This window comes from Achromobacter sp. ES-001, assembly GCF_019448355.1.
GTDB lineage: Bacteria > Pseudomonadota > Gammaproteobacteria > Burkholderiales > Burkholderiaceae_B > Achromobacter > Achromobacter spanius_B.
The window spans coordinates 4,686,464-4,796,699 of record NZ_CP079940.1; the positions used below are offsets into that span (position 1 = coordinate 4,686,464).

Genomic DNA, 110,236 nt, shown 5'->3' on the forward strand with positions numbered 1-110,236 from the left:
TCGACAAGATCATCGAATCCGCCGACTTCCGCCTCAAGCGCATCAAGTGCGCGGCGATGGAAGGCCTGGTGGAGGAAGGCCGCGACGTGATCGAAGACGTTGAAAAAGGGCCGGTGCGCGATGCTGCGTTGATTGCCGCCGCGCAGAAGGTCGAGCACTACGAAATTGCCGGCTACGGCACGTTGTGCACCTTCGCCAAGCAGTTGGGCCTGACCGAGGCGTTGACGCTGTTGAAGGAAACGTTGGCCGAGGAAAAGGCCACCGACGAAAAGCTCAGCATGCTGGCGCTACAGCAGACCAACGCGGAAGCCGCGCAGGCTGGTAAAGCCAAGTAAGGCCAGGCAAGCGGCCTGAGCCGCCCACACCCCGAGGTCCGACGCGTGGGGGCGTCTTCGGATCTCGGGGTGTTTTCTTGATGCGCGGGTCCGAACGGTGCCGCAGCCGGGTCAATCCCGAATCGAACCGGCATCAATCACGTATGCGTGAAGGCCGCCGAGCACGACGGCGGCTGCCGCCTGCATCGTTCCGCCTGCCTGGCGATGCCCCGCCCGTTGCCAACGCAATGCCGACGCCGAAAGCGATATACACCAACAGCAAGGCGCCGCGCGTCAGTCGCTGCTCAAAGCCGGGTTGCAAGCGCTTGGGCGTTAATTGGTAATCGGCAAAACACGATGTGGCGGCCACCAGCGCCCCTTCCATCCACGGCCGCTTGCCCCAGCGCGTCTGCTGTGCGCGTGCGCTGGCCCGGGCGTGCAGCGTGGCCCAGAAGACAGACGCCGCATGGTGGATCAGCAGGCCGGTCGCCGTGTGCTTCCAGCTGGGGTCATCCTGGTGCAGCGCGCGCTCGCCCCACAGCCACTGGCTGGTCGCATTGGTCGCGGCGGCGGCATGCCCGGTCTGGTGCTTAGCCAACGCAATCAATGCCAACGTGGACAACGCGCTAGCCGCGCTACCGCTGCGTACGCCTTCTACAAAAGCTTGCCGCCATTCATGCATGGTGATCCCCTGGTTGATGTGGTGGCAGCCCGGGGGTTGTTGCCCGACCTCGCCAGGTATGCAGTTTGCTGAACCCGCTGAACCGATCTGGCGCCGCGACAAAAAAGGAACAGGCATGAAAATTCTGCTGACCGGTGCGCATGGATTTATCGGCAGCCGGCTGGTCGACGCCCTGCGCGAAGACGACCATCAGCTGGTATGCCTGGTGCGCACGCCACGCCCCCGCGACTTGAACGTGCCGCGAGCAAGATACGTGCCCGCGGACTTTTCTCGGCTGACGCGGGTGGAAGACTGGGCGCCGCTGTTGTCCGGCGTGGATGCCGTTATCAATACCGTCGGAATTTTTCGGGAGTCGGGTTCGGCCAGCTTTGCCAACGTGCACGACAAGGCGGCCAAGGCGCTGTTCGCGGCGGCCCGGCAATACGGCGCGCAGGTCATCCAGTTTTCGGCGCTGGGGGCGGATGCCGAGGCCGCATCGGGCTTTCATATCAGCAAGCGCGCAGCGGACGAGGCGTTGCGCGCGGCCGGCGCACCGGCTTACATCGTGCAGCCGTCGCTGGTCTATGGCGTGGGCGGCAGCAGCGCCGCGCTGTTCAACCAGCTTGCCGTCATGCCTGTCGTCGCTTTGCCTGCGGGCGGCTGGCAGCGCGTTCAGCCCGTGCACATCAATGATGTGGTTGCGGGCGTGCGCGCGATGCTGGCGCAGCCGGCGCCCGGTGCGGTCACCGTGGCGTTCTGCGGCCCCGAACCCATCACGGTGCGGACCTACCTGTCGATGCTGCGCGGCGGGCTGGGCATGGCGGGAAGGCAGTGGATCATTCAGGTGCCGTCGCGTATGGCGAGCGCCGCGGCCAGGGCCGGCAGCTGGATGCCAGGCTCCTTGATCGACGCGGACAGCCTGGCCATGTTGAACCGCGGTAATACCGGCAACCCGATCGCCTTCGCCGCGCTGCTGGGCCGCAGCCCCGTCGCCCCCCCTTCGTTCATAGCGCCGCATGAGCAGGCACCGCTGCGCGCCGACAGCATCCTGCGCACGATGCTGCCCGTGATGCGGCTGTGCATCGCCGCCGTCTGGCTATGGACGGCGGCGGTGTCCATGGGCTTGTACCCCATCCAGGACAGCCTGGCGCTGCTTGCCGACGCCGGCGTGCCCCACGCCCTGGCCCCGATCATGCTGGCGGGCGCGGCGGGCCTGGACCTGGTGCTGGGCGTGTTGACGTTGATGAACCTGGGGGGGCGCAAGCGCTGGGTGTGGCTGGCGCAGATGGCCTTGATACTGGGCTACACCGCCATCATCACCGTGCAATTGCCCGAGCAATGGCTGCACCCCTTCGGCCCCATTTCGAAAAATGTGCCGATGCTGGCGGTGCTGGCGCTGCTGTATCTATGCGATAGCCGCGCGCGGAGGCCGTGATGGAATATCTTTGGTTCAAGCTGCTGCACATTCTGTCTTCCACGCTGCTGTTCGGCACGGGCATCGGGTCGGCGTTCTACCTGCTGTGCGTGGTCCTGCGCCGCGACGTCAAGGTGGTGGCCTCGGTGGCGCGCGTGGTTGTCGTGGCCGACTGGCTGTTCACCGCCACCACCGCCGTCATCCAACCGCTGACCGGCTGGTATCTGGCCCACCTGATGCAGTTGCCCTTGAACACGCCGTGGCTGTCCGCCTCGTTGATGCTGTATGCGGTGGCGATCGCTTGCTGGTTGCCGGTCGTGAGGCTGCAAATGCTGATGCGCGACAGCGCGACGGCCTCGGCCGCCGCCGGCGAACCGCTATCGCCCCGGTTCATGCGCTACTTTCGCGCATGGTTCGTGCTGGGCTTTCCGGCGCTGGGCGCGTTCCTGGGGATTTTCTGGCTGATGGTGTTCAAGCCGGCGTAGGGGTGGGCCGTGGACGGATCCGGCGCCTTTGCATCCGTCCCCGTGGCGCGGCCTGCTGCCGTCTGGTGCCGCTTGCTGCCGCTTGGCGCCGCCTGGTTCGGGTAAGGGGGGCCAGCTTGGAACGGGACTTGCTGAGCGGCACTGGCACCGCCCGACAAGCACGGGCGGTTCTTGGATGCTTCACGTCAGGAGAAAACAATGAAAACGCAGATCAGCTATCGCAAACTCGACGGCGACCACGGCGTCGCCCTGGTCAACGGCGGTATCTCAGAGACACTGCAAGCCAAGCGTGAATTGGCGAACTGGCTGGAACTGCCTGAAGGCAGCAGCGCCAACACCGAAGAACAACAGGTGGACAGCCGCCTGAAACAAGGCGGCATTGCCCCGGAATCGGTGCAGTTCAACCACATCAGCGAATAGCCCGCCACAAAAGCACAAGGGCTTACGCCATAAAAGCGTAAGCCCTTGATTTTTTTGGTCGGGGCGGTGGGATTCGAACTCACGACCCTCTGCTCCCAAATCGTTTTTTGTCGCGTTTTTGAGGGTTTGGCGTGGTTTGTACCGGTCGAGTTTTCAGCGACATATCAATGACATAGCAATTATTAGAGTTCGTCCCGGTTTGTCTTGGTTTGACTGAAGCGCCGTTTCAGTGGTCCACTTTGCGGTCCACCCTCCCACGCACTCTGACGATCCGGCAATGGCAACGAACTTATTAACCGACCGAGCAATCCTCGCCGCAAAGCCCAAAGCTAGAGAATACGAACTCACTGACGGTGGAGGGCTCGCCCTTCGTATCAAAACCAACGGGACGAAAATGTGGGCGGTCCGCTACACGAGCCCGACCACTGGAAAGCGCGTGCGCGAGTATATCGGAACCTATCCGGGATTACGCCTAGCCGATGCGCGCGAAAAGGCCACGCAACGGAAGGCCCTCGTCGCCCAAGGCATCAGCCCCGACGCGGCCTCCGTTCTGCTGGAGGAGCAATCGGGCACGCCAACCACGGTCGGCGACCTCTACGACGTGTGGTATGACAAGCACGTCTTGCGCAACCGCTCCAGCGAAAGCGACAAGGCGTCGATCAAGAGCCGCTTCGAAAACTACGTCAAACCGAGGGTTGGCGATATCGCGCTGACCAAGATCCGTCGCGGCCAATTGATGCAGGTGATTGACGCAGCTCGAGAGGCCAACAAGATGCGCACCGCCAATCTCCTGTTGGGAGAACTGGGCCAAATGTTCCGCTACGCGGCTGCGCGGGAGTGGATGCAGGGTGACCCCACTGCCGCCATCACGCGGAAAGACGCCGGTGGGCAGGACAAGGAAAGCGATCGCGTACTTGATGATTCGGAAATCGTCATGTTGCGCGACATCCTTGCCACGCCACCGGAATCGAAGTCCCGCTATTACGTCGCTAGGCGGCGCGTACTGCCGGTCCATACCGAGCTAGCTGTTTGGTGGACCCTCGCTACGTTGGCGCGCGCCGTGGAGGTTGCAACCATGAAACGCAAAGGCATCGTAAACCGCAAAGCCGCCACCTGGACCATACCCGCCGAAGTCTCCAAGAACAAGAAACCTCATTTAGTGCATCTGAGCCCGTTCGCGCTGGCCGTATGGGATCGCATGTGCGAGATCCCAGGGGACGGCGAGTATGTGTTTGAGGGACGCGATGGTGGGCACGTGTCGGAAACGGAAGTGACCCGGCGCCTGTCCGACCGGCAGACGCGGGCAAAGCCGGTCAAGGGACGCAAGAACAGCACGATACTGGACTTACCTGGCGGCCATTGGACGCAGCACGATCTGCGCCGCACGGGGGCCACAATTATGGGCGAACTTGGTATCTCGTCCGATGTAATCGACCTCTGCCTGAACCACAAGAAAGCGAAGAAGACCACCCGGACCTACCAGCGACAGACGATGTTGCCCCAGCGACAGGAAGCGTTCGATGCCTTGGGGGCGCACTTGACAAAACTGTTAGGCGCCCCGGCCGACTGGCTACCTTCCGTCACCGTTGGCGCGGGTTAAGAAACTCCGAAGTTGCGCGAGGACGCTGAGAGTTCGTCCGGCTGCGCGCGTATCAGCCTTGGCGGATGCAATGAAGAACGGCCTATGTCGTCGCCGCGCGACAATACGCATACATTCAACCAATTAGGTTGAATTTTTCAAACAGACAGGTCATAATGACCGCAGTTTAGGTACATGACCCTTTATGGGCTCACTGCGGTACCAGGGAGATTGAAATGGCACTTACAGAATTTGGCAAAGCCGTGCGAAAGGCACGGATCGACACGGGGCAGACGCTGCTCTCGATGGCAACGGCGCTTGGCACCACCGCATCGTTTTTGAGCGCAATGGAGACCGGTCGTAAAAAAATTGCTGACCAGTGGATTGCCAAGATTGACCACTTTTTTCGCGGTCAGGGCCGCCCCGTTGCTCGCTTACATGAGCTCGCGGCCGTAGCGAACCAAGCGGTACCACTTGATGGTCTGCCGCTGCAGCAACAGATGCTTGTGGCGGGGTTTGCAAAATCTAGCTTTACCGCCGAAGAACTCCAAACGATTGCGGACCTGTTGGGTAAGATCAACAACGACAAGAAGGGCGAAGATGAGCGAGCCGACTCAACGGTATGAACTGAAGGGCAGCCGAGTGGTGCATCTCGACGCCGACAAGATCAAAAAGCGCGCCAAGCGTTTTGGCGAAATTCTACGCATCAGCAGACGTACTCGGTTTGACATGGAACAGTTCATGGAGGGGCTGTCCCGCCATAGAATCTGCATAGATCCTGTCGACGATAGCGAGTGGCTGTTTTTCACCGACGGCCTATGCACGCCCGAGAATTTCACAATCAGGATTCCAGAGAGTACATACCTGCGAATCTGCGCAGGCGATCAGGAAGCAATTGGTCTACTGTTCCACGAACTCGGACACCTGATGCTTGCCCACAAAACAGTCCTTCACAACGAACGGTCCGCCCCACCCTGCCCAGAAGAGGATTCAGAATGGCAAGCGGACGCTTTTTCGACATTCGTGCTTGCACGTATGGGGCTACCCGAATTCGGGCAACTCTGCTTTGACTTCTAAAAACGCAAATGAGCCAGTTTTATAAAAAAGAAAGGGGTCATAGAGAAACTCCATGACCCCTCTCCCAACCCGGCGGACCATGACACGCGACATGGCGAGCAGGTTGACATTCGGAATGACTTCCGTGTTTGGCGACTCGAAGTCTACACCCTATGTCACCAGCGGGCAATCCTCGCGAAATAGGTGCCATATGGGCAAGCAACTTAGCTTCGACTTTCCGATTCCGGAAGGCATGAAAGTGATTTTCCGACCCTACATCACGCTGAAGAATGGTCAGCGTCTGTGGGCCAAGCAGTGCGGTAAACGAGCATTTCCGCTGATCGTGCCAGCGTAGCGTTAAGCTGCGGGCGTTAACCTCTAGCGCCCGCAGCCGCCGACAAAATTGCGCCCCGGTGCGCACTAGGCCCAGCTTTTTCACTCAACCGTGCTTCAGCGCGGTTAGCCGCCCAACCGGCCCGTAGGCAAACAAACCGACCGAAGGCACCACTGCCGCCGAAAAGGGAAGCAGTGGACCGACGGCTGATTCTTCAGTACTCGGCCAGTAGTGCCGCAACACTATTGCAAGCGGCGCACGGTCAACGGCATACTGACCTCCCATTGACCATACTTTTGGAGGGTTCAGCAATGCACTGCGATCATATCCAGAAGCTCGGCGCGAAAGCCGCCCGCGAGGGGTTGACCCTGTGGGACTGCCCGTATTTACGCGCTGCCGAAATGCCGGGACATACCGGAGAACGGATCTCGGATTGGGTACTGAAGATCGAGGCATGGGAAGCAGGGTTCCGAAAGCATGTGCGGGCTCGGTCCCCCACGGTGCGAAGCCGAGTTCGCGCTCTAGTCGCCGCGAACCGAAGTTCTGCGGTAGTCCTCCGCACGGGCTAGCGTGCGGTAGAACATGGAGCCCACATTGACGAGTCTGGCGCACTCATCAACGCTCAGCCTGTCACTGATTTCCACAAGGCAGTTGGCGTATTCGGTAAGCACTTCCGCCCAATCATCGAAATTTTGACCGGGGGCAGCGTGGGCGATCATATTTGCGAGCAGTTCATCACGTAGCATGGCGGGGCCTTTGATTTGCGAGCCGATGCGTTGCAGCAATCGGTATGCCCGCCCGCCGTTCAGCGCCCCTCTACGGGGCGCTTTCTATTGCCTGGAGTTTCGCGGCTTTTGTCCATAGGCAGATTGGGGGATACGCCCAGTCCTTCACTGCATGCTACGAATGAAGTGCCACGGGAAAGCGCTGACCGCCGGCACATTACATCGATCCCGATGCGGACGCGCAGGCTACAGGAGGGGCAATTTATGGCTTCCGGCTCCCGATTGTCCGACGTTATCGTCAAACTGCCTGATCGGTCCACATGTCGAGTGGAACGACGCCTGGTCATAAAACGCTGTCCTGATGCCGCACCAGTTCACCAGTATGTGTGCACTCTAACCACTGGCGAGGCGGTCGTCTGGCTGGGAGCCGGCAAATACCGGTTGCCGAGCGGCGCCATCGCCATCGCCGTCGCCCACAAAAAACCGTAGGGGGTGGCCGACTAGGGAACGCGCACAGGCATAAACGGTTCATAATTGTCCGCACCTATCAACGCAGGGGCAATCATGGCCTTCTATGCTCAAGAACGAGTGTCCACTTGCGATATAGCGGGCGCCGTGGCCCGCGCGGCGCTGGAAGACATTCGCATCAATTCTTTCGCATGTCCGGGTTTACCTGAAATTCGAGTGTTCGAAGCAAGCAAGACGAAGTTCGAAATAACACTGCGGCTGCGCGCGGACAGTGACACGCTGATTGAAGCGTTCGCAATGGGCCGCCAGGAAGCGCTTTCGGCCGCACGCGGATTTCTAGACGACACGCTCACGCCAGAGTGCCTTTTAGCGCATGTCCAGGAGGCGTTGGCTTCGCTGGAAAAGCAGTACAAAGAATTGGAGCGCCACGCGGTTCGCAGGCCAGATCTCTCCAACTGATGTGCTTTCGAGACACCCACGACATTTACGTTATGGGGCGAGCGGAAGAATATCCAGATCGCCGTTGCCGTCTGAAGTCATACGGAATCTGCGCTCCTGACTAGGGGAAAGGGTTGCTTCACGCTGGCGAAGGTAAGAATCGCCAGCTGCGGCGCAGAGCCCTTTAGCACTCGCAGCCGTGCCCGCCCCCAGTACCCGCAACCCGGCAGGTACGTAGAACTCTGCCTTCTCTTTTGGGGAAAGGTCCGCAACAAGCTCGCCATCCACATAGAAGCCCATACGACAGCCGCCGCCGACAAAGCCCTGGTCTCGGACAACTACTAAACGCGCGTCAGAATCGGACGCGGGCGCCTGTAGCTTGTACAAATACGCCGCGTCAACCGGCTTGGCGTCTGCAACGGGTGTAGGCGTGGTGCTGCAACCGGCTAACACCACCAACAGACTCGCTGCCCAACAGCTTCCACGCATTCAACACCTCCGAAAACTCGATGATACAGAATGCAAGCTAAGAGCGATCACACAGCCGTCGCCATACGGCATTGCCATCACGTATCTGCCGGCGGACCGGGGCGGGCGTTTCGTACACCTGCTGCGCGTCATCGAAATACACTGGCCGTGCGTACTCGCAGTATTCAACCCCGACCCTTGCCGGAGCCACGCACCCACTCATGCTTAAGCTCATCAGCAATAGCGCCATCGTCCATACCGGCCGTTTCCTGCTGCACATCGCGCGCCTCCTGATGGGCCTTGGCCCTCTGTTCGTTTATTTGGTCTGACCTTTCTTGGCGCTCCGCCTGGCGCCCCCCAGCGCGCCCCCGGTAGAAAACGCTGACCAGGGTTGCTGCTGCGAGGCCGATAAGCAGCAGGACGCCTTTAAACCGCTCAAGCCATACCGACATTGCCGCCTCCAACCGCCGCCATTGCCTGCGCGTATAGCGCCGCCCAAGTCTCGGGGTGCGGCTTCCCGGGCCGCCAGGTGCGCAGATAAAGCGCCCAGCCGCCGTTCGCGTCACCAAGCGATGGCAGGCGCAGGGGATCAGTCCACAGCAGCAGGCGGGCGAAAGCTGCCGCCAGGATGTCGTCGTGCGCCAGCGAGTTGTACACGTCCGTCGCGGTCGGCTCGACATCCCGAACGGCGCACACTGAGCGCGCATCCGCCCAACTCGATGCGTGCGCCAGCACGCCGCGCACGCCGCCCCCGCGTTCGAATTGCCAGAAGCCCACGGCCGGACCGTTGATCTGCCGGCGATGCACAAAACGGCTCTCCTGCAAGCCAATGGCAAGCAGCATCACGCGCGCTTCGCGGGTGTCGCGGTTGGCGGGCAAGAGCGCAAGCGCAGGTGCGATTGCGGTATCGAGAACAGTCTTCAAATCCACAATCACCCCTCCCCACCATGCCGCACGCCCAGAATCTTCGCGCGGGCCTCGGCCACCCATTCAAGCAGCCCCTTCTGGCGCATGCTTGCCATCCATCGCATGTACGCCCCCAATACCCACCACGCAGGTAGCCCGGCCAGCAGCATGCTCGGTCCCAGCACGTAGAACTTCGCCAGCAGCGCGTCATCACTGCCCGCGCCGTGCTGCGCCAGCCAGATCATGGCGTCCATCAGCCCCGGTTTCCACGCGATCACCGCGCCGGCCAACGCCGGCCCAAACATGAACGAGCATGCGACGGTCGAAATCGTTCGGACGGTGAACTCCCGCGCCGACCGTGGCGGCATGATCAGCAGGCCAAGCATGGCCGCCAACGCCGCCGGCACGCCATACGCCATTGCGACCTTCAAGGCAGCGAGGCCTCCCAGCCCCGTAGTACCTGGTTCCATAGTTGCTCTGCTCCTGTAGACGGTGCGCATGATTGCCTCCCGTTTGGACGAAAAAAAAGCCCGCCGAGGCGGGCAATTGAAATGCGTTGGACTACCTGACGAACGAAATCAAGGCGAGACTCCCTGTGACCCAGACCGTGCCACCGTTCGGGCGTGGAAATTCAAGGCGGAGGGTGTGCGCGCCCGCACCTATCCCCGTAGCAATGGCGGTCATCGACTTCATGTTGTCGCGCTCATCTTGCGTGTACAAGATAATCGGAGCCCGGCTGATGAGATTGCCGTCCAAGAGCAGTCGTACCTGGCCGCTCGGAAGCGCCGACGCAGAATCGCATCTGGCGGCGAAGTCATAGTTAATAATGGCGTTCCCGGCAGCCGGCATGGTGAAGTTGATCTGGACGGCATTGTCATTGCTTCCCTGACCGAAGCCCAGATTGATTGCCACAGCGTTCCCTGCTGTTACCGCCCCGTTCTGTAAGTGCAGGGTGCCAATTTGAGCGCTCTGGATGTTCGCAGACCTTATGTATGCCTGGTCGATGTTCGCCACCTTGGCGTTGAACGTCCCTACATCAATGCGGTCGGCGCTCATCGTGCCCGTCGTAATCTTGCCGGCGTCCAACGTATCGATGTTTGCGTTCTTGATCCAAGCCGTACCGATAAGCGCCTGGTTCATGAAAACCTGACTGCCTTGAATTACAAACGGCGTGACCACCTGCGGCCCATTGGGGTGAATGACGGCGAATCGGTCGGCAGCCACAAGAAACTGCGTTTCGGTCACGCCGCCCGAACTCTCCACGCCCAAGCCAATAGAAGCCGCGTAGTAACGGCCACCAACAGTCACACCTGCGCGGACGTTCCACATGGCGGCCACATTGCCGTCCAGCTTGGCTATCGCGGTGCTTGTTTCCTCTACAGCTGCGAAGGCGTCGTTGGCTTTGTCCGTGGCGTCTTTGACCGATGCTTGTACGCTTGTTATGCGCTCTCCCATTGCGCTCACATCATCAGCCCGCGTTTTGCTTTCTTGTTGAATCAGACCAGCGTTTTCCCCCACCTTCGTGGTCAAGGTTCTGATGGACTCGGCCGTCGCTTCGTGCTGCTCTTGGCGGATGGTGACTTCTTCGCTCAGCCCCGTCTCGAGCGCGGGAATCTTCTTGATCGGGGCTAGTACATCTTGGCCCAGTTGCGTCTGGCCGATCTGTCCGTTGAAGTAGTTCAGGATGTCGCCAAGCTCGGTGCTGGACTGCCCCATCGCCCCGTTGCCTGCGGGGAACCTTGGGCCAGGCAAGCCGTTCTTGTCCCTCAAGATGGCCCAAAAATAGAGGCGCACACCGCCAGAAAGCCCCATCAGCAAAGCGGAGTTCTGGGGAAACGCGTACTCGCCCATCGGCATCGCGTCCGCAAAGTCTGGAGTCTTGCTGTACCAAATCTCCGTTTTCTCAATGATGGACGGCCCCGGGGCAAAGCCCCATTTCAGCTGGATAGCAAACACAAGCGCTGAGGTTCCCTGCGAGGGTTCCAGGTGCGTCACAGTGGATGGCGGCGCGAGAATGCCATCCAGTTGCGTCTGCGTCGATGAGGCCCATATCGAAGCAATGTCCATGGCGTTCAGCGCCCGCACGCGGCAAAGGAATGCGCCCGCATACACATTGGGCACCTCGATGCTGGTTGATCCAGTGCGAGGGAGATTCACCCACTCCGAATTGTTCCGACGCCACTGCACCTCATAAGCAACAGCGTTCGCCGCAGGCTTCCAGGAAAACACTGCCGTATGACTGGCGTATCCCTGAGCCACAACCGGGTAAGAAGTGATCGTGACGTCCGATGGTGGAGCTTGAACGCCGGGCGGGATAACGGTGATGGGCAGCGGATCAAGACGGGTTCCGAAATCCACACTGTCGAACTTGCCCGGCTCATGCTGAATAGCCGATATTTCAGCGGTCAGCCCATCCTTGCGCTTGATGCCGAGAACTCGAAACCGCTGAGCAGAAAGCGCTTCGGATTCCAGCGTCCATACACATTCGGCTTGAGGCACCTCCGAGAATGGCGCAGTAACGGTCAATATCAAGACGGTCCCGGGTACGCCCACCATGTCCGCAGTCAGCTCGGTGGAGTCCACCGTAAACGTCGTCAAATCGGAGGTCAGTCCCTGCCCCACTGCCGTGCTGATGATCCGCGTTTCGGACACACCGCTGGGCAGGTTCACCGTCAGCCGGTCCCCGGGTCGGACGCCCAGCTCTGCGTCTACCGTGACCACCGTAGCGGTCGCGGCCCGGATGCGCCCGCCGATACGCCGACCCGCTAAATGCTGATCAGCCACGCGGATGATGCTCCCAGGCCGCACGCGGCAAGCATCCAGACCCACTTCGAATGACACCGAGCGCGTTTCCATGCGCGAGGTCAGCAAAAGCCACTTTCCAACGCGATTTGCTTGCGCACGGGAGGTACATCCGAAGGCGGTGACCTCCACCTGCTTCAATCCATACCGCGCAAGCGCCTGGCGGTCTTCTACATACTCGACCTTCTGGCGGCCCATGTCGGACAGATCATTCCACGACACCAGCGCTACGGTATAACGGGTGTTCAGCGCTGACCCAACGTAGTTAAAGCGTCCGTCGATCACGTTGGCCGATGTGAAGGTGTAGACCGGGTCGCCGGGCATGTCGCCAACGGCAAACACGGAACCGCTGGCCCAATACGCGATACCCCGGAACGTAGATGCAAGGTCTTGCAAAACCCGATAGGCGTCGGCGGCCGTCTGCAAATAGGCGTTGCAAGTGAATCTCGGTTCCTGCCCACCAAAGCCGTCCGGCACCAGCTCGTCGCAGTAGCGGCCGATCTGGTACAAGCCCCACTTGTCTAACCAGCCTGACGGAATGCGTTCACCCAGCCCGTACCGATCATTGCTCACAATGTCGTAGAAGATCCAAGCAGGATTATCCGTCCACGACACCTTAAAAGTGCCGTCCCATGTGCCGGAGTATGTCCGGCGCTCCGCGTCATAATTCGACGGCACCCTGATAATTCGGCCCTTCCAATCGTAGGAGCGCACAGGAATGTTCTGAAACTGCGACGCGTCCACTTTGATGCCAACCACCGCGGACATCGGATAGCGCAGCTTGGCATCAACAATTTCCGTGATGGCGTCGACAAACGTGCGGTCAGCGATTGTGCTGCTCGATGCATTGGCCGTGAGACGCGACACACGGACCGACCAACCAGAACGGGCTGGTGGCAGATCAATTCTGTGCGAGCGCGCGTATCGTTGGGTTGTCTTCCCATCGAATGCCGTTTCCAGCGCAACCGCGTATGCGCCCCCATCGGTACTGACTTCTACGCGGTACTGCACCCGATAGCCCGCAATGTCGCCATTGGTGGTATTCGCCTGCGACAATCCATTGACAGCCATCGTCAAACGAATTGCAGATAACTGGGTGTTGGTGAACGCGCGGACCCACGGCGTCGTCGAGGTCAGCTCCACATTTACGGCCGTCGTGGTTTCAGACGCGGGAAACCCTGGCAGGGGGTCCTGAGTCTGAGTACCCGTTCGAAAGTCGATAGCTATGTTTGGAATGTTCAGCGTGCCGTCTTCGTTTGCGACCGGCGTCCCGTCCAAGTACGTGTCCCGCCCCGCGCCACTCGCGCCATGCGTAGGACCATACGCCTCGCCTTCGGTGATCAGGTCAATGACGCGAGCATATGCCGTGCTATGGAGACTGTCCGGCGACTCTTTAGGACTACGCCCCCCTCCCCCGCTTTTGCCGCCTCCGAACCCCACCACTGGAAGATTGAGCCCGCGCCCAGCTCCAGAAACAACAAGGGCGCCCGAAGGCGCCCTGTTGGCTCGATAGTGTTTCCCTGTCATACCTGATCCTCCGCGAATATCCCTGCCGATATCACGGCGCTACCGACGATCATGCGTCCATACAGCAGCGGAACCGGATTCCCCTGCGCACTGGTGTTCACCGCACCATTGAAGTTGTAAGACGCGCCGTTCTCCGGGCCGTCCTGTGCGCTAAGTCCGCGCTGTTGGGGTGACAACATCTGAATCACGCCACCTAGGGCCAACACCGCCCCCATCTTCATCATCGCAGCACCAATAGGTGCGCCAACGCCGGTATACGTCAGCACAGCACCTACCACGATCATGACAGCGCCCAGTACCGTCTGAAAAAGGCCAGCGCGCTTAGCTCCGGCCACTACAGGCGCGACTCGGATTGCGTCCGCGCCTACCGGGTGTTGCAGCTCATCTTCGCCAATGTTTCGCTTACCCAAAAAACAGGCATAGCGCACCCCGTGCGCATCGCCATCAGCCAGCGCTCGTTCAAACCCCGGAATCAACACGCAGAGCGCGCGTATGGCCTCCGCCGTGCTGCTGACCGCCAGCATATGGATGCGTCCGAAACGCGCGCCCAGTCGTCCGTACAAGCGCACCTCCCGCAATTTTTCGCTCACGCTTCCCCCTTGTATCGCAGCACCAGTCGCGTTGCCTCGCGCCAGTAGCCGCCGTACACCACTCGTTCCGAATCGCGCCCATACAGGTGATGGAGCATGGCGTCCGGCACGGGGAACAGATCGGGTTCTTCCTTCAGCGCCTGCGCGCCAATGAACACGCCCGCATGATTCGCGCGGTCTGATCGGATTTGCATCAGCACCACATCGCCCGCCGCAATCGACTCGCTGCTGGTCAGCGGCCGGAACCCCGCCTCGGCGTAGAGATCCATGTACAGATCGCCGCTCTTACCCGCTTCCCACCACCCGTCAGCGCGGTGGAAATCCCGCAACGTGATGCCACGCTCTCGCGCGTACCAGTCGCGCACCAAGCTGTAGCAGTCCAGGACGCCATGCGCGAACGGGCGGCCCAGCAGCGGAGCGGCGTAGCCCTCTGGTGCGACGCCCACCAGCTCGCCGGCCGCCACCGCCCCGGCTTCATCCTTCGCCACCGCAACGATGAACCAAGGCAGGCCCGACGCCTCGCACGCAACGCGGTCGGCTTCGCTGGGCGCTGCTGGCACGTCGGGATGCGAGTGAATGACGGCGGTGATGCGGCCTGCCTCTTCTGCCGCCGCGTAGTCCTCTGGATCAAGGATGAAATGGTCCGTGCCTTCCGCCATGTTTCGGCACGGCCGGTAGCTTTCGCGGCGGTCCCGCAGCACCACCAGCCCGCAGCACTCGCGCGGGTACTCCGCCACCGCGTGCGCCCGGATGGCGGTCATAGTCTTCTTTCGCATGTTTTATCCCCTGATGCGGTCTGCTGAAGGGAACCCGCCGAAGTTGACCACTTCGTATTCACCGAACCGCTTTTTGCAGTCGGACAGCAGCCCCGAACATCGGTCCAGAGCAGGATCGGAAACAGGATTTCCGTTGATGTCGAACATCCGCGAGCCGGTGTAGCCGCAGTAGGTGCCGCGATAGCCGCCTTTCGTCAGCCAGCTGCACATGCCCGCGATGATCTGCCGGGATGGCAGCATCTGGCCATTGAAGTCCAGCGCGCTCGACAGCTCAAATTCCACCACCTCGGCGGTCTCGGCCGTCTTCTGCTGGATGATCCAAATTTCTGGCGGCAGCTCTTCGTCCGGCGCAGCCGTTGGATTGCCACCCGTAAAGTTGCGCGCATCCAGATACTTGCCCAGCGTTCGACGCACGACGATCCGCGCGCCCACCAGGTCATCCAGTGCGATGCACAGCGACGAGATGACACCCGCGATGGAGTTGCCATCACCATCCAGCCCGATGTTGCCCACAGACAGCGTAGGCGTGGGCTGCTGCCCTTCTCCTACCTGCTCAAACCCATCGGCCTTGATGGCCCAAGGTTCGTACTGATAGCCCTGCCACCAGATCGGCCCTACCTGCGTGTAGCCGTGGAAGCGCTGAAGCGTGCCGCCGATACCGGTGGCGTCCAGCTCGAATAGGTCGACCAGACCCCCGACCTCCAGCTTTTGGACGTCTGCATAAATCCCCATGACGTCCCCTTAAGCCTGGATGCTGGCGGCCAGGACAAACAGCGCATCTATCTGTGCAGCCGTGAGGCCCAGCATGCCGGCGACTGCTGCGAGCATTTCGCTATCGCGCCGAAACTCCTGCAAATCGTCCCAGGCCCGGCGATACATGGCTGGCGTGTCAGGATCTGCGAGGACTTCCTCGGCAGCTTCGAACAGTGTGGTGTCGCCGTGCGGCGTGTGCCACATGGCCTCGCGCCCCTGGAAACGGCTGACGACCTGCGGGACCGGCGCGGGCGCCGCCGCTTCGGGGTCGTGGGCGTCTAGCACGGCTTGTACTGCGTCCTTTAGGGCCTGACTGGCGTCTTCGCTGAAAAACAGCTCGCCCTCGGCCGTCCACGAGAATGGCTGTCCGGAAAGACCCGCAACCGCGAGTTCGTCAGAGAAGTTTGGTCCAATAGTTTTCATGGTTAGATCATGACCTCGCCGAAAAGATCGAATACCCACCCCACGCCTCCAGCGGGGCCAGTGCCAAAGCCGACCATGTAAAGGGTGTAAAGGTTGGTCGAAGCAATATCATTCATAGTGGAAAAGCTGAAACCTATTTGACTTCCAGCGGATATGCTGTATCCGTAGTTCCCGGAACCAGCCGGACTACCGTTTAAAGAAAAGCGAATATACGAACCGCTTCGAGTGCTGGAACTTGTCTGCCCGCTGCAAGTCGCTTTTATCGTGGACCCAGCCCACAACAGCGCAGAGACGCCGTTATCTAGCTGAACACCAGTGTCGGCTCCCGTCGTTGGCGCGACGGTCTCCCAAAGTATGACCGGGCGACGGTTGAACCATGTCGCCACATATCGGGTCGCAGCGCCGTACTTGAATTGGCCGTCCGAGGCTGGAACAATCGCCATCCCAACTAACGTGCGGCTGACGTCCCCGGTTTTCACCATAACGCCGTCAGTACCAAGTACCGGTGCCGCAGCGCTGGAAACCTCCAGGGCCATCGTCGAGCCGCTCATATACGCGTAGACGTAACCCAGCGCACCGGGCGGCATCAGACTGTTCGACAAAGTAACGCCTGCCGTCGGCACTCTTTCTTGACGACCGTTAATAATCAACCCGTTACCGTTGTAGGGGACCAACCGGCATTGCGTACCGCTAACGTATTCAAAGCGGCATTGGCCGTGATCCTTGCCGGCGAACGTCAGTTTGTAGGCGGTGCCGTTCCAGGCATGCCAGCCCAAGCCATCGACGTAAATGTCTCCCATGTCGTTGGTGGGCATCCAGCCAGTGCTGTTGAAGGCAGACGTGACCTTCCAAGGTTGCCAGACGCCCGTGGATGAGTTGCCGAAGCGAGCAAACTTCAGCGGCTTACCCCCAGTCACCAGCAAGGTCAGTTCTTGCGAAACGACCGTCGCCGCATGCCAGAAAACTCGCATGTAGCCTGCGGCCGAGTATCCCGGAAAGTTTGCGCCGCCGGCGACCGCCGATGCCGTCCAGGTGTAGAACGTGTTATCCGCAGTCAGCGTGTTGGCGTCAGTCGCGGCGGTCAGGAATTGATGCGTCATTCCCAGGGCCGTTGTCAACACCTCCTGCCATAGAGACCAATTGCTACCGTCGCGCGCTCGCCAGTAGCGGCGAGGGCCGCTCGACGATGACAAGGCGCCAGCTGAGCGGACGATGTACTCCTGAAAGGTGGCGTTAACCCCGGCCGCCTGGGTAACCTTTAAGAGCCCGCCGATTGCTACGGGGTAATTCGTACCCGCTGCGGCGCCCGCTGTGGTGGATTGGCAATAGTCCCCGGGGGTCGTGTAGGTATTCAGGTCGTGAGCCGCAGTGGGCAGCGTCGTGGCCAGCGTTGTCTGCGCGTAGGCCGTGCCATTCCAGCTATGCCACCCCACTCCATCCACGTAGATATCACCGGCATCGGCGGATGGGAGCCAACCGGGGGACGAAACCGCACCGATCATCCGCCAAGCCTGCCAAGTCCCGCCAGCCCTCGGGTCGCCATAGCGTTGAAAGATGCGGGGCTTGCCGTTACCTACCGGCAAAGTGCATGTCTGAATGACGCGACCGCCATCGAGATAAGCCACTTCGACCAGACCTCCGATGATGCTGGAGGTCGGCGGCCAATTCGTGCCGCCGGTAAATGGCGTAGCGGACGTGAAGGTGTAGAACGTGTTATCCGCAGCAAGCGTGTTCGCGTCCGTCGCGGTAGTCAAGAATGTGTGGGTCATCGCCTCACTGAATTTGGCGAGACGGACCCAATTACCCCAGCCCGCAGAGGTCTTGTTGCGGTAGTAGACCGTGGAGTTCTCAATGAAGTACGTGCGATACCATTGATGCGCCAGGATATTGCCTGCACCTCCACGCTGAACAGTGAGGACACCGGCCACCTTCTCCGGCGGATAGTTGCTGCCCGCAACCGCACCGGCCGTAGCGTTCTGTCCGAACGTTCCGTCTTGGTCATAGGTGTCCAGATCGTGAGCCGTAGCGGGCAAGAGGATCGGCGCCGGCAGCTGCCCGATGGGCTGACGGCCACTAGCGTCCAGGGACCCCACTCCATTCGCGGCGGCCTTCTGCGCGGCAGGAATAGCCGCATTCGCGGCCAGCAGAGCGGCATCAGCCGTGGCCTTCACCGCTGCCAGCGCCGTCGCATCGACTACCTCTTTCCACACCGACCACAGCGTTGCCGCCTGACGCACGCGCCAAAACCGCTGCATGGACGCCAGCACGTTGGTGCGCGTGGTGTAGATCTGTAGGACGGGCGTACCCGTCGCTACGACTTCCAGAAAGCCCACGTTTGCCACAGGATAATTGGTGCCCGCCGTGGCCCCTGCAATCGTCGTCTGGTAGAACGTGCCGGGAGTGACATACGTATTCAGGTCGTGCGCGGTCGTGGGCAATGCAGCGGAATAGACCACGGGCGCCTGTGCCGCCAACAAGCGACCATCCGCGCCCAAAGAGGCGAAGCCATTGGCTTGGCCCTTTCCATCAAGCACGCCCTGAATCGCGATGTTGAGCGCCGAGAAATTCAGATTGGCCTTTACGAGCGCGTCGCGTAGCGGATCGCCCTTCTTATCGTTGGGCGCAAGGCCTACGTTAATAGCTTGGATATCAACCATGTCTACGGCCTAAATACTTGTTGGAAGGTGGCGGAAACCGAATAAACGTCGCCACCTACCGGGTTGATGTTGTACGTGGGGGCCTCGTAGTACCCCTCCGCCCCCAGCGGCGGCGTCCACAGGAAGGAGGCAATGCCAGCGTGCCGATCCAGGAATCTGATAAGCGCTTCCATTTCTTCCCTGCCCCCCGAAAACGTCAGGGGCCAGGACTGCACCTTGTTGTTGATTCCGTCGCCGGCCACTTGCCGGTAGCCGTCGCCGAATTGCGCCGTGAGGCGGCGAAAGGTCGTCACGCCCGTAGGTTGGCCCGTGGACCGCCATGTAAATCTTTCAGCCATTAGGCCCTCCCATTGCGCGCATTCCAGGCCGCGCCCCCGGGCTTGTGCGACCGGGTAATCTCGCTGCGCACCAGCGCGACGATCCCATCAGCCAGGCGGTCGCCCATTTCGCTTTCACCGGCGCCTTTGCGTTCGTCCTTGCCGTCCGCTGTGACGTTGACCTGAATCGATATGGACGGCGCTGCCGCAGCGGCCGACCCCGCACCAGGCACGCTGCTTTTCAGCGGCGTGACGTAGCCACCATTGGCCCCGCTCATGAGGTACGTTTGCCCGTCTTCTGAATAGAGCTCAGGCCCTAACTCGTTGACGCGGTAAAGCGAGTTAGCCGCTGTCGGTCCGCCCGAAGCCCGCGCACCGGCCACGGCGCCCCAGGACCCGCTCATGCCTTCCACACTGCCCGTCGCGGCCCCGCCCATGCCCTGATAGCTGGCGCCCGCAGATATACCGCTTGCTGCCGCGCCAGCCACAGCGCCGACGATGCTGCCGACCATGCCCACAATCGCTTGCCGGGCGGCAATGCGCGCCAAGTCCGAAAGCACCGAAGTCGCGAAGTCCTTAAACGACAGCTTCCCCGTGGTGGCGAACCGGACAATGGCATCCTCCATGCCCTGGAAGGCGTTGGAGAACAACGCCTTGGTCTGGCCCGCTACGTTCGAAGCGGAGTCCAGATAGTTGGCCAGCGCTGAAGTCGCGCCGTTCTTCCAGTCCCCTTGCGCCTTGCGCACCTGATCGAAGTACTGCTGCTGCATGGACAGCCGCAGGCCCAGGTGCTCTTGCAGGAGCGCCGTCTCGCTCCGGTACGTCTCCTGCGAGATCTGCCCCGACGCCATCGACCGGTCAAACTGAGCCTGCTGGCGCTGGTGGTCCCGCAAAATCCCCTGGCGCGCGCGAAGCTCCTCCTGCGCACGGTCGCCCAGCCCTACCCCGGCCACCTGGTCGGCATACTGCTGTTGCTCCAGTTCCCGAGTGGAGGCCAAGCTGGCGCGCAGTGCGTCCACCTTGGCGGTTTCCTGCTTGGTGCGGAGTTCCTTTTCTGCCGCAACGTTAAGATCCAACTGGCGCCGCAGCAGATCCTGCTGGGCGAGCAGGCTCTTTTGATCGGCCGTGAGGATCTTCTTATCCTTCAGGTCGGCAATCTGCTGCTCGAACTCGGCGCGCTTCTGCCCCCAGGTAGCAAGCTTGTCCTCGCTGCCAATCTGAGCACGCAAGGACGCTTCTGCCTCCCGGTACTGCTGCAATAGCTTGGCTGCGGCGTTCTCCGTGTACGCCTTGACCGCCGGATCCTTGTACTTGTCATTGATCTGGTCGATCAGCTTCTTCTGCGTCTCCAGGGTCGCGCCAGTGAGTTCGGAGTCTTTCTTGACCTGCGCAATCTCCCGCTCGCGCTTCTGGCGATTGGTCTCCGTTTCTTTGGCAAGCGCCGCCAGTCGGGTCGCGGCGGCGATCCTTTCGGCTTCCTGGCGCTTCTGCGATCCCACAATTGCAGCTTGGTCGGCCTGATCCTGCAACGCTGCCGCCTCAGCGATCAGGCGGCGGCTCTCCTGCTCTAGCGGCCGGGCGCGCCGTCGCGCACCGCGACCGCCGTCCCCGAAGAACGCCTGCGATTCGTCCGTCTGAGGCGTGGCATTGGCGCGCATTTGCGCCAGTTCAGCATTGACCGCGCGCAGCTTGCTCGTCAGGTCATCAAAGCTCGGGGCACGCCCCAGGCTCTTCATCGCCTCCCAGGCGCCGGTGGCCCCCTGCTTGACCGCATCCCAGGCGGTTTCTAGCGTGCCCAGGTTTTGCCGCACCTCCTGCGCCTGCTGCTTCACCGCGTCCGCATAGGTGCGTTGTGCAAGCGCAGCGGCTTCCTGCGTGCGCCCTTGCCGCTCAAGGCTGGCGATCTGCTGATAGATTTCCAGCGTCAGGAAGTGCTGCTGTTCGTTCAGGGCTGCAATTGCCTCAGCCGGCTTGCCGCGCAGCGATTCGAACTCTTGCACCGTGTCAGCAATCGCTTTGCCGGTGGCGCGGTTCATCGCTACCGCCGCGACGCCGACAGCCTCCATGTTTTGGCCGGCGATCTTTCCGGACCCGGCGATAAGGTTCAGCGCGTCCACGGCCTTGCCGCGAGAACCGGCAACGTCGGCAATTCGCGTGGCGAGGTTCGACATGCCGGCGGCGGTCTGGCCGGCCGCATTGCCGCTCAGAATCAGAGTGTTGGTGAACTCGGGCAGCTCGCCTTTGCCGGCCACGATAGCGGTGGAGAACAGCGCCACAGCGCCTGCCGCGACGGTCCACGGATTCACCAATCCTAGAATCGTACTGCCGAGCGCCCGAGCTGCCGGCACGATGCCGCCGAACATATCCTTCAGCTGACCGCCCTGCTGGAGCAACACCGTAAGGGGCTGTTGGCCGCCCTGCAACGAAACAACGATGTCCGTAAGTTGTGCCGGCACGCCGCGAAGCGCGGCAGACTGCTGGGCGGCACTGACCCCGTACTGATTCAGTTGCTTGCCGGCAGCAGCCGCCGCCGTCCCTGTCGCCGCGAGCTTCGTCTTCAGCTCATCCAAGATCGAAGTCGGCACGCCACGCAGGGCCGCGTTGTATAGGATCTGCTCCTTCCGGGTCATCCCTATGGTGTTGGCCTGGTTCACCAAGGCGTCAACACGGCGGCGCTCCACAGCAGCCAGCTTCGTGTAGTCCGCTTGCGCGGCCTGCGACATATCGCTGGTGCCGCGCTTGGCCGAAGCAATCGCGGCGTCAAACTGCGAGGTATCGACAACAATGTCTAGCCGCGCAGTGCCAATGCTTTCCTGTGCCATGTTCAACTCTTATGGAAGATTTCCAGGGCCGCCCGCTCGATGATCCGAAGAACGTCCATGATTTCCTGCTGCTCCGCATTAGGAAGCTCTTGACGGTCCAGATCGTGATACAGGACGCCATAGTCCAGCCCGATCGGTCCTCCAGCACCTACACGCCACTGCGTGTAATTGCGTGTGAAGAGGGTGAATGCCGGCACGTGGTCGAGCCAGAGCTCCACGCAGGGCCGGGGGAAGTCGCTAACACTTAGCCCGGCCATCGCTAACGTCGCGGCTGATGGCGGCTCGAACAAGAAAGCCGCCACAGCCTCCGTCAGTTTTTTCGGCGTTCGACCCGGATGGCGTCGTTGAAAGCGCTGGCAATAGCCAAGTCGGCGCCCGGCTGATGCTCGCAAAGCAAATCGATCGATTCCTTGCACACGGGCATGTCCGCATCCCACTTATCGATCAGCAGCAGCAGCAAGTCCGCAGTGGTGATTTCGTCGTTCGCCAACTGCTGCATCAGGGCGTCGTACTCTTTGCCGGTCTTGTGCCGATACGTGACATTCAGCTGCTGCTCGCGCCCTTGGCCGACGATGGTGATGCTGGCGTCAATGGTCGGGTTCGATTTGATCTTGAACGTCATTACGCGGCCTCGTAGCGGATGGGGTCAGCGATCAGCGAGAAGACCGCAGTGTTCTGCAAGTTCTCGTTCACCTGGCCCACGGGCACCTTGTTGAAGGAGGGGTAGGCGTAATAGAACAGCGTGGAGCCGTTGGGCAGTACGCCGCGAACGACGACCGGTTCGCGCAGACGGTCGGCCTCGATCAGCGCCGCATACCACGGCTTATCCGGGTCGTAGTCAAGCGATACGGTCATGGTCATCGCGTTCTTGAACGTGGGCTTCTGGCGCTGGCGGCTGGTGGGATCTTCGACGTACTGATAGTTGAAGAACTGTTGATCGCCGCCGGCCATCACCACGTCGCGTACTTGGTCCAACTCGACCCAGGACGTGACGGCCTGAAAGCTGCCGGCGCCCCCCGCTGCCGGGTAAAGCACTGTGCTGGTGGTGTCCACGCCCTCGAGCTCGAAGCTGTCGGCGTCAGCATTGGCGCTGCGCGCGACCGTCTCGTTCAAGTTGGTCCAGGCCGATTTCAGAACCAGGATGGATTCGTCCGCCGGCGGCGTTGCCGCCGAGGCGACGGCAGGCTTCGCGTTGGCGATGGCAGTGATGGGCACCGCCGCAGCCAGCGCGGTCGAAATGGCATAGCGGGTGCCGTTGATGAAGATGGAAGACATTTGTGTTCCTCAAATGAAAAAACCCGGCGCGGGGCCGGGTCGAATGTGGAGGGTCAGAATCAGGAGGGAAGGAACCAGATACCGAAGTCCTGGCGGGTGCCGTACTTCTTGATCGCCTCTTCGTAGAGGCTGACCGGTGCGCCGTAGGGTTCCACGGCGGGAAAGTCACTTTCACAAAGCGCGGTACCGATTGCGTCGGCAATGGCGCTCGCCTCGGCGCGACTTGAGGACCAGACGTAAAGCTGCATGCGCTGGTGGCGCTTTTCGCGTCGCTTGCCTTCGACATACCACTGCTCGATGCCGCCGGCGCCTTGGTAGACAATCAGCGGAAACACCGGCTTGTCCGGCGCGACGTCCGCGTATGCCCTCCCGTCCACTAGAGGCCCCAAGAGCGTCTTCAGCTTTGCTTCAAGGCTCATCGTTCCCCCCTTGGGCGGCCAGCACCTGCGGCAATCGCTCGCGCCCCCGTTGAACCATCGCGGCTTGCGCCCGAGTCGCCGCCGCCTCATACGCGGGTCGCAAGAATGGATGGGCAGGCACCCATTTGGGCGTCGCCAGCTTGCGGCGCTTGTCGGTGATATAGCTGCCGTCCGGTTTCCGAATCACCGCGTAGATTTGCCAATGCCCAAATTCCACCAGGTGACCGTGGGGCGCTTTGCTTTTGTTCCAGGTGACCGCGTACTGGACTTCCTTGTCGGTGGAATACGCCTCCCGAAACGCCAAATAGATCGCGTTGGCCAGGACACCCCTGTGCGTGCTCACGCGTGCCTTGGCCTCATCCCTTAACACTTCGCCGCCAGCAACGGCCATGGAGCGCGCGAGGCTGACCCTTGCGGGACCAAGCAGGCGATCCAGGCCGGCCGACCAGCCGGACGTATCGAACGTCGCCTGTAGCCCCTTAGCCATCGCTGCCCCCTTGCTCGCAGATCACGAACGCGCTCTTTCTGTCCTTAAAGTCGCGGGTAATGCCCTTGACTTCGAAAATCTCGCCGTCGTGAAGCACGCGCATTCCCGCATCAACGCCCAAGCCCCTGGCGGCCTCAAAGGTCACCAGGAAGCTGTAACGCGCGATGGATGGCGAGACGTTTCCTTGCAAACTGGACCGAATCGCCCCGAGCCCCGTCTCGTTTGCGATACCTGCCCAAAGCACGCCGACGTCCGTCCATTCATTCAGAGGTTGGCCTGCCTCGTCGGTCTCGCCAGTACGTCGCTGCACCAGAATGCGGCGATTCCGCGCACGGGCGGTCATGGTCGCACCCGGGTGTAGGGAAACACCAAGCGCGCGAAGCCCGGGTTTTCGTGAAGAACCTTCTCGCCCGCAGCCTCGGGGTTTTCAAGCATGTCTCCCACCAACATGACAATCGCGAGCTTTAACGGCTCCGGCACTGGCCCCGGCTTGCTCGTGAACAGAATCGGGAAAGCGCCGGCTTCGCTGGTGGCTTCCCCGGGCCAGATAGGCAGCGGGGACTCTCGGCCGCCGACCGGCGTCCATTCATACGATGCCTCGGCCAATGCAAAGCCCGTTCTGCGTTCGACCAGTTCGCGCGCGGCGGTAATGACGCCGGGGATATCCTCGTCCAGTGCGTCGTGGTCAATATGCAGAAGCCGCTTTACCTGCGCCATGCTCACGGGTTCAACCGTCGCGGCAGTAATCAGGCGCAGCATGGTCAGCCTCCTGCCGATTCAACCGCTTTCGGGTGGGGGTCGATGTAGCCAGCGCCTTTCAGCGCGGAAACATGGTCGGCGTCAAACTCTCGCACTTCGCCGCACTTGCCATAGATGCTGTCGTGCAGCACCAGAGCTTTCACCCGTTCTCGGGTGTCCGGCTCGGGGGCCAGCGCCGGTGCATCGGGCGGACCCGGCAGTGTCGCCGCCGGGTCGGTGCCTCCGGCCTCACCATGCCCCGGCGAAGCGGCAGCAGGCGACGTTGTGTCCACTTGGTCAGACAGAGCGGACGGGGCCGGCGGATCGCCACTCGGCGCGGCCTGGGCTGTCGTTTTTCGTGCCATGGTTTCTTCCTTGAAAGAGAAGGCCGGCAGGATCACCCGCCGGCCTACGATCACCCGGGGCCGCTTAAGCGGCGGCGCCGTGCTGGAACAGCTTCACTGCGCCGCCCACGTCGATCAGATTGCCGCCCGAGCGCATCCACGCCAGGAAGCCAACCTGGCCTTTCTTCACGTAGGCCGAGTCGTTGAAGCGGAACAGCGTGATCGCCATCACGTCGCGGATCTTGTACAGGCTGAAATCGCCGAACGCGATGGACTTTGCTGCGGCCGCCGGCACCGGCATGTGCTGGTTGATTTGGATGTCACGATTCAGCAAGCGATCCGGCGCGCCGCCGGGGTTCCCCTGCTCATAGCCCGGCACGAAGATCGGTCGCCCCTGATCATCCTTGATCTTGCGAATCATCTTCAGCATGTCGTCGTGGAACATCCACTTCGCGCCCAGGCGGTACGCCGGGTCCACGCTGTGCTCGATGTCCACCAGGTCGTCGTAGGTGATCACCGGAATTGCCGAGACGGCGCCGATCTTGCCGACACCGGCGGCGGTAACCACGCCCATGGGGCCGGACGTGCCGGCTCCGATCGTGTAGTGGCGGTTGGTGACGCGACCGAGGCGGGTGTTCAGGCGCTGCGTGATAAAGCCTTCGATGTCGGACGAGCTGTCTTGCAGCAGTTCCCAGGGCACGGTCACAACCTTGGAGCTGAACTTGTAGACCTGCAGGCCCTTCGTGCCGAAGCTTACGTCCTGGTCGGTCGCCGACTGGTTTTCGGCGACGATCTCGCCTTCTTCGTTCGTGCCGTCGCTGGTGGGGTATTGCATGGGCTCGCCGCCCGCGGTGCGAATGATTTGGGCGACCTGCCGCATGCCGCCGAATGCCTTCAGCGCATCCAGGATGGAACTGGCCACAGTGGTGGGCACGGTGTAGCCACCCTGCTCCGGGTTGACTGCCGGATTGCCGCTCATGGCGCCGCGGATATGCGTCCAGTCCTCGGCGCTCAGTGCGTTGTCGCCACCACGGCACCACTTATCGAACAGTGCCACGTCGGTGCCGCGATTGCCCTTGGCGCCGTGGCGGGCATCATGTTCACGCACGCCAGCGTCATGCAGGTCGCTTTCGGCCGTCAGATCCATCATCTTCTGATGGCGCTCGATGGAGGCGTCGATACGGTCGATTTCAGCCGTGTTGTCGTCGTACTTCTTCTGGTGGTCGGCGTTCCAGTTGGCGCCGGGGTTGTTGTCCAGCAGGGCGCGGGTTTCCTTAGCCAGCGCGTTGCGGCGCTCCCGCTCGGCTTGAAGATTGAAAGCCATAACTTAGGTTCCTTCAGTCGAAAAAAAACCGCCCGAAGGCGGTGGGTTGTCCTGCGTGCGGGAGCCGCTTATGCAGGGGTGGCCTCGATCAGCGAAAACCGCCGCTCAAGATCATTTCGCAGGGCTTGGACCTGGGCGTCACTCACATCCGGCCGTTTCGGCTCGGTCAGCGCCTTGGGCGCGTTCTGGTAGGCCGCCAGATTCCAAGCGTTGGAGGTGGCCGGCTTCTTCGCAGCAGCCTCCACAATGCGGTCCACAAAGCCATGTTCCAGCGCCTCATCGGCGCTGAACCAGGTCTCCGCGTCCATCCAGGTCTTGACCTGATCCGCCGACTGCCCGGACCGGGCCACATAGTCGGCCGTGATCGCGCCGTCCACCTTTTCAAGCAGATTAGCCGTCTCCCGCATGTCGGCCTTGTTGCCGATGGCAACTGTCCAGGCGTTATGGATCATGAAGAATGCCCCCTGCGTGGTCTCGACCTCGTCGCAGGCCATGCAAATGTCGGTCGCCGCGGAGGCAGCCAAGCCGTCAATATGGGCAACCACCTTCGCCGAATGCTGACGGATGGCGGTCATCATCGCGCGGGCGTCGAACACATCGCCCCCTGGCGAGTTGATGCGCAAGTGGATCGTGTCGGCCTTGATTCCAGAGAGGGTCTTGGAAAACTCGGTCGCGTCGATGTCGCCCCACCAACCGCCGATCACACCATGCAGGTAAATCGTATGTTCGCCGTTGTCCGCCTCCGCGCGCAGAGGCTTCGATTCAGAGGCGTTATCGCGCGCCAGCTGAAGCAGTTTCGGAATTTTCATTCTCTGTTTCCCTTTCCTGATCGTTATCGTCCTCGGGTGCGGATGGAGCTTGCACGCCCGCCCGCGTCGGACGGTCAAAATCACCGCCTAAGGGCTGGAGGTTTTTCACGCGGCGGACCTCGTCCACGCTCATCCAGCCCTGCGCACCAGGCCCGCCCAGCGCCTTGGCGAAGTAATCCGCCTGAGCCTTGGAGTCGCCCGCCATGAGCCCATCCGTGTTGTGCTCGGTGAAATACCGGGCGGTGCGGAACAGCTTTCGGTTCAACTCGCCCTTGATCCGCTTCAAGTGCGGGGCCAATGTGTATTTCACAAAGCCGATACCCATCTGCTCGATGCCGCTACCCCAGCTGCTGGACTTTGTCATTTCGCCGATCATGTGCGGCGGGACCCCGAAGGCTCGCGCCATGTCGATCACCTGCCATTGGCGAGACTCCAGCAATTGCTGGTCCACCGCCGACATCGTCAGTTCCTTGATATCCAACCCTTCGGTCAGAATCAACGGTATGCGGCGGTTGCCCTGAATACCGCCATACTTGGCAACCCAGGCGGCGCGGAAATCCTCCTGCATGTCCGGAGACATGGCCGCCGGCGCCTTGATCGCGACTTCAGGCTTGCCACCTTCGCTGAAGAACTTCCCGGCATGCTCGTCGCCCTGGATTGCGATGCCAATGCCGTTGCGCGCCCCCCACTGAATCACCGACATCGAACTGATGCCGTTGAATCCGAAGCCGGGGATGTGGATCACGTCATCCTGATCGACCGTGAAGAATCCCTTATCGTCGTAGAAGGTGTACTGCAATCGCCGTAGTTCGCGCGGGCTTTCGCGCTCCTGTTCGCGGATCTCCACACGGGAGCGGGGCCAGGGGATCAGGCTCGTCATTGCGCCGGCACGGTTGCGAACGATGTACGCAATTCCATCGCCCCGCAACAGCATCTGCGTGATCAAAAATTCCCACGCAGCAGAAGCTACCCAAGTGGGGCAAAACTGTTCGTTGAGTGTCCACCAGTACGCGTGGTCCACCTGCTGCCGCGCCCCGTCCACGCGCTCGAAGATGGGCAGAGGCAACTGCGCGATGGATCCAGCGATCAGCGAAACACAGGCGTAGACCGCCGACACCCGCATAGCAGTTTGGTCATTGACCACCGCACCTGCCGCGGTCCGAGGATCGCCGAAGATCTCGTACATGCGGATGTCGGACGAGGAGACCGTCCCGCCGTCGGCGATGTTGCCAATTGCTGGCTCTTGTCGGCTGTCTGGCTGTGCCGCCTGGCCGTCCGAGCCGAAGAATCTGGAAAGTAGTCCCATCACATCACCACGAATCCCTGTTGAATTTTCTTGACGCCTGCCGATGGGTTAAGCGACATCAGTTGCGCCGCGTCGAAGAGGGCCATGAGCGGGTCAATCTTCGCCGTGCCGCTGGCCTGCTTCGTGATCACTATTCCATTTGCTCGCACTTCGATACGGGCATTGCCCACACTCCAGGCCATCAGGGGCTGATCGCCGTGCAGAAACGTCCCTTCGGCCAGCTTGCGCTCTACCGTCTTGATGATCCCGCCCAGGCGCCAGCCCTGCGACACCCCCACGATCAAGTCTTCGGGGATCTCCGCTTCCAGCAGTGCGTCGTTGAAAGTCACGCCGTTCTGATCGGCGCCGATGGCGTTTTTCTCAGGCAGCAGGCCCGCCTCGAACACCTGGCGCACAATGGCGGCCAGTTCGGCTGTGTCTTCGCCGATCTGGTTCACGATGACCAGGTCGCCGGCCTTCTCGAAGTCTTGCAGCCGCGGGGCGATGTCCTTGCGCCGCTCAAGGACGGATGGATGCGCCCAAGCGCGCCCCCAGTGCAGCCAGTTCCCCGTTCCACGCTCTCGACCAATGAGCCCGAAGCCGAGCAAGTCGTCCAGCCCGCCCCCGTCAATGCCGACGGTCACCACCTCGGAACGTTCGAGCAGCGCGGGAAGCGTCAAAACTCTATTGCCGCGCGCCAACCAATGGTCCGCGCCCGCCCACCGGTCCGAACGCAGATTGAGGCCGATCTCGACGTTTCCGTACTTCGCCAGGAAGCCCTTAAGTGACTCTTTCCCTTCGTCAGCCGCCTTTCGGTACTCTCGCGCCAGGAATTCTTCGTCCACCGAATACCCCATATTGGGGTTGACCATCGGTAGGTTCTCCAAGAGCAAGCATTCTTCGGTCTTCACCATTTCTGGTGGATGCTCGAAGAGGATCGGCATGAATTGCGGATCGTGGATCTCCCCGTCTCGTACCTTGCGAGCGTAGTCGAGCTTTTCCTTGAACACCCCCGCCGGTGGATCGTCACTCTGGGTTGTGATGTAGATCACAAACCCCTCAGGCCGGGACGCCAGGCCGCCGGACGCCTCGCGGAGCATGTCTTTGGCGTTTGCCTCTTTGCCAAAGAGCCACAACTCTTCGACCAAAATCCCAACGGACTTTTTCCCCGCAGTCGTACTCGCGTCAGCTGCGATCACCTTGAGCTTGGCGTTCTTCTCGCGGTGCGTGAGGGTCTTCACGTGCTCTTGCACATGGATCAGATCCGCGAGCTCGCTGTACTCCTCGCCGTCCTCATCCTCCTCCAGGAAGTTCACCATGTCCTTGGCTGGGCCGAAACTGTTGTCCGCCACTTCCTTTGTCGGAGCGAGAATCGTGAACTCGGCCGACCGCCGCCAGTTCCGGATCAGGCAAGTCAGCATGATCGACGCCGCCAGGCCAGACTTGAAGTTCTTCTTCGGCAACATCACGAACCATTCTTTGATGAGCCTGCGCCCGCTCTGCGAGTCATAGGCTCCAAAAATGGTTGCGGCCAGGTCAAACACCCATTGACCGCACGCATCCGCCATGTGCGGACTGCCAGGCGCGTCCACGATCCGTAAATCGCGCATCACAGCAAGCCCGGCTTCGGCCTCATCGGGGAAGATGGGCGGCGGGATGATCGACTTGCCGGCGCGCAGCCGTTCCGCCCAGTCAGGGCAAGACGTAGTCCATTTCGGCATTGCGTTCCTCGCGGCAAACACCGCCGCGCTGGCGGATCATTTCGGATTAGGAGTTGTTGACGACAAGCCGGGGTGGTGCTGCGGCCGGGGCGTACTTCCCGGCGCTGGCTTTTCTCGCGGCTGCGTCCTTTTCGCCCTTCTTCCCGCCTTCGCCCTTCTTGGCGTGCGTGTACTGAACTGCGGCGATCGCGGCGCGCACCTGTAGCGCGGTCGCCTCCACCTGTCCGAGGGCAACTTTCTGAAGGAGGTCCAACATGTTGTCCGCCTCGATCAGCGGAGGCGGCGCCTTGGGCGTGTCGTCTACCTTTTTCCGTGGCCGGCCGGCGCCAGAACGAGCGCCGCCGCTGCGTCCTTTGACTCCAGCCATTTGAATTCCAATTTGAAAAGGGGAAATTTTCTGCGCGTGAGGGAACAGGTGGTTTCCAGTCCAGCAACCCGCCAGACTTTCGACCCGCCCCCCCCTCTGCCGTGGCCCCTGCCGCCCGCGCACAGGGCCGCCAGGGCGCCACGCCGGAGCGGCTGGGCACGCACCATCACTACGACCATGCAACGCGCTACGGCCTTCTGGTGAGGCAGATGGATAGGCCGTGCCTGATCCATCGGGCCACCCTGGCCGCATCGGGGGTCGCCCCAATGATCAACGCGGCGGACGCCACACCAGACAGATACCAACGCGCCCAGCGCGGCCCTTATATCCCATGTCCTGCCGTGTCTTGGCGTCGTGGCATCCGACCTTGCGCCCGTGCGCGTCGCGGGTCACGCACAGCACCTGCGTGTTTGCGTCGGCGTCTTCGCCGCCATCGAACAGGCTTACCTTGTGGTCGAGCTCGAAGCCGTGCGGGTACAGGGTCAACGCTCCACAATGCGCGCAGTGCGGATCAGCGGACCAAATGCGCAGCCGACGATCTTGCAGCTTGCGGCCCGTCATGCGCTTGGCGCTAGGCGTGGGCGCGGGGGCAAGCCTGGCCCCCACTGTCGCGAGTCGTGGCTTAAGTGTCTTGAGCTTCATGCTGTCCCTCTTGTTCTTGCCGGGTGTCACCAACTGCACGCCGCCCGACGCGACGACCCTAACCCCGCTCGCCATGCCCAGCGCGCGGCCCTCGGTGACGAAGGGTGGAGTGTCTTATCCAACACAACAAATAAATTGCTTCATACATCATTTATGATGTATAATTCCTTATCGATTCAACGAAGGGGAGGTAATGAAATACAGCGAGCTCAGGCGGTGGCTGCTGAAACAGGGAGTGAAGTTAGAACCCCACAAATCAGGTAGCAGCCACTTCAAAGCAACCCTTGGCGATCTGCAAACCAGCTTTCCAGACCACGGCAGTAAAGAAATCGGTATGGGGTTGGTGCAGAAGATCAAAAAGGATCTTGGACTGAAATAAAGGAGGGGGCCCGAAAGGGCCACCTCTCACCCGTTGTATGAATGCCTCCCTAATCAAAGAGGACACACCATGTTGACCTACTGCTACACCCTGACGCCGGACACGAACGGCACGAACCTGATTCAGTATCCGGACCTGCCGGAAGGCGCATCCGTAAGTGAAGACGAGCACGACCTACAAGCCAACGCATCAGAAGGGCTTGAGGCCGTGCTACAGATGTACATCGACGCGCGCCGCCCTATCCCGCTGCCTGAAGCCGTCGGCGACGGCAGCGTGACGCTAGGCGCACTGCCTACCGCGAAGGTCTTCCTGTCAAACGAGATGGTGCGTCAAGGAGTGCGAAAAACCGAACTCGCGCGGCGACTCGGCATCCACAACCCCCAGGTTGACCGCCTCCTGGATCTGGCGCACAGTTCCAAGCTGGAAGCGATGGAAGCTGCGTTTCGAGAATTGGGCCGCCGCTTGGACATTTCTGTCGCCTGAATCGGGGTGGCTCTATGCGCGTACTTATCGTTGACGATGATTCGGACACCGCCGAGCTGACGGCCGAATGCTTGATGGTGGATGGCGACGTCACCGTCCAGGTCGTCAGCAACGGTGACGCTGCACTACGCGCGGTTGCCAACTTTGCGCCCGATGCGATTCTTCTTGATGTCGATCTCCGTGGCGAGTCGGGCCTTGACTTGGCGCCAGAACTAAAGAGGCTATGCCCGGGCGGGGAACCTCGCATCATCGTATTCAGCGGCACCGTTCCGAGATTAAACTTTGGATCGTTACCGGCAGGCGTAGACGCCTGGCTTGCCAAACCTGCGCACCTTGCGGAAATTCAAGCGTGTATTACAGGAAAACCCCATTCCACCTGAAGGCGCATCGGCAGCTAAAGTCTGCCCCCACCAGCTATTGGCCCGACCAACTCTGAATCAGAAGTTCGCGCCTGGGCACGCCAGCGCCCCCGGCCACCGTGTACCGGATGTCCAGGACGTGCATGGGAAACCCGGCGAACACTTGCCGCATTTCCGGATGATCGTTGACGCTGACTAGCGCTCGGCTTTTCATCGTCCGCATGGCGTCCGCCATCGCGGCATATTGCTCAAGCCCGAACTCGACGCCGTAGCCCGCCGTGGCCCAATAAGGCGGATCCATATAGAAAAGCGTGTGCGGCCGGTCGTATCGCTTCACGCAATCCAGCCACGGCAAATGCTCGATGAAGATGCGCGCGAGGCGCAAATGCGCCGCTGACAGCGTTTCCTCCAAGCGCAGCAGATTCAGGCCGGGCGGCGACGTCGTTGCCGTGCCGAACGTCATGCCCTCCAGCTTGCCGCTGAAGCAGTTCTGCATGAGGTAATAGAACCGCGCCGCACGCTGAATGTCGGTCAGCGTTTCCGGCCGGGTTTCCTTCTGCCACTTGAACATCTGCCGGCTTGAGAGCGCCCATTTGAACTGGCGTACAAACTCTTCCAGATGATGCTGCACCACCCGATACAGGTTCACCAGATCGCCGTTGATGTCGTTCAGCACCTCCACCTTGGCTGGTTCCGGCCTCGCGAATAGCAGAGCCGCGCCCCCGGCGAAAGGTTCGACGTAGCAGGAATGCTTCGGAAAAAAGGGAAGAATCTTGTCAGCCAGGCGGCGCTTGCCACCCAGCCAGGGAATGATCGGTTTTGCCACTTGTGAACGTCCATGTAAACTGACCCCCGCCTGTACAGGTGGGACGGCCTTGGGTCGATCACGGGTCACTCCGTGTTTCGGCTGTCAATGAGGGAACTCGCGATTCTCTCGTTTTCGCCGTCTTCTTCAATTAATAATTAGCCCGGCGCGGCATACGCACCGAACCAGAACCATGGAAATTGACGATACCGGTAAGGAGCGGCGTAACGCGCTGCTTGTGTCGGCACTGATTTTCGCTGCCGCGTTTCTGCACTTGAAGGTCCCATCCATCCTCGCAGAGTTCTTCAAGTTCGAATTGAACTCTACGTACGCCTATCGCGCATGGCTTCTGGCTGCGTGCCTGGCGGGCTATGTCAGCCTCCGCTATCACTTTAGTGACGCGCGAAAAGCGGCTTCCTTGGCCTCTAATCAGGATTTCGCGCTATCCATCGTCACCGACATGCGCCATATATTCCATGATCGCCCCGTCGATGGCGGGGTTGCGTTCTTCCACTGGCAAAAACTGTTAGGGGAGCTGGGGCTCGCGGATAGTGAATTCGTAGCCTACGTCAGCCCTCGCCATTTCCGGGTTCGCGCATATCGCTTAACCGGGCATGAGCTTCGCATTCGTTGGCAGATAGATCCCGCCCTCCTGACCCGGCACGATGCAATAGCGCACCGCATTCCAGATGAGATCGCGACGGAGACGGATCTCAATCACGCATCAAGAGCCAAGATGAAAATCCAGGGGACTCTCCATCGCCTTTTCTGGAGCAAGTCCGCAATTGAAGTGACAACAGTTTATGTTGTCGGTCTCGCTGCAATAGCGATTTGCCTTCATCGGGCATACACCCTCTTCCACCCGGCCGCGAGTTCCTCAATAGGCTAGAAAGCAGAAAGCCCGCCGGTCCCGCAGGCGGGCATTTAAAGCTGAGACGGCTGTCAATTTGAAGATACAGAGCCGACTATGGAAGCCTCGATACGATGAACGAGACTTCGTTTTGATGGTTAGGGTATCGACTATTTTGGAGCGCTGCGAAGTCTTTCTTGGAGATTCGGTGGCGGTAAGCGTCGTGCAACTCAACCATAAACTGGTTTGCCTCGGCTTCCGTATCGACGGGCATGCGCTTGTAGTTCGGATCCGCCTTTATCTGCTCCACCAGCGAGTCGAACCATGCTGAGAACGGCTTATCTTCCAGGGCCGCAACAACGCGAGGGTCGGTATTCGCCGCACATCCCTGTATCACGGGCATAGCCAATACGCAGGCTAGTAAAACAGCGCGACCGACGTTCCTGACTCTCATTGTCATGCTCACATCTCCATGGCTTCTTAGATAGGAGCAATAAAGATACATCGATATGAGCCTAGCTAGAAAAAAAGGTCGCGGGCAAAGCAAAAAACCGCCGACTTTCGCATGGCGGGTATCGTTGGGCGCAATCAGCTTGGATATTTTTCTTGACGGCCAGACGCCAGCTCGAAGGCTCGCGCCGCTTCGTCAGTGATTTCGGCGTCAAGTACGTCATATTTCCAGCCGCGCCTCGGCGGCCAGGGAACGCCCAACAACGTGAGCTGCTTTTTGTTGTAGCCCCCGTTGGGGGTTTGCCATCGAAGCAGCCAATCGTTAGTGACCAGCATTCGCGCACCTCGAAACAAAAAAAAGCCCGTCGCTTTCGCTTACGGGCTCCCTCTAGGCGGACTTCTGAGGAAATCCGTTAATGCATATTGTGATGGCAGATTTCCGCAGTGTCAAGGATCAAGGGATAAATCCACCCTCTCGCAGCAGTTTTTCAGCCATCGCGTGCGCGGCCTGCTCAACGCCGTACACCGGATCATCGCCGGCCTTCTTCTTGCGCGTACCCCGAATCCAGTCCGTGGCCTTCACGCTCGCCCGCTCCGCGCTCGCACGACTGCACTCGTTAGCCGAAGCCAGTTGGTCGAGCGTCGGCCGCCAATCGGGATCGAAATGGCGGCGCATCAGCGCGTACCGCATCTCGGCGTTGATGCTGCGCATGCCCAGGTAGTCGGCCAAGTAGTTGGCCAGCATCCGCAGCGCCCCCACCCATTCCAGATGATCGCCAGCCGTGCCGCATGACTTGCAGCGGGTCTTGCGCTGCCCGTACTTCGCATACAGCAGCGCGAAGTGCTTCCGCGAAAGGCGCTGCTCCAGAAACTTGCGCGTCTTGCCTATCTCGGCCGCGCCATCCATTCCGGACAATGGGCCAGGCTCGCCCAGGCGTTCGTCTGCCGCGCGCGCCATGGCCGGGCGGCCCGAGGTGTGCCGCTCGTCACTGAACGCATATGCGAGCGCAACGGCCGTGCACGCGAAAGGCGCTTTGTGGTCGTTCATGCCGCCCCCGGCAAGGAGTAGATCGGATACGACGGCTCCGGCTCACCGGCCGGCTTGCCGTCCTTGCGGCGGGCCTCGATGCGCAACCACGCCTCCAACTGCTCCTGTGCGCGTCCATGGTGGCCGGGCTGCGTATTCCAATTGAAGAGAAATTCTTCCCGAACAGCTTCCGGCTGGCGCAGCAGGTGACGAGCCAGCAGTCGGTCTAAGACGGGCCGGTCGGCCAGCGCGACCACTCCGCCGCAGCGCCAGCAATGGCAGCCGGTGCCACCCTTCTCCGGCCGCAACTCATACAGCACCACGCGCGCCGGTTGTTTATGGCCGCGCGCCATTTGCGCGGGGACTTCCTGCCAGAGGGATTGGCAATCGATAGTTTGGGTAAGCATGAACGTCCTTAAACGATTCCAGGGTTGTAGGGAGGGACGCGCAACAGCCGCGCCACAAGCTCAACCGCAGAGCCGTCTCGGACGGAACTCTCGGTAAAGCGCAACACCTTCCAGCCCGCAAGGGTGGCGGCGTTGTACTTCTCGCAATCAGCGACGAATCCGGATCCACGGGTGTGACGCCCGTTTGTCCATACGCCGCCTTCAATCTCGACCGCGAACTTCTGTTCGGGCCAAGCAAAGTCGATGCGCCACATACGCGGCGGCGCGAAGCGGTATTCGCGTTGCGGCTCCAGCACCTTGAGGGCGCGCAGGTCGCGGGCAAACCTTTCCTCGAGCGCACTCGGGACCTTTGGGGCGCGTTTGGCGGTCATCTTCGCCACGGGGCCCCGCACAGCACGGGTCGCCATCACGCCGCCCCCAAGCGCGCCAACGCTCGGTTGTGGCAGTTCACGAGAATCGTGTGCCATTCGGCGCGGCGGGCCCAATAAGTCCGGCGGCATTCCTCGACTTCTGCCACGTTGAATTCCTTCATCTGCACCAATTCCATTAGCCGGTTCTCGATCTTGGCCGGCAGCGCCTCTGTGTTCTTCTGTACCGTCATCTACTTGCCTATGTCCTGTGCTATTGCCTATCCGGCTTGGTGGACAGACCTCGCCCATCCAGGGGAGGCCTTCACATGCTGTCCGTCTCGGAGCCACATGACCCGTCAGCCTTTTCGATCAAGGGTGCTAACTTCGCCGCCCTCGCCCCTGTCTCAGATCTATCCCACAGTAGGAGCCTCTCCCTCGCGCCGCTGTCGTTAAGCTATGTCCGACCAGCGCGAGTGCAATGCACCGCGTTACCCGCCCATAGCGGTTCTCCTAGCGGCCATCAGCTTCATGGCGACAGCCAGCACTCCAGCACGCAAGTGCAGGTCGTTGGCGTCCTCGCCAACCACATCGCTCATGCAATACGCAAGGCCGGCTTCTTTCGCTGCCCGCTCGCCCGCCCCACTCTTGTCGTTGTCGGCGAAGGCGTACTTCTTTCCCTGCACCTGGGCGGCGGCGTAGCGCATGTTGCTGTCGCTGAAGCACACAAGCACGGCAGCATTTAGGCGCAACTGCTTGATCGCGGCATCGATCGACAGGCCGGTGGCATAGCCTTCGCAGAGGACCGTCTCAAGTGCTCTGTCCGACCCGATTCGAAGCACCGCGCCGGTGGCCCGCATACCGGTCGCCATGCGCTTGACCCACGCTCGTTCGGTCGAATCCCAACGCACCGTCTGCACGCCCAGGATGCGGTTGTCCGAAACGTCACGCATGGGGATCACCAGGGCTTCGTCGGGCGCGACGAGCCCTTTCGTGTCCGGAAAACCCTTGCGATGCAAATACCCGTGTGCCAGCGGAATGCAGCTACGGAGCAGCGTCTCGGCCTGGCGCGCGGCCTGGATCTGGCGGGCGACGCGGCGTTGCCTGTCCGCATCTCGCTTGCGTGCCCACTCCCGCTTTTCCTCGTCCGTCCAGGGCTTGAACTCGCCGCCGTACCAGTGGACTTCGCCGTCACCATCCCAGGCCATGACCCAACCGCGCTGGCCGTCCCAGAAGTAGGCTCCGTTTTTGCTGCGTTCGTGCGCCGTCGTGGCGCAGCGCCGGATACGGTCGCTCGGATACAGATCGCCAACCAAGACGCCACAAGCCCGCGCAAACTCGCTAAACGTTTGCATTCGCGCCCCCCTTCTCCTTACCCTTCAGAAATGCCAAGCGCAGGGATGTGATCTTTCCCAGGGTGTTGCGCGTCGGCGGTGTGTTCGGCATGTCGTGGAATTTCCAGTCCCAGGACGGCCACTCGCCGGTAATGTCGTGGAACAAGGCCCGCGCACGCTTCTCCTGCTTGTCCTCGGCGGATTTCTCGCGGGCGTAGGTGCAAAGCTGCTCAAACAGATGCCGGCGGTCGTCGGCGAGTTTCTTCTTGCCCAGCATGACGGGAAGCATTTCACCTGCCTCGACCTCTACCAGCGCTTGCTTCTGCACCTCGAAGCCGCAGGCCATGCAGCGGCGTGCGAACGGCGTATGGCCGCATGACGGGCAGCCTTCGCGCTCGGTGTCCTTCGTTTCGCGGCGGATCTCTTTGTCCAGCTTCTCGCCCGCGTCAAGGGCGATCAAACCGTTGTAGAAAATGTTCTCGAAGTCCTTCAGGAATCGGACGAAATTGCCGCTGTGATCCAACAGGATGCAATCCGTCTTGCCCGTTTCCGGAGACGAGCGTAGACCGCGCCCCCACATCTGAATCGCAGTAGAAAGCGACTTTCGCAGTGGGCGGCAGTCGATCACGCAGCCCACGTCTTTCACGTCAAAGCCTTTGGCCAGCGCCTCAACGCTGATCAGGATGCGGATGACCGAATCGGGCTTCTCGTACTCCGCAAGGAGCATGTCACGCTCGGTTTGCGTCGTGTTCTGGCTGTAGACAGCGGCCATGACACCGGCCTCATTGAACTGGCGACATAGCTCCTCGCAATGAGCGATGGTCGAGCCGAAGCAGATGGTCTTGCGCCCTTCGCCGTACCGGATCCACTCCGACACCACGTCGCCGACAATGCCCATGCCGCGCTCAGCGGCTGCGGCCTCGGTCCATTCGCCGCCGGCCGTGGCCGCCCCGTCCATGTTGACGCGCTTCGCGCTCAAGACGTGCATCGGGACAAGAATCCCCTGCTGCGTCAGATCATTCATGGTGGCGGCGTTGATCAAGTTCGTGAACAACTTGCCCAGCCCTGGCGAGAACGGAGTGGCCGATAGACCAACGACAGACGCCGAGCATGTCCGAATGTGGTCCGTCCAGACGCTCAGTTGCGTATGCGCCTCATCGATGATGATCACGTCCGACGCCGGCCAGCCACGGCTAGCCAGCGTCTGAGCGCTGGCGATCTGGAAAGGAAGACTGGGATTCACGCGCCAGTGGCTGGCCTGGATCACGCCGTGATTGTTCAGGCCGTAGCTATCCGCCGCCTTGCTCGTCTGGTTGATCAGCGCCACACGGTCGCAGACGAACGTCGCACGTTTGCCGCGCTGCAAGGCCTCATTCGCGATGCGCAGGCCGAGGTAAGTTTTTCCCGCCCCCGTAGGCGCCATGATGAGCTGATTCTTGTGGCCGGCGCGCCGGCCCGCGCGCAGGTCTTCGTGCGCGGTCTGTTGGAAAGGCCGGGGCGGCGGAAAGGTGGTGGCCGCCGTAACGGCCACGTCTTCGGGAAAGAGAGCGTTATTCATGCGGTCCCGGTCCTTTTCTCCAGCGCGTCAAGCTTGCGCTTGTATGTCCTCGCAGCTTTGACGGCAGCGTCCTTTTCGTTGATCAAGCCGTTCACGCGCGTCAGCAGTACGCGGTTCTCTTCCGTAAGCCGGGCGATCTCGGCCATGGCAGCCGCAAGCTGACCGTCTGCCTCAAAGACGCGCGCCATCATCTGGTTGTCATCCAGAAGACGCTGGTAGTCTTCCAACGCGTCCGCCGCGAGGTCTTCATGGCTTGCGCCGTCATTAGCGCAACCCGCTTCTGCCGGGGGCGCAGAGTTCGCCCCCGGCTGGCTCTGCACCGCTGACGCTTCATTCGAAGGCGTCACAGCGCGCGCAGCTTCCTTAATGGCTTGCGGGCCCGCAGCCGCCAGCGCGGCCTGCTCTTCTTTCGGCAGATCTGCGATGGCGTGGGCGTCCTTGAGCGATACCGCCCCGGACTTCACCGCGTCCTTGATTTCCGGCGCGGCCTCGCGTTTCACTTTCCCAGCTTGTTTCATGGTGCGAACGCTGGCACCGGCCGCTTCCGCCATCTTCGCCACGGTCGGCGGAAATGGTGCACCGGGTGCACCTTTATCTGCTGCGGGACGACCGGCCGCGCGCCAGTCCCACAATTCGGCCTCAATAAGAGCCCAGGCGCCGACCGACAGGTGGCGGCGCTCCTTGTTCTGCGCCTTAACGAAATCGACCGGGTCTACGTCGCCCAACTGCGATTCCGGGCAAGGCATGCCCATCTCGACACAGGCGCTGTATCGGTGCCAGCCGTCGATCACCATTCCTTCGTACAGGGAGATGGGGTTTTGGACGCCGATGTTCTCGATGCTGTCTTTGAGCGCCTGGAACTCGGCGGCGCTCATGGCCGGGAACGCGGCCGACAGGGGGTGCTGAACGTATGCCATGTTCACGCGTCTCCTGTGCCAATCCACACGGCCCCAGATGCCGCAGGCGTGGTTGTGTCGCCGGGCACGTGCAGAGGAGGGGCGAAGGTTGGCCGCGCACACTTCTGGGTTCGGCTGACAGTAGATTGAGGCACTGCCTCGCGACCAGGAAGGTGACTCGCGGCACTCTTCACGGTCGCCCCCGCCCCGACATACTCATGGAGCGCGAGGAGTTTGACGCCTAGTGAATAGGTCGGCTCTGAGTGCCGGCCAGTATTCAATTGTGAAATCGCGGCCTGCGAACAGCCGAGTGCCTCGGCAACCGCCAACTGCGACCACCCACACTTTTTAAGCCCCCTCACAATGGAAGCCCATTCGACGGCGTTCCCGCTCTCGAGCTTAAACATGGGGGGCCTCCGACGTGGAATGTGCAAGGTCAGGCCAAAGGCTTTGCCAATCGTTCGGGTGAAGTCGCACGAAAGCCGCAAAAACGCGGTCCGCGATCTTGGGAGGTAAATCGTCGGGCCATTGGCGCACTGCCTGGTAGCTAATTCCCAGTGCCGAAGCTGCCGCAGTGATGGACTGGCCCAACATTTCGATTGCACGAACTTTTTTCATGACCAAATTGAATCATGATTCAGTATGATGTGCAACCATAATTCAGTCCACACAGGCGAAACTTTGAATCATGATTCAGACCTACGCAGACCGTCTCCTTCTCGCCATGAGCCAGCGCAATGTCGATGTGACAACGCTCGCCAAAGCGCTGGGCATGAGCTATCAGGGCGTGAAGCGCGTAACGGACGGCAAATCCAAGGCATTCACCGCCGCCAACAATGAAGAGGCGGCCCATTTCCTGCGCGTCTCGCCAAGATGGCTTGCTACCGGGCAAGGAGATATGGACGCGGGCGCGGTTCGCGATCCGGATCCGTGGCCGTTACCGTTCGTTGAAGAGGCGGATGTGAGAGCTTTGGCACCGGAGCAATTAACGGCGCTGGGTGTCGCTGTTGCTTTGGCTGTTTCGCAACTGAAGCTCAATATCAAGGTGACGCCGCAAACGCCTCCAGTACAACCCCCATCGGGCGTGCCATTCCGGGACCACAAGCCGGGCGCACTCGTTGACATGGACGCCGCCGACGATCCGTTCCCGATGCGCATCCCTGGCCTTCCGCCCGCACCATGGGAAGCAGACAAAATCTCGCTAAGACCTGCACCCCCGCCCAAAATCAGCAGTGAAACGGGTGTCATAGCCAATGTGGGGCCAGGTGAGCCCCACGCAGCGAACGACAGGTTCGAGAAGGTCCCTGAATTGGCCGACGTGCGGCTTGCTGCGGGCGATGGGATCGAGAATCACAGCGAAGATCAGACTGGCATGATCCAGTTCCGCCGCTCCTTCCTCAGATCGGTGGGCGCCGACAACGGAAAAGCACGGGTGGTGTATGCAAAAGGCGACAGCATGGAGCCTGTCATACGTGATGGAGCCGCCTTGCTGGTCGTGCCGAGCGAGAATCTTACTGTTCGGGACCTCGCCGCCGGCGGTGTGTACGCGATCAACTACGACGGAAAAATGCTGGTGAAAACCGTGGCCAGAGACAAGCTCACGGGGCGCTGGGTCGCACGTTCATTCAACCCGGCCTACGCCGATATCGCCCTCGAGAACGGGCATCCGGTGCGAGTACTGGGCCAAGTGGTCTGGACTGGCGCGCGACTCCGCGACGACGAGGCGGGTCAGTGGGTGCCACATCGATAGGATGCGTCGGTGCAATGAAAAAACCACCCAAGGGTGGTTTTTTTTTGCCCCGCCATCGGCCAAAGGGATGAATTATGATTGACCAAAAAATTGAATCATGATTCAATGCGTACACGGTGTTCACTTCACCGGAGCTTTTTAAAGGCCGCGAGCGATCTTTCCACGATGCGGCCTCCAAAAAGCAAAGCCCCAAATCTGTTAGCGCAGACCCGGGGCTTTCGAAGTACCGCAGTTAGCGCTGCGGCCTCACATATCTGGACAGCCGAAGGAGGCCAACATGTCCAAGGAAAATATCCGCCCGCAAGGCGCGGAGGGGATTTCTCACCCCTGCACTTTAGCACAACCCCCCCATAAGTCGGAATCTGGTAATTCATCCAGTAGCTGCCCGCCTGCCTTCGCCCATCTGGCGGACTTGCTCCAACGAGTCTCAACCGACCTTTATCAAGCGCGTGCGCTCTTTGTCGCGATTGAAGATCGAGTCAAAGACGAAGACGGCTCTGCGCTGGGCATGCATATTGAAGCGTTGGGTCAGATCGGGTCGGACATTAGCGAGCGCAATGGCGAAGACCTCTCGAACACGATTTGCACCCTTCGTGGCTACCTCGTGGCGCAGGCTCACAGGGGTGCGGCATGAACGAGCGCACCGATACCGTTTTGCGCATCAAGCCCGTCCAGTATCGCGAGTACGCCGAGATCGCAAAGGCTCATGGCCTCGCGTTGCGTCTGTTCGACCAGCCCGCGCAGGTGATTGGCCTTCGGTCCGGATTGGATGCCTGCGTAATCGATGCCACGTCGGACGCAGTAGTGGGATCGCTCACTGAGGTCGCGGCTCTGCTCCTTTCCACGACGATAGACACAGGCCACATCCGCCGAACTGGCAAAAGCCGTTTCGAATGTGATGTGTCGCAGCTTACCGACGCTGAGATGTATCGCTTTTGGCTGTTTCATGAGATCGGACACAGCGCGGACAACTACTGCTCGCTATCTTTCCAGTTCAGCCCGGCAGCGGGCGATCCAGAGTTCCGCCGCGAGACGTTGCGCCGGATATGGCAAGCGAACGAGATACTTGCTGACCGTTGGGCATGGGCCCAGGTCTGCGACCGCCCGATGCCTAAGACCGAATGCGGGAGTCGCGATGAGGATGCCATCGAAGCTGAACTTGCATTCCTCGATGGTGTGACGGGCGGGCGCAGGAACTACACGACAGGGCTGAAGCCCCACGTCGAGCCAGGCCGGTACCGGACTGTTCCGCTACGAATGCTGGGCCGGAAGGACGCCCACATCTGGGTCGGGCCGGACATCGATCCGAGCGTGAAGCAGCGGGCAGTCGACTACGAGGCACGAGCCCTGGAAAGCCCCGCAAACCAGTTGCCCGAAAAGCTGCTTATCAACGGCATCACTGGCCGCCCCGCGTTTAGGGCCGGCTCCTCCACTCATGAATTGTCGGAGGTCGCATGAGCAACATTCCCGCCCCCCAAGATTTGGCTTCGATGGCGTGGGAAATCCAGTCTCTTTTCGATGCTCTGGACGAACTCATGCCGCTGGATAACGCATCCAATCCCCCCGCGCTCCACGGCCTTGCCTCCGTTGGGCGGGCGCGCGCCCAAGAGCTTGCTAATCACCTATCCAAGGTGGAGGGCTTCACCAATGCATAAGCCTCGCAATCCCACCGAACAGCTGGCGGCAGCAGTCCGCGGCCGTGCGCTCTACACACGCCTGTACGACAAGGCCAATGCCGAGCTCTCCGAAGTTAAGGGGCAGGCAGCTGACCTGCGCGAGCGCTGTGCCACGCTGGCCAGTGCGCTGGAAATTACTACCAGCATTCTGGAAGCTTCGACAGATCCGCACCTGAAAGCCAGCGCCACGGCGGCGCGGAACCTACTTAGCACCGCGGGGCTCGCCCCGACGACGGAGGCGAAATGAAGCAATCCGACTTGAACCACCTGCGCCGCCTTCTGGGCTGGGTCCGATGCGATATCGGCCAGTCGCCGGGCGAGCGTCAGCAGACCATGATCGACGTGGCGGACGGCCTCCGCCATCCTGAAATCAGCCGAGAGGCGAAGGCCAGAATGGTGGAAGCCTACCACCGCGCAGAATCCATTCCTTTGTACGTTCGAGCGGCCGTCAAGGCTTTGGAAAAGGCACTGACCAACGGCGGGCCGCGCGGTGGCGTTGGTGCGACCTGCGCCACCGACGAAACCCATTACGTTGACCGTGGCGCTGCGGGTGGGTCAGGGCTGCCGCTTTCGGACTTCGCTATGGAGCGAGGGATGGCCGAGGTCGGCATTACGGTATGGGGTCCTCGCGCGGAGGACTGGGTGGCCGGCGTGGGGTACGCGGTCCGGCTGATGCGCGAGTGCTTGCCGAAGGCGGCAGCGGCGGCGCTTCCGAACCACGTCAACGCGGCAAGCAATCCGATAGCGTGCCGCGATGCCCCGGCGGCGGCGCCCACCCTTCGCCGGGATGACACCGGCGGCGCGGGCGCGGCCCGCCTCGTCAACCCGATTTTGGCCCAGAACGTTGATGCGATCGGCATTGATACCCGCTGCGCCAGAATGCTGCGGAGTCATGGAATTCGACGGGTCGGCGAGCTCGTGACGTACTCGACCGCCGATCTGCTGCGGATACCGAACTTCGGCAGAAGATCCTTGGGCGCAGTCGAAGAATGCCTGCAAAAGCAGGGCCTGGCACTGGAACCGGCACGCCTGTATCCGGTACAGGAGAGCGAGACATGCTAACTTCTCGCCTTTCTCAACGCGCCCACGCCCAGCCCTTTCGCTGGCCGTTCCCACCCAATGGAAGAACCGAAAAAACCGCGCCGCCGCAAGAAGGAACCGGACACCCTGTATTGCTCCTTCTGCAACAAGTCCCAGCACGAGGTCAGCAAGTTGATTGCAGGTCCGAAGGTGCTGATCTGCGACGAATGCATCGAAATCTGCAACGAGATCATCGTGGAAGAGCAGTACCTGCTCGCGGAGCGGAACGGCACCCTGGCGGCGTACATCGTGCAGCAGCAGGAGGAAGTGGCCGAAATCCAGCAGCGCATCCTCAAGGCCGCTCGCGCCCTTGGTGCATCGGTCGCACCTGGCGGCGATATGCGGCACTGACCGTATTGACGTTAGCCTTGGCCGGCTGCTCAAAAGATCCGGTCTCCGTGTCCAGCACGGACAACCAGGGTATCCAGGTTGCCGAGTTGTTCACGCATAACGGCGTGACCGTCTTCCGCTTCTACGACGCCGGCCGCTGGGTCTACTTCACCAGCAAAGCCACCGACGTAACGGCGTCGCACGTCGAGTACTGCGGCAAAGGCTGCTCGCGATCGGTGACTGTCGAGACAGTGGGCGCCGATGCGCTGGCGCGAGGTCGGCAACCATGACAAAGCTCGTATACAGCGTCGGCGAGCTGAAGGAAGTTATTGGCTTGGCGAAATGGACGGTGTACGACCTCATCAAGAAAGGTCAGTTTCCACACCCGGTCCAGTTGAGCGCCGGCCGCGTTGGATGGCGAGCCACCGACATTCAGCGATGGCTGGATGAGCGGCCCACGACCGCCGTAACGCCCGACACCTAATCAGATCCGGGTGGACCAACAGAAAGGCCCCAACCTCATTGAGATTGGGGCCTTTTTGCAGGTGGTCCACTTTTCGGTCCACCTAACGGCATATCTTGCATTGCGGAAATCCGGAGACCCGCATGGATATTGGTCGGGGCGGTGGGATTCGAACTCACGACCCTCTGCTCCCAAATTAGAAACGCGCGAACATCAGCGAACGTCAGCGAACGAACAACCAACTGATTCATAAGGCTTTATCCAAATTTCCTTGTTCGTCGACGTTCGCTAATGTACGCTGACAGCCGCAAAAATGTTGTCCCATATGTTGTCCCATATGGCGCTTGAGGCAGAAGAACGGAGAGATTCGAGGAAATATGACGAGATACCCAAAACGCGGAAAAGGTGCGCGGTGGACCGTCAAAGAGCTGGAAGCGGTACCGGCGGAATGGGTCGGTGATCACCTGGCCGATGGAGACGGCCTAACTGGGGAGATCCGCATTCAGCGCGGCACGATGGCCGTGGTGTGGCGATACGCCTATCGCATGGGCGACAAGGTAAAGCGATTCTACTGCGGCTCATGGCCGGAGCGCACACTCGACGAGATCCGCTCCGCCAGGAACAAAGCGCGGGCGGACATTAAGGCGGGCCGCAATCCGTCAGACGTCCGCGACTTGGAAAACGCCCAGGTGCGGGAAGCTATGGCAGCTGAATCTGCCGCTGTAACCGCCGCTGAAGAAGAGGCCGCGACCGACGCCCTTTCGTTCCAAGAGATATATAAAAGCTGGCTGGAATCGGGAGTGAAGCGAGCAGATGGCAACACCGAAGTGAAGCGCATCGTTGAAAAAGACGTGCTTCCCTTGATCGGTGATACTCCCGTGCGATCAATTCGCGAGAAGGATATTGAGCGAGTGATCCGCTCGATTGTCGGCCGCGGTTGCAATCGGCTTGCCGAGGTGACCTACCAAATACTGGGCCAGATGTTCCATTGGGCAGAAAAGCGCCAACCATGGCGAAAGCTGCTTTCGGAAGGAAATCCGGTTGAGCTGGTTGAGCTCGGGGTGCTCCTGGCGGACGATTACGACCCGGATAACCCGCGCGAACGCGTTCTCCCGCCTATTGAGATTGTCGAGCTCCAGACTCGATACCGCGAGTTGGAGGAGCAGTATCTCGCTTCGGATGACAAGCGAAAGAGGAAGCCTCCATCCAAGGCGTTGCAGGCAGTTTCCTGGATCTGTTTGAGCACGCTATGCCGGATAGGGGAACTGCACCTAACCGAAATTACGCATCTCGATCTCCGAGAAGGTACCTGGTTCATTCCCAAGGCGAACGTCAAGGGCAGAAAATCACAGAAGCGCGACCATCTGGTCTTTCTGTCACCCTTCGCAGTCAAGCATTTCGAGACCCTTGTCAACCTGGCAGGATCATCCCGCTGGCTCCTACCTTCGCGCGACAATGATGACGCGGGGGTAGACCAACCGATGTATAAGCAGGCCTTTACTAAGCAAATCAAAGATCGGCAAGCCATGTTCAACGGAAAGCCCAAAGCACGTCGCGCTTCGGACAACTCCCTGGTGCTCGGCAAAGGCCAAAACGGCAATTGGACACCTCATGATTTACGGCGAACGGGGTCGACGATCATGGAGTCGCTAGGAATCGATCCAAACATCATCGACCGCTGCCAAAATCACGTCATTCACACGGGCAAGAACCGAGTCAGGCGGCACTACCAGCTCTACGACTACGCCGACGAGAAACATGCAGCATGGGCGAAGCTCGGCGAATATTTGGAAAGACTGCTGTCGGGAGCCGTGGCGCCGGCCGAGCTTCAAAAGCGGCTAACCGCCAAGCAGCTACTCGCAGCGTAAAAAAAACCGAAGACCGTTCGGTCTTCGGTTGTTGGACGCATGCGCGCAAGTCTAGATCCAGCCCATCTTGGCCATAGAGTGGCCGCTACCCGCCGCCACGATCACGTGGTCGACCAGCGAGACATTCACCAGAGCAACCGCTTCCTTCAAGCGCCGCGTAACCTGAACGTCCCCCTTGCTTGGCTGCGACGAGCCAGAGGGATGGTTGTGGGCAATCAAGATGGAGTGCGCGTTGTGCCGAATTGCCGCCTTCACGACCTCACGTGGATACACGCTGGTCTCCGACAGCGTGCCTCTGAACATTTCCTCGAAGGCGATCATTCTCAATTGCGCATCGAGGAACATTACGCCGAACACCTCGACGTCCGACAGCGCCAGCCGCGTCACGATATAGTCGATGGCGGCGGATGGCTTGGCCACTGGCAAGCGGCTACCCAGCGCCCCCCTCCAATTGCTGCGCGGCCGCACGTAACAGCTCTTCCGGGCTTGCGACTCGATAACGGCCGCCCGCCTCGCGTACCACTGGTGCGTCTTGGACATCTTCCTGCACCCGCCTTTCTCCTGCCCACGCACTACTGAAACTTAGTTGCACTGCTCTCTCCAAAAGCGAGGGTCGCCAACCAACCCATTGGCGATCGGTCGTCAACAAAGGAAGGTGTCGAAACTGGCGTGACCATGCGCTGTTGGCTGTGGTCAGTGGTCAATGGCCAATGGTCAATGGTCATTATCTGGAGCCCACCACAAGAAGCCAGTGCCCAAGCTCTACCTGGCCGCCACGCTGCCGGGCATCCTGCTCACCGGGCTCTTCATCGCGCTGATCGTGGGCCTGTGTCTGTGGCGCCCGGGCCTGGCCGGCAAACGCCCCACAGTGAGCTGGGCCTAACGCATCGCGGCCCTGCCGCACCTGGTGCCGCCGCTGGCGATCTTCGCGCTGGTGATTGGCGTTATCTACGGCGGCGTCGCCACCGCCAGCGAATCGGCCGCGCTCGGCGTGGTGGCCGCCACCCTGCTGTGCGCCTACAAGCGCGTGTTGACGTGGGAAATGCTGGGCCGCGCCTCCGAAGCCACACTGCGCACCACCGGCATGATCATCCTGATCACCCTGGCCGCGTTCTTCCTGAACTTTGTGCTGTCCTCGATCGGTCTCACCACTCTGCTGGTGAACGCCGTGACCAGCCTGGACCTGCCGCCGCTGGGCATGATGCTGGGCATGATGCTGGCCATCATCCTGTTCTACATCCTGCTCGGCTGCTTCATGGACACGCTGGCCATGCTGGTCACCACCGCCCCGCTCACCGTGCCCATCGTCATTGCACTGGGCTACGACCCGGTGTGGTTCGGCGTGATGCTGATCGTGCTATGCGAAATGTGCCAGCTCACGCCCCCCTTCGGCATGAACCTGTTCGTGGTGCACAGCGTGCGCGGCCAGGGCAAATTCATGGACGTGGTGATGGGCGTGCTGCCGTTCCTCGCGATGCTGTTGCTGATGATCGTGCTACTTCTGGCAGTCCCGCAACTGGCTATGTGGCTACCCGACCAGATGGCCCACCTGTGAGCCCAGTTCCGTGAAGCCTAGTCCCGAGTTGGGGCGATGTTGAGCGAAACCGGTCGAAGTCCGCCTACGCAGATAAGAAAGGGCTCACGAAGCAGCCCTTTTGCCACCGGTAACGCAGTAAAACTGGACGGCAGCCGGTCGCCACAGTGGCGTATCATGCCTAAAATAGCGGTTCTACAGCTATATATCTATTTTGAGCGGATATGAAACTCTGCCACGCGCACAACCCTTTCCACCATCCCCACCGAACTATCTGGTTTTGGTGTCCTAGGTGAACGCTTAAAGCTATTTAGGGGCTGGCACGAAGTGGTGATCGCGTCTATGTGGCTTGCGACACCCGCAGCATCGGTTCGCATGCTTCTCAGCGGACGGTCGCCACTTCCGGCGAGGCCCGCACCCAATCGGTTCTGGGCTCTGCTTTACAATCAATTAGTGAGTGGTTGTGGCGCTTCTGCGCGCTCATTCTCACGCCTGTTTGCTGACCGAGTGGATAATTGACGACGGGAACAGCACAAAATTTAGGCTGCGCCGACACGTGGAACCAGTAAAGCAATTGGAAGTAGGAGTGGTCCTCTATCCCGCCGTCCAACAGGCGTCGGTGTTGGGGCTGACAGATCTGTTCTGTGTTGCTAACGCTTGCGCCGCCTCCTACGGAGCCCAATCCAACATCCCGCTAAGAGTCACCCATTGGGAGCAACCCGCGCCAGGAGTTGCGCCGGTGCGTGTCTTCGATAACGGAGCCAGTAGGGTGTCGATTTTGTCAGCATTGATACTACCGCCCTCCTTGGCCGAGCCAACGGGAGGAGCATCGGATTCGTCGCTCACTGCTTGGCGATGCGAACAGCATGGCAGAGGCGTCGTGATCGGTTCGGTATGCGCCGGCGCCTTTTTATTGGCGGAGACCGGGTTGATGACCGGCCGGCCCATGACCACCCATTGGACGTATGCCGACCTGCTCAAAAGTCGCTTTCCAGACGTCAACGTTGACGTTAACCGACTCATTATTGATGACGGCGATGTCATATCCGCCGGCGGCCTGATGTCTTGGACGGATCTAGGGTTGCGTCTAGTAGACAGGCTGCTGGGCCCAACCGTGATGCTTGCCACGGCGCGCATGATGCTAGTCGACCCTCCCGGTCGAGAGCAGCGTTACTACAGTGTGTTCTCGCCAAGACTTTCACATGGCGATGCCGCCGTATTGAAAGTGCAGCATTGGCTGCAAGCAACTCAGGGGAAGGAGACTAGGCTTCAAGTACTCGCCGAGCAAGCCAATCTTGAAGAGCGCACATTGCTTCGACGCTTTCAAAAGGCCACCGGCATGACGACCACTGAGTATTGTCAACATTTACGCGTCGGACGGGCTAAAGAACTGCTCCAATTCGACTCAGCGCCTATTGATCGGGTAGCGTGGGAAGTAGGATACAGCGACCCTGGCGCGTTTAGGAAGATTTTTGCGCGTATCGCCGGGCTATCCCCGAGCGCCTATCGCCGCAGATTTAGTGTCGGCAACGTCGGGGGGGCGGGCGGTACATCCAGAGAGTCGTAGGGCCAAGCCATACTTCAATTGGTGAACGTCTCACAGATAAATGTCGGTATCACCGCGGAATTTGTCGGCACTGCCACTACTCTCGGATATGCGCTTTGGGCGAACATGTCGACTCACTCTAGACCTTTCGGAGACGACCATGACAAAGCGCGGATTAATCGTTGTCGACCTGCAAAACGAATACCTATCTACTGGGAAGCTGCCCCTTTCCGGCATTGAAGCGGCGTCAACAAATGCAGCACGCGTGATCGCTCACGCACGGTCGAACGGCGAGCCCATCTTTCACGTCCGGCATGAATTCGCAAACAACGAAGCGCCGTTTTTTTTGCCTGGCACTGAGGGGGTGGAAATTCAGTCTGCCGTCGCCCCGCATGACGGGGAGCCCGTCATCGTGAAGAATCATATCAACTCGTTCCGCCAAACCGACCTCAAGCAGCAACTCGACAATCGAGGGGTCGAAGAAGTGGTTGTCGTCGGCGCTATGAGTCACATGTGCGTGGACGCGGTCGTTCGCGCTGCGGCCGATTTGGGTTACCCCGTCACCGTACTCCACGATGCTTGTGCCACGCTAGATCTGGAATTCAATGGCGTGAAGGTTCCCGCAACCCAGGTACATGCCGCAATGATGGCCGCCTTCGCATTCGGCTATGGCCAAGTCAAGTCGACTGACGAATACTTGGCGAACTGACTTAGCCCCTGTCTGCCATGATGGCATGATGGCATGATCTTGCTCGGTTCCGAGCCTCGGGAACACTAGCTGACTACGTTAGGCGCCAAAGAGGGCTCCAAACGCGGTTCATCTGAAGTAAGCCCCCTACAATCCTTCCGTAAGCGCCTGCTGAACACACCCTTGACGGTTCTGCTTATGCAGCAGGTTGCCACCGATGCGGCAGCAGCTCAGCGATCTGGCTGTTTTTCTGCGTGGGCAGGCGCGTGAGCACGTCCTTCAGATAGGCGTACGGGTCGTGCCCATTGAGCCGCGCCGACTGGATCAGGCTCATAATGGCGGCCGCACGCTGCCCGCCGCGCAGCGAGCCTGCGAACAACCAGTTCGAGCGCCCGATCGCCCAGGGCCGGATCTGGTTCTCCACCCAGTTGTTGTCGATCGGTGCATCGCCATCATCAAGATAGCGCGTGAGCGCCTCCCAGCGCTTGAGGCTGTAGTCGATGGCGCGTGCGGTACCCGAGCCATCGGGCACGCGCTGGCGCTGCGCGATCAGCCATCGATGCAAGGTCTCGGCGATCGGCCTGGCGCGATCCTGACGTATCCGCCTGCGCTCGTCGGCAGGCAGGTCGGCTACGTCCCGCTCTACGCCGTAGAGCGCGCCGAACAGATCCAGTGCCTCTCCGGCGATCTGGCTCTGGTGGCTCGCATGCAGGTCATGGAACTTGCGCCTGGCGTGCGCCATGCAGCCAAGTTCCTTGATGCCGGCAGCGAAGCCGGCCTTGTAGCCCACATAATCGTCGGTCACCAGTTTGCCGCGCCAATCTTGCAGGAACGTGCGGCAGTGCTCACCGGCCCGGCTTGGCGCGAAGTCGTAGAGCACTGCACGCAGGCTGTCGAACGAGGTCGGTGTGTATGCCCACAAGTAGGCCCGGTGCGTCTTGCCCGCGCCCGGATTGAGCATCTGCACTGGCGTCTCGTCGGCATGCAGCACGGGTTTGCCCAGCACCTCGGCCTTGAGCGCATCGACCAGCGGCTGCAACCGCAGCCCGCATACGCCGACCCACTCGCCCAGCGTCGAGCGCGGCAGCGCCAGACCGGCGCGCGCAAAGATGCCTTCCTGGCGGTATAGCGGCAGGTGGTCGGCGAACTTGGCCACCAGCACCTGCGCCAGAAGTCCCGCCGTCGGGATGCCCTTGTCGATGACCTGCGCGGGGACCGGCGCCTGCGTGAGCGTCTCGCAGTGCTCGCACACCCATTTGCCGCGGATGTGACGTTCGACCGTAAAGACGCCCGGCAGGTAATCCAGCTTCTCGCTGACGTCCTCGCCGATGCGCTTCAAGCCGCAGCCGCAGCGGCACGTCGTGGACGCCGGTTCGTGATGGATGTCGGTGCGCGGCAGTTCGGGCGGCAACCGCATGCGGCGCGGCGCTTGCGGCGGCGCAGGCTTGGCGGATATCGCCTCGCGCAGCGCGTTGACTTCCTCTTCGATAGCCGCCATGTCGGCATCCATCGTTTCTTCCAGAAGGCTTGCCTGCGCAGGGTTCAGTTGCTCGCTGCGCTTGCCGTAACGCCAGCGCTTGTACAGCGCCAGCTCCTGCATGAGCTGGTCGATGTGCGTCTGTTTGAAGTGCAGTACGCGATCCCGCTCGGCAACCACCGCATCGTGCGCCGCTATCTGGGCGTCACGCGCGGCCACCTCGCCCATCAGGCGTTCGGCCAACGCGCGCAGTTGCTGTGCGTCGAGGTGATCCAGGGATGCGGTACTCATGGCCCACAGTATGCCGCAGGGTTCGCAGCGGCGATATTGGCGTCTTGCCGGATTGTCCGGCGCTACAACACCGAGATCGCGCCTGCCGCGCCCACATGCTGCCAAGGCAGGCCCAGCACCAGCGCCTGCCACTGCTCACTGTCGACCGCGACGTGTGGGCCGCGCAGCGCATCGGCCCACACGAACTTGCCGCGGTTCAGCCGGCGCGCGGCCAGCCACACGCCGATCCCGTCATGTACCAGCACCTTCATGCGGTTGGCGCGCCGGTTTGCGAAGCAATAGGCGTGGTGCGGACGGGCCGAACCGAACACGGCCACCACCCGGGCCAGTGCCGTCTCGGTGCCGGCGCGCATGTCCAGCGGCTCGGTGGCCAGCCAGATCGCATCGACACGGATCACCGCAGCCACTCGCGTAGCCACGCCACACATGCGCCCGCTTCACTCACGGGCCATTGCACCGTCGCTTGCGCGGGACCGCGCGACAAGTGAATCTCGATGTGACGGCCTGACGAGGGCACCGCAGGCAACGCGACCGGCACGAACGTCGGCGCTACAGGGGCCTGCCGTTCGGCCTGGCGAATCCACTTATGCACCAGGTTCGCGTTCACGCCGTGTGACAGCGCCACGCCGGCAATGGAGGTTTCTGGCTGGCTGCACTGGGCCACGATCTGGGCCTTCAGCGCCTTCGGATAAGACCGACGCTTAGGAACCGGCGCTAATTCTGTCTTCGACATGGTGTCCACCTAAAAGTGGTGGACACTATCGAGGACAACGCACGCGCTCAATATGTGTTCGCCGGGCGCTTACGCCCAATTCCTCCTGGCTGATCCCGATCTGACTGACTTGTGCCCAGGAGGTGTGTTTTGACCGCGCTTGGACTGCCACTACTCGAGCAAGGAGATGCCGAAGCCGTAACTCAGGTTCGTCACTGCTGTATTGGAGCAGCGCCTCGGCAATGCCGCCCAGAAAGCGCATCCGCCATAAGCGAACACTTGATTCCGATTGTCAGAACCACTTGAACCGACATTGATAATGCGCCGTAAAATCAGCAACTTGAAAAATGCCTCACTTGAGGCTCAATTGTTGGCGCGGAGCGCCTGGTGTGGATCCGTGAAATGGGGCACGGGCTGTATCGGCCAGTCTGGGCGCAAGCACGTTTGGCGGATGGGCGTCGGGTTTCGGTCATCGCTTTCGTCGCCGAAACGACGCACCCCCAATATCGTGCGACAGATGAACTCAACGCGGTTGCCGCCGATGTCGCCATGGCAAGCGGCCCACTCGGGAGTAATCGTGAATATTTGACTCGTCTGGACGACGCGCTCGCCCGCTGGGGGATCCACGACCCACATGTGAGCGACCTTGTGCAGCGGGTCAAGGTGCGAGTTTGGTAACGGAATGCCAAAAACCACGCGAACTCGGCAATGGGCTGCCAAGCCACCCGCTTAACAAAGCCCCAAGCGCAACCCGATTTCACAGCCGATTGGGCATACTTCCATGCGTTCTGTCGCGACGTTCGAATTCTTCGGACGACTGTTGATGTGCAGCGCGCCAATCGCATCAACAGTCCTGTCTGGGCCGGCTGCCGGAAGGCATCGGTCTAGGCGTGGAGGTCGACTTCGGGACAAAGACGTTCTATCAGTCGCCTCCTCGCGCCTAGATCGGCTATCCTAGTGCAAACACCAGGCGAGGCTCCGACTTTTCCTGCAATGCCTCGCGCGTAACGCCGGGCGCCAGCTCTTTTACAACCAGCCCTTCGTCGGTGATGTCCATCACCGCCAGGTCGGAAATGATCCTGTGCACCACGCTACGACCGGTCAGCGGCAAAGAGCACTGATCCAGAATTTTCATCGCACCGTCACGCGTGTTGTGTTCCATGAGCACAATGACCCGGCGCGCGCCACCAACAAGATCCATGGCCCCGCCCATGCCTTTGACCATCTTGCCGGGGATCATCCAGTTTGCAAGGTCTCCCTGCGCGCTGACCTGCATGGCTCCCAGGATCGTAAGGTCCATATGGCCGCCTCGGATCATGGCGAACGACATGGAAGACGAACAGATGGATGCGCCAGGCGCTGTTGTCACCGTCTGCTTGGCCGCGTCGATAAGGTCCGGGTCGATTTCGTCCTCATAAGGGGGCGGCCCGATGCCGATCAGTCCGTTTTCGGACTGCAACCATACTTGCATGCCGTCAGGCACGTATTGCACCACTTTCGTGGGTAAGCCTATTCCCAGATTCACGTAGTCGCCGTCGTGCAGTTCCTGTGCGGCGCGCGCTGCCATTTGGTCATGTGTCCAAGCCATCGCAAATTCTCCTTACTGCGGCCGTGAACGGAAACTCTTGCGCTCGATGCGCTTTTCCGGGTTGGGTACGACGACGATACGATCGACGAAGATTCCTGGCAGATGCACATCGTCAGGATCGATCTCGCCCTCTTCCACCAGTTCTTCCACTTCGGCGATCGTCACCGCTCCCGCCATTGCCACGTCGGGATTGAAGTTTCGAGCTGTGCGTGCAAAGACAAGGTTGCCTGCTCGATCTGCACGCTTTGCTTTCACCAGCGAGACATCCGGCCGGAGCGCCAACTCCATGATGTAGGTCTGGCCACCGAACTGCCTGGTCTCTTTGCCTTCCTCGACGACAGTGCCGACGCCAGTCCTGGTGAAAAACGCGGGAATTCCGGCGCCGCCTGCGCGCAAACGCTCCGCAAGCGTCCCTTGAGGGTTGAACTCCAGCTCCAGTTCGCCACTCAAGTACTGTCTTTCGAATTCCTTGTTCTCGCCAACGTACGACGCGATCATGCGCTTCACCTGGCGCGACTGCAGTAGTAGCCCCAGACCGAAGTCATCAACGCCAGCGTTGTTGCTGATGCAAGTCAGATTGCCGACGCCGCTGTCACGCATCCCTTCTATCAATGCTGAAGGAATGCCGCACAGGCCGAAACCCCCGACAGCTATCGTTTGGCCGTTCGTGATGACCCCGTCCAGGGCGTCGGCCACATCTCCATATATCTTTCTCATTCTCTAACCGAAGTAAATGGGGTTGAGTGGGTGGTAACCCCCCAGATACTAGGGATTCGATGCGGCCGGAACAATGGATTTGCCGCAACCTTATTGTGCAATTCTGCACAGCGATCAAGCGGACGGGTGGAACAGCTCCGGCTGCGATTCGACCTGTTCACGGATAAATCGCCAAGCGAACTGGTAGCGTTTGATCCGCAGCAGATCTTCGGGCGCCGCAATCCATAAGCTCCGCGTAATGAGGGGCTTATCAGGAAAAACGCTGATGAGGTCGCCGCTATTCACGTTTGCGACATAGGGCGTAAGCAAGACAAGCCCCAGCCCAGCCGCTGCGGCCGAGCGCTGTGCAAGCACGCTGTTCGAGCTGAAACATCGATTCGGTTCCAGGACGAGCTCTTCAAGCACGCGATAGCGCTCACTGACCGAACCATCATGGATGTAGTCCAGGAAATCGTGCTGAGCGACGTCGCTGAGTTCACGTATTGGAGGATGGGCGTCCCGGTAGGCAGGAGAGCAATAAAGGAAGTAGTCGATCTGCGCCAGCTTCGCGACCTTGTATCGCCCCATCTGCGGCGGATCAAGCGTCACCAGGATTTCGACTTCCCTGGTCACAAGGCTGGGGAATTGGGGCTGGGCCATCAGTTCAATGCGCAGTCCGGGATGTTTCTGGCGCAACTGCGCCATCCCCGGGGCAAGCACGTGGATACCAAATGCTTCCGGTGTTCCAACGCGAACATTGCCTTTGATGAAGTCGGCCGCCTCCAGGCTTTCTTCCACAGCGGCCAACAGCGCGCTTTCCATTTTTTCCGCGTGAGGAATCAGCGCATGGCCAGCATCGGTCAGCGAATAGCCGCTGCGGCGTCGGTCAAACAAGACCACGCGCAAGGTCGCTTCCAGCCGGTCGATCCGCCGCGAAACAGTGGAGTGCTCGATCCCGAGCTTCTCCCCCGCATCGGAGATCGTGCCCAGCCGTGCGACAGCCAGAAAAACTTTGAGGTCGTTCCATTCGGGGTGCGTATCCATGGCTCATTGTGCATCAGCGCACACTAAGGGTGCAACGGTGGTCTTTGATAAAGCAAGTGCGGATCGCACAATTGCGCCAGCAGTTACGCAGAAAGGCACGCGTCATATCGGCGCAGAAGAACGCGGACGGCCGACAAACGGCCGCCCAATCACGTACCTGAAGTTGGAGTCGAGGATGACAGAAAACCTTCGTTATCAGAACTACACGGCGATTGAATTCGACCGTCCGCTTGACCGTGTTCTGCGCCTGACGCTGAACAACCCCGAGCGCATGAATTCCCTGGATTCCCGGGGGCACGCCGAACTGGCGGAGGTATGGCGCGAGATCGACACCGATCCCGAGGTCAGCGCCGTGATCATCCGCGGAGCCGGGCGTGCGTTCTCGGCTGGTGGTGATTTCCGCATGCTCGAAGAGATCAACGACGATTTCAAGGCCAGGGCCCGTGTCTGGCGAGAAGCCCGAGACCTGGTCTACAACATCATCAACTGTTCGAAACCTATCGTCTCCGCCATTCATGGCCCGGCGGTGGGCGCGGGTCTGGTGGCGGCTCTGCTGGCCGACATCTCGATTGCAGCGAAATCGGCCCGCATTGTGGACGGCCACACCAAGCTGGGCGTCGCCGCAGGCGACCATGCGGCCATCATCTGGCCCTTGCTTTGCGGGATGGCCAAGGCCAAATACCACCTGATGTTGTGCGAACCCGTGAGCGGCGCGCAGGCCGAAGCGCTGGGTCTCGTGTCGTTGTGCGTTGAGGACGACGCGCTTCAAGACAAAGCCCTTGAGATCGCCGGGAAGCTCGCGGCAGGCGCGCCGGGTGCGATGCGGTGGACCAAGTACGCCCTGAACAATTGGCTGCGTCAGGCCGGACCCATTTTCGATACCTCGCTGGCGCTGGAGTTCATGGGCTTCGGAAGCCCCGAGGCGCGGGAGGGAGTGAGCGCATTGCAAGAGCGCCGCGCTCCCCGGTTCGACCTGGACCTGGGTGTCTAGGCGGAGCAGCGCTCATGAAATCCATCAAAACAGTCGCCTTCATCGGCGCCGGCAACATGGGTGCGCCAATGGCGCGCTGCGTTCGGCGTGGAGGTTTTGACCTCATCATCTGCGACCGCAGTGCCGCCGTACGCGAGAGCTTTGCCCGTGAAGGCGTCGCCACAACTTCTGAAGTGAAGGATTGCGCTGGAGCGGACGCGATCATTGTGCTGCTCGCCAATGACGCTCAAATTACAGACGCCCTGCTTGGCGACGGCGGACTGGTTCACGCCATTCCCAGCGGCCACCAGCCCATCGTGTGCATGATGAGCACCACGCTGCCCGCTACCCTGCGCACGCTGGAGGCGCCGCTCGCTGTAGCCGGCGCCCACCTGCTCGACGCGCCGGTGAGCGGCGGCGTCGTGGGCGCACAAGAAGGAACGCTCACGATCATGGTGGGCGGAGCCGTATCCGACGCCGAACTGGCCAGGCCATTGATGCAGGCTATGGGTAGCCGAATTTTCCACTGCGGCGCGTTGGGATCTGCGCAGGTCGCCAAGATCATCAACAACATGGTCTGCGTGGCAAATATCTATTTGACCGCTGAAGCCATCGAACTGGCTCAGGCGCATGGCGTTTCCCTTGAGAGCTTCGCGCCCATCCTGGACGTCAGTACCGGAAGGAACTTTCTGACTGCCAACGCGGCCCTGGGCCGCGCGCAATTCCGCGCGTGGTCGCCGACGGAAGACGCCTACCCGGACATCCACCGAATCGTCGCGAAGGATCTGCACCTGGCCTTGGCACTGAGCGAGCAGGCAGGCATTGCGCCCGGACTGCTCAAGCAGGTGTCGAGTTACGTGGACAACCACGGCCCCAACGAAGCCACGCGCTGGACCAGCGCCGGACGTACACCTCAGTCGGGCTAAAGACATACCGGGAATCCGGTAAAAGCCGGCACGCGCCGGGAATCACTACACCTATAAATACGGAGAAGACAAGATGAAGAACCTCAACTGCGTTCTTACGGCTGTGACTTTGGCGACGGCGTCGCTCACGTCCGGCGCCGCATTCGGACAGGACACCAAGACCTTGATATTGGGCGTATCCGCGCCGATGTCAGGCGCCGCTGCAACGTGGGGGCTTGGACAGGAATGGACCGCCAAGCAGGCCGCCAAGGAAATCAATGACGCCGGCGGCGTGAAGATCGGCGGCACCACCTATAAATTTGAAGTCCGTGCCTACGACAACAAATACAACGCCGCGGAAGGGACCAAGGTCGCGCAGAACATCGTGAATCGCGACAAATCCCGCTACGTGGTCGGCAGCATCGGCACCGCGCCGATTCTGGCTTTGCAGTCGCTCACCGAGCGGAACCAGGTCATTCTGTTCACCTCGGCCTGGGGCAAGACCGTCAAGGGACCAACCAAGCCCTACACCTTGACCCAATCGACCACGCCGTTCGAAATCCTGGAACCCCTGTATGCCTACGTAAAGGCCAAACACGGCTCCATCAAGACCGTTGCCATGCTCAATCCCAACGACGCGACCGGCAAGGAGACCGAACCGGTCGCCCAGAAGGCTTGGGAAAAGCTTGGCGTGAAGGTGGTGTCAGTCAACTGGTACGAACGCGGCACCACGCAATTCCAGCCCATTGCGCAAAAACTCGCGGCGGTGATGCCGGACGTCATTGACCTGGGCGTTGCTCCCCCGGCCGATGCAGGCGTGCTCTTCCGCGAACTGGCCGTACTCGGATGGGACGGTGTCAAGGTTCAGCCGGTGGGCACGGGGGCAGCGCAGCTCGTGGACATTGGCGGTCAAGCAGCTAACGGGGTGTACATGGGCTTTTCGGGCGATTACGCCGGACAGCAGGCAACCAGCAAGCAACGTGAGCTCAACGAAGGCATGAAAAAGGCCGTCGGGGAATCACTCAACCCGCTGCAGCTCGCACCCTACGACTCTGTGTACGCCCTCAAGGCGGGCATGGAAGCCGCGCAAAGCATCGAACCTGCCGAGATTCTGAAGGTCATGCCCAAGATCGTCTTTGACACGTCGTACGGCAAGACGGCGTTCGGTGGCGAGGCGACCTACGGTTCGCCTCAGCAGATGCTCATCCCGGTCATGATCACGCAGATTCAAGACGGAAAGCTCGTGGAAGTTGAGCGCGTGGTGCCGGAAGAGCTGCAAAAGCGCCTGGCGCAAGGCAAGTAATCAGAACGCTGGACGGCGATAAGTCGGGGGAGACAAGTTGGACGTTTACATGCAATTAATCATGAACAGTATGCAGATCGCCGCGGCGTACATCCTGTTCTCGTTGGGCTTGACGCTGATCTTCGGCGTCATGCGAATCGTCAACTTCGCACACGGAGAGTTCTTTACGCTGCCGCTGCTGGTGATGGGAGTGACAGTCCCGTTCCTGATCAGCGAGCAGTTGCCGCTTTTTGCGTCCTATGCGCTGAGCGGAGTGCTTGGGATCGCCTTGACGCTGCTACTGGGGGGGGTGATCTACAAGTTCGCCCTCCAGCGGTTCCAGCGCGACATGACCGGCTCCTTTGTGGTGTCGGTCGGCCTCTCGCTGTTGCTGCAAGGCATATTCCTGGAATCCTTCGGCGGCGTTCCCAACAAGCTCCCCGCGCTGGTCGAAGGAACGGTGAACATCATGGGCGCCTACATCACCATCCAGCGCCTGATCATCACCTGCTGCGCACTGCTGGTGGCCGCTCTCATGTGCTGGACCATCGCGTCAAGCCGTCTGGGAAAGGCACTGCGCGCGGTCTCGGAAGACCATGAGGCTGCGATGCTGCAGGGCATCCCGTACCGACGGATCGCCCTGGCCGGCTTTTTCATCGCGACCTCGCTCGCGGCGATCGCCGCAGTACTGCTATCGCCCGTGACCGTTTCCAGCCCGATCATCGGCAGCGACTATCTCATCCGGGGTTTCATCGCGATCGTCATCGGCGGGCTGGGCAGCATACCCGGCGCAATCCTGGGCAGCCTGCTGATCGCCGTCATCGAAAGCCTGGGCGGCTACTACTTCGATCCCACCTGGGCCACGATCACGATGTTCGTCCTGACCATGTTTGTACTTCTCGTTCGTCCGAAGGGAATTCTCGGCAATGGCTAAATCGCTACTCACCCCTGCAATCGCCTCGGTCGGCCTGGTGGCGATCGCCGCCAGCCTGCTTCAGGGCGGCGGCCTGGCCGCCAGCCTGGTCCTGTGGCTGGCCGTCAACGTGCTGATTACCGCCAGCTTCCGCTTTGTCACCTTGATCGGTGAACTGAATTTTGCCGTCGCCGGCTTTGTGGGCCTAGGCGCCTATATGGCGGGTGTCGGGAGCGTCACGTTCAACTGGCCCTTCCTGCTCACGCTGGTGGCAAGCGCAGTCTTCGCCGGCCTGATCAGCCTTGTGTTCGGCTACATCACGCTGCGCGCCAAGGGCCCCTATTTCATGCTGATCGGCTTCGCTTTCACCGAAGTGATCCGCATGATCTACACCAAGACCGAAGCCATCGGAGGGAGCTCCGGCATGGTGGGTATCTTTCCGCCGGCCTACCTGGACGGCTACTTGCCCGCCCTGGTCGTCGCCGTGGTGCTCGCACTGCTCTGGGCGCTCTGGTTCATCGAGAAATCCGATTTCGGCAAAGTCCTTGTGGCCATCCGCAATAACGACGCCATCGTCGAGACCGTCGGCATCAACGTGCATCTGACCAAGGTGCTGTGCCTGGGTGTTTCTTCGTTCGTTGCCGGCATTGCCGGTGCGCTACTGGCTTACTCGAACAACGTCATCAGTCCGGGGGATTTTGGCTTCCTGCTGGCGGTATACGCGCTGGCCTATCTGAAGGTGGGCGGCGAATCCCACATCCTGGGCGCGGTCGTCGGCGCCATCGTTTTGACGCTGCTCGGCCAGTTCGCCCTGAGCTTCGGCCCCTACGAGCACATCTTCTACGGAGCCGCCATCGTGATCTCGGTGCTGCTGATGCCGGGGGGCCTGATCGGCCTGGGCCGCCACCTCAACAAGCGCGCGCCTGGGCTGACTGCCGCGGCGAAGCCCCACGCCTGAGGTCTTCATGGAAAACCAAGTACTACTTAAAGTCGATGGCCTGAGCCGCCGCTTTGGCGGCCTGGTGGCAATCAAGGATTTGAGCTTCGAAGTCCGCAAAGGAGAAATCCTTGGACTCATCGGCCCCAATGGCGCCGGCAAAAGCACCACGTTCAACGTGGTAAGCGGCTACTACAAGCCGTCTGGCGGCAAGCTGACCTTCATGGGCCAGGACATCACCGGCCAGAGCGCCGCCCGGATCTCCCGGCAGGGCCTGGTCCGCACGTTCCAGCACGACAGCATGCTGCGCGACATGACCGTCTACGACAACATCGTCGTCGGTACGTTCGCGACGATGCGCCATAAAGCTGAACGGGACGCACGCGTACGAGAAACCGCGGCGCTTATGGGCCTGTCGGAAGTCCTGAGCGAAGTTGCGGGGAACCTTTCGCACGGCCTGCAGCGCCTGGTCAGCATCGCCATCGCTTTCGCCGCCCGGCCAAGCCTGCTCTGCCTGGACGAACCGTTGACCGGTCTGAACCAGACCGAGGCATCGTCAGTGTTGGCGATCTTCCGCAGGATGCGCGAGGAGTACGGCGTTTCGATGCTGCTTGTGGAACACAACATGAAGGCGGTCATGGATATCTGCGATCGCATCGTGGTGCTGGACTATGGCGTGTTTCTAGCCACCGGTACCCCGGCCGAGATCCAGCGGGATCCGCGCGTGATTTCGGCCTATCTGGGGAAGCGGCATGAACAATAACGAAAATGTGCTCGACGTCGAGCGACTGTCGGTGATGTATGGCATCGTGCCGGCGGTGAGCGCGGCGAGCTTCACGGTGAAGCGGGGATCCATCTCCACCATCGTCGGTTCCAATGGCGCCGGAAAATCGACCATCATGAAGGCCTTGACCGGCCTGGTCGCGCCCTCTTCCGGACGTGTCCGCCTTTATGGAGAAGACATCACCGGACTGGCACCCGATGCCCTCGTCTCCAGGGGCCTCGTCCTGGTGCCCGAAGGCCGGCGCCTGTTCAAAGCCATGACGGTAGGGGAAAACCTGGAACTGGGCGCCTACCGCGAGAAAAGCAAGAATGCCATTCAGCAGGGAATGGCAGACGTGCTGGAACGCTTTCCCGCTCTGAAGACAAGGCTCAAGTCACCGGCGGGTAGTCTCAGTGGCGGCCAGCAACAGATGGTTGCTGTCGGCCGCGCCCTGATGGCCAAGCCGCGGCTACTGCTGCTTGACGAGCCCACAATCGGGCTTGCGCCCGCCATCGTCGACACCATCGCCCAGATCATCCAGGACATCGCGGCGGAAGGCGTGGATGTGATGCTTGTGGAACAGAACGCAGAGATGGCACTGGAGATTGCGACCCACGCCTTCATCCTCGAGCGCGGTGAGATTCAGTTGCAAGGCCTGGCGTCGGAGCTGGCCAGCAGTGAATCGGTGCGCAAAGCCTATCTGGGCATTTGACCCCCACGCATCCCTCATCCACTTATCCGTTTTTTGCGAGGTATTTATGCATCGACTCGAAGGAAAAGTCGCCTTCATCACGGGCGGCGGCGCCGGTATCGGCTGTGCCAGCGCATTGCTATTCGCCCAGGAAGGCGCCCAGGTCGTTATCGCCGAGCGTGACACCGCCGCGGGCGAGCAGACCGCCGCCATCGTCGAAAAATCGACGGGCCGCCCTGCCCGCTTCATCCACACCGACGTCACCGAACCCGAAAGCCTGGAGGCGGCCGTCAAACGGACCGTGGCGGAGTTCGGACGATTTGACGTGCTGTACAACAATGCCGGAGGCTCGACCGTGCGCGACAGCCGCGTGACGGACGCTCCGGTGGACGAGTTCTGGTCCAAGATGAAACTCGACCTGTTTGGCACCTGGTTGGGATGCCGCTACGGCATCCAGGCCATGATGGACGCGGGGAACGGCGGGTCCGTCATCAACAGCACATCCATCTTTGCCCTGATCGGCACTCACGGCAAGGACGCCTACACGGCGGCCAAGGGCGCAGTCAGCGCGCTGACCCGGTCGATGGCTGTGGAATATGCACAGTACCGAATTCGCGTGAATGCGGTGGCTCCCGGAGCGACGGCGACAGAGCGCGTGCTAAAGCTGCTGAAAGACGATGGCGTCACCAGCAAATCGCTGGACGGCCAGCTTTTTGGGCTGGTGCAGCCCGAAGATATCGCCCACGCCGCGTTGTATCTGGCTTCCGACGAGTCCCGCTCCACGACCGGCCACATCCTCGCCGTCGACGGCGGGTTGACCATTTCCTGATCGATCGGAGCCATCATGTTTCGACATATTGTCATGCTCAGCTTCAACGCCCCGCTCACCAGAGAAGACCACGAAGACATCGTCGGCATGTGCCAGACGATCAAGAAAGAGATCCCGGGTATCCTGGACCTGCGCATTGCCACCAATGCGTCGGATCGCGCCCATTCCTACACCCACGCATTCGTGGCGGACTTCGTGGACTCAGCCGCCCACGACCACTACCAGCAGGCTCCCGCCCACGTGCCGCTGAAGCAGAAAGTCGCGGCACTAAGCCGGCAGCTCATCGTGCTGGACTACGAAGCCTGATCCTCCGCCATGACACAACGATCCGAAACGAGGAACCTCATGCGGGACACCAAACTGTTTACCCCGTTCAAACTGCGCGGCGTCGAGTTGCCCAATCGCGTACTCATCTCTCCGATGAGCCAGTACTCCGCCATCGACGGACTGGTCCAGGACTGGCACCGGTTCCATACCGCCGGCCTGGCCCGGGGCGGACCCGGCAGCGCAATGATTGAAGTCGCGGCTGTCACCCGCGATGGCCGGGGAACCCTTGGCGACCTGGGAATCTGGAGCGATGAGCAGATCCCAGGACTTGCGGAACTAGCACGCATCATGACCACGCACGGCGTGGTGCCGTCGATTCAGATCGGTCATGCCGGCCGCAAGGCAAGCACGGGCAGGCCCTGGGAAGGCAATCGGCCGTTGGCACTGTCTTCGGAAGATCAGGCCTGGGAGACCACGGCGCCCTCTTCCGTGCCGGTACAGGAAGGCTGGCCCGTGCCTCGCGAACTTGAGGCCAGCGAACTGGCTGGCATCGGCGCCAGCTTCCGCGACGCGACAGTCCGCGCAGTCAGCGCGGGATACCGGTTTGTCGAAATTCACGCCGCGCATGGCTACCTGCTGCACAGCTTTCTTTCGCCCGTCACCAACAAGCGGCAGGACGAGTATGGCGGGTCGCTAGAGAACCGGATGCGCTTTCCCCTTCAGGTCGCGGCCGCCGTCCGGGACGCCCTGCCCTCCGACATTCCGGTATCTGTGCGGATATCGGCCGTCGACGGTATTGAGGGCGGGTGGCAGTTGTCAGACAGCATCTTGTTTTCCCGCGAATTGAAAGCACTGGGCGTTGATCTGATCGACTGTTCATCCGGTGGCATACAGGCGCCTGCCACGGCGGGACAAGGTCCGCAGGCCGTCAAGCGCGGGCCGGGGTTCCAGGTTCCCTTTGCGCAGGCGGTCAAGCAGGAGGCTGGCATCGGGACGATCGCAGTGGGGTTGATCGTTGATCCGGAGCAGGCCGAGGCGATTCTGGTTGGGGATAAGGCCGATTTGGTGGCTGTCGGGCGGGAGGCCCTTCTCAATCCGAATTGGCCCCTGCACGCCCGCTTGGCTCTGCAGGCCGATCCAGAGTTTCTGGCTTGGCCAGAACAATACGGCTGGTGGCTAAAGCGTCGTCCGAAGGTCTTTTAGGGAGCGTTCGACGGTTAAACCAAGCCCATATCACGGGGCTTGCCTGTAGAATCGAGTCTAATTTCATTTTGATGACTCGATGAATACATCCGCTGATTCGTACTCCGAAAAGCCAGGCATTCGCCAAGTCCGGGTGCTGTCGCGCGGGTTGACCGTTCTCTCGGCGTTCGAACCGAACAATGACTGGTTGAGCAACTCCGAAATCGCGGCGCTCACCGGCCTGCCCAAGCCGACAGTATCCCGCCTCACGGCCAATCTGCTGGAAGCAGAATACCTGCAATATTCGGCCCAGCGAGCCGCCTATCGCCTAGGCGCGGCCGTGCTTGCGCTTGGGTTCATCGCGGCCTCGCACCGGGACTTTGTCATGCTAGCGAGGCCGCTGATGCAGCAGTTCGCCGACCAGCATCAGGTCTCCGTCGTGCTCGCCTCACCCGATGCCAGCAGCATGGTCTGCAACGAGGTTGCTCATAGCCGAGACATGATTTTCACCTTGCGGGTGCGCGCCGGTTCGCGCCTTCGCATTGACCGCTCGGCCCTGGGCAGGGCACTGGTCGGCGCAATGGGCGATGCCGAACGCACGGCATTCCTCGAAAAGCTTGGCACGGCTGACCCGCAAGCTTGGGAGCTCTTGAGCCGCGAAGTGCCGACCGCCATTTCTCAAATGGCGAGCGACGGCTATTGCATCGCGGCCGGCACCCTTGAGGCCGGCACCAACGGCGCCGCAGTGGTCGTCGACACGCCAGAAGGTCCACACACCTATGCCCTGGGCTGCGCCGCACCGTCGAATTCCCTGGAGTTGCCGCGGCTGAAGCAGGAAGTTATCCCGGACCTGCTCGCCCTCAAAAACCGACTTGAAGCCGAACTCAGCAATATGCAGGCGGAATAATAATGGTACGGACTCGCCAATTGACACCGGGCACGCCGCGCGACGACGCCCAGGTGGATTCGCTGCGTCGGGGCCTGGAGGTGCTGCGTCTGTTCGACCTGCGCCACCGCAAACTCACGCTGGCAGACATCGCTCGCAAACTTGAGCTGTCCCGCCCGACGACCGAAAAGCTCGTCCAGACGTTGCAGGCCCAGCATTTTCTCCAGGCCACAGGCGACAGCTACGAACCCCATATTGCCTGCCTGGCGCTGGGTCGAGCTGCCAAGAAGGGTCTGGCGGTTGGCCAGGCAGCCAGGCCGCTTATGCGCGAGCTGTCGCAGCGCTTCGGCGTCCATGTCACGCTGAGCACGCGCGACCGGCTGCATATGCTGGTAGTCGAGCACTGCGTTCCCGCCGGCCGGGTACAGCTGGGCCTGACTAGCGGCGCTCGTTTTCCTATGGCCGTCTCGGCCTCCGGCCGCGCCTACCTATGGGGACGACCGAAGGAACAACGCGATGAATTACTCCGCATGATCGAGGCTGACGCGCCCTCCGGCGTGTCGCGACCGCTCGACGAAGTCTACGCCGCGTTCCGAGATCTGGAAAAAACGGGCTGGTGTTACCTGGCCGCGCCCGTGGCCACGCACACCGCCTCCATCGCCACCCCGGTAAAGGCGGGCTCGGAGTTCGCCCTGGCCGCCATGGCCGTGAGTGTGGATGTCACGGAAGCGGTGTTGCGGGGCCAGGTTGCAGCGTCGCTGCTGGCCATCGCCGAGCGTATCGCCCTAGCCGCCGAAGACGAAGACTAACGAGGTTTCCCCAGGGCGCCAACCGCGTCGCGCACCGCCCGCAGGTGGTCTTCAGATGCGTGTGCGATCGCTTGAAATGCGGCCACCACGTCCAGATGAGTTGCCAGTGTGTGCTGTTCGGCGTCTCGCAGCAGGCGTTTGTGCATGCGCAACGCCGCGGAAGGATGCCGCGCAATCTTCCGCGCCAATTGCGCGGCGCGCTGGCCCAGCCGATCGTCCGGCGCCACATCCGACACGAGACCGATGCGTAGCGCCTCCCGGGCATCGATGGACTCCGCGGTGAAAGCCAGTTCCATGGCCTTGGAACGGCCAACGAGCCGCGGCAACATCCAGGCTCCACCATCGCCAGCCACAATGCCAAGGCGGGCAAAACTGACCGAAAAGCGCGCGCTCTCTGCGGCGATCCGGATATCGCAAAAGCACGCCAGATCGCAGCCCACCCCGTAGGCCGCGCCATTCACTGCAGCAATGGTCGGAACATCCGCTTCGGCCAGCGCTGCTGGCAATTGGTGCACGGTTTCGCGGTAGCGCGCTTGCACCTGGGCAACGTCCCCGGCGGAAAACCCCTCTCGTTCCGCCATGTGCCGCAGATCTCCGCCCGCGCAAAACGCCTTCCCCGCTCCCGTGATGAGCAGGACACGAACCGCCGGATCCGCATTGGCCCTGCGCACGTGCGCAGCCAATTCAAGGAACTGCGAACCATCAGAGAAGCGATTGAGTGTGTCGGGATGGTTTAGCGTGAGCGTGACGACGCCGTCATCGTCGTCGCGCCGGACAAAAGCCGAAGCGCCGTCCATCGTCACGCCCCGATCCAGCGCGGCGCCCTTTTCTCGGCGAAGGCCCGAGGCCCCTCGATTGCGTCAGCGCTCGAATAAACGCGCTCATGGTACCGGCAGGCCGCCTCCAGACCGCGCTCGCAGCCAAGGTCCATTGCCGCCCCGATGCTCTTCTTGGCTGCCCAGACGGTAAGCGGCGCATTGTTGGCGATGGTGCGCGCTATAGCCTGGGCCCGCTCGCGCACGGCATCGGGCGCGGCCTCAACATAGTTCACGAAACCTAATTGGTAAAAGCGCTCGATGGGATGCATCTCGCCGGTAAGCATGAGTTCCATCATGAAGGGCTGCGGAAGCATCCACAGCATGGGCACTCCCCAGGGCGACCCTCGCCCCACCTTGGCCTCGGAGATGCCGCCGAGGGTCCCCTGCAAGCCGATCCGGATATCGCTGTTTGCAGCCAAGACCATACCCCCGGCGGTGAAGTGGCCCGTCATGGCGGCGATGATCGGCTTGGGAACCTGGCGCATGCGTTGGTGGAAGGGATCCCGCAGCATCTCCAGCATGTCCTTGCCGGTTTCGGCGCGCACCTGGGCGGCCTCCTTAAGATCCATGCCGGCAGAGAACACGCCGCAGTCGGCGGAGGTCAGGATCACCACTCGCACGGCGTCGTCGCGTTCGACCTCGTCCCACAGATCCAGCAGGCGCTCGCAGATAGCGATGGACAACGCGTTGCGCTGAGCCGGGCGGTCTATGCAGATCGTGGCGATGCCGTCTTGCACGGAGTACAGAACAGGGGCGTCGGGTTTATTCATGATGCAGGGCGACTCGCTAATCAGGAAAATCAAGGAAGTACATGCCGCGCGCGAACGGCGCGCGGCCCGATACTCATTCAGGTTTGATGCCCGCGGCCTGGGTCAACTTGCCGTAGTGCGCACTCTCCTCGGCAATGTATTTTCCGAACGCCTGGGGCGCCATGGGCGGCAGCAATTCATAGCCTGTGCCATCGATCTGCTTACGTACCTCCGGCTGCTCAAGCGCGCCGGTGATTTCCCGATTGAGCTTGTCAATGATCTCAGGCGGCGTTCCCTTTGGCGCGAATAATCCGTTCCAGTTTCCGATCTCGAAGCCTGGCAACGCCTCCTTCATAGCGGGCACGCCGGGAAGTTTGTCCGACCGGGCCGGGGTGATGGCCAAGGGCTTGAGCTTGCCCGAGGTCATGTAGGCCAGGCCAGTCGAAAAATCGATGAACATCATTTGTGTCTGCCCACCCAACAGTTCGGACACGGCCTGGCCATAAGCCTTGTAAGGAATCTCCGAGATATCGGTATGCGTCATCACGCGAAACGTACTGCCGGTGATGCGCGTGGTGCTGTTGGCGTAGGGAAACGAGAGCTTGCCCGGGTTGGCCTTCGCATAGGCGATGAGTTCCGCCACGGAACTGACCGGCACGGACGGATTGACGACCAACGCATGCGGCACGCCGCCGACGATGGCGACTGGCGCGAAATCCTTCAGACCGTCATAAGACACGTTCTTGAAGAAATATTTGTTCGCTACCTGAGTAGTGTTAGTGCCGAACAGCAGGGTGTAGCCATCCGGCTGCGCGCGCGCCACATACTCGCTGCCGATCATACCGGTGGCGCCCGGACGATTCTGCACGATCAGCGGCTGCCCCAGTCGCTTGGAAAGCGAGTCAGACAGCACACGGGCCACTGCATCGGTAGGACTGCCCGCAGCGAACGGAACAACGACCGTAATAGGTTTCTCGGGAAAGGCGGAGGCAGGCGCCGCTACTGCGCCCTGGGCGCACACAGTTAACGCTAGCAACCCGAAAAGCAGGGAAAATTTCATTGATGTCTCCTTGAGTGAAACGGGGCCGTCTACGCGTCCCTCGTGTGAAAAATTTGTGGGGCTTCGAGCTACGGGCGGGTTTTGACCATACGCAGGGGGTTATAGGTAAGCACCACCTCCCCTCGCTGGTTGACCACCCGATTTGAGGTCCGCACCAGGCCGCGCTCTGACTTGCTAGTCCCCCGGGCTTCGACCACTTCGCACTCGACATGGATGGTGTCGCCTGCGTTCGTGGGCCGGTGGACCTTGATATCCGCCTCCATGAACGCCATGCCGGTGCGCTGCATCGTGCTCTGCATCAACAGCCCTTCGGCCATGCAGAAAACAAGCGAACCAGGAGCCGGACGCGAGCCGATGATGGATTGCGACGCGACATAGTCCAGATTGGTGAACATTTCCTCCACCATGCCCACCGTACCGATGAACAGAGTGATGTCGGCCTCCGTAATCGTGCGGCCCAAGGTGCGAAAGCGGTAGCCGGGCTCGACGTCGTCCCAGTAAAAGCCCAGGCCCAGCACCTCCAGCCCGTTCTCGTCCACGTTGATTGATCTGCGCATACTGTCTTCTCCTGGTTGTTTGGTTATCTTGATGGTCGGTCAGAGCACGCCGGCGGCACGCAGCTCCGCCATCTGCTCCGTTGCAATCCCAAGTGATTGCAGTACCTCTTCGTTATGCTGGCCCAGCGATGGTGGCGCGCCGGCCGGGTCCAGTGGCGTTTCTGAAAAACGGATGGGGTTGCGCACGGTCGGAACCGGTCCGTACAGCGGATGCTCCAACTCGGCGCGCATGCCACGCGCGACTACGTGCTCGTCGGCAAAGACCTGGTCCATGCCATTGATGGGTCCGCCAGGGACCTGCGCCCGTTCCAGCAGCGCCGTCCAGTCGGCAAGCCGGCGCGAACGTGTGACGGGAACCAGCCAGGCATCCAGTTCGGCCCGGTTGTGCACGCGGTCGGCGATGGTGGCGAAGCGCGGATCCGTGCCAATCTCGGGCTGCCCGACCGCTTGGCACAGGCGGCGGAACTGGGTGTCGTTGCCGACCGCGAGCACCAGATGCCCATCGGCAGCCGGATAGACCGCATAGGGCGCGATATTGGGGTGGCCGCTACCCATGCGCTGGGGCACGCGCCCGCTGACCAGATAGTTCATCGACTGGTTCACCAGCGAACCCACCATGCAGTCCAGCAAGCTGATGTCGATATGCTGGCCTCCATGGCCGCGATCGCGATGCTGCAAGGCGGCAAGAATGGCTGTGGTGGCGTACATCCCCGCCAAAAGATCAGCCACAGCGACACCCGCCCGCTGCGGCCCCCCGCCGGGCAGGTCGTCGCGTTCGCCCGTCACGCTCATCAGACCACCCATACCCTGTATCAGATAGTCGTAGCCCGCGCGGTCCTTGTAGGGTCCCGTTTGCCCAAAACCCGTCACAGAACAATAGACCAGTTGAGGGTTGATCTCACGAAGCGAGGCGTAATCCAAACCGTAGCGCTTCAATGCTCCGACCTTGTAGTTCTCGACGAAGACATCGGCCTTACGCGCCAGCTCTCGCAAGATCTCCTGCCCTCTAGGGTTCGAGAAATCGATGGCAAGGGACTTCTTGCCACGGTTGCAGCTCATGAAATAGGCTGCGTCGCCGTTCTCACCGCTCTGCCGGTCTTTGAGAAAAGGCGGCCCCATCTGCCGGGTGTCGTCTCCGACATCCGGCTTCTCCACCTTGATTACTTCTGCGCCGAGATCGGCCAGGTTCTGCGTGGCCCAGGGGCCGGCCAGGATGCGGGAGAGGTCCAGCACACGGATATGGCTTAGCGGTTTCTGCATGATGATCTCGGTCCTAGCGGCTGCTGCCGGCCTGAAACTTCGGTTCGTCGATTTGCCTGCCCTCATCGATCGCCGCAGCGTCGTCCTGGACGATGTCGGCAATGAGTTCGCCCTCCCGCACGCTGTCGCCTGGGCCGTAGCGCAGATTCGCCACTGTTCCATCGACATCGGCAACGATCGAATACTCCATCTTCATGGCCTCGATCACGGCCAGGACATCGCCCGGGGCCACCCGGTCTCCCGGTTGCACCGCCACGGCTGCGATAACGCCTGACATCGGTGCCGTCGCCCCGCTGGCGTCCCGAGCGGAGGCGTTGCCTTCGTGAAGAACCGGGCGCACCGAGTAATGGTCGCCCGCCACCTGCAGATGCCACCCTTCGGCCGCGAGGCAGGCGTCCCAGCGCCACCCGTCCACAACGCCGCCCAAGCTGGACGCATCGCGCGACACGTTCCAGCTTTGCGGGTTGTCGCCCGCGCGGACATCGCTTCCGTCCACGGCGTGAAGAGCCACCGATGTCGCCTCGGCGTCCAGCAGGAAACGCACGCGCCCCAAAGGCGCGCCGGGATCCAGGAACACCCGGTCCATCGCGCCGCAAGCCGCGCCGGCATGCCAGGGCGAGGCTGCCATGGACTGCACAGGCAAGGGCAGCGTGGCGCAGACTGCTGCGGCAGCCGGGCGGCTGCACGGAGTTTGCAGCGATTTGTGTTCGTCCAGGTAACGGGTGTGCACGCGCCCGTTCAATACTCCCGGGTCGTCCAGCAGGCGCAACAGGTAGCCGAGGTTGCTGGAGACACCTAGCAACGATGTCTGGCCCAGGCCCGACTTCAAGGCGGCAATCGCGGTCGGACGATCGCCCGCGCTGGCGATGATCTTTGCCACCATCGGGTCATAGAAAGGCGGAACGTCGCCCGATTCATCCAGCGCGGCGTCCACGCGCAGGGCAGACGGCCAGCGAGCGTGCACCACGGTGCCGGGCGAAGGACGGAAGTCCTGGGCCGGGTCTTCCGCGTAGATTCTCGCTTCGATAGCGTGTCCGTGGCAGGCGATTTCGGACTGCGCCAGCGGCAGGGACTGGCCCGCCGCCACGCGCAACTGCCATTCAACGAGATCCAGCCCGGTTACCGCCTCTGTGACAGGATGCTCTACCTGCAGGCGGGTATTCACCTCCAGGAAGTAGCAGTTGTAGTCCCGGTCCATGATGAACTCGAAGGTGCCGGCGTTGCGATAGTCCAGGCTGCGCGCGCCCTGCACCGCCGCCTCCAGCAGTCGTTGACGCGCACGCTCCGGCAGGTGCGGCGCAGGCGCCTCCTCCATGACCTTCTGGTGTCGGCGCTGCAACGAGCATTCCCGCTCGAACAGGTGCACTACATTCCCGCAGCCATCGCCGAACACCTGTACTTCAATGTGGCGCGGCTCCTCGATGTACCGCTCCACGATCATCCGGCCGTCGCCGAAACTGCTGCGGGCGACACGGATGGCCGACTCAATGAGCCCAGGCAGGTCGTCGTATTGGGTAATTATCTGCATGCCCTTGCCCCCGCCGCCGGCGGAGGGTTTGAGCAAAATAGGCAGTTCAATGGCGCGCGCCAACGCCTCTATGGTGGCGGGATTGTCGCTGGCCTCGTCGGTGCCCGGCACGACCGGCACTCCAGCCGCGCGCATGAGCGCCTTTGCCCGCGCCTTGTCTCCCAACGCCGCAATAGTGGCGGGCGACGGTCCGATGAACGCCATGCCCGCGGCCTCCACGTTCGCCGCGAACTCGCTGTTCTCGGACAGGAAACCGTAGCCGGGATGCACTGCCTCGCAATCTGTTTCGCGCGCAGCCTGGAGCAGCTTCCCGGCATTTAAATAACTGTCCGCTGCAGACCCCGCGCCCAGGCAAACGGTCCGAATGGCGCCGCGCAGATGCGCAGCGCCAACGTCAGCTAGGGAATGCACCGCAACGTATTCGATGCCCAGCCGTTGGCAGGTGCGCGCGATGCGGCGAGCGATCTCCCCCCGGTTCGCAATAAGGATTCTCTTGAACATGGGCTACATCCTGAACACGCCGAAGCGCGTGGGTTCCTTCGGTCCGGCGGCTGCGAGCGCCAAGCCAAGCGTCAGCCAGTCGCGGGTGTCGGCGGGTTCAATCGCGCTATCTACCCACAAGCGGGATGCTGCGTTCAGGGCGGTGCTTTCGGCACCATAGGTATCGCGGATAGGCGCCTTGTAGGCCTCTGCCTCTTCGGCGCTGAATTCCTTGCCCTGACGGGCCAGTTGCTCGCCGCGCACCAGCGCCAGCACCGTGGCGGCTTGTTCCCCGCCCATCACAGAGGTCCTGGCATTGGGCCACATGGCCATGAACCGGGGTCCGAATGCTCGTCCGCACATGGCATACGCGCCCGCTCCGTAACTGCCGCCGACAATGACGCTGAACTTGGGCACCCGGGCCGTGGAAACCGCGTTGACCATCTTCGCCCCGTCCTTCGCTATACCGCCCTGCTCGTACTGCACTCCCACCATGAAGCCACTGATGTTGTGCAGAAATACGAGCGGGATGTTTTCCTGGCAGCACAGTTCGATGAAGTTGGCTGCTTTCTGGGCACTCTGGCCAAGAAGAACGCCGTCGTTGGCGAGCACGCCCACCGGATAACCGCCAATGGCGCCGGTGCCGCAAATAAGGCTGGTGCCATAGCGTTCGCGGTACTGCACCAGTTCGCTGCCGTCCAGCAGGCGCGCCAGCACGTCCAGCATAGGCATTGCCTGCTTGGGATTGGCGGGAATGAGTCCGGGCAATTCCGCCGCTTCGTAGCGGGGAGGCCGGCACGGACGGGGCGGCGGCGCCAGTGCCGGGGCCTCGCAGCGTCCAAGAATGCCGCGCACCAGTTCGAGTGCGTGCAACTCATCGTTCGCGAAATGGTCGGCCACGCCGGACAGGCGGGTGTGCGTGTCCGCACCCCCAAGCTCCTGGGCGTCAACCAATTCGCCGGTAGCGGCCTGCACCAGCTGCGGTCCGCCCAGGTAGATCATGCCCGCCTTGTCGACGATCACGGTTTCGTCACACATCGCTGGGATATAGGCGCCGCCGGCAGTGCAAGCGCCCAGCACCGCCGCAACTTGTTTAAGCCCAAGGGCCGACATCTCGGCGATATTGCGAAAGATCTTGCCGAAGTGCTGCTCGTCCGGAAATATGTCGCCCTGCAAAGGCAGAAAGGCACCTCCCGAATCCACCAGATAGACGCAGGGCAAGCCGTTCTCACGTGCAATGGCCTGGGCGCGCACCTGCTTCTTGATGGTCAGCGGGTAATACGTTCCACCCTTGGCCGTCGCATCGTTGGCCATGATCATGCAGGCCCGGCCGGACACAATGCCGACACCAGTAATGATCCCGGCTCCCGGCGACTGGCCATCGTACGCGCCATCGGCAGCTAACTGGCCGACCTCCAGGAACGGCGTGCCGGCATCCAGCAGCGTATTGATACGCTCGCGCGGTAACAGCTTTCCGCGCGCCAGATGCGCTTGGCGCGCGCGTTCGCCGCCGCCAGCAATCGCTCGTTCTCTTGCAGCGAGCAGCGGCGCGCGCAATGCTTCATACGCCGCCGAATTCGCGGCGAAGTCCGGGCTGCCCGGCCCGGGGCGGGAAGAAAGAATAGCCATTTGTTGAATACCGTCGGTGGGATTACAGGGATTCAGCTCGGATCACGCACGGGCAGGCGCAAAAGCGCATGCCCCAGCGATTTTCCCGTCTGATCCAACCGCAAGGTGCGCGTTGCCCCGCCTCCCAGCGCATGACGCATGATCACCATCATGGCGCCGATGTTGTCCATGGGGTGGCACTCCACCTCGCCCTGGACCCAATCGCCGTAAAGCGCCTTGACGTCGGCGGGCTTTACGCTCGCGAGCAGTTGCGCGTACTCATGCTGTCCTCGGGCCACCAGTCCCACGCTGCACACGTCCCCCTTGTCACCGGAGCGCACATAGGCGATGTCTTTCACTTGAAGCGTCATCAGAGCCCTCCTTAGGCCTTCAGGATTTCGGTTTTCTGTTCGACGGCGGCCCGCGGGATCAGGGTCGGCCACAGGGAGATGACGGGGCGCGGCTTCATTGGGGTGCCGAAGGACGTGCCGCCCGGGCCCATAATCCAGAGGTTCGTGCCCGCGCGGCGCACCTTGTCGGCCTCTTCGGCCGTGCGTGTACGCACCGCGCAACGCAGCCCGACTTCGGGCAGCTCGTTGGCCTGTTCGCGCCCCGGGAAGGTGGCGGCGGGACCGTGCAAGGTGTTGAGTCCAACAAAATCGAAGTGAATCTGTTCGGCGGCCAGTCCCATGCGCTCGAAACGTTCGAGCATGGTTTCGCGCGCCTTTACGGCGCGGTCATAGGCGTATGGCCATGGGAAAAACGCCATGGTCTCGCCGATCCAGCCGTCTTGGTAACCGACCACCAGCTTCCACAGGTCGGGCGCTGCCTCACCGCGCACGCCGCTGACGCGTACGCGGTCCTCTCCCTCATCGATCAGTTTCAGGGAAGTGAAGTCTGCCACGGCGTCGGGCATAAGATAGCGGCGCGGATCGCCCACCTCGTAGACCAGATGCTCCTTGATCGTCCATTCATCGACACGGCCGCCAGTGCCCGACAGCTTGGTGACGATGGCCTCGGCATCCGCGCCCACTTCAAGAATGGGAAATCCTGCTCGCCCCATGTGCGGCATCTCCGCGAACCGGGAAGACATCCCGCCCGAGCAGCCTGCCGCGCATTCGACGATGTGGCCCAGTGTCACCGCAGCAGCGTAACGGTCGATGTGTGCGGTGTCGCGGCGCCAACCAAACTCGTGGGCGAGCGGGCCGACGTAAAGCGCGTTGTCCGACACACGTCCGGCAATCACCACATCCGCGTCGCCTTCCAGACCCGCGGTGATGCCCGAACTGTCGGTATAGACATTGGCGCAAACGACGCGGTCGCGGATGGCCGCGAAGTTTTCGTCGCCGGTATCCATACTGCGGAGTGGCACCCCCTGCCCCATCAGGTCGTCGAGCTTGTCCAGCATGTCGTCGCCTTCAATCAGCGCGATGCGCGTGCCAGCAAGTCCCGCTTGGCGCGCGCCTTCGGCGATGCGCTGTGCCGCAGCTCTAGGATTCACCCCGCCACCGTTGGAAATCAATTTCGTTCCTACTGCGGTAGCGCGGGGCAAAAGATTAATCATGGTCTGAACCGCATCCGGCACGTAGCCCGCATCCGGCCGTTTCAGCTTCTGCCGCTGCAGTAGCGCCATCGTCAATTCGGCCAAGTAGTCGAAGCACAGGTAATCCAGATTGCCTCGCTCCAACAGCTCTTGTGCCGGATCTTGAGCGTCACCCCAAAATCCCGAGCCCGCACCAAGCCTTACACGTTTGGCCATGCCCAGCCTCCTATTTCCGTTTCTCTAATTTCGTTTTAATCATTTGAATTTCATTTTAGATGCCGATGTTGAAGGTCGTCAAGCGCTGAACAGGGTTGCGCCTTGAAAGTGCCCGTGGATCATTTGAAGGAGTGAAGTCGCGATGTGCCGGCGACCGTCGTTCCGTGTACAGGATCTCAATGGCCGACTGGGGGGCTCGCGACGATGAACGACTAATGGGTGGGTCAACGGGTCGGCATAACGCTCGAACCGATAGGCGCAATGTATGGGCTCACACCGGAGCCCCTCGACACGCTAGGCTCAACTAGACTCTTTCCATCCAACGGGAGGTCACATGGACGAGAGCGTCGTAGCGGCTATTCAGGAACTGGCGAATGCCCTGGCCGGACTGGGAAGCTGGCAGCAGCAACTGGTGTCGATGACGGTCCTGCTAGTTGTCGCCGCTGCCGGTTCTTTCTTTGGTGCCTATCTCAAGACCCGAGCAACGAACGCAGCGATGTCGGACGATCTGGACGACATCAAGAGGCAGCTGCGCGAAACTACGGATACGACCGAGACGATCCGTTCGCAAATTAGCAAGCGCGGGGAGCTTCACAGCTTGAATCACACCGGGTTTTATGGAGGCCATTTCGTTTAAGTCAGGCCGCCATGGCCTGACCGGATTGTTGCTGGTAGAAGTTTGCCTCAGCTTCTGCCGGGGGTATATACCCAATCGAGCTCAGCAACCGCTGGTGGTTGTACCAGTGAACCCATTTTAAAGTGGCGATTTCCACGGCTTCGCGACTACGCCAGGACTGCCGATAGATCAGCTCCGCTTTGTATAACCCGTTGATGGTTTCAGCCAAAGCGTTGTCATAGCTATCGCCTTTGCTGCCTACAGAGGGCTCTATGCCGGCCTCAGCGAGACGCTCCGTGTATCGGATGGAGACGTATTGGCTACCCCTGTCGCTATGGTGTATTAGGCCGTCCATGCGGCTCGGCTGTCGAGCGTGCAGCGCTTGCTTCAGGGCATCCAGAACGAAGTCTGTTCGCATCCTGTTGCTCACCCGCCAGCCAACGATTCGCCGGGCAAAGACATCGATCACGAAGGCGACGTAGAGCCAGCCTTGCCACGTTGAAACATAAGTAAAGTCGGACACCCATAGCTGATTGGGTCGATCCGCATGGAACTGTCGCTGGACCATATCCAGCGGACAGATCACGCTTCCATCAGGCGTCGTGGTACGGATCACAAGACCGCGACGAACACCCTGCAGGCCCAGCTGACGCATCAGCCGCTGTACCGTGCATCGAGCAATATCAATGCCCTCCCGCTTGAGCTGCTTCCAGACTTTCACGACGCCATAGCACTGCATATTGTCATCCCAGACGCGTTGGATTTCATCGCTCAACAGCTCGTCCTGCTTGGCACGGGCGCTTCGCAGTTCGGGTTGACGGGCTTTGGCGGCATGCAGGTAGTAACCGGACGGAGCGATCTGGATAACGCGACAGATCGACTCGACTCCGTACTGGTCCCGGTACTCGTCGACAAAAGCGTTCAGGGTTTGTTGCGGCGGTCGAGCTCCGCCTGGGCAAAATACGCACTGGCCAGGCGCAGAATCTCGTTCGCTTTGCGCAGTTCCCGGTTCTCGCGTTCCAGCGCCTTGATCCGCTCCCGTTCCTCAGTGGTCTGCCCGGGCCTGCGCCCCAGGTCAGTTTGATACTTGCGCACCCAGCTGTGCAGCGTTTGCGGAACACAACCGATCTTGGGCGCAATGGATTCGATCGCTGCCCATTCGGATGGGTAGTCGTTCACGTTCTCCAGAACCATGCGCACGGCACGTTCACGGACTTCTGGGGAGTAGCTGTTGGATTTTTTCATGCCTCATTCTCTCAAGAGTTGAGGCCTCCACGAAACCCGGTGTGATTCAGTCCATTACCGCGCAATGGCCACATTCCAATCCTAGGGGCTATACCAAGTGGTTTCGTTCAAGGATGGCGATTAACTATCGTCAAATCAGAGCCGCCATGGCCCTAGAGGCCCAAGCCAACGTTGAAGAAATCCCGTCGTACGCAGTCAAGACTCCACTACAACAAGCGGTGCAGATTCTAAAGCGGCACCGCGATGTCATGTTCGCGGGAAGGCCTGAGCACAAGCCGATTTCGGTCATTATTACAACGCTGGCTGGCCTGTCCTACTTTGGCGAAAGAACTGCCGTAGAAGCCGTATTAGGAATTCTCCAAAGGATGGAGTCACACATTTCCTTTGATCCGGCGGGCAATGTGCGGATCTGCAATCCTACAGATCCGCAAGAAAATTTTGCTGATCGTTGGCAAAATGCGCCGGAGAAGCGCGCAAGCTTTTATGCCTGGCTTCGCAAAGTCCGCGAAGACATTTCCTTAATCGCCGCGCAGCAAAACCCTCAGAGAATTGTCGAGGCAGCTAGCCAGTCGTTCGGCGAACGTCAAGCCCGCGCCGCAAGCGGAGGGGCAGGCAGACGATCGACCAGTCTCGCAAGAATCTATGGTGCTGCCGTTAACCTTTTCGCCGCCGCTCACAAGCAGTCGGCACCGTGGCCCAAAGGACAGGTCGGAAGCGTGTCGATCTCTAAAGTCACATGGACGGGTCAAGGATTTTCCAGGCCCATGCGCTTGCATTCGAACGGCCAGCCGCTAGTCAAAGGGGCTTCCTTGAGTTTTCAAGTGACAACTGACATACCGCAACCATATGAAGTGTACTGGCAGGTCGTAAATACGGGGGCCGAAGCTACTGCTGCGGGAAAACTCCGAGGAGGATTCGACCAAGGCAAGGTGGAGCGCGGGGACATTACTCATAAAGAAGACGCCGCGTATGTTGGATCACACACCATAGAGTGTTTTATCGTCAAGAACCGCCATTTGGCAGCACGCAGCGGCGCTTTTGTCGTTAATGTTAAGTAGGTACCATGAGACAACTCATTCATAAATTCTTCAGTCGTCTCATTGACTACGTTTTCTATCGGCCGCGGACGTTTGGACCCAGGCTGGTTGGATTTGGGGTAGCCATAATTTTGGCGACAATTGGCGTGAGCTGGATCGCGAAGCTCTCGTATCGAAGCTCCGACGCGGAGTGGTCATTCGCTGTTTCAACGGGCGACAGCGTTTCTCAATTCTATCAAACTTCGCTTATTGTATTGGCGCCCTTCTCATCGCAATTGGACTAGTCGTTTACCTACTCGATTTTTGGCGCGAGTCGAGGAAGAACTCGCGTCAGATTGCCATTGTGGTTGAGCTCAGAGGACTCCATTTAAGTCCTGATACGCCAGCGAAAGATGCGGACCTTGGCCCGCTACCCAGCAATCGAAATTGGGTGTTGCTCGACTTCAGACCGAGTGCGGAAGGTGAACGAGTGAGTCCAAAACTTCTTCTTCAAAAGCTCTCGACACTTAGATCTTCAGTGGAAACGCTTTCCGCCGGTCGCGACAGTAGCGACGTTTCCGTTGCGGTAGGCGGCCTCGCAGCGGTCCCAGCATTATTTTTGGCCGGAATGCTGTTAGAGGATGAGTCTAGAATCGCGATTTACGACTGGGATCGAAATACTGGCCATTGGCGCGGAATTGATGGCCCGGACGACAGTCATCGAACGCTACCGTTAGATGTCAGCGAACTTACGTTGAATCAAGACGAAGTAGTTCTGGCGGTTTCGCTCTCTTATCCGGTGGACATACCTGCCGTAAGAAAAGCGTTCCCCGGTATTTCCGTTTCCCATCTGCAAGCGGTACTTTTACGCACAGATGTTTATTGGTCTGAAGAGAAGCAACGGGCAATCGCCGCGTCGTTCAGAGACGCGATCCAACAGTTGATGGAAAAGGGCATCAGGCGAATCCATCTCGTATTGGCTTCTCCTGCGAGCTTGGCAATTCGATTGGGTACGACTTACGACGAGCGCTTGATGCCGGAACTACTCGTGTACCAATACGAACGTACAGACCCCGTACCCTATCCATGGGCGGTGCGGATGCCAGATCATGGAAACGCGATCCCCGTTGCAATTTGCACGCTGACAGGAGCCCCCATTTAATTTGGAGCAACTAGGGCCCAACCATCCCGATGACTGTTACGGAGTTTATTTCCGACGGGAACTTCCTGCTGCATTTGCGCCACATGAAGGCTCTCTATGCCGAGCGTCGGGACCTGGTCGACGTATTCAGTCGATGGGGCCATGAGCCACTTTACGCCGACTGAGTGTCCGCAACGGGTCGAGGCTGTGTGGAAACGCATGCGATGCAGGAATATGCCGAGTGCTCGGGCTCAAGAGCTTCATTGCACGTGCAGCGTCATCCAGTCATATATTGATCGGCCCCCTCGTGCTTTTCTCGTGCCTAGTCGTAGCTGGGAGGCTCATCAGCGTTTAAAAAGGCTCATGCCCCCACCGATCTCATTGCTTTCATCGTTCCCGCGATACCCAAAACGCGCATTAGCCGCTTGAGGTTATAGGCAAGCACATACAGGCTCATCTCGGTACTCACATGCGCCAACGTCCGGGTCAGGAAGTGTGTTGAACCCATCCAGTGTTTCAGCGTGCCGAATACGTGCTCGACGGTGCGGCGCCGCAACGTCATCGCGTCGGGCTTACGATCAAGACGTTCCTGAACTCGCTCCAACACATCTTCATGCTCCCATCGGCGGATACGTCGATAGCTGCTGGTCGTGCACTGTTGTTTGAGCGGGCATCGGGGGCAAGCGCTGGGCCAGTAAATGTGCAGATCAAGTCCCTTCTCCACCGTAGCGAATCTATGGATCGCGCGCTCGCCTGCCGGGCACTGATATTCGTCGTCCTGCGCGATATATATGAAGTCGGTCTTGTCGAATCTCCCCTCCGCCTTGGCGTTCGATGTCATTGGCTTGGGTACAAATACCGCTATTCCAGCATCCTCGCAGGCCTTGATCTCTGGGCCATTGAAGTAGCCCCGATCCGCGAATGCTTGCAAGTTCTGGTGCCCCATTTCTTCACCGGCAGCACTCGCCATCTTGCTTAGCTGCGCACGATCGTTGCCTATGTTCGTCACCTCGTGCGCAACAATCATGTGGTGCTCTGCGTCAACAGCAGTCTGGACGTTGTAGCCGACCAGGCCTGACCCCGTGGCTTGGGACATCATTGAGCGCGCGTCGGGATCTGTGAGGGATATCTGTCCGTCGGGCAGGCTCTTTAACTGCTCCTTCATCCCGTCGAGTTGCTGCATCTGTTCGCGCAACTTTCGTATTTTCTCCCGTAGCCGATCGGTCTTGGCCTCGGCTTCCGCTGGCTGGGTGCGGTCGGCGGTCGCCAGTGCATCAAGGTAACGCTGAATGCTCTGTTCGATCTGTTCCTGGCGCCGGTCGATTTTGCCTGGAGTCACGTTGCGGTCGCGACTGTTGACTGCTTTAAACTTGATGCCGTCGATGGCAACCATGGCTTGCGAGAAGATCTTCAATTGCCTGCACATGGCGATAAAGCGTTTGCAGACATTGCGTATGCCGACGCCGTTGTTGCGGCGGAAGTCGGCGATAGTCTTGAAGTGTGGAGCCAGCCGGCCAATCAGCCACATCAACTCAATATTGCGTTGGGCTTCCCGCTCCAAACGACGACTGGACTGGATACGGTTAAGGTACCCGTAGATATAGAGCTTCAGCAGAACGGCGGGGTGATAGGCGGGCCGACCCGTAGCAGCAGGATCGACGCCACTAAAACCGAGCGACAGGAGATCAATCTCATCGACGAAGACATCGACAATCCGTATCGGATTGTCCTCGTCGATGTAGTCGTCCAGGCATTCTGGCAATAATGTGACCTGGGTTCGGACTTCGCCTTCGATGAATCGCTTCATCGCCATCTCGCTCAAACGGGTTGGCCAATTTTAATTAGTGAGAGCCGTGAAGAGTTTTCACACAGCCTCGGTCGGGAGCGAACGGCCGGTAAGGTCTGCGACCGACCAGAAGCGGTCTTCATCTGACATGCATGCACCCAGACTTTCTTTACCCTAGCCTTATTGCCAATACAGCCAGCGTCACCAGAAGCACCGGCAGCGTCAGCACAATGCCAACTTTGAAGTAATAGCCCCACGAGATCACGGTGCCTTTGCGTTCCAGCACATGCAGCCAAAGCAAAGTCGCCAGGCTCCCGATCGGGGTGATCTTCGGCCCCAGATCGCTCCCGATCACATTGGCGTAGACCATCGCTTCCCTGACAACGCCACTGGCCTGGCTGGCATCAATCGACAAGGCGCCTACCAGCACGGTCGGCATGTTATTCATGATGGACGACAGGAATGCCGCCACCAGGCCCGTACCGATCGTGGCAGTCCAGATCCCCTGCTCCGCGAACCCGCTCAGCAGATCAGCCAGATATTGGGTCAGCCCGGCGTTGCGCAGGCCGTAAACGACCAGGTACATCCCCAACGAGAAGATAACGATCTGCCACGGGGCTTCGCGTATGACCTTGCGGGTGCTAATGATATGGCCACGGCCCGCAACCAGCAGAAGGATTGCCGCGCCGGCGGCCGCCACGGCGCTAACTGGCACGCCCAGTGGCTCCAGGCCGAAAAAACCGATCAGCAGTAACACCAGCACGACCCAGCCGGCGCGAAAGGTACCCGCGTCGCGGATGGCAGCCACGGGCTGCTTGAGCTGGCCAGCGTCGTACCGCGCGGGAATGCTTTTGCGAAAATACAGCATCAGCACCGCCAAGGTCGCTGCCACCGCAACGAAATTGACAGGCACCATCACCGCGGCATAACGGTTGAAGCCGATGTCGAAGAAGTCGGCGGAAACGATATTCACCAGATTGGACACAATCAACGGCAAGCTGGCGGTATCCGCGATGAAGCCTGCCGCCATCACGAAGGCCAAGGTGGCGGCGGGGCTGAAGCCCAGCGCCAGCAACATGGCCATGACGATGGGAGTCAGGATCAGCGCGGCGCCGTCGTTCGCAAAGAGCGCAGCGACCGCCGCGCCCAGCAAGACGATCAGCGCGAACAACGCCCGGCCGCTACCTTTGCCCCATCGTGCCACATGCAACGCAGCCCATTCAAAAAAGCCCGCCTCGTCCAGCAACAGGCTGATGATGATGACGGCAATAAAGGTGGCGGTGGCGTTCCAGACAATATTCCACACCACCGGGATGTCGCCGATGTGCACCACGCCGGCGATAAGCGCAACGACCGCGCCCAAACTGGCGCTCCACCCGATCCCCAGGCCACGGGGCTGCCAGATCACGAGCACGAGCGTTAGAACAAAAATTGCTATTGCAGCAAACATTGGGCGAACTCTTTTTATTTGTGGATTGAAGGTTGAAGCGATAAAGGGTCAATACGTGGGTAACTACGCAAGGCTTGGCGCGGCGTCATGATGGTGGCTGGCCAATTGCCGCAGGCGCTCGATGCCGACGGGTTCGGTCTTCAGCAATGGCACGACGGCGTATCGCTTCGCGTGTTGCTTGGCGATGCCGTCCATTTCGCGCAGTTCATTGAAGGCGCGTTGGCGTAGCAAGGCCGATGTCGGCCCCGCCGCGGCGATGCTGCTATTGACCAGCCAGGCCCAGGGCTCGATGCCGGCGCGGCGCAGGTCTTCCTGAAGATTGGCGGCTTCCAGCACGGGCGTGGTCTCCGCCAGGGTGACCAGCAACACCTTGGTCTGCGTGGGGTCCTGCAATTGCATCATCGGCGTGGTGTAGTGGACATTGCTGCCCGACATCTGGCGGGCGATGTCCCGGTGATAGGCGCCGGTTGCATCCAGCAGCAGCAAGGTGTGGCCGGTGGGCGCGGTATCCATGATGACGAACTTGGTGCCGGCCTCGCGCACGATGCGGGAAAACGCGCCGAACACGGCAATTTCCTCGGTGCATGGCGAACGCAAATCCTCTTCCAGCAAGGCCTTGCCGTGCGCGTCCAGCTTGGCGCCTTTGGTCGCCAATACGTGCTGCTGGTAGCGCTCGGTTTCGACTCGCGGGTCAATGCGGCTGACCGTCAGATTGGGTAGCGTGCCTTCCAGCGTGCGTGCCAGATGCGCCGCGGGATCCGACGTGGTCAGGTGCACCGCCAGGCCGCGTTCCGCAAGGTTGACCGCGATCGCCGCGGCCAGCGTGGTTTTGCCCACGCCGCCCTTGCCCATCACCATGACCAGGCCGTGCCCGTCGGCGGCAATGCCATCAACCAGCGATGCCAGATCAGGGGCTTCGATCTTGGGAACGTCAACACGGTTCGGCTCGTCGGCATCAAGCGCGGCGTCGGTGAGCAGGTGGCGCAAGGCTTCCAGCCCAACGACGTTGAAGGCTTTCAAGGTGACCTGGTCCTTGGGCAAGGCCACAAGCGGTGCGGGCATGGCTTCGATGGCTGCCTGCTCTCGGGCATAGACGGCCGCGGCCAGATCGTCATGCTGGACGGCCGCGGCAGGCAGGACACCATTAATGACCAGGTGCTGCTGCAACAGCCCGATGCCCGCCAACTCCAGGCTGGTCCGCGCGGCCTCTTCCAGCGTGGCCCGCTGCGCGCGCGCGACCAGCACCAGGCGCGTGCGTTGCGGGTCCGCCAACGCCGCGACCGCTTCGCGGTACTGGGAACGTTGCTTTTCCAGGCCGGCCAGCGGCCCCAGGCATGACGCATCGCCTTGGCCAGCGTCCAGAAAGCTGCTCCAGGCTCCCGGCAACTGCAGCAGGCGGATGGTATGCCCGGTGGGCGCCGTGTCGAAAATGACGTGATCGAAGTCCGACGTCAGGCTTGAGTCCGTCAGCAAAGAGGTGAACTCGTCAAACGCCGCAATCTCCGTGGTGCAGGCGCCCGACAAGGATTCTTCAATGCCCCGCACCACATCGTCGGGCAAGACGCCGCGCACCGGGTTCACGATTCGGTCCCGGTACTGTTGGGCCGCGCCTTGCGGGTCAATTTCCAGCGCCGACAGGTTGCGCACGGCGGCAATCGCGGTGATGTGGTTGCCGATGTCAACGCCGAATACCTGGCCCACGTTCGATGCGGGATCGGTGCTGACCAACAGCACTCGCCTGCCCTGCTCCGCCAGCAAGACGGCCGCCGCGCAAGCCAGCGAGGTCTTGCCGACCCCGCCTTTGCCGGTAAAGAAGAAAAACCGGGGAGCTGCATTTAGAAAGTTCATGGCCGTCCCCTTAGCAGGTGCGATTGCCGCCGCAACAACCCGACTGCGGTTTGGCGTCGGCGGGGGCTTCGATACCTGTCCATCGCACGAGTTCCTCGCGCGTGGGGTATCTGCCGGCCAACGCAATCTCGTTATCAACCAAGGTCAAAGGAAGCGCTTCGGCGCCTGAACGCGTCAGAAACGCGCTGACCACCGCGTTCTGCGCGAACTCCAGCGGTTGTTGGGCCAGGTTCACCCGCTCGATGTTTGCGCCTTGCCGCTTCGCCCAATCGATATCGGCCGCGCTCGTTACCAAGGCCTGATCCACGTCCACGCCACACACGCCTGTGCTGCAGCACAGGGCCGGGTCAAATATCTGTATGGTTTTCATTTTGACGCTCCAAGAATTTTCGAAATGTCCGTCAAAAAAAATGGCCCATGGACAGGCGGCATGAGCATTAGCCCGGCATTACTCGGCCGGCTTGCTTTCACCAATCTGCTTCAACTCGCGATGGATCGCTGCCTTATCCAGGGCCGCGATGGGCAGGTTGGCAAAAATATTGATGCGGGCGGAGATCTGCCGAAAGATTTTTTCGAAGACGCGGCGCTTCACTTCATCGGTGCCCTCGGCGGCGGCGGGATCTTCGAAGCCCCAATGGGCAGAGATCGGCTGGCCTGGCCAGACCGGGCAGACTTCGCCGGCGGCGTTGTCGCACACGGTGATGATGAAATCCATCTGGGGTGCGTCCGGCGCGGCGAATTCGTCCCAGCTTTTGCTGCGCAGTTGGTCCGTCGGGTAGTTCAGCACTTGAATCCGCTCGATCGCGAACGGATTCACGGTGCCACCCGGATAGCTGCCCGCGCTGTACGCATGGAAGCGGCCCTTCCCCAGCGTATTGAGCAAGGCTTCCGCCATGATGCTGCGCGCCGAATTGCCGGTGCACAAAAATAGAACGTTATAGACTTTCTCGGTCATGATGCGGACTCTTCAAGAGAGGTTGTTCACGCGCCGCGCGCGAGCGGCTGCAGGTGGGTCACAAGCGGTGACGCTTGTCGGGGCACAAGGTTGGCCGCCGCAGCAGTTATCAGTCAGGTAGGCCAACAGTTCCGCCATCGACTCGAATCGAGCTTCATAGATGACAAACCTTCCTTCCTGCCGCGACGTCAACAAGCCGGCATGCACCAGCTCTTTCAAGTGAAAAGAAAGCGATGAGGGGGGGATGCCCGTCTTTTCGGACAGTTGGCCGGCAGGCAGACCTTCCGGCCCCGCCTGGACCAGCAGGCGGTAGACGGCAAGGCGCGATTCATGCCCGATCGCGGCGAGGGCTTTGACAGCATCTTTCATTTCCATTGTTCGACTGTAGTGGAATAGTAGAAAGCTGTAAACCCTAATGTAGGGTCGCGGGTGATGGCTAGCCGAAGCGGCCGGTGATGTAGTCGGAAGTCTGTTCACGCTTCGGTTTGGTGAACAGGTCGTCGGTCCGGCCCATCTCGACCAGTTCGCCGGCGCACATGAACCCGGTGTAGTCAGAGCAACGCGCAGCCTGTTGCATGTTGTGCGTCACGATCAGGACGGTGTAGTCCTTCTTCAGCTCGGCAATCAGCTGTTCGATCTTTGCGGTGGAGATCGGGTCCAGTGCGGAAGTCGGTTCATCCAGCAGCAACACGTCGGGGCTCAGGGCAATTGCGCGGGCGATGCATAGCCGCTGTTGCTGGCCGCCCGACAGCCCCAGCGCGTTCTGCTCCAGCTTGTCCTTGACCTCGTCCCAGAGCGCGGCGTTGCGCAAGGCCGCTTCCACCCTGACGTCCATCTCGGCCTTGGGCAAGCGGTCGTAGTGCCGGATTGCGTAGGCGACGTTGTCATAGATCGACATCGGAAACGGGACCGGTTTCTGGAACACCATCCCCACCTTGCTACGCAAGCGGTTGATCGAATACTCGGGGTCCAGAATGTTTTGGTTGTCGAGCAAAACCTCGCCGCGCGCTTCCAACCCTGGATAAATCGCGTAGATACGATTGAAGATACGCAAAAGGGTCGACTTGCCGCAACCGGACGGGCCGATCAGCGCGGTAACGCGATTGGAAGCCAGTTCGATATTGACGTTGTTCAGCGCCTGGACACCCTTGTAATAGAAGCACAGGTCGCGAGTCACCACTTTAGGCTGCGTCGCGGTGGCCGGATTGTCCAGGGAGGCGCTGCGGGCCGCAATGGCCCCGGCCGCCGAGGAGTTCAATACCGATGACGGGAAAGCAAATTCAGTCATGATTCACCTTGTTGCGTGACAAGATAGCGCGGGATAGCAGGCTCAGGAGGAGCACGAACATCGTGACGACGAAGGCACCAGCCCAGGCCAACGCATGCCAGCTTTCGTAGGGGCTCATTGCATATTGGAAAATGACGGCGGGCACGCTGGCCATCGGCGCGCTCAGGTCCGCGTTCCAGTATTGGTTGTTCAACGCCGTGAAAAGCAAGGGCGCGGTTTCACCACTGATGCGCGCCAGGGCCAACAGCACGCCGGTTGTGATGCCCGGCAACGCCGCCCGGAACAAGACCTGAACCGTCACTTTCCATTGGGGCACCCCCAATGCCAGCGCAGCCTCGCGCATTTGGCTGGGCACCAGTTGCAGCATTTCGTCGGTGGTACGGACCACAACCGGCAGAACGATGAATGCCAACGCGATGGCGCCCGCCCAGCCGGAGAAATGCCCCGTTTGCCGGACGACCAGTTCGTAGACGAACAGGCCCAACACGATGGAAGGCGCAGAAAGCAGGATGTCGTTCACGAAGCGGATCACCGCGCCGATCCGATGGCGGTTCACGTATTCCGCCAGGTACGTTCCGGCGGCAATCCCGATGGGGGTTCCGAGCAGAATTGCGACCACACTCATCAACAGGCTGCCAAACAAGGCGTTTGCCAAGCCCCCATCGGCGCCAGGCGGCGGCGTCATCTTGAAGATCAGGTCCCACTTGAGCGCGGCGAAGCCCTTGGTTGCCGTGGTCCACAGGATCCAGATCAACCAAAACAGCCCAAACAGGGTCGCAGCCATCGACAGCGCTACCGACACCAGATTTCGCGCGGTACGCATGCGTTGCAGACGCAGGCCTTGCGGGGTCATAGCCTTCCCTCCTGACGGTTGAGGCGGTTGAGCATCAGTTTGGCAATGGCCAGCACAACGAAAGTCACGACAAACAGCAGGAAGCCCAGGGCGATCAACGACGACAGGTAAATGTCCGAGTCGGCTTCGGTGAACTCGTTAGCGATGGTGGCCGCAATGGAATTGCCCGGCTCCAGCAACGAGGGCGTCAGCCGGTGCGCGTTACCCAATACAAAGGTCACCGCCATGGTTTCGCCCAACGCCCTGCCCAGCCCCAGGAATACGCCGCCGATCACCGCCGAGCGCGTGTGTGGCAAGACGATGTTCCAGACGACTTCCCAGGTGGTGGAACCCAGGGCGTAGGCGGACTCTTTCAATGGGCGAGGCACCGTCAGGAACACTTCCCGCATGACGGATGTGATGAACGGCACCACCATGATGGCCAGCACGATGCCGGCCGTCAGCATGCCCATGCCCAGGGGTGGACCGGAAAAAAGCACGCCGATGAAGGGCAGCGTGCCGATGTGTTCGTCAAGCCACGGATTGACGTATTCAGCCATCACCGGCACGAAGACGAAGAGGCCCCACATGCCGTAGATGATGGACGGGATGCCCGCCAGCAGTTCGATCGCCGACGCTACCGGCTGGCGCAGCCACTTGGGCGCGACTTCAGTCAGGTAATACGCAATACCGAAGCTGACCGGTACCGCGATCAGCATCGCAATGAACGCCGTCACCAAGGTTCCGTAGATCGGCACCAACGCGCCAAACTTGTGATTGACCGCATCCCAATCACTGGACCAGAGAAATTCGAACCCAAAGGTGCTGAAGGCGAGCCTGCCTCCCCACAGCATGGATAGCGCGGCCCCGCTCAGCGACACCAATACAAAAATGCCGGCTACGGCAACAATGCGGCGAAAGACCTTGTCCGAAGACGCATCGCGGCGCGATCGCGACTCTTCGGCCTGGAAATCCAGCGCGGGGTTAAGACCCGGATTATTCGACATTTACGTCAACCTGTAAGAACGCAGCCAATTGGCCGTCGGTCTCGCCCGGCGGCGCCGATCCTGCAGGCGCCGCCGGGCGAGACCGACTCCCTGGGATCAACGCTTGATCTGCGCGGCCCAGTAGCCTTCGATCTGGGCAACCAGTTCCTTGGGCAGCGGCACGTAGTCCAATGCCTCGGCTTCGTGCTGGCCGTTTTCCAGGGCCCACTTGAAGAAGTCCAGCGTGGCGGCCGTACGCGCTGCGTCCTTGGGCTGCTTGTACATCATGACAAACACCGTTGCCGCGATGGGCCAGGCGTCGTCACCCGGCGCGTTGGTGATCACCAGATGGAAATCCTGCGAGTTCTTCCAGTCGGCGTGCGCGGCAGCGGATTGGAACGTCTTGTCGCTGGGCACGACAAACTTGCCGTCCGAGTTCTTGACGGCCGCGTAAGACATCTTGTTTTGCAGCGCGTACGCGAGTTCAACGTAACCGATCGAATTCTTGATCTGCTTCACGTACGCGGCGACGCCTTCGTTGCCCTTGCCGCCCACACCAACGGGCCACCGCACGGACGTGCCCTCACCCACCTTGGTCTGCCATTCCGGGCTGATCTTGGACAGGTAGTTGACCCAATTGAAGGTCGTGCCCGAGCCGTCCGAACGATGCACCACCGTGATCTTCGCGTCGGGCAGCTTCACGCCAGGGTTCAGGTCGGCGATTGCCTTGTCATTCCATTTTTCGATCTTGCCCAGATAGATATCAGCGAGCAAGGGACCGGTGAAGCGCAGCTTGCCCGGCTCGATGCCGGCGATGTTTACGACGGGAACCACGCCGCCGATAACCACCGGGAACTGGCCCAAGCCCGCCTCAGCGAGTTCCTTGGGGGGCAAGGGCTTGTCAGACGCGCCGAAGTCGACCGTACCAGCCTTGATCTGCGCGATACCGCCGCCCGAACCGATCGATTGGTAGTTGATCTTGTTGCCCGTCTTGGTGTTGTAAGTGTCGGACCACTTCGACAGGATCGGGTACACGAACGTCGATCCGGCGCCGGTGATATCCGCGGCCTGAGCTGAAACCATGCCGAGTGCGAAGGAAATGCCCAATCCGGCAGCGTATCTTTTGGCCTGTGCAAACATGCTTATTCTCCACTTGAGGGTGCATTGAGGAAGTCCGTTTGACTCCCTGGTCACAACACATCTGTCTGTCGTGATTTATGGAAATAATGAATCAAATTCATTAACGGTTTATGACAGTCTCCAATTCCTGCCTGTCCTGTCCCGACGTGCCAATGACAAGCTCGGCGTCGTCAGGCAAGCAGCCGCACGCATGTGTCGCGCAGCAGTCTTCCAGGATGAATTCAAGTAGCCCGTAGATGCCTCCGAGCCGCGCACGATAGCGAACGCCCTCGCCTGTTCTACTGCCGACGATCAAGCCTGCTCTCGCAAGCCCGGCCAAGTGTTGCGACACCGTGCTGCGCGGCCCGCCGACGACGGCAGCTATCTGCGCCGCATCCATTCCGCGCGGCTCCTGACGTATCAACATCCGGAAAATGGCCAAGCGCGTCGAGTGGCTCAGCGCAGTGAACACCGAGACAGCTTCCGCTGCATTCGCTGCCGAGGCGATTGGAGAGGCGAGCGCTGAGACCATGGCTTGCGGGCGCCCTGAGGGCCAATCGAGGGTTTCCATATAAAGTCCATATGTCTTGATTTATCGACATATTGTGCTTGTCATATGACGATTCGATGACAGTCTAAATTTATCTTCTCAACACTTCAATTATTGTTGTAGTATTGACGAATGAATAAAACCTCGGCCGTAAGCGTTTTTGAATCTCTTGCCTCCGGCGTTCGCCTGGACATCTTTCGTCTTCTCGTGCGCGCCGCCCCAGTCGGCTGCGTCGCGGGGCAGATCGCGGCGGAATTGAACCTGCCGCCCACTAACCTGTCGTTTCATCTAAAGGCACTGACGCAATCAGGTCTACTCACCGTCGAGCAAGAGGGGCGGTACATGCGCTACCGCGCGAATATCGATTTGATGAACGAGTTGGTGAGCTATCTCACCGCGGAATGCTGCAGCGGCATTCCAGCGCCCACTTCCCCTGAAAATCTGAGGGACGCCTGATGTCTGAGATCGCTCCTGACCGCCATGCGGATGTGGTCATTATTGGGGGTGGCCAGAGTGCCCTCGCCGTTGCCTACTTCCTCAGGCGTACCGCTTTGAAGGTAATTCTTCTGGACGCTGGCGTGGGTCCGGGCGGTGCATGGCGGCATGGATGGGAATCGTTGCACCTGTTCTCACCCGCACAGTGGAGCTCCCTGCCCGGCTGGCCTATGCCCCCGACACAAGGTTACCCGGCGCGAGATCAGGTTATTGAATACCTCGCGCGCTATGAACAACGGTACGGCTTCACGGTGGAGCGGCCTGTAGCAGTTGCGTCCATCAGCAAGCGGGAGTCAGGATTTTTCGTCGAAACTGACAAGGGCGCTTGGCATGCCAAGGCCGTGATCAGCGCCACAGGCACCTGGAGCGCTCCATTCATCCCTCCGTACGACGACCGGGACATCTTTCGTGGCGAACAGGTCCACTCCGCGCACTACCAATCGCCAGCCCCCTACGCGGGCAAGCGCGTGTTGGTCGTTGGCGGCGGTAATTCCGGAGCACAGATCCTTGCAGAACTTTCCGAGGTCGCCCAAACCACGTGGGTGACGTCCACCGAACCGCTGTTCCTGCCGGATGACGTTGATGGACGGGTTCTATTTGAACGCGCTACCGCGCGTTGGCAGGCGATGCAGTCGGGCGAGCAACCCGAAGACCTTCCAGGCGGATTTGGTGATGTGGTCATGGTCCCACCCGTGCGCAAGGCGCGTGAGCGCGGAGTACTGCAATCGGTTCGCCCATTCTCGCGCTTTACGCGCGATGGCGTCGTGTGGGCCGACGGTTCTTCTTCAGTGGTCGACGCTGTCGTGTGGTGCACCGGATTCCGGCCTGCATTGGCACATCTTGCCGCACTAGGCATCATCGACCCCGATGGCAAAGTTCGAGTTTCTGGCACGCAGGTTGCCGATGTTCCAGGCCTGTGGCTCGTCGGTTATGGCGAATGGACGGGTTTTGCGTCCGCTACCCTCATTGGCGTCATGCGAACCGCCAAATCCACTGCGGCCGAAGTGGCCGCTTTTGTTGAAAACGCATTTTCCCTCACCTCCTGATCACACATATGAGCACCGTTACCATCTACCACAATCCCCAATGCGGAACCTCCCGGAACACGCTAGCGCTGATACGCAACGCGGGGATCGAACCGCAAGTTATCGAATATCTACAAACGCCGCCGGATCGCGCCACCCTCGTTGATCTGATCGCCCAAGCAGGTTTGACCGTTCGTGACGCTATTCGCCAGAAGGGGACGCCGTATCTCGAGCTTGGGCTGGACGACGCATCCTTAAGCGATGATGCGTTGATCGACGCCATGCTGGCGCATCCCATTCTGATCAACCGCCCGTTTGTCGTGACTCCTTCGGGTGTTCGCCTGTGCCGGCCTTCCGAGGAGGTATTGGACATCCTCGAGGCTCCCCAGCGCGGCCCGTTCACCAAAGAAGATGGCGAAGTGGTCATCGACGACAGCGGAAAGCGCGTGCGCTAAACCATGCCAAGTCCTTCGACAGCCGCGGACACTGTGCATCCATCCGACAAGGCGCACGGATTGGTCACAGCATTGGGGATAGGACAGATCTGTTCCTGGGGATCGCTCTACTATAGCTTTCCGTTGATTGCCGAGGCGATGGGCAAAGAGCTTGGCTGGAGCAAACCCGACCTATACGGCGCTGCCACGCTCGGGCTGATCCTCGCCGCGCTGGCCGCATATCCGGTGGGTGTTGCGGTTGATCGTGGACACGGTCGTTGGGTAATGGGCCTTTCCTCACTGCTCGCGGGAGGGTTGCTGTTGCTTTGGTCTCAAGTGACGTCCCTGCCGGCTTTCTACGTCCTTGTCGCAGCCCTGGGCGCGTTGCAAGCAGCCACGCTTTACGAGCCGGCCTTCGCCGTGATCGCGCGCCGCGTGGGTCCGGGTCATTCACGGGCGGGCATTACCGCTCTGACGCTATGGGGTGGCTTTGCCAGTACTGTCTTTATCCCGCTGGTGCAATGGCTGTTGAATCAATGGGGCTGGCGTGAAGCATTGATCGCACTAGCTGCGGTCAACGCAATCATCTGCACCGGCGCCTACCTGCTCTTTATTCAGCCTGCCCGAGATGCCAGGCCGACCGACAACGTCAATCCAGGTGAACAGCGCGAAAGAAATCGCGTAGCTGTTCAGGAAGCGCTGCGTCGGCCTGTTTTCTGGGCGCTGCTGTTGTCGCTGACAGCATACGCGGCCATGTTCTCTGCCTTTACGTTCCATATGTACCCCTTGCTGCGCGAGCGAGGCATCGACACCGCTTCGGTTGTTCAAGCCATCGCTTTGATCGGCCCCGCCCAAGTGGCGGGCCGAATCGTCGTGAGCATTTTCGCGGCACGCGCCTCCATGCGAATGGTGGGTACAGCGGTGGTGACGGTCTTCCCGCTCGCCTTTGGCGCCCTCGCCTACTTGCACACGGACTTCATTGTCGTCGCGGCAATCTGCGTGGTTTACGGCGGAGCCAACGGCATATTCACGATCGTTCGTGGCATGGTTGTGCCTGAAATGTTGAGCCGACATGCCTACGGAGCCATCAACGGGCTCCTGACCGTGCCGATGACATTTGCGCGCGCCGCCGCCCCGGTGGGCGCCGCGGCCCTTTGGGCCATTGGTTCCTCCTACGACGGAGTGCTTGTCTCAATCTTGGTGGTGGCGTTATTACTGGCCGCAAGCTTCTGGCTGGCAGCGTGGCTCAGCCGCCCAAAACTACAATTTTTGCCCGAGTGAGTGTATTGCAATGACGACGTATTCTTCACCCTCTGACCTCGATCTTCCGAGCCTGGATGACTCTTTGCTGGACGTCCCCACGCACGACAAGCTGTCGCTGACGGCCGGCGCGACGCATCCGCCCCGCATACTGCTGCTGTACGGTTCCCTGCGTGAACGCTCGTACAGTCGGTTGCTCACTGAAGAGGCGGCGCGAATTTTGACGCGGCTCGGCGCCGAGACCCGGATTTTCGATCCGAGCGGCTTGCCTTTGCCCGATAGTGTTCCCGCGGACCATCCAAAAGTGGCTGAATTGCGTGCACTATCCCTGTGGTCCGAGGGGCAGGTATGGTGCAGCCCCGAGCGGCACGGCACGCTTACGGGTGTGTTCAAGAGTCAGATCGACTGGTTGCCGCTGGAGACGGGTAGTGTGCGGCCGACACAGGGCCGCACGCTTGCGGTTATGCAGGTTTCGGGCGGGTCCCAATCCTTCAACGCGGTAAACGCCTTGCGCGTGCTGGGCCGCTGGATGCGCATGGTAACCATCCCGAACCAGTCCTCAGTCGCCAAGGCGTTTCAGGAGTTTGACGAAGCCGGCCGCATGAAGCCTTCGCCCTACTACGACCGGGTGGTGGATGTCATGGAAGAACTCTATAAATTCACACTGCTGGTGCGGGACCGAAGTGACTATCTCACGGACCGATATAGCGAGCGCAAGGGCATGGCCGCGGAGATCGCACGCCTGGCTCGTGAAGCGATGACGCATGAGACGGAGACCCAATAAGGTTTACGCCCTCCTCTCCTTATCTTCATCAACTTGACGAACGGATTTTATTTCCATATACCTGGACATACGGAATAGCTTCCGTTCTTTTCAAGAAATGCGGGTGGGATCGGACCGGTTATCCTGCCTATCGACGTTCCGATCAGCCTGAGGGACGCTGGCGAATCACGTTGCCTGGCCTCATGGGTGAAGATGATGTTTACGCGCATTCTGGTGGATTTCGACCTCGCACACCTGAGTCGGCCATCGTTGGTGGCGCTCTTGGACTTGGCACAAGCCAACCATGCTGCATTGACGTTCCTCGCAGTGCGCCCAAAGCTGGATGAGCTTTTGAGCGAATCCGAGGAGTCATTCCTCGCTGATGTGCATAAGCAGATTGGGACCGAGTGGGCTACGCTCTTGTCCGCAGCTCGAGAACGCGAATTGCAGCCGCGTCTTCATATCCTTGCGGGCGATTCTATTGAGTCTCTTTTGGCATTCGGGCGTGAGATGGACGCCGACCTAATCGTCGCAGGCAAGTCGCACTGCGGCGGCCTCAAGAACGCCATTCTGGGAGTCCCGTGCAAAGAGCTTTTAGGGCGCGCAGATGTGGCCATCCTGATCCTTCCTTAAAACCTCCTCGTCGACGTGGACCGTTTTCATCGGCAGCGGGGTCGCAGATTGAACCTCCGCCTGCGCCCCTCCGATGACAATTGCAGATTAGGTGCAGCACTTTGCTTCAGCGCTTGCACGACGAACTTGCGTGTTGCACACACCGGTCTCAGGAAGCACAAGCTCCACTCGTTTTGCAGCTTCCAAGTCGCCGGCTAGTGCGGCCACAACAGATCGGACCTGTTCATAGCCTGTCAGCATTAGAAACGTAGGCGCACGCCCATAGCTTTTCATTCCAACGACGAACACCCCCTCGTCGGGATGTCCCAGTTCCGAGGCGCCATGGGGCCGAACTGTCCCGCAACTATGCACATTCGGGTCGATCATTGGAGCCAAGCGGATAGGGCTTTGCGTTGCAGGATCTAGTTCGAGCCTAAGCTCCGCCATCAAGCGAAGGTCGGGACGAAATCCCGTTGCGACGACAATCTCGTCGACGGGGGCAAGCGCCTTGACGCCACTGTGAACCGTCAAGCCCTCGTCGGAATCGCTCACGCGGTCAACGTCGACGCCGGTGAAAAGCACTATCCTTCCCTCGTCCAGAAGCTGTTTGACTGTCGTTCCCAACCTGCCGCGCTCCTCAAGCTGGTCATTTTCTCCGCCTCCGAAAAGCCGATCGGTTGAAGCCCCGCGGATCGCCCAATAAACCCGTGTACCAGGTTCGATGCTGGCCAGTTCCACCAGGTCCTGAAGCGCATTGAAGGCGGAATGGCCCCCGCCAATCACCAACACTCGACGATTGGCGTATCGCTGCCGGGCGTCTCCCAGAATGTCGGGAATGCCATAGGCGATCTGGGCCGCGAACCGCTCTTCTCCCAAGGCCGGGATGCCGTGCGCGCCCATCCAGTTTGGTGTGTTGTAGGTACCAGAGGCATCGATAACGGCCCGCGCCAGGACATCCCGCTCGCCGTGGGGTCCGCTGACTCTCAGCAGGAAAGGTGCGACAGCCCGATCATGGCTCCTCATGACATCGTGCCCGACGCGGCTGACAGCCAACACCCGGTGATGGGTTCTCAGGCAGCGATTGATCAACTGCACTTCCGACAAGGGCTGCAAATACTGCGTCAGCAATTCGTGTCCGGTGGGATAAGCGTCACTGGGCGGGGCAACCCACCCCGACTGCGCGAGCAACTCGCCAGCTTTCTTATCGATGTTGTAGCCCCACGGAGAGAACATCCGTACATGTCTCCACCGGCTCAAACTTGCCCCAGCCTGGTCTCCTGCTTCAAATACGACGAAGGGTATGCCTCTGTCCAGCAGATGAGCGGCGGCGCTCAGCCCGACGGGGCCGGCTCCGATGATTGCGACGGGGTGGTCATTGATGCGCATTCCAGGTACCTCTCTTCATGGGGTTGGGACACGGCCGAAGCCGTATTTAATTGGTACTAGCAACTATTTGCTTAAAAAAAAGCCGCAATTTCTACGGCTTGGACTCTACGGCTCAAACTCCACGGCACACGTCGAGGCGACGCCACAACGTGCTTGTGCGGCGCGCGTCAACTGCCGCAGCAGATCAAGCGATGCCTCCAGGACCTCGGGCTTCATGTGTTCGATCATGGCAAATTCTTCGGCAACCAGATCCGCCCGAATGGTCTGATACAGCTTGCGCCCCGCCGCGGTCGGCTCAAGCTGCACCGCCCGGCGGTCGGCGGCATCTTCGATCCTTGTGACGTAGCCCTTGCGTTCCAGCGAATCAACAATTCGGCTGGCCGTGCTCTTGTCCAGGAACATCACCTGCGCAAGCGCCTGCAACCGCAGCGGCCCTTGCTTGACCAGGGTTTCCAAGGCATAGCACTGCGCCACGGACACGTCATAGCAACAAATGCGATCGCGATCGCGGAACTGATGGACCCTGATCAGCTGGTTCACCGCTTCATAGAGCGCTTCGGCGTCCCGACTGGCCAGACGTGTTCTTGTTGAATTCATTCTTGGTGGCCAAATTAGTTGTTGATACCAACGTTATTCGCTTCGGCGCTTCAGGTCAATACCGTAGCGCTTCATTTTTTGCCATAGGTTCTTCCTGGATATGCTCAAGACGTCGGCCGTTTCTTGAATGCGGCCGCCGTGCCGGCGCAACACCTCTTCGATGTACAGCCGCTCACAGACCTGTTGGTAGGCGTTGAGCGTGGCCTCTTCCCCAACTTGCGGCTCATCGTGAAAATGGTCGCCGTCCGGACCTTCAGGAAAGATGTCCCCCGGCAACAAGACGCTGGACTGACTGACCAGACAGGCGCGTTCGATCCGGTTATGCAATTCGCGGATATTGCCCGGCCAGGGGTACGCCTGCATCTTGGCCAGCGACAACGGGTGCAGGGTTTTTGCAGGCTCTCCCAGGCGCTCGGCGATGCTGGTGGCAAACCGTTTGGCCAGCCAGAGGATGTCTTCAGGCCGATCGCGCAGCGGCTTCACCTCAAGGGTGACGGTGTTGATCCGGTAGTAAAGGTCTTCCCTGAACAACTTGGCGCTGACCATCTCGGCCAGGTTTCGGTTGGTGGCGCAGACCAGGTCGAACTTGGTGTGGGTGTCGTGCTCGGCACCCAGTCGGCGGACACGCTTTTCCTGTATCGCCCGCAACAGCGCGCCTTGCAGCGCCGGCGATAGCTCTCCGACTTCATCCAGGAACAGCGTGCCGCCGTCAGCTTGTTCGAAGTAACCCTTGCGCAGCTTGTCCGCACCGGTATAAGCCCCCTTTTCATAGCCGAAGAATTCCGCTTCGGCGATGGTGGAGGCAATGGCGCCGCAGTTCACGGCTACGAACGGCCGCGCGGTAAGGTCCGGCCCCGCCTGGCTGTGGATCAGTCGTGCCAATACCTCTTTGCCAACCCCTGACTCTCCAACCAACAGGACGGCCGACGCACGGCCCGCCAGCCGGGGCACCATGCGGCGTAGATTCTGGGCCGCCTGCGACACCCCTAGTTCCGTATCGCTTTCCGGCGAGGCCTGCGCCGGGACAACATCGCGCACGGTCTGGATCAGCGTCGCGATGTCAAAAGGCTTGGTCACGTAGTCCTTGACGCCGAGCTTCAGCAAATCCACGGCCCTTTCCACCGTGGCATAGGCCGTCATCAGGATGAACGGTGGCAACGTACCGCCCTGCGCCACCAACTGTAGATAAAGTTCGTCGCCATCCAAGTCTGGCAGGCGGACATCGCTGATCACCACGCCATAGGCATTGGCGTGGATGGCATCCCTTGCCTCATACGCCTTGGAAAACCAGTCGGCACGGATTCCCTCCAGACGAAACCTTTCCACAATGGATTCGCCCATGATGGCGTCGTCTTCGATCAAACAGACATATGGCTGTATCACGGCGTCAGCTCCAAGTTCGTTTTTTCAATGGGTGCGCCGCAAGGCAGTGTGATGGTGAAGGCGGTATAGCCTTCTTCGCTTATCACTTCGATCGTGCCTTGCAATTGCGTGACGATTTGGTAAGTCACCCACAGGCCCAGTCCGCGGGAGCGGCCCTCTGCCCGCCCCGCTCCCCGGGCATCTACCCGGTAAGGCTCAAACAAATGGGGCAGCACATCGTGTGGAATGTGCTGCCCGGAATTTGCTATTTCTACTGAAAGGCGGTCGGCGGTTCCGGTCACGGTGCAGCTGACGCTCCCGCCGCGCTCCACGGCGTTCTTTGCGTTGATGAGCAGGTTCAAGACCATCTGGCGCACCAGATGCGCGGGCAGCGGCAATTCGTCCCGGGTGGTGACGTCCCACAGCAGCGTGGCGTTCTTCTCTGACAATTCGGGCTCGATCAAGAGGCGCAGGTCCTGCCAATCCGTTGTGTGCATGAAGGACGAATCCAGGCGTGCTTCCACCAGCAAGGCGCCGACGGTACGTCGAATCTGCATCAAGCCCCGTCGCGTCAGGCCGACTGTTCTTTGGGTTAATTCATCGTAGGAACCGTGCTTTTCCAAGGTATCCAACGCGTTGAGCATGCCGCCAAGCGGGTTATTGATCTCGTGCGCGACCCCGGCAGCCACTCGGCCTACCGCTGCCAGCCGTTCGGCGGCAATGATTTCCTGTTCAAGCGCTTCCTGTCGTTCCAGTTGCGTCAGCATGGATGCAAAGCTGCGCCCCAACACCGCGATTTCGTCGCTTCCTTCCTTGCGCAAGGAAAGTCCGATGTTGGCCGCCGGTTCGCGCCCGACACGCTGAGTCGCCTGGGCCAAAGACAGCAGCGGCCGTGCGATGCGGTTTCCCCATAACCAGCCCAGCGCCAGTAGCAACAGCAGCCCGGGAATGCTGACCAGCAGCACCTGGCTGACCAGGTCGTACAGGCGCTGGCGCCAGATGCTAGCGTCGTAAGACGCCAGCACGTATCCAGCCAATCCCGCATCTTCCGACACAACTGCGGCGCCGGCGACTGCCAACGTGGCGTCCAGGCTATCGGGGGTATTGAATACAAAGGTGCGCGGATCGTCACGCAGGGTTTGCGCCGCAGCAGCCAGCTCGGCGGGCAAACCGGCGCCGGGCGTCAGCACCGGATAGCGATGCGGATCGGATGACGCATACACATGCAAGCCGGGGTCCAGCACAATGATCGACCGCAAGCCTGGGGCGCCATCTCCTGCCGTGAGCGGTATGCGCAACGCCTCGTAGACCCGCCACAGATCGTCACGCATCAAGGGTTCGCGCACCGACAAGGATAAAACCTGCGTTAACGCCATCGCGCTTTGCCGCGTGTCTCGCAGCATGCCGACGTAAGCGGTTCGCATCAGCGTCGCGGTAACCACCAGTTCCGTTACCACGATCGCGGCGGCCAAGGCCAACGGCACCTTGTAGCGATAGCTGATTCTGGACCAGGGGTTCCAACGGGCCGACTTCATGCAGAATCTCGTGCCGGGTTTTCGCCCGCTGACGTGCGCACCAACCCACGGATGCCGTCGTACAGGCTATCGGGCCCCTCAACAAACCGATCGAGGAATAGGCGCTTGAGTATCAAGCGGCCATCCGAACGCGCGTGCATCTGGAGCAAAGCATCGCGCAGCGCAAGCGCGGTGTCGTCGGCAACATGCTCGCCGACCACGACGGGCGGAAACCCATATTCCGGGGATCGCCATGCGACGCGGGTGCCGGCGGCGCGCGCGCCATGTTGCGACGCAATGCTGTCCCAGACGTATCCATCGACCGCCCCGCCGCTGGCCAGCCCCGCCGCGACCGCCTCCACAACTTTGCTGTGCGCAAAGGTGAAGAAAGCCTTGCTGAAAAACCGTAGCGGGTCCTGATGCTCGGCAAGCAGTTCCGTCCGAGGCACCAGAAAGCCGGAATTAGAAAGTGGGTCGCTGTAGGCGAAGACCCGTTCGCGCAAGTCTGCAATTCCTGCCGTGCTTCGGTCCTCCTTGGGCACGATCAGGTACGACCGGTACTGCGGTTTGCCTTGGTACTGCGGCACCACCAGCAGCTTGAGCTTGTCGGCGTTCAAGACGTAAGGGTAGCCACAGATCCATGCCGCGTCGATCTGGCCGCGCAACAGCAGGTCCACGATTTCCCCGTAGCTGCGTCGTTGGACGAACTGAATGTCCTGCTTAAGCGCTGCTTGAAGATCGGCCCGCCAGATATCCAGCAGTTGGAGCTGGTCGTCCAGGAACACCGCGGTCGTGCCTAACCTAAGCGGCGCGGACGCCGCTGCGTTGCGCGGCAAGGTACAGGCCGCGATAGACGCTACGCCGGCCGCGAGAAAGCTGCGGCGGTTACCGAACGGTAACGCCAGCCCCTGTTGGGGCGCCTGGACGTTACCTCTCCGGCATCGCGTTGTGCCCATGGTCTTGGTCTCCTCCTGTGTAGGGCAATGCCAGAGACACTTGGCATGCCCTTTGCTTATCGCTCTACAGAGTACTGAAGCCGTCATTTCGTTTCAATAGGAAATATCGACATGTCAGAGCCACAAATCCTTACCCGGCGCGGATTCCTCAAGTTGAGCGGAACGGGCGGTGCTGTTGCTGCCGCAACACTCATCCCGATCATGCCCGCCCAAGCCCAACCGGCCACGGCGCCGCACACCGGAACCACGCTGCCCTACCCCGTGAAGTCCATCGCCGTCGCGCAGAAGCTCACGGCCGACACGCCCCTGCAGTTCGCCTATCCCGACGCTGCCTCGCCGTGTACCGCTGTGAAGCTCGGGCATCCCGTTCCCGGCGGCGTTGGCCCTGACCACGACATCGTCGCGTACAGCACGATGTGCACGCATATGGGCTGCCCCACAGTTTTCGACAACAAAACAAAAACGTTCAAGTGCCCGTGCCACTTCAGCGAGTTTGACGCCGAGAAGGCAGGCCAGATGATCTGCGGGCAAGCCACCGAAAACCTCCCACGGATTCTGCTGCGCTATGACGCCAGTTCGGACGGGATATCCGCGGTTGGGGTCGAAGGCTTGATCTACGGCCGCCAGGCCAACATTCTGTAAGTCGGGAGACGCTCATGTCCGCACCCAAAGACCGCATCACCTTGCCGCCGAAGGATGCCGCGCGCACGAATATGACGTGCCACTTCTGTATCGTCGGCTGTGGGTACCACGTTTACAAATGGCCCGAGCAAAGCGAGGGAGGCCGGGCGCCCGAGGAGAATGCGCTGGGCCAGGACTTTCGTCAGCAGCTACCGCCTTTCGCGTTGACGCTTACCCCGGCGATGACCAACGTCATCACGCAGCGGGATGGCTCGCGTCACAACATCATGATCGTTCCGGACAAGGAATGCGTGGTCAACAGCGGCTTGAGTTCGACCCGTGGCGGCCGGATGGCCAGCTATATGTACACGCCCGATGGCGATGGCAAGGCGCGCCTGAAACAGCCGCGCATGTATGCCGCCGACCAATGGGTGGACGTTCCGTGGGACAACGCCCTGGCGCTGTACGCCGGGCTGTTGAAGAAGGTGCTGGATACCGATGGCCCGGAAGGCATTGTGTTCTCGTGTTTTGACCACGGCGGGGCGGGCGGAGGGTTCGAGAACACCTGGGGCACGGGCAAGCTGATGTTCACCGCGCTACAGACGCCGATGGTGCGTATCCACAATCGCCCGGCGTACAACTCGGAATGCCACGCCACGCGCGAGATGGGCGTCGGCGAACTCAACAACGCCTACGAAGACGCCGAGCTTGCCGACGTGTTGTGGTCCATTGGCAATAATCCTTACGAGTCCCAGACGAACTATTTCCTGAACCACTGGGTTCCGAATCTGTACGGGCAGACGGTCGACAAGAAAAAGGCGCGCTTCGCGGGTGAAGATCTTCCAACTACCCGCATCGTCTTCGTGGACCCGCGCGACACGCCCTCCATCGCGATCGCCCGACAGATAGCCGGAAAAGATCGAGTGCTGCATCTGGCGATCGAACCCGGCACTGACATCGCGTTGTTCAACGGACTGTTTACCTACGTGGTTGAACAGGGCTGGGTAGACAAGCCGTTCATCAAGGCGCACACGGCGGGATTTGATGAGGCCGTTAAGGCGAATCGCATGCCTCTGGAGGAATGCAGCAAGATCACGGGCGTGCCGGTCGACGACCTGAAGAAGGCGGCGGAGTGGTCGTACAAGCCGAAGAAGACAGGGCAGCTTCCGCGCACGATGCATGCCTACGAAAAAGGCATCATCTGGGGCAACGACAACTACGTCATTCAGTCGGCGTTGCTGGATCTGGTCATCGCCACGCACAACGTGGGGCGCCGTGGCACCGGATGTGTACGCATGGGGGGGCACCAAGAGGGTTATGCCAGGCCCCCCTACCCTGGCGACAAGAAAATCTACATTGACCAGGAACTCATCAAAGGCAAGGGCAGGATGATGACCTGGTGGGGGTCCAACAACTTCCAGACCAGCAATAACGCGCAAGCGCTCCGAGAGGCGGTGTTCAAGCGGTCCGCCATCGTGAAGGAAGCCATGCAGAAAGCGCGCGGCGCTTCAACCGAAGAGATGGTCGACATCATCTATGCGGCCACGCAACGAGGCGGACTGTTTGTTGCAAGCATCAATCTCTATCCAACCAAGCTGGCCGAGGCTGCCCATCTGCTGCTTCCAGCGGCGCACCCGGGCGAAACGAACCTGACGTCCATGAATGGCGAGCGGCGCATTCGCCTGTCGCAAAAGTTCATGGACCCGCCCGGGGAAGCGCAAGCGGACTGCCTGATCGCCGCGCGAATCGCCAACACGCTGAAAGCCATGTACGAGAAGGAAGGCAACAGCAAGATGGCGCAACGTTTCGCCGGATTCGACTGGAAGACGGAAGAGGATGCGTTCAATGATGGGTTTCGTCGGGCGGGCCAGAAGGACGCGCCCAAGATCGACAGCCAGGGTGGAGATACCGGTCACCTGGTGACCTACGAACGGTTGCTCGCCGCCGGCAATAACGGCGTCCAGTTACCCGTTCAGGCCTACGCGGACGGGAAGCTCAAAGGCACCGAAATGCTCTACACGGACGGTAAGTTCGACACCGCCGACGGAAAAGCTCACTTCAAGCCGGCGCAGTGGAAAGGCCTGCCCGAGCCCGTGGCCGCCCAAAAGAAGAAGTACAAGTTCTGGCTGAACAACGGCCGCAACAACGAGATCTGGCAAACGGCCTATCACGACCAGTACAACAGCTTCGCCCAGGACCGCTATCCGATGGCATACATCGAGATCAATCCCGCCGATTGCCAGGAGCTGGGCGTCGAGGCTTCAGACGTGGTCGAGGTCTACAACGATTACGGGTCGACTTACGCAATGGTGTACCCGGTGCCGGAGATCAAGCGCGGCCAGACATTCATGATGTTCGGCTACGTGAACGGCATCCAGGGCGACGTCACGACCGAGTGGACCGACCGCAACATCATTCCCTACTACAAAGGCACCTGGGGGAACATCCGGAAAGTGGGCTCCGTCGAGGAGTTCAGGAACACCATCAGTTTCAAGAGCCGCCGATTCACCCTGGGCTGATTTTTCAATCAAAGGAGCACCGCCCCTTATGCGTATCACCAAGCTGTTCGTGTCGGTCGGGTTGGCATCTGCCAGCCTGACCTGTGTTGCGGCCCCGGACGCCACAATCCAAGCGATCTTGACCAAGAACAATTGCCTGGCGTGCCACGCGGTTGACCGCAAGGTCGTCGGCCCCTCATACAAGGACGTGGGCGCCAAGTTCAAGGACGAACCCGGCGCCGCTGCCCTGCTGCTAGGGAAAATCAAGAATGGCAGTGCGGGCACCTGGGGACCTGTGCCGATGCCGCCGAACCCCAGAATTTCAGCCGAGGACGCGAAAAAGGTCGTCGACTGGATACTTGCCGGCGCGCCAGGCTGACGCAGAACATGATCGAAGCTCCGCTGTTGGATCGCCGCAAATCTCCCTCGCTACGGTCAACATCGACCGCCTCGTCAGGCATGGACGGCCCGCCCGAAGACCGGCACGGTCGGCCTCTGCATGACTTGCGCATTTCGGTCATAGACCAGTGCAATTTTCGTTGCACCTACTGTATGCCCCGAGATCAGTTCGGCGCGGATCATTCATTCCTGCGCCGCGAAGAGCTGCTGACTTTTGATGAGATTGAGAGAGTCGCAAGCGCCTTCATCAGCCTGGGCGTACGTAAGGTCAGGGTCAGCGGGGGTGAACCGCTGCTGCGCAAAGACGTGGAGCATCTTATTGCGCGACTGGCGGCGTTGCGTACGCCGTCCGGCGCGCCGATTGATCTGGCCATGACCACCAACGGGTCTTTATTGGCACGCAAGGCCCAGGGGCTGGCCGCCGCCGGGTTGCGGCGTCTGAACGTCAGCCTTGACGCGCTTTCGCCGTCCATCTTTGCGCGGGTCGCGGACACGACTGCTTCCGTGGATGATGTATTGGCGGGTATAGCCGCAGCCCAGGCTGCGGGCATCCCGCACATCAAGATAAATATGGTGGTGCAACGTGGTGTGAATGACGATCAGATCCTGCCGATGGCCCGGCGCTTTCGCGGAACCGCGCACGCGCTGCGCTTCATCGAATTCATGGATGTCGGTGCGACCAATGGTTGGAATGCCTCGGCCGTGCTGCCATCCGACGAAGTCCTCAAGAGAATACATGCCGTTTTCCCGCTGACGCCCTTGGCGCCAACGGTGCGCGGCGAAGTCGCTCGCCGCTGGGCTTACCAAGACGGGCTAGGAGAAATCGGTTTGATTTCTAGCGTCAGCCACCCATTCTGCGGCGATTGCTCAAGGGCAAGGGTCTCGGCCGACGGCAAGCTCTATACCTGTCTGTTTGCCGAACAAGGCGATGACATACGTTTGCAATTGAGGTCGGAGTCGAATCCACAAATGCTGATCAACGGCTTGGCTGAGCGGTGGCGATCCCGCAACGATCGATACTCAGAGGTTCGAACGTTACAACCACGCCAACAAAAGATCGAGATGAGCTACATCGGCGGCTAGGTAGCCGCCGAGGCGCCAGCCTTTTTCTTGGCGCTACGAAGTGGCTTTTTGTTCGGGATGATGTCGCAGTCGCAGTGGCCCGCCAACGCAGCGATGACGGGCGCGCAAGCCTCGGGATGGCCATGGCAGCAATCGGTCAACATGAACGACATCAACGAGCCCATGACGCCTACGTCGGCACGATATATGATGCTTCGCCCCTGGCGGTCTCCCCAGATCAAGCCCGCGCGGGCAAGCACCGACAGATGCTGCGACACCGTGTTGTGGGGGCCCTCCACCATTTCCGCGATGGCGCCCGCAGGCACCCCTTCCGGCTCGCGCGCCATCAAAAGGCGAAAAATCTCGAGCCGCGTTGGCTGAGAAAGGGCGTGGAATGCGCTTAGCGCGTGCTGGAAAGACACTCCGTCCCGAGGTAAATCCGGGTTGAAATGGCTGGCAACCGCTGGTGAAGGCGTGGACGTGCTGGCGATGGGCATGGAAATTCGATAAGTCGGTAGTTCTGTATATCCGGACAGACTATATCGCATAGATGACAGATTAGTGTCAGCAACATTTGACATGCGAAAGCGGCCGCCGCAAAAAAATGGGGCGAATGCCAGCCCCCAGCATCGCCCCGCAAAGTTGTCGACGAATCGACGATGTTGGCCCTACTTATGGTTTTGGGTATCAGGTTCCGATACGGCCGCCGTCATCCTTCGTAATTACGATCGTCGCGGAGCGGGGCCGTTTGCCAGCTCCATACCCAGCATTGCTTGGCCATTGGCTGGTGTACTTGGAAGGATCAGCGAGGTTGGCTTGGTCCGTGTTTTCGCCAGGATGTTGGATGTTGACAAAAATGGCCTTGCCATCGGGTGTTTCGCAGAACCCCGTAATTTCGCATCCAACCGGGCCCACCAGAAAGCGCTTGAGCTGCTCTGCCGCTGGCGGCTTACCGACGTAGGTATCCACCGTAAGCGTGCTGCCGTCTCCCTTGGGATAAGTCAGGGATTTCTTCGCCCCATCACCAACCTGCCCGGGGCGCGCGGCCAACATCATGCAGTTGGTCACGTCGGTGTAGGCGCCGTCATCGGTCTGCAGCCAGCACAGACCCGTTACCGCACTGAACACCAGACCATCCGGGCCTGAAAAGTCCTGGTCATCGGTAAGACTGGACAGGTTTACGGTCGTGACATCGGCGTCGGCTTGCGCGCCGAACAGGTACACATCCCATTCGAAGCGATCGCCATCACCGGCCGCTGCCGATTCCTTGATACGAATGATGTGTCCGTTGGGGTTGCCAGTCTGGCTAGCGCCACCCTTCATATCGGTGTACACGCGAGGATTGGCGGAGTCGGGCTCATACTGCGAGCCGGTGGGATCAACGCGGCGGCTGCTGTTGTTCGTCAACGTGCAATAGAGTTCGCCGTTCGCGGGGTTCACGCCACACCATTCGGGCCGATCCATCTTGGTTGCACCGGCGGCATCGGCCGCCAAGCGGGCATTAACTGCCACATCGGCCTGATCGGAAAAGGGGTAGGTCGCATACCCGCTGACCGCCGAGTTCTGCATCGACAGTTCCAACCACGAGCCGGTTCCATCTTCTGAGAACTGGGCCGCAAAGAGTGTGCCGTTATCAAGATACTTGTCGCCCACAGCGATACGACTGATCGCGTCTGCGTCCGCGTGATCCCAATTGGCCGACGAGACCCACTTGTAGAGGTACTCGCCACGAGCGTCGTCGCCCATATATACGATGATCGGTTGACCCGCGACGGCCGTGCGGAAAGCGGCCGATTCATGGGCAAACCGGCCCAAAGCCGAGCGCTTTTTCGCCTTTCTGCTGCGGTCGTAAGCATCCACCTCGACGACGTAGCCCTGGCCGTTCATCTCGTTGCGGTAGTCGTCGCTACCGTCAGCCGACGCGCCAGACTGGCTGATTATCCAGCGAGCATATCGGTCGTCCGCGCCGGCCGATTCCCAGCCGTGGCGCGACGCAGCGCCTTGATTGCGTCCATAGCGCCGAAGCGAGGTGACAGATTTGTCATTCCCGCGGGCTGCATCGTCCGCAGCGTCTCGCGTGAAATAACCGTACCAGTTTTCCTCGCCAGTCAGAAAGGTGCCCCAAGGGGTCTTTCCCGTGCCGCAGTTGTTGAGGGTGCCGCGCGTCCGCGTCGCATCGGGCGAGTACTTCGTCACCAGCAGCGGGTTACCGCGGGCGGGGCCGGCGATCTCGATTTCGGAAAGCGCCGTGAGTCGGAAATTGAACAACGAATCGGGAACCGTGACCCAGGAATTGCCGGCTTTCTTTACCTCGACAACCGACACTCCATGAATGGCGATCTCCTTGTCAACCTCGGCGGCTGGCCGGGGTAGCGTACTCGTGCCCCCATTTGCATGTAGGAAGAACGAACTGAGCCCTTCGTTCGTCGTGGCCTCATGGTTGACCGCCAGCAGCCCGCGATCCGTCGAGCTTGCCGACGGCCGGTTGTCAGCACCAAGGCCGAACCATTCCATGCCATCGTGGTGGTCACCAGCACGCTTGTCGAAATCGTTGTCCGTGCCATCGTTCTTGTAGGCAAGCACTCCCGCGGCGAGCGGGTCACCCAAGCCATAGAGCACTTGCGCGGTGTATCCGGAGGGAACGCTGACCGCGTCTGCCAATGATTTCGGAACCGCGCCGAAATTGAGCAGTTTTTCCGGGGGCTCCGTGGAAGGTGCTCCTGTGGGCGGCGTGTCCGGGCTATCGACATCGCTGTCGTCGTCTCCGTCGCCATTACAGCCCGCCAGGCCAACCCCGAACAGGGCAGAGCCCACCGTTGCCATGCCTCCCTTCAGAATCCGGCGTCGACTCAAGCGGGTTTGTAGCACCGCGTCGAATGTCGGATTTGGCGATGTGTTCGAGTCCTCGTCATTGAAGTCCACGACGGGCGCATCCATGTTGGTCTTCATATTGTCCATTTATCCGGATTTAACGAAGTAATGAATGTAGGCGGCGCCAATTACTTTTTCATGACGGATCGGACCTTCTTTTCAAGCCGTAGTGGGCTAGGTGATAGAGCCTAACCGCACGAGAAGGAGTGGTTATACGAAGCGGTACTGGACGACAGACCGCTTGGGGTCGAGGCTGTGTAAAAACTCGTGATGGACATGTTTTCGGGGGTAATCAAACCCTTCCCTCAACTC

General features: G+C 60.7%; 127 protein-coding genes, 1 pseudogene and 1 other annotated feature (1 of these 129 only partly in view). Of the genes and pseudogenes, 54 read left to right on the forward strand and 74 right to left on the reverse strand.

Going from position 1 to position 110,236, the window contains the following annotated elements; all coding sequences use genetic code 11:
- Positions 1-335, forward strand: partial view of a ferritin-like domain-containing protein gene (locus KYT87_RS21125; RefSeq protein ID WP_046806222.1) — the 3' portion only. The gene continues 172 nt to the left of window position 1, outside the view; the window shows 335 of its 507 coding nt (coding positions 173-507); the start codon falls outside the window, past its left edge; the stop codon is at positions 333-335.
- Between the two features lie 133 nt (positions 336-468).
- On the opposite strand, the gene KYT87_RS21130 is transcribed toward KYT87_RS21125, so the two are convergent.
- On the reverse strand, positions 469-1,113 hold the full coding sequence (locus KYT87_RS21130; RefSeq protein WP_219990782.1) for a hypothetical protein: 645 nt from the start codon (positions 1,111-1,113) through the stop codon (positions 469-471).
- Between KYT87_RS21130 and KYT87_RS21135 the strand changes: the two genes are divergently transcribed.
- The 8 genes from KYT87_RS21135 to KYT87_RS29980 all read left to right on the forward strand — a co-directional run bounded on the left by KYT87_RS21135 (position 1,112) and on the right by KYT87_RS29980 (position 6,832).
- Positions 1,112-2,410 carry an SDR family oxidoreductase gene (locus KYT87_RS21135; protein WP_219990783.1) on the forward strand — a complete coding sequence of 433 codons (1,299 nt, stop codon included), beginning with the start codon at positions 1,112-1,114 and terminating at the stop codon, positions 2,408-2,410. The two genes, KYT87_RS21130 and KYT87_RS21135, sit on opposite strands and share 2 nt — an antisense overlap.
- Positions 2,410-2,874: a DUF2269 domain-containing protein gene (locus KYT87_RS21140; protein WP_046806225.1), complete on the forward strand. Its 465-nt coding sequence runs from the start codon at positions 2,410-2,412 to the stop codon at positions 2,872-2,874. Before KYT87_RS21135 ends, KYT87_RS21140 begins: the two co-directional genes overlap by 1 nt.
- 198 nt (positions 2,875-3,072) lie before the next feature.
- Entirely contained in the window at positions 3,073-3,294 is a 222-nt protein-coding gene (locus tag KYT87_RS21145) for a hypothetical protein (protein WP_219990784.1), read from the forward strand.
- Positions 3,295-3,571: 277 nt separating this feature from the next.
- On the forward strand, positions 3,572-4,894 hold the full coding sequence (locus tag KYT87_RS21150; RefSeq protein ID WP_219990785.1) for a site-specific integrase: 1,323 nt from the start codon (positions 3,572-3,574) through the stop codon (positions 4,892-4,894).
- Between the two features lie 215 nt (positions 4,895-5,109).
- Positions 5,110-5,499 (forward strand): helix-turn-helix transcriptional regulator, encoded by a 390-nt coding sequence (locus KYT87_RS21155; RefSeq protein ID WP_219990786.1) that lies wholly within the window; start codon positions 5,110-5,112, stop codon positions 5,497-5,499.
- Positions 5,474-5,950, forward strand: coding sequence for an ImmA/IrrE family metallo-endopeptidase (locus KYT87_RS21160; RefSeq protein ID WP_219990787.1), 477 nt, complete (start codon positions 5,474-5,476; stop codon positions 5,948-5,950). The genes KYT87_RS21155 and KYT87_RS21160 overlap by 26 nt, the downstream gene beginning before the upstream one ends.
- Before the next feature lie 190 nt (positions 5,951-6,140).
- Positions 6,141-6,284, forward strand: coding sequence for a hypothetical protein (locus tag KYT87_RS21165; RefSeq protein ID WP_219990788.1), 144 nt, complete (start codon positions 6,141-6,143; stop codon positions 6,282-6,284).
- Positions 6,285-6,574: 290 nt separating this feature from the next.
- On the forward strand, positions 6,575-6,832 hold the full coding sequence (locus KYT87_RS29980) for a CrpP-related protein (RefSeq protein WP_304505140.1): 258 nt from the start codon (positions 6,575-6,577) through the stop codon (positions 6,830-6,832).
- Here KYT87_RS29980 and KYT87_RS21170 read toward each other — a convergent pair.
- The gene (locus tag KYT87_RS21170; RefSeq protein WP_255593395.1) at positions 6,785-7,048 is read right to left on the reverse strand and encodes a DNA-3-methyladenine glycosylase; all 264 of its coding nucleotides are present in this window, start codon (positions 7,046-7,048) and stop codon (positions 6,785-6,787) included. The genes KYT87_RS29980 and KYT87_RS21170 overlap by 48 nt on opposite strands.
- A gap of 504 nt (positions 7,049-7,552) precedes the next feature.
- Here KYT87_RS21170 and KYT87_RS21175 point away from each other — a divergent pair.
- Complete coding sequence (locus KYT87_RS21175) at positions 7,553-7,915, forward strand: hypothetical protein (RefSeq protein WP_219990789.1); 363 nt, start codon at positions 7,553-7,555, stop codon at positions 7,913-7,915.
- Positions 7,916-8,547: 632 nt separating this feature from the next.
- Here KYT87_RS21175 and KYT87_RS21180 read toward each other — a convergent pair.
- The 25 genes from KYT87_RS21180 to KYT87_RS21300 form a co-directional block, all read right to left on the reverse strand.
- Positions 8,548-8,814 carry a hypothetical protein gene (locus tag KYT87_RS21180; RefSeq protein WP_219990790.1) on the reverse strand — a complete coding sequence of 89 codons (267 nt, stop codon included), beginning with the start codon at positions 8,812-8,814 and terminating at the stop codon, positions 8,548-8,550.
- Positions 8,798-9,292, reverse strand: a complete 495-nt coding sequence (locus KYT87_RS21185) for a hypothetical protein (RefSeq protein ID WP_219990791.1) — start codon at positions 9,290-9,292, stop codon at positions 8,798-8,800. The genes KYT87_RS21180 and KYT87_RS21185 overlap by 17 nt, the downstream gene beginning before the upstream one ends.
- 2 nt (positions 9,293-9,294) lie before the next feature.
- On the reverse strand, positions 9,295-9,738 hold the full coding sequence (locus KYT87_RS21190) for a hypothetical protein (RefSeq protein WP_219990792.1): 444 nt from the start codon (positions 9,736-9,738) through the stop codon (positions 9,295-9,297).
- A 91-nt stretch (positions 9,739-9,829) separates the two neighbouring features.
- On the reverse strand, positions 9,830-13,348 hold the full coding sequence (locus tag KYT87_RS21195; RefSeq protein ID WP_255593397.1) for a host specificity protein J: 3,519 nt from the start codon (positions 13,346-13,348) through the stop codon (positions 9,830-9,832).
- A gap of 245 nt (positions 13,349-13,593) precedes the next feature.
- Positions 13,594-14,187: a tail assembly protein gene (locus KYT87_RS21200; protein WP_219990794.1), complete on the reverse strand. Its 594-nt coding sequence runs from the start codon at positions 14,185-14,187 to the stop codon at positions 13,594-13,596.
- A complete protein-coding gene (locus KYT87_RS21205; protein WP_219990795.1) occupies positions 14,184-14,963 on the reverse strand; it encodes a C40 family peptidase in 780 nt (259 codons plus the stop codon). Before KYT87_RS21205 ends, KYT87_RS21200 begins: the two co-directional genes overlap by 4 nt.
- A gap of 3 nt (positions 14,964-14,966) precedes the next feature.
- Entirely contained in the window at positions 14,967-15,695 is a 729-nt protein-coding gene (locus KYT87_RS21210) for a phage minor tail protein L (RefSeq protein WP_219990796.1), read from the reverse strand.
- Positions 15,696-15,704: 9 nt separating this feature from the next.
- Positions 15,705-16,139 (reverse strand): hypothetical protein, encoded by a 435-nt coding sequence (locus KYT87_RS21215; protein WP_255593398.1) that lies wholly within the window; start codon positions 16,137-16,139, stop codon positions 15,705-15,707.
- A 2-nt stretch (positions 16,140-16,141) separates the two neighbouring features.
- Entirely contained in the window at positions 16,142-18,796 is a 2,655-nt protein-coding gene (locus KYT87_RS21220) for a pyocin knob domain-containing protein (RefSeq protein WP_219990797.1), read from the reverse strand.
- A 2-nt stretch (positions 18,797-18,798) separates the two neighbouring features.
- Positions 18,799-19,089: a phage tail protein gene (locus KYT87_RS21225; protein WP_255593399.1), complete on the reverse strand. Its 291-nt coding sequence runs from the start codon at positions 19,087-19,089 to the stop codon at positions 18,799-18,801.
- 44 nt (positions 19,090-19,133) lie between these two features.
- A complete protein-coding gene (locus KYT87_RS21230; RefSeq protein ID WP_219990799.1) occupies positions 19,134-21,935 on the reverse strand; it encodes a phage tail tape measure protein in 2,802 nt (933 codons plus the stop codon).
- A gap of 2 nt (positions 21,936-21,937) precedes the next feature.
- Positions 21,938-22,225, reverse strand: coding sequence for a DUF1799 domain-containing protein (locus tag KYT87_RS21235; protein ID WP_255593400.1), 288 nt, complete (start codon positions 22,223-22,225; stop codon positions 21,938-21,940).
- A 20-nt stretch (positions 22,226-22,245) separates the two neighbouring features.
- A complete protein-coding gene (locus KYT87_RS21240; RefSeq protein ID WP_046806244.1) occupies positions 22,246-22,557 on the reverse strand; it encodes a phage tail assembly chaperone in 312 nt (103 codons plus the stop codon).
- A complete protein-coding gene (locus KYT87_RS21245) occupies positions 22,557-23,210 on the reverse strand; it encodes a phage tail protein (RefSeq protein WP_219990801.1) in 654 nt (217 codons plus the stop codon). The genes KYT87_RS21240 and KYT87_RS21245 overlap by 1 nt, the downstream gene beginning before the upstream one ends.
- A gap of 59 nt (positions 23,211-23,269) precedes the next feature.
- Positions 23,270-23,629, reverse strand: a complete 360-nt coding sequence (locus KYT87_RS21250) for a DUF3168 domain-containing protein (protein ID WP_219990802.1) — start codon at positions 23,627-23,629, stop codon at positions 23,270-23,272.
- Positions 23,619-24,116 (reverse strand): HK97 gp10 family phage protein, encoded by a 498-nt coding sequence (locus tag KYT87_RS21255; protein WP_219990803.1) that lies wholly within the window; start codon positions 24,114-24,116, stop codon positions 23,619-23,621. The genes KYT87_RS21250 and KYT87_RS21255 overlap by 11 nt, the downstream gene beginning before the upstream one ends.
- On the reverse strand, positions 24,109-24,459 hold the full coding sequence (locus KYT87_RS21260) for a phage head closure protein (RefSeq protein ID WP_120156195.1): 351 nt from the start codon (positions 24,457-24,459) through the stop codon (positions 24,109-24,111). The genes KYT87_RS21255 and KYT87_RS21260 overlap by 8 nt, the downstream gene beginning before the upstream one ends.
- Positions 24,456-24,875, reverse strand: a complete 420-nt coding sequence (locus tag KYT87_RS21265; protein ID WP_120156196.1) for a head-tail connector protein — start codon at positions 24,873-24,875, stop codon at positions 24,456-24,458. The genes KYT87_RS21260 and KYT87_RS21265 overlap by 4 nt, the downstream gene beginning before the upstream one ends.
- 2 nt (positions 24,876-24,877) lie before the next feature.
- Positions 24,878-25,255: a hypothetical protein gene (locus tag KYT87_RS21270; protein ID WP_219990804.1), complete on the reverse strand. Its 378-nt coding sequence runs from the start codon at positions 25,253-25,255 to the stop codon at positions 24,878-24,880.
- 28 nt (positions 25,256-25,283) lie between these two features.
- The gene (locus tag KYT87_RS21275; protein WP_219990805.1) at positions 25,284-26,522 is read right to left on the reverse strand and encodes a phage major capsid protein; all 1,239 of its coding nucleotides are present in this window, start codon (positions 26,520-26,522) and stop codon (positions 25,284-25,286) included.
- A 68-nt stretch (positions 26,523-26,590) separates the two neighbouring features.
- A complete protein-coding gene (locus KYT87_RS21280) occupies positions 26,591-27,331 on the reverse strand; it encodes a head maturation protease, ClpP-related (protein WP_219990806.1) in 741 nt (246 codons plus the stop codon).
- The gene (locus KYT87_RS21285) at positions 27,294-28,637 is read right to left on the reverse strand and encodes a phage portal protein (protein ID WP_219990807.1); all 1,344 of its coding nucleotides are present in this window, start codon (positions 28,635-28,637) and stop codon (positions 27,294-27,296) included. The genes KYT87_RS21280 and KYT87_RS21285 overlap by 38 nt, the downstream gene beginning before the upstream one ends.
- Positions 28,637-30,337 carry a terminase large subunit gene (locus KYT87_RS21290; RefSeq protein ID WP_219990808.1) on the reverse strand — a complete coding sequence of 567 codons (1,701 nt, stop codon included), beginning with the start codon at positions 30,335-30,337 and terminating at the stop codon, positions 28,637-28,639. Before KYT87_RS21290 ends, KYT87_RS21285 begins: the two co-directional genes overlap by 1 nt.
- 46 nt (positions 30,338-30,383) lie before the next feature.
- Positions 30,384-30,704, reverse strand: coding sequence for a hypothetical protein (locus KYT87_RS21295; RefSeq protein WP_127185228.1), 321 nt, complete (start codon positions 30,702-30,704; stop codon positions 30,384-30,386).
- A 270-nt stretch (positions 30,705-30,974) separates the two neighbouring features.
- Positions 30,975-31,346 carry an HNH endonuclease gene (locus tag KYT87_RS21300; RefSeq protein ID WP_219990809.1) on the reverse strand — a complete coding sequence of 124 codons (372 nt, stop codon included), beginning with the start codon at positions 31,344-31,346 and terminating at the stop codon, positions 30,975-30,977.
- A 193-nt stretch (positions 31,347-31,539) separates the two neighbouring features.
- On the opposite strand from KYT87_RS21300, the gene KYT87_RS21305 reads away from it, so the two are divergent.
- The 3 genes from KYT87_RS21305 to KYT87_RS21315 all read left to right on the forward strand — a co-directional run bounded on the left by KYT87_RS21305 (position 31,540) and on the right by KYT87_RS21315 (position 32,588).
- Positions 31,540-31,725 carry a type II toxin-antitoxin system HicA family toxin gene (locus tag KYT87_RS21305; protein WP_219990810.1) on the forward strand — a complete coding sequence of 62 codons (186 nt, stop codon included), beginning with the start codon at positions 31,540-31,542 and terminating at the stop codon, positions 31,723-31,725.
- 69 nt (positions 31,726-31,794) lie between these two features.
- Positions 31,795-32,208, forward strand: coding sequence for a type II toxin-antitoxin system HicB family antitoxin (locus KYT87_RS21310; protein ID WP_046806866.1), 414 nt, complete (start codon positions 31,795-31,797; stop codon positions 32,206-32,208).
- A gap of 14 nt (positions 32,209-32,222) precedes the next feature.
- The gene (locus KYT87_RS21315; protein ID WP_052946093.1) at positions 32,223-32,588 is read left to right on the forward strand and encodes a response regulator; all 366 of its coding nucleotides are present in this window, start codon (positions 32,223-32,225) and stop codon (positions 32,586-32,588) included.
- A gap of 34 nt (positions 32,589-32,622) precedes the next feature.
- On the opposite strand, the gene KYT87_RS21320 is transcribed toward KYT87_RS21315, so the two are convergent.
- A complete protein-coding gene (locus tag KYT87_RS21320) occupies positions 32,623-33,393 on the reverse strand; it encodes a DNA adenine methylase (protein ID WP_219990811.1) in 771 nt (256 codons plus the stop codon).
- Between the two features lie 172 nt (positions 33,394-33,565).
- Between KYT87_RS21320 and KYT87_RS21325 the strand changes: the two genes are divergently transcribed.
- Complete coding sequence (locus tag KYT87_RS21325; protein WP_219990812.1) at positions 33,566-34,261, forward strand: hypothetical protein; 696 nt, start codon at positions 33,566-33,568, stop codon at positions 34,259-34,261.
- A gap of 76 nt (positions 34,262-34,337) precedes the next feature.
- On the opposite strand, the gene KYT87_RS21330 is transcribed toward KYT87_RS21325, so the two are convergent.
- The 11 genes from KYT87_RS21330 to KYT87_RS21380 all read right to left on the reverse strand — a co-directional run bounded on the left by KYT87_RS21330 (position 34,338) and on the right by KYT87_RS21380 (position 40,859).
- Positions 34,338-34,682: a hypothetical protein gene (locus KYT87_RS21330; protein ID WP_046806869.1), complete on the reverse strand. Its 345-nt coding sequence runs from the start codon at positions 34,680-34,682 to the stop codon at positions 34,338-34,340.
- Between the two features lie 128 nt (positions 34,683-34,810).
- Positions 34,811-35,008: a hypothetical protein gene (locus KYT87_RS21335; protein WP_219990813.1), complete on the reverse strand. Its 198-nt coding sequence runs from the start codon at positions 35,006-35,008 to the stop codon at positions 34,811-34,813.
- 118 nt (positions 35,009-35,126) lie between these two features.
- Positions 35,127-35,720 carry a hypothetical protein gene (locus KYT87_RS21340; RefSeq protein ID WP_219990814.1) on the reverse strand — a complete coding sequence of 198 codons (594 nt, stop codon included), beginning with the start codon at positions 35,718-35,720 and terminating at the stop codon, positions 35,127-35,129.
- Positions 35,717-36,106, reverse strand: a complete 390-nt coding sequence (locus tag KYT87_RS21345) for a hypothetical protein (protein ID WP_219990815.1) — start codon at positions 36,104-36,106, stop codon at positions 35,717-35,719. The genes KYT87_RS21340 and KYT87_RS21345 overlap by 4 nt, the downstream gene beginning before the upstream one ends.
- An 8-nt stretch (positions 36,107-36,114) precedes the next feature.
- Positions 36,115-36,477: a hypothetical protein gene (locus KYT87_RS21350; RefSeq protein ID WP_052946097.1), complete on the reverse strand. Its 363-nt coding sequence runs from the start codon at positions 36,475-36,477 to the stop codon at positions 36,115-36,117.
- A 35-nt stretch (positions 36,478-36,512) separates the two neighbouring features.
- Positions 36,513-36,707: a hypothetical protein gene (locus tag KYT87_RS21355; protein ID WP_046806873.1), complete on the reverse strand. Its 195-nt coding sequence runs from the start codon at positions 36,705-36,707 to the stop codon at positions 36,513-36,515.
- A 237-nt stretch (positions 36,708-36,944) separates the two neighbouring features.
- Complete coding sequence (locus KYT87_RS30065) at positions 36,945-37,406, reverse strand: toprim domain-containing protein (RefSeq protein ID WP_370638724.1); 462 nt, start codon at positions 37,404-37,406, stop codon at positions 36,945-36,947.
- Positions 37,407-37,794: 388 nt separating this feature from the next.
- Positions 37,795-39,345: a DEAD/DEAH box helicase gene (locus KYT87_RS21365; protein ID WP_219990817.1), complete on the reverse strand. Its 1,551-nt coding sequence runs from the start codon at positions 39,343-39,345 to the stop codon at positions 37,795-37,797.
- Positions 39,342-40,262 (reverse strand): hypothetical protein, encoded by a 921-nt coding sequence (locus KYT87_RS21370; protein WP_219990818.1) that lies wholly within the window; start codon positions 40,260-40,262, stop codon positions 39,342-39,344. The genes KYT87_RS21365 and KYT87_RS21370 overlap by 4 nt, the downstream gene beginning before the upstream one ends.
- 2 nt (positions 40,263-40,264) lie before the next feature.
- Positions 40,265-40,648 carry a helix-turn-helix transcriptional regulator gene (locus KYT87_RS30070; protein WP_143215520.1) on the reverse strand — a complete coding sequence of 128 codons (384 nt, stop codon included), beginning with the start codon at positions 40,646-40,648 and terminating at the stop codon, positions 40,265-40,267.
- On the reverse strand, positions 40,641-40,859 hold the full coding sequence (locus KYT87_RS21380; protein WP_082134618.1) for a Cro/CI family transcriptional regulator: 219 nt from the start codon (positions 40,857-40,859) through the stop codon (positions 40,641-40,643). Before KYT87_RS21380 ends, KYT87_RS30070 begins: the two co-directional genes overlap by 8 nt.
- Positions 40,860-40,929: 70 nt before the next feature.
- Here KYT87_RS21380 and KYT87_RS21385 point away from each other — a divergent pair, with 70 nt between their 5' ends.
- From KYT87_RS21385 to KYT87_RS21430, 10 genes and pseudogenes are all read left to right on the forward strand, one after another.
- Positions 40,930-41,991: a S24 family peptidase gene (locus tag KYT87_RS21385; protein WP_219990819.1), complete on the forward strand. Its 1,062-nt coding sequence runs from the start codon at positions 40,930-40,932 to the stop codon at positions 41,989-41,991.
- A gap of 277 nt (positions 41,992-42,268) precedes the next feature.
- Positions 42,269-42,625, forward strand: coding sequence for a hypothetical protein (locus KYT87_RS21390; RefSeq protein WP_219990820.1), 357 nt, complete (start codon positions 42,269-42,271; stop codon positions 42,623-42,625).
- Positions 42,622-43,449 carry a hypothetical protein gene (locus KYT87_RS21395; RefSeq protein ID WP_219990821.1) on the forward strand — a complete coding sequence of 276 codons (828 nt, stop codon included), beginning with the start codon at positions 42,622-42,624 and terminating at the stop codon, positions 43,447-43,449. The genes KYT87_RS21390 and KYT87_RS21395 overlap by 4 nt, the downstream gene beginning before the upstream one ends.
- The gene (locus KYT87_RS21400) at positions 43,446-43,646 is read left to right on the forward strand and encodes a hypothetical protein (RefSeq protein WP_046806878.1); all 201 of its coding nucleotides are present in this window, start codon (positions 43,446-43,448) and stop codon (positions 43,644-43,646) included. Before KYT87_RS21395 ends, KYT87_RS21400 begins: the two co-directional genes overlap by 4 nt.
- The gene (locus tag KYT87_RS21405) at positions 43,639-43,914 is read left to right on the forward strand and encodes a hypothetical protein (RefSeq protein ID WP_046806879.1); all 276 of its coding nucleotides are present in this window, start codon (positions 43,639-43,641) and stop codon (positions 43,912-43,914) included. The genes KYT87_RS21400 and KYT87_RS21405 overlap by 8 nt, the downstream gene beginning before the upstream one ends.
- Positions 43,911-44,729: a DNA-directed RNA polymerase subunit alpha C-terminal domain-containing protein gene (locus KYT87_RS21410; RefSeq protein ID WP_219990822.1), complete on the forward strand. Its 819-nt coding sequence runs from the start codon at positions 43,911-43,913 to the stop codon at positions 44,727-44,729. The genes KYT87_RS21405 and KYT87_RS21410 overlap by 4 nt, the downstream gene beginning before the upstream one ends.
- 57 nt (positions 44,730-44,786) lie before the next feature.
- Positions 44,787-44,951 (forward strand): annotated as a pseudogene (locus KYT87_RS21415) (ClpX C4-type zinc finger protein); the annotation flags it as partial.
- A 194-nt stretch (positions 44,952-45,145) separates the two neighbouring features.
- Positions 45,146-45,367: a DUF4884 domain-containing protein gene (locus KYT87_RS21420; protein ID WP_219990823.1), complete on the forward strand. Its 222-nt coding sequence runs from the start codon at positions 45,146-45,148 to the stop codon at positions 45,365-45,367.
- Positions 45,364-45,561 (forward strand): AlpA family transcriptional regulator, encoded by a 198-nt coding sequence (locus KYT87_RS21425; protein ID WP_219990824.1) that lies wholly within the window; start codon positions 45,364-45,366, stop codon positions 45,559-45,561. Before KYT87_RS21420 ends, KYT87_RS21425 begins: the two co-directional genes overlap by 4 nt.
- Before the next feature lie 356 nt (positions 45,562-45,917).
- Complete coding sequence (locus KYT87_RS21430; RefSeq protein WP_050731162.1) at positions 45,918-47,408, forward strand: site-specific integrase; 1,491 nt, start codon at positions 45,918-45,920, stop codon at positions 47,406-47,408.
- A 51-nt stretch (positions 47,409-47,459) separates the two neighbouring features.
- Here the strand turns inward: KYT87_RS21430 and KYT87_RS21435 are convergent, their stop codons facing one another.
- Positions 47,460-47,948 (reverse strand): JAB domain-containing protein, encoded by a 489-nt coding sequence (locus tag KYT87_RS21435; RefSeq protein ID WP_219990825.1) that lies wholly within the window; start codon positions 47,946-47,948, stop codon positions 47,460-47,462.
- Between the two features lie 211 nt (positions 47,949-48,159).
- On the opposite strand from KYT87_RS21435, the gene KYT87_RS29900 reads away from it, so the two are divergent.
- From KYT87_RS29900 to KYT87_RS21450, 4 genes are all read left to right on the forward strand, one after another.
- Complete coding sequence (locus KYT87_RS29900) at positions 48,160-48,291, forward strand: hypothetical protein (protein ID WP_255593405.1); 132 nt, start codon at positions 48,160-48,162, stop codon at positions 48,289-48,291.
- 24 nt (positions 48,292-48,315) lie between these two features.
- Positions 48,316-48,963 carry a TRAP transporter large permease subunit gene (locus tag KYT87_RS21440; protein WP_050731214.1) on the forward strand — a complete coding sequence of 216 codons (648 nt, stop codon included), beginning with the start codon at positions 48,316-48,318 and terminating at the stop codon, positions 48,961-48,963.
- Positions 48,964-49,711: 748 nt separating this feature from the next.
- A complete protein-coding gene (locus KYT87_RS21445; RefSeq protein ID WP_231689537.1) occupies positions 49,712-50,509 on the forward strand; it encodes a GlxA family transcriptional regulator in 798 nt (265 codons plus the stop codon).
- 139 nt (positions 50,510-50,648) lie between these two features.
- Positions 50,649-51,197, forward strand: coding sequence for a cysteine hydrolase family protein (locus KYT87_RS21450; protein WP_088591327.1), 549 nt, complete (start codon positions 50,649-50,651; stop codon positions 51,195-51,197).
- Between the two features lie 175 nt (positions 51,198-51,372).
- Here the strand turns inward: KYT87_RS21450 and KYT87_RS21455 are convergent, their stop codons facing one another.
- From KYT87_RS21455 to KYT87_RS21465, 3 genes are all read right to left on the reverse strand, one after another.
- Complete coding sequence (locus tag KYT87_RS21455) at positions 51,373-52,944, reverse strand: IS66 family transposase (protein ID WP_026385305.1); 1,572 nt, start codon at positions 52,942-52,944, stop codon at positions 51,373-51,375.
- Positions 52,945-53,006: 62 nt separating this feature from the next.
- Entirely contained in the window at positions 53,007-53,363 is a 357-nt protein-coding gene (tnpB, locus tag KYT87_RS21460; RefSeq protein WP_158218705.1) for an IS66 family insertion sequence element accessory protein TnpB, read from the reverse strand.
- Entirely contained in the window at positions 53,339-53,677 is a 339-nt protein-coding gene (locus KYT87_RS21465) for a transposase (protein ID WP_050729651.1), read from the reverse strand. Before KYT87_RS21465 ends, tnpB begins: the two co-directional genes overlap by 25 nt.
- 381 nt (positions 53,678-54,058) lie before the next feature.
- Here KYT87_RS21465 and KYT87_RS21470 point away from each other — a divergent pair, with 381 nt between their 5' ends.
- A complete protein-coding gene (locus tag KYT87_RS21470) occupies positions 54,059-54,334 on the forward strand; it encodes a gamma-glutamylcyclotransferase (RefSeq protein WP_254598684.1) in 276 nt (91 codons plus the stop codon).
- Between the two features lie 271 nt (positions 54,335-54,605).
- On the opposite strand, the gene KYT87_RS21475 is transcribed toward KYT87_RS21470, so the two are convergent.
- The 3 genes from KYT87_RS21475 to KYT87_RS21485 form a co-directional block, all read right to left on the reverse strand.
- Positions 54,606-55,244: a CoA transferase subunit B gene (locus KYT87_RS21475; protein WP_012248168.1), complete on the reverse strand. Its 639-nt coding sequence runs from the start codon at positions 55,242-55,244 to the stop codon at positions 54,606-54,608.
- 12 nt (positions 55,245-55,256) lie between these two features.
- Positions 55,257-55,961, reverse strand: a complete 705-nt coding sequence (locus KYT87_RS21480; protein ID WP_012248167.1) for a CoA transferase subunit A — start codon at positions 55,959-55,961, stop codon at positions 55,257-55,259.
- Between the two features lie 114 nt (positions 55,962-56,075).
- The gene (locus KYT87_RS21485; protein ID WP_050729652.1) at positions 56,076-56,984 is read right to left on the reverse strand and encodes a LysR family transcriptional regulator; all 909 of its coding nucleotides are present in this window, start codon (positions 56,982-56,984) and stop codon (positions 56,076-56,078) included.
- A 175-nt stretch (positions 56,985-57,159) separates the two neighbouring features.
- Here KYT87_RS21485 and KYT87_RS21490 point away from each other — a divergent pair, with 175 nt between their 5' ends.
- The 12 genes from KYT87_RS21490 (at position 57,160) to KYT87_RS21545 (ending at position 67,418) form a co-directional block, all read left to right on the forward strand.
- On the forward strand, positions 57,160-57,975 hold the full coding sequence (locus tag KYT87_RS21490; protein ID WP_050729653.1) for an enoyl-CoA hydratase/isomerase family protein: 816 nt from the start codon (positions 57,160-57,162) through the stop codon (positions 57,973-57,975).
- Between the two features lie 14 nt (positions 57,976-57,989).
- Positions 57,990-58,880, forward strand: a complete 891-nt coding sequence (locus KYT87_RS21495; protein ID WP_012248164.1) for an NAD(P)-dependent oxidoreductase — start codon at positions 57,990-57,992, stop codon at positions 58,878-58,880.
- Positions 58,881-58,953: 73 nt separating this feature from the next.
- Entirely contained in the window at positions 58,954-60,162 is a 1,209-nt protein-coding gene (locus tag KYT87_RS21500) for an ABC transporter substrate-binding protein (RefSeq protein WP_050729654.1), read from the forward strand.
- Positions 60,163-60,211: 49 nt separating this feature from the next.
- Positions 60,212-61,075: a branched-chain amino acid ABC transporter permease gene (locus tag KYT87_RS21505; RefSeq protein WP_088591538.1), complete on the forward strand. Its 864-nt coding sequence runs from the start codon at positions 60,212-60,214 to the stop codon at positions 61,073-61,075.
- Entirely contained in the window at positions 61,068-62,012 is a 945-nt protein-coding gene (locus KYT87_RS21510; RefSeq protein WP_088591536.1) for a branched-chain amino acid ABC transporter permease, read from the forward strand. Before KYT87_RS21505 ends, KYT87_RS21510 begins: the two co-directional genes overlap by 8 nt.
- Before the next feature lie 7 nt (positions 62,013-62,019).
- Positions 62,020-62,754: an ABC transporter ATP-binding protein gene (locus tag KYT87_RS21515; protein ID WP_050729656.1), complete on the forward strand. Its 735-nt coding sequence runs from the start codon at positions 62,020-62,022 to the stop codon at positions 62,752-62,754.
- The gene (locus KYT87_RS21520) at positions 62,744-63,466 is read left to right on the forward strand and encodes an ABC transporter ATP-binding protein (RefSeq protein WP_088591535.1); all 723 of its coding nucleotides are present in this window, start codon (positions 62,744-62,746) and stop codon (positions 63,464-63,466) included. The genes KYT87_RS21515 and KYT87_RS21520 overlap by 11 nt, the downstream gene beginning before the upstream one ends.
- A gap of 46 nt (positions 63,467-63,512) precedes the next feature.
- A complete protein-coding gene (locus tag KYT87_RS21525) occupies positions 63,513-64,274 on the forward strand; it encodes an SDR family NAD(P)-dependent oxidoreductase (RefSeq protein WP_012248158.1) in 762 nt (253 codons plus the stop codon).
- Between the two features lie 15 nt (positions 64,275-64,289).
- Positions 64,290-64,580: a Dabb family protein gene (locus KYT87_RS21530; RefSeq protein ID WP_012248157.1), complete on the forward strand. Its 291-nt coding sequence runs from the start codon at positions 64,290-64,292 to the stop codon at positions 64,578-64,580.
- Between the two features lie 39 nt (positions 64,581-64,619).
- Complete coding sequence (locus KYT87_RS21535) at positions 64,620-65,744, forward strand: NADH:flavin oxidoreductase/NADH oxidase (RefSeq protein ID WP_012248156.1); 1,125 nt, start codon at positions 64,620-64,622, stop codon at positions 65,742-65,744.
- A 79-nt stretch (positions 65,745-65,823) separates the two neighbouring features.
- Positions 65,824-66,630 (forward strand): IclR family transcriptional regulator, encoded by an 807-nt coding sequence (locus KYT87_RS21540; protein ID WP_012248155.1) that lies wholly within the window; start codon positions 65,824-65,826, stop codon positions 66,628-66,630.
- Positions 66,631-66,650: 20 nt separating this feature from the next.
- Complete coding sequence (locus KYT87_RS21545) at positions 66,651-67,418, forward strand: IclR family transcriptional regulator (protein WP_223283382.1); 768 nt, start codon at positions 66,651-66,653, stop codon at positions 67,416-67,418.
- Here the strand turns inward: KYT87_RS21545 and KYT87_RS21550 are convergent.
- The 9 genes from KYT87_RS21550 to KYT87_RS21590 all read right to left on the reverse strand — a co-directional run bounded on the left by KYT87_RS21550 (position 67,415) and on the right by KYT87_RS21590 (position 77,237).
- A complete protein-coding gene (locus tag KYT87_RS21550; protein ID WP_088591534.1) occupies positions 67,415-68,215 on the reverse strand; it encodes an enoyl-CoA hydratase-related protein in 801 nt (266 codons plus the stop codon). The genes KYT87_RS21545 and KYT87_RS21550 overlap by 4 nt on opposite strands.
- A 2-nt stretch (positions 68,216-68,217) precedes the next feature.
- On the reverse strand, positions 68,218-69,006 hold the full coding sequence (locus KYT87_RS21555) for an enoyl-CoA hydratase/isomerase family protein (RefSeq protein ID WP_012248152.1): 789 nt from the start codon (positions 69,004-69,006) through the stop codon (positions 68,218-68,220).
- A gap of 73 nt (positions 69,007-69,079) precedes the next feature.
- Entirely contained in the window at positions 69,080-70,045 is a 966-nt protein-coding gene (locus tag KYT87_RS21560) for a tripartite tricarboxylate transporter substrate binding protein (RefSeq protein ID WP_050729659.1), read from the reverse strand.
- A gap of 68 nt (positions 70,046-70,113) precedes the next feature.
- On the reverse strand, positions 70,114-70,602 hold the full coding sequence (locus tag KYT87_RS21565) for a MaoC family dehydratase N-terminal domain-containing protein (protein ID WP_012248150.1): 489 nt from the start codon (positions 70,600-70,602) through the stop codon (positions 70,114-70,116).
- 39 nt (positions 70,603-70,641) lie between these two features.
- A complete protein-coding gene (locus tag KYT87_RS21570) occupies positions 70,642-71,862 on the reverse strand; it encodes a CaiB/BaiF CoA-transferase family protein (protein WP_191295211.1) in 1,221 nt (406 codons plus the stop codon).
- A 13-nt stretch (positions 71,863-71,875) separates the two neighbouring features.
- Positions 71,876-73,891 carry a biotin carboxylase N-terminal domain-containing protein gene (locus KYT87_RS21575; RefSeq protein ID WP_088591533.1) on the reverse strand — a complete coding sequence of 672 codons (2,016 nt, stop codon included), beginning with the start codon at positions 73,889-73,891 and terminating at the stop codon, positions 71,876-71,878.
- A gap of 3 nt (positions 73,892-73,894) precedes the next feature.
- Positions 73,895-75,499 (reverse strand): carboxyl transferase domain-containing protein, encoded by a 1,605-nt coding sequence (locus KYT87_RS21580; protein ID WP_088591532.1) that lies wholly within the window; start codon positions 75,497-75,499, stop codon positions 73,895-73,897.
- 32 nt (positions 75,500-75,531) lie between these two features.
- Entirely contained in the window at positions 75,532-75,849 is a 318-nt protein-coding gene (locus KYT87_RS21585; protein ID WP_012248146.1) for a hypothetical protein, read from the reverse strand.
- 11 nt (positions 75,850-75,860) lie between these two features.
- The gene (locus KYT87_RS21590) at positions 75,861-77,237 is read right to left on the reverse strand and encodes an acyclic terpene utilization AtuA family protein (protein WP_088591531.1); all 1,377 of its coding nucleotides are present in this window, start codon (positions 77,235-77,237) and stop codon (positions 75,861-75,863) included.
- A 334-nt stretch (positions 77,238-77,571) separates the two neighbouring features.
- Between KYT87_RS21590 and KYT87_RS21595 the strand changes: the two genes are divergently transcribed.
- Complete coding sequence (locus tag KYT87_RS21595) at positions 77,572-77,874, forward strand: hypothetical protein (RefSeq protein WP_088591530.1); 303 nt, start codon at positions 77,572-77,574, stop codon at positions 77,872-77,874.
- Position 77,875: 1 nt separating this feature from the next.
- Here KYT87_RS21595 and KYT87_RS21600 read toward each other — a convergent pair.
- A protein-coding gene (locus tag KYT87_RS21600; RefSeq protein ID WP_088591529.1) for an IS3 family transposase occupies positions 77,876-79,098 on the reverse strand; the annotation gives its coding sequence in 2 pieces (ribosomal slippage) (positions 77,876-78,813 and positions 78,813-79,098; 1,224 coding nt in all).
- Positions 78,704-78,820, reverse strand: a sequence feature (AL1L pseudoknot). (Overlaps the previous gene by 117 nt.)
- 41 nt (positions 79,099-79,139) lie before the next feature.
- Between KYT87_RS21600 and KYT87_RS21605 the strand changes: the two genes are divergently transcribed.
- The gene (locus KYT87_RS21605; protein ID WP_219990826.1) at positions 79,140-80,156 is read left to right on the forward strand and encodes a hypothetical protein; all 1,017 of its coding nucleotides are present in this window, start codon (positions 79,140-79,142) and stop codon (positions 80,154-80,156) included.
- Positions 80,157-80,325: 169 nt separating this feature from the next.
- Entirely contained in the window at positions 80,326-81,276 is a 951-nt protein-coding gene (locus KYT87_RS21610; RefSeq protein WP_255593411.1) for an SAVED domain-containing protein, read from the forward strand.
- 340 nt (positions 81,277-81,616) lie between these two features.
- Here KYT87_RS21610 and KYT87_RS21615 read toward each other — a convergent pair whose 3' ends face one another.
- The 11 genes from KYT87_RS21615 to KYT87_RS21665 form a co-directional block, all read right to left on the reverse strand.
- A complete protein-coding gene (locus tag KYT87_RS21615) occupies positions 81,617-83,062 on the reverse strand; it encodes an IS1182 family transposase (protein ID WP_088590574.1) in 1,446 nt (481 codons plus the stop codon).
- Positions 83,063-83,210: 148 nt separating this feature from the next.
- Positions 83,211-84,491: an arsenic transporter gene (locus KYT87_RS21620; RefSeq protein ID WP_088590564.1), complete on the reverse strand. Its 1,281-nt coding sequence runs from the start codon at positions 84,489-84,491 to the stop codon at positions 83,211-83,213.
- A gap of 63 nt (positions 84,492-84,554) precedes the next feature.
- Entirely contained in the window at positions 84,555-86,339 is a 1,785-nt protein-coding gene (gene arsA, locus KYT87_RS21625) for an arsenical pump-driving ATPase (RefSeq protein ID WP_088590563.1), read from the reverse strand.
- Between the two features lie 10 nt (positions 86,340-86,349).
- A complete protein-coding gene (gene arsD / locus KYT87_RS21630) occupies positions 86,350-86,709 on the reverse strand; it encodes an arsenite efflux transporter metallochaperone ArsD (protein WP_088590562.1) in 360 nt (119 codons plus the stop codon).
- 78 nt (positions 86,710-86,787) lie between these two features.
- Positions 86,788-87,294: an arsenate reductase ArsC gene (locus tag KYT87_RS21635; RefSeq protein ID WP_102773550.1), complete on the reverse strand. Its 507-nt coding sequence runs from the start codon at positions 87,292-87,294 to the stop codon at positions 86,788-86,790.
- A 12-nt stretch (positions 87,295-87,306) separates the two neighbouring features.
- Positions 87,307-87,669 carry a helix-turn-helix transcriptional regulator gene (locus KYT87_RS21640; protein ID WP_165867852.1) on the reverse strand — a complete coding sequence of 121 codons (363 nt, stop codon included), beginning with the start codon at positions 87,667-87,669 and terminating at the stop codon, positions 87,307-87,309.
- A 61-nt stretch (positions 87,670-87,730) separates the two neighbouring features.
- Positions 87,731-88,507, reverse strand: a complete 777-nt coding sequence (gene pstB, locus KYT87_RS21645) for a phosphate ABC transporter ATP-binding protein PstB (RefSeq protein WP_191295212.1) — start codon at positions 88,505-88,507, stop codon at positions 87,731-87,733.
- Between the two features lie 67 nt (positions 88,508-88,574).
- Positions 88,575-89,435 carry a phosphate ABC transporter permease PstA gene (gene pstA / locus KYT87_RS21650; RefSeq protein ID WP_088590559.1) on the reverse strand — a complete coding sequence of 287 codons (861 nt, stop codon included), beginning with the start codon at positions 89,433-89,435 and terminating at the stop codon, positions 88,575-88,577.
- On the reverse strand, positions 89,432-90,421 hold the full coding sequence (pstC, locus tag KYT87_RS21655) for a phosphate ABC transporter permease subunit PstC (RefSeq protein WP_088590558.1): 990 nt from the start codon (positions 90,419-90,421) through the stop codon (positions 89,432-89,434). The genes pstA and pstC overlap by 4 nt, the downstream gene beginning before the upstream one ends.
- 96 nt (positions 90,422-90,517) lie before the next feature.
- The gene (gene pstS, locus KYT87_RS21660) at positions 90,518-91,540 is read right to left on the reverse strand and encodes a phosphate ABC transporter substrate-binding protein PstS (protein ID WP_088590557.1); all 1,023 of its coding nucleotides are present in this window, start codon (positions 91,538-91,540) and stop codon (positions 90,518-90,520) included.
- A 100-nt stretch (positions 91,541-91,640) separates the two neighbouring features.
- On the reverse strand, positions 91,641-92,090 hold the full coding sequence (locus KYT87_RS21665) for a helix-turn-helix transcriptional regulator (RefSeq protein WP_219990828.1): 450 nt from the start codon (positions 92,088-92,090) through the stop codon (positions 91,641-91,643).
- A gap of 111 nt (positions 92,091-92,201) precedes the next feature.
- Here KYT87_RS21665 and KYT87_RS21670 point away from each other — a divergent pair, with 111 nt between their 5' ends.
- From KYT87_RS21670 to KYT87_RS21695, 6 genes are all read left to right on the forward strand, one after another.
- Positions 92,202-92,525, forward strand: a complete 324-nt coding sequence (locus KYT87_RS21670) for a helix-turn-helix transcriptional regulator (RefSeq protein ID WP_088590555.1) — start codon at positions 92,202-92,204, stop codon at positions 92,523-92,525.
- Positions 92,525-93,610, forward strand: coding sequence for an ArsO family NAD(P)H-dependent flavin-containing monooxygenase (locus tag KYT87_RS21675; RefSeq protein ID WP_088590554.1), 1,086 nt, complete (start codon positions 92,525-92,527; stop codon positions 93,608-93,610). The genes KYT87_RS21670 and KYT87_RS21675 overlap by 1 nt, the downstream gene beginning before the upstream one ends.
- Before the next feature lie 8 nt (positions 93,611-93,618).
- Positions 93,619-94,044 (forward strand): arsenate reductase (glutaredoxin), encoded by a 426-nt coding sequence (gene arsC, locus KYT87_RS21680; protein WP_088590553.1) that lies wholly within the window; start codon positions 93,619-93,621, stop codon positions 94,042-94,044.
- A 60-nt stretch (positions 94,045-94,104) separates the two neighbouring features.
- Entirely contained in the window at positions 94,105-95,304 is a 1,200-nt protein-coding gene (locus KYT87_RS21685) for an MFS transporter (RefSeq protein ID WP_205736601.1), read from the forward strand.
- A 10-nt stretch (positions 95,305-95,314) separates the two neighbouring features.
- On the forward strand, positions 95,315-96,067 hold the full coding sequence (gene arsH / locus KYT87_RS21690; protein ID WP_088590551.1) for an arsenical resistance protein ArsH: 753 nt from the start codon (positions 95,315-95,317) through the stop codon (positions 96,065-96,067).
- A gap of 192 nt (positions 96,068-96,259) precedes the next feature.
- Positions 96,260-96,679 carry a universal stress protein gene (locus tag KYT87_RS21695; protein ID WP_234818384.1) on the forward strand — a complete coding sequence of 140 codons (420 nt, stop codon included), beginning with the start codon at positions 96,260-96,262 and terminating at the stop codon, positions 96,677-96,679.
- 87 nt (positions 96,680-96,766) lie between these two features.
- Here KYT87_RS21695 and KYT87_RS21700 read toward each other — a convergent pair whose 3' ends face one another.
- The 5 genes from KYT87_RS21700 to KYT87_RS21720 all read right to left on the reverse strand — a co-directional run bounded on the left by KYT87_RS21700 (position 96,767) and on the right by KYT87_RS21720 (position 102,302).
- Positions 96,767-98,044, reverse strand: a complete 1,278-nt coding sequence (locus tag KYT87_RS21700; protein WP_088590550.1) for an FAD-dependent oxidoreductase — start codon at positions 98,042-98,044, stop codon at positions 96,767-96,769.
- Positions 98,045-98,149: 105 nt separating this feature from the next.
- The gene (locus tag KYT87_RS21705; RefSeq protein ID WP_088590549.1) at positions 98,150-98,641 is read right to left on the reverse strand and encodes a MarR family winged helix-turn-helix transcriptional regulator; all 492 of its coding nucleotides are present in this window, start codon (positions 98,639-98,641) and stop codon (positions 98,150-98,152) included.
- A 33-nt stretch (positions 98,642-98,674) separates the two neighbouring features.
- Positions 98,675-100,003, reverse strand: a complete 1,329-nt coding sequence (locus KYT87_RS21710; RefSeq protein WP_118932908.1) for a sigma-54 dependent transcriptional regulator — start codon at positions 100,001-100,003, stop codon at positions 98,675-98,677.
- Between the two features lie 17 nt (positions 100,004-100,020).
- Entirely contained in the window at positions 100,021-101,475 is a 1,455-nt protein-coding gene (locus tag KYT87_RS21715) for a HAMP domain-containing sensor histidine kinase (protein WP_255593415.1), read from the reverse strand.
- 59 nt (positions 101,476-101,534) lie between these two features.
- Positions 101,535-102,302 (reverse strand): PhnD/SsuA/transferrin family substrate-binding protein, encoded by a 768-nt coding sequence (locus tag KYT87_RS21720; RefSeq protein ID WP_234818383.1) that lies wholly within the window; start codon positions 102,300-102,302, stop codon positions 101,535-101,537.
- Positions 102,303-102,584: 282 nt separating this feature from the next.
- Between KYT87_RS21720 and KYT87_RS21725 the strand changes: the two genes are divergently transcribed.
- From KYT87_RS21725 to moaA, 4 genes are read left to right on the forward strand one after another with little or no spacing between them, the layout of a single operon-like run.
- A complete protein-coding gene (locus KYT87_RS21725) occupies positions 102,585-103,115 on the forward strand; it encodes an arsenate reductase (azurin) small subunit (RefSeq protein WP_088590545.1) in 531 nt (176 codons plus the stop codon).
- Between the two features lie 14 nt (positions 103,116-103,129).
- Positions 103,130-105,613: an arsenate reductase (azurin) large subunit gene (locus KYT87_RS21730; RefSeq protein ID WP_088590544.1), complete on the forward strand. Its 2,484-nt coding sequence runs from the start codon at positions 103,130-103,132 to the stop codon at positions 105,611-105,613.
- Positions 105,614-105,641: 28 nt separating this feature from the next.
- Positions 105,642-105,971 carry a c-type cytochrome gene (locus KYT87_RS21735; protein ID WP_219990829.1) on the forward strand — a complete coding sequence of 110 codons (330 nt, stop codon included), beginning with the start codon at positions 105,642-105,644 and terminating at the stop codon, positions 105,969-105,971.
- Between the two features lie 8 nt (positions 105,972-105,979).
- Entirely contained in the window at positions 105,980-107,074 is a 1,095-nt protein-coding gene (moaA, locus tag KYT87_RS21740) for a GTP 3',8-cyclase MoaA (protein WP_088590543.1), read from the forward strand.
- Here the strand turns inward: moaA and KYT87_RS21745 are convergent.
- Complete coding sequence (locus tag KYT87_RS21745) at positions 107,071-107,550, reverse strand: helix-turn-helix transcriptional regulator (RefSeq protein ID WP_223283384.1); 480 nt, start codon at positions 107,548-107,550, stop codon at positions 107,071-107,073. The two genes, moaA and KYT87_RS21745, sit on opposite strands and share 4 nt — an antisense overlap.
- Positions 107,551-107,740: 190 nt before the next feature.
- Positions 107,741-110,002, reverse strand: a complete 2,262-nt coding sequence (locus KYT87_RS21750) for a PhoX family phosphatase (RefSeq protein WP_102774131.1) — start codon at positions 110,000-110,002, stop codon at positions 107,741-107,743.
- Positions 110,003-110,236: the final 234 nt, after the last annotated feature.

Coding starts and splice junctions, on each gene's coding strand:
- KYT87_RS21425 (WP_219990824.1), top strand. CDS start 45,364: ATGACAAAGCTCGTATACAGCGTCGGCGAGCTGAAGGAAGTTATTGGC.
- KYT87_RS21405 (WP_046806879.1), top strand. CDS start 43,639: ATGCATAAGCCTCGCAATCCCACCGAACAGCTGGCGGCAGCAGTCCGC.
- KYT87_RS21705 (WP_088590549.1), bottom strand. CDS start 98,641: ATGAATTCAACAAGAACACGTCTGGCCAGTCGGGACGCCGAAGCGCTC.
- arsA (WP_088590563.1), bottom strand. CDS start 86,339: ATGAACTTTCTAAATGCAGCTCCCCGGTTTTTCTTCTTTACCGGCAAA.
- KYT87_RS21180 (WP_219990790.1), bottom strand. CDS start 8,814: ATGTCGGTATGGCTTGAGCGGTTTAAAGGCGTCCTGCTGCTTATCGGC.
- KYT87_RS21345 (WP_219990815.1), bottom strand. CDS start 36,106: ATGCTTACCCAAACTATCGATTGCCAATCCCTCTGGCAGGAAGTCCCC.
- KYT87_RS21510 (WP_088591536.1), top strand. CDS start 61,068: ATGGCTAAATCGCTACTCACCCCTGCAATCGCCTCGGTCGGCCTGGTG.
- KYT87_RS21615 (WP_088590574.1), bottom strand. CDS start 83,062: ATGAAGCGATTCATCGAAGGCGAAGTCCGAACCCAGGTCACATTATTG.
- KYT87_RS21745 (WP_223283384.1), bottom strand. CDS start 107,550: ATGCCCATCGCCAGCACGTCCACGCCTTCACCAGCGGTTGCCAGCCAT.
- KYT87_RS29980 (WP_304505140.1), top strand. CDS start 6,575: ATGCACTGCGATCATATCCAGAAGCTCGGCGCGAAAGCCGCCCGCGAG.
- KYT87_RS21245 (WP_219990801.1), bottom strand. CDS start 23,210: ATGTCTTCCATCTTCATCAACGGCACCCGCTATGCCATTTCGACCGCG.
- KYT87_RS21350 (WP_052946097.1), bottom strand. CDS start 36,477: ATGACCGCCAAACGCGCCCCAAAGGTCCCGAGTGCGCTCGAGGAAAGG.
- KYT87_RS21580 (WP_088591532.1), bottom strand. CDS start 75,499: ATGGCTATTCTTTCTTCCCGCCCCGGGCCGGGCAGCCCGGACTTCGCC.
- KYT87_RS21595 (WP_088591530.1), top strand. CDS start 77,572: ATGGACGAGAGCGTCGTAGCGGCTATTCAGGAACTGGCGAATGCCCTG.
- KYT87_RS21585 (WP_012248146.1), bottom strand. CDS start 75,849: ATGACGCTTCAAGTGAAAGACATCGCCTATGTGCGCTCCGGTGACAAG.
- KYT87_RS21280 (WP_219990806.1), bottom strand. CDS start 27,331: ATGAAAATTCCGAAACTGCTTCAGCTGGCGCGCGATAACGCCTCTGAA.
- moaA (WP_088590543.1), top strand. CDS start 105,980: ATGATCGAAGCTCCGCTGTTGGATCGCCGCAAATCTCCCTCGCTACGG.
- arsH (WP_088590551.1), top strand. CDS start 95,315: ATGACGACGTATTCTTCACCCTCTGACCTCGATCTTCCGAGCCTGGAT.
- KYT87_RS21285 (WP_219990807.1), bottom strand. CDS start 28,637: ATGGGACTACTTTCCAGATTCTTCGGCTCGGACGGCCAGGCGGCACAG.
- KYT87_RS21530 (WP_012248157.1), top strand. CDS start 64,290: ATGTTTCGACATATTGTCATGCTCAGCTTCAACGCCCCGCTCACCAGA.
- arsC (WP_088590553.1), top strand. CDS start 93,619: ATGAGCACCGTTACCATCTACCACAATCCCCAATGCGGAACCTCCCGG.
- KYT87_RS21305 (WP_219990810.1), top strand. CDS start 31,540: ATGAAATACAGCGAGCTCAGGCGGTGGCTGCTGAAACAGGGAGTGAAG.
- KYT87_RS21380 (WP_082134618.1), bottom strand. CDS start 40,859: ATGAAAAAAGTTCGTGCAATCGAAATGTTGGGCCAGTCCATCACTGCG.
- KYT87_RS21485 (WP_050729652.1), bottom strand. CDS start 56,984: ATGGATACGCACCCCGAATGGAACGACCTCAAAGTTTTTCTGGCTGTC.
- KYT87_RS21520 (WP_088591535.1), top strand. CDS start 62,744: ATGAACAATAACGAAAATGTGCTCGACGTCGAGCGACTGTCGGTGATG.
- KYT87_RS21490 (WP_050729653.1), top strand. CDS start 57,160: ATGACAGAAAACCTTCGTTATCAGAACTACACGGCGATTGAATTCGAC.
- KYT87_RS21330 (WP_046806869.1), bottom strand. CDS start 34,682: ATGACAATGAGAGTCAGGAACGTCGGTCGCGCTGTTTTACTAGCCTGC.
- KYT87_RS21465 (WP_050729651.1), bottom strand. CDS start 53,677: ATGTCGAAGACAGAATTAGCGCCGGTTCCTAAGCGTCGGTCTTATCCG.
- KYT87_RS21635 (WP_102773550.1), bottom strand. CDS start 87,294: ATGACCGAGAAAGTCTATAACGTTCTATTTTTGTGCACCGGCAATTCG.
- KYT87_RS21540 (WP_012248155.1), top strand. CDS start 65,824: ATGAATACATCCGCTGATTCGTACTCCGAAAAGCCAGGCATTCGCCAA.
- KYT87_RS21240 (WP_046806244.1), bottom strand. CDS start 22,557: ATGACGTTCAAGATCAAATCGAACCCGACCATTGACGCCAGCATCACC.
- KYT87_RS21395 (WP_219990821.1), top strand. CDS start 42,622: ATGAACGAGCGCACCGATACCGTTTTGCGCATCAAGCCCGTCCAGTAT.
- KYT87_RS21515 (WP_050729656.1), top strand. CDS start 62,020: ATGGAAAACCAAGTACTACTTAAAGTCGATGGCCTGAGCCGCCGCTTT.
- KYT87_RS21730 (WP_088590544.1), top strand. CDS start 103,130: ATGTCCGCACCCAAAGACCGCATCACCTTGCCGCCGAAGGATGCCGCG.
- KYT87_RS21310 (WP_046806866.1), top strand. CDS start 31,795: ATGTTGACCTACTGCTACACCCTGACGCCGGACACGAACGGCACGAAC.
- KYT87_RS21325 (WP_219990812.1), top strand. CDS start 33,566: ATGGAAATTGACGATACCGGTAAGGAGCGGCGTAACGCGCTGCTTGTG.
- KYT87_RS21135 (WP_219990783.1), top strand. CDS start 1,112: ATGAAAATTCTGCTGACCGGTGCGCATGGATTTATCGGCAGCCGGCTG.
- KYT87_RS21495 (WP_012248164.1), top strand. CDS start 57,990: ATGAAATCCATCAAAACAGTCGCCTTCATCGGCGCCGGCAACATGGGT.
- KYT87_RS21700 (WP_088590550.1), bottom strand. CDS start 98,044: ATGCGCATCAATGACCACCCCGTCGCAATCATCGGAGCCGGCCCCGTC.
- KYT87_RS21275 (WP_219990805.1), bottom strand. CDS start 26,522: ATGGCTTTCAATCTTCAAGCCGAGCGGGAGCGCCGCAACGCGCTGGCT.
- KYT87_RS21370 (WP_219990818.1), bottom strand. CDS start 40,262: ATGGCATACGTTCAGCACCCCCTGTCGGCCGCGTTCCCGGCCATGAGC.
- KYT87_RS21750 (WP_102774131.1), bottom strand. CDS start 110,002: ATGAAGACCAACATGGATGCGCCCGTCGTGGACTTCAATGACGAGGAC.
- KYT87_RS21665 (WP_219990828.1), bottom strand. CDS start 92,090: ATGGAAACCCTCGATTGGCCCTCAGGGCGCCCGCAAGCCATGGTCTCA.
- KYT87_RS21190 (WP_219990792.1), bottom strand. CDS start 9,738: ATGGAACCAGGTACTACGGGGCTGGGAGGCCTCGCTGCCTTGAAGGTC.
- KYT87_RS21675 (WP_088590554.1), top strand. CDS start 92,525: ATGTCTGAGATCGCTCCTGACCGCCATGCGGATGTGGTCATTATTGGG.
- KYT87_RS21670 (WP_088590555.1), top strand. CDS start 92,202: ATGAATAAAACCTCGGCCGTAAGCGTTTTTGAATCTCTTGCCTCCGGC.
- KYT87_RS21400 (WP_046806878.1), top strand. CDS start 43,446: ATGAGCAACATTCCCGCCCCCCAAGATTTGGCTTCGATGGCGTGGGAA.
- KYT87_RS21315 (WP_052946093.1), top strand. CDS start 32,223: ATGCGCGTACTTATCGTTGACGATGATTCGGACACCGCCGAGCTGACG.
- KYT87_RS21260 (WP_120156195.1), bottom strand. CDS start 24,459: ATGACCGCCCGTGCGCGGAATCGCCGCATTCTGGTGCAGCGACGTACT.
- KYT87_RS21475 (WP_012248168.1), bottom strand. CDS start 55,244: ATGGCTTGGACACATGACCAAATGGCAGCGCGCGCCGCACAGGAACTG.
- KYT87_RS21640 (WP_165867852.1), bottom strand. CDS start 87,669: ATGGAAATGAAAGATGCTGTCAAAGCCCTCGCCGCGATCGGGCATGAA.
- pstA (WP_088590559.1), bottom strand. CDS start 89,435: ATGACCCCGCAAGGCCTGCGTCTGCAACGCATGCGTACCGCGCGAAAT.
- KYT87_RS21160 (WP_219990787.1), top strand. CDS start 5,474: ATGAGCGAGCCGACTCAACGGTATGAACTGAAGGGCAGCCGAGTGGTG.
- KYT87_RS21355 (WP_046806873.1), bottom strand. CDS start 36,707: ATGACGGTACAGAAGAACACAGAGGCGCTGCCGGCCAAGATCGAGAAC.
- KYT87_RS21735 (WP_219990829.1), top strand. CDS start 105,642: ATGCGTATCACCAAGCTGTTCGTGTCGGTCGGGTTGGCATCTGCCAGC.
- KYT87_RS21550 (WP_088591534.1), bottom strand. CDS start 68,215: ATGGACGGCGCTTCGGCTTTTGTCCGGCGCGACGACGATGACGGCGTC.
- KYT87_RS21560 (WP_050729659.1), bottom strand. CDS start 70,045: ATGAAATTTTCCCTGCTTTTCGGGTTGCTAGCGTTAACTGTGTGCGCC.
- pstC (WP_088590558.1), bottom strand. CDS start 90,421: ATGTCGAATAATCCGGGTCTTAACCCCGCGCTGGATTTCCAGGCCGAA.
- arsD (WP_088590562.1), bottom strand. CDS start 86,709: ATGAAAACCATACAGATATTTGACCCGGCCCTGTGCTGCAGCACAGGC.
- KYT87_RS21255 (WP_219990803.1), bottom strand. CDS start 24,116: ATGGCTAAGGGGCTACAGGCGACGTTCGATACGTCCGGCTGGTCGGCC.
- KYT87_RS21335 (WP_219990813.1), bottom strand. CDS start 35,008: ATGCTGGTCACTAACGATTGGCTGCTTCGATGGCAAACCCCCAACGGG.
- KYT87_RS21620 (WP_088590564.1), bottom strand. CDS start 84,491: ATGTTTGCTGCAATAGCAATTTTTGTTCTAACGCTCGTGCTCGTGATC.
- KYT87_RS21555 (WP_012248152.1), bottom strand. CDS start 69,006: ATGAATAAACCCGACGCCCCTGTTCTGTACTCCGTGCAAGACGGCATC.
- KYT87_RS21290 (WP_219990808.1), bottom strand. CDS start 30,337: ATGCCGAAATGGACTACGTCTTGCCCTGACTGGGCGGAACGGCTGCGC.
- KYT87_RS21230 (WP_219990799.1), bottom strand. CDS start 21,935: ATGGCACAGGAAAGCATTGGCACTGCGCGGCTAGACATTGTTGTCGAT.
- KYT87_RS21265 (WP_120156196.1), bottom strand. CDS start 24,875: ATGCTGCGCCTGATTACTGCCGCGACGGTTGAACCCGTGAGCATGGCG.
- KYT87_RS21430 (WP_050731162.1), top strand. CDS start 45,918: ATGACGAGATACCCAAAACGCGGAAAAGGTGCGCGGTGGACCGTCAAA.
- KYT87_RS21340 (WP_219990814.1), bottom strand. CDS start 35,720: ATGAACGACCACAAAGCGCCTTTCGCGTGCACGGCCGTTGCGCTCGCA.
- KYT87_RS21300 (WP_219990809.1), bottom strand. CDS start 31,346: ATGAAGCTCAAGACACTTAAGCCACGACTCGCGACAGTGGGGGCCAGG.
- KYT87_RS21470 (WP_254598684.1), top strand. CDS start 54,059: ATGGGGCACGGGCTGTATCGGCCAGTCTGGGCGCAAGCACGTTTGGCG.
- KYT87_RS21435 (WP_219990825.1), bottom strand. CDS start 47,948: ATGTCCAAGACGCACCAGTGGTACGCGAGGCGGGCGGCCGTTATCGAG.
- KYT87_RS21590 (WP_088591531.1), bottom strand. CDS start 77,237: ATGGCCAAACGTGTAAGGCTTGGTGCGGGCTCGGGATTTTGGGGTGAC.
- KYT87_RS21570 (WP_191295211.1), bottom strand. CDS start 71,862: ATGCAGAAACCGCTAAGCCATATCCGTGTGCTGGACCTCTCCCGCATC.
- KYT87_RS21175 (WP_219990789.1), top strand. CDS start 7,553: ATGGCCTTCTATGCTCAAGAACGAGTGTCCACTTGCGATATAGCGGGC.
- pstS (WP_088590557.1), bottom strand. CDS start 91,540: ATGTTTGCACAGGCCAAAAGATACGCTGCCGGATTGGGCATTTCCTTC.
- KYT87_RS30070 (WP_143215520.1), bottom strand. CDS start 40,648: ATGTTTAAGCTCGAGAGCGGGAACGCCGTCGAATGGGCTTCCATTGTG.
- KYT87_RS21525 (WP_012248158.1), top strand. CDS start 63,513: ATGCATCGACTCGAAGGAAAAGTCGCCTTCATCACGGGCGGCGGCGCC.
- KYT87_RS21365 (WP_219990817.1), bottom strand. CDS start 39,345: ATGAATAACGCTCTCTTTCCCGAAGACGTGGCCGTTACGGCGGCCACC.
- KYT87_RS21130 (WP_219990782.1), bottom strand. CDS start 1,113: ATGCCTGTTCCTTTTTTGTCGCGGCGCCAGATCGGTTCAGCGGGTTCA.
- KYT87_RS21695 (WP_234818384.1), top strand. CDS start 96,260: ATGATGTTTACGCGCATTCTGGTGGATTTCGACCTCGCACACCTGAGT.
- KYT87_RS21155 (WP_219990786.1), top strand. CDS start 5,110: ATGGCACTTACAGAATTTGGCAAAGCCGTGCGAAAGGCACGGATCGAC.
- KYT87_RS21385 (WP_219990819.1), top strand. CDS start 40,930: ATGATTCAGACCTACGCAGACCGTCTCCTTCTCGCCATGAGCCAGCGC.
- KYT87_RS21565 (WP_012248150.1), bottom strand. CDS start 70,602: ATGCGCAGATCAATCAACGTGGACGAGAACGGGCTGGAGGTGCTGGGC.
- KYT87_RS21410 (WP_219990822.1), top strand. CDS start 43,911: ATGAAGCAATCCGACTTGAACCACCTGCGCCGCCTTCTGGGCTGGGTC.
- KYT87_RS21205 (WP_219990795.1), bottom strand. CDS start 14,963: ATGCGAAAGAAGACTATGACCGCCATCCGGGCGCACGCGGTGGCGGAG.
- KYT87_RS21455 (WP_026385305.1), bottom strand. CDS start 52,944: ATGAGTACCGCATCCCTGGATCACCTCGACGCACAGCAACTGCGCGCG.
- KYT87_RS21150 (WP_219990785.1), top strand. CDS start 3,572: ATGGCAACGAACTTATTAACCGACCGAGCAATCCTCGCCGCAAAGCCC.
- KYT87_RS21295 (WP_127185228.1), bottom strand. CDS start 30,704: ATGGCTGGAGTCAAAGGACGCAGCGGCGGCGCTCGTTCTGGCGCCGGC.
- KYT87_RS21220 (WP_219990797.1), bottom strand. CDS start 18,796: ATGGTTGATATCCAAGCTATTAACGTAGGCCTTGCGCCCAACGATAAG.
- KYT87_RS21725 (WP_088590545.1), top strand. CDS start 102,585: ATGTCAGAGCCACAAATCCTTACCCGGCGCGGATTCCTCAAGTTGAGC.
- KYT87_RS21215 (WP_255593398.1), bottom strand. CDS start 16,139: ATGAAAACTATTGGACCAAACTTCTCTGACGAACTCGCGGTTGCGGGT.
- KYT87_RS21450 (WP_088591327.1), top strand. CDS start 50,649: ATGACAAAGCGCGGATTAATCGTTGTCGACCTGCAAAACGAATACCTA.
- KYT87_RS30065 (WP_370638724.1), bottom strand. CDS start 37,406: ATGCGTGACGTTTCGGACAACCGCATCCTGGGCGTGCAGACGGTGCGT.
- KYT87_RS21140 (WP_046806225.1), top strand. CDS start 2,410: ATGGAATATCTTTGGTTCAAGCTGCTGCACATTCTGTCTTCCACGCTG.
- KYT87_RS21535 (WP_012248156.1), top strand. CDS start 64,620: ATGCGGGACACCAAACTGTTTACCCCGTTCAAACTGCGCGGCGTCGAG.
- KYT87_RS21145 (WP_219990784.1), top strand. CDS start 3,073: ATGAAAACGCAGATCAGCTATCGCAAACTCGACGGCGACCACGGCGTC.
- KYT87_RS21500 (WP_050729654.1), top strand. CDS start 58,954: ATGAAGAACCTCAACTGCGTTCTTACGGCTGTGACTTTGGCGACGGCG.
- KYT87_RS21210 (WP_219990796.1), bottom strand. CDS start 15,695: ATGGGGATTTATGCAGACGTCCAAAAGCTGGAGGTCGGGGGTCTGGTC.
- KYT87_RS21165 (WP_219990788.1), top strand. CDS start 6,141: ATGGGCAAGCAACTTAGCTTCGACTTTCCGATTCCGGAAGGCATGAAA.
- KYT87_RS21390 (WP_219990820.1), top strand. CDS start 42,269: ATGTCCAAGGAAAATATCCGCCCGCAAGGCGCGGAGGGGATTTCTCAC.
- KYT87_RS21575 (WP_088591533.1), bottom strand. CDS start 73,891: ATGTTCAAGAGAATCCTTATTGCGAACCGGGGGGAGATCGCTCGCCGC.
- KYT87_RS21505 (WP_088591538.1), top strand. CDS start 60,212: ATGCAATTAATCATGAACAGTATGCAGATCGCCGCGGCGTACATCCTG.
- KYT87_RS21480 (WP_012248167.1), bottom strand. CDS start 55,961: ATGAGAAAGATATATGGAGATGTGGCCGACGCCCTGGACGGGGTCATC.
- KYT87_RS21250 (WP_219990802.1), bottom strand. CDS start 23,629: ATGAGCCTTGAAGCAAAGCTGAAGACGCTCTTGGGGCCTCTAGTGGAC.